At 59.8% G+C, this 115,343-nt stretch carries 89 protein-coding genes and 7 pseudogenes (2 of these 96 cut by a window edge); 60 read left to right on the forward strand and 36 right to left on the reverse strand.

The annotated features are described in order from the left end of the window. Both QMK47_RS11910 and QMK47_RS11915 read right to left on the reverse strand, forming a co-directional pair. Window positions 1–1,017, reverse strand: partial view of a hypothetical protein gene (locus QMK47_RS11910; RefSeq protein ID WP_253473487.1) — the 5' portion only. 255 nt of this gene lie to the left of the window's left edge; the window shows 1,017 of its 1,272 coding nt (coding positions 1–1,017); its start codon is at window positions 1,015–1,017; its stop codon lies off the left edge, out of view. Window positions 1,018–1,182: 165 nt separating this feature from the next. Continuing rightward, the gene (locus QMK47_RS11915) at window positions 1,183–1,884 is read right to left on the reverse strand and encodes a hypothetical protein (RefSeq protein WP_253473490.1); all 702 of its coding nucleotides are present in this window, start codon (window positions 1,882–1,884) and stop codon (window positions 1,183–1,185) included. Window positions 1,885–2,527: 643 nt separating this feature from the next. On the opposite strand from QMK47_RS11915, the gene QMK47_RS11925 reads away from it, so the two are divergent. Next, window positions 2,528–2,944 (forward strand): hypothetical protein, encoded by a 417-nt coding sequence (locus tag QMK47_RS11925; protein WP_253473493.1) that lies wholly within the window; start codon window positions 2,528–2,530, stop codon window positions 2,942–2,944. A 200-nt stretch (window positions 2,945–3,144) separates the two neighbouring features. Next, complete coding sequence (locus QMK47_RS11930) at window positions 3,145–3,582, forward strand: hypothetical protein (protein ID WP_258690869.1); 438 nt, start codon at window positions 3,145–3,147, stop codon at window positions 3,580–3,582. Between the two features lie 137 nt (window positions 3,583–3,719). Here QMK47_RS11930 and QMK47_RS11935 read toward each other — a convergent pair. The 8 genes and pseudogenes from QMK47_RS11935 to QMK47_RS11970 all read right to left on the reverse strand — a co-directional run. Next, window positions 3,720–4,011: pseudogene (locus QMK47_RS11935) on the reverse strand (isocitrate lyase/phosphoenolpyruvate mutase family protein); the annotation flags it as partial. Between the two features lie 114 nt (window positions 4,012–4,125). Then, window positions 4,126–4,710, reverse strand: coding sequence for a hypothetical protein (locus QMK47_RS11940; protein ID WP_258690870.1), 585 nt, complete (start codon window positions 4,708–4,710; stop codon window positions 4,126–4,128). A 96-nt stretch (window positions 4,711–4,806) separates the two neighbouring features. Beyond that, window positions 4,807–5,308: pseudogene (locus QMK47_RS11945) on the reverse strand (transposase). Window positions 5,309–5,479: 171 nt separating this feature from the next. Next, window positions 5,480–6,838 (reverse strand): hypothetical protein, encoded by a 1,359-nt coding sequence (locus QMK47_RS11950; RefSeq protein WP_258690871.1) that lies wholly within the window; start codon window positions 6,836–6,838, stop codon window positions 5,480–5,482. Then, window positions 6,835–13,143 carry an AAA domain-containing protein gene (locus QMK47_RS11955; protein ID WP_320390249.1) on the reverse strand — a complete coding sequence of 2,103 codons (6,309 nt, stop codon included), beginning with the start codon at window positions 13,141–13,143 and terminating at the stop codon, window positions 6,835–6,837. Before QMK47_RS11955 ends, QMK47_RS11950 begins: the two co-directional genes overlap by 4 nt. Window positions 13,144–13,159: 16 nt before the next feature. Beyond that, window positions 13,160–13,804 carry a 4Fe-4S single cluster domain-containing protein gene (locus QMK47_RS11960; RefSeq protein WP_253473504.1) on the reverse strand — a complete coding sequence of 215 codons (645 nt, stop codon included), beginning with the start codon at window positions 13,802–13,804 and terminating at the stop codon, window positions 13,160–13,162. Between the two features lie 2 nt (window positions 13,805–13,806). Continuing rightward, window positions 13,807–15,639: an AAA family ATPase gene (locus QMK47_RS11965; protein WP_253473507.1), complete on the reverse strand. Its 1,833-nt coding sequence runs from the start codon at window positions 15,637–15,639 to the stop codon at window positions 13,807–13,809. Between the two features lie 504 nt (window positions 15,640–16,143). After that, window positions 16,144–17,193, reverse strand: coding sequence for a LacI family DNA-binding transcriptional regulator (locus QMK47_RS11970; protein WP_320390250.1), 1,050 nt, complete (start codon window positions 17,191–17,193; stop codon window positions 16,144–16,146). A 162-nt stretch (window positions 17,194–17,355) separates the two neighbouring features. Here QMK47_RS11970 and QMK47_RS11975 point away from each other — a divergent pair, with 162 nt between their 5' ends. The 12 genes from QMK47_RS11975 (at window position 17,356) to QMK47_RS12030 (ending at window position 30,566) form a co-directional block, all read left to right on the forward strand. Then, entirely contained in the window at window positions 17,356–18,444 is a 1,089-nt protein-coding gene (locus QMK47_RS11975; RefSeq protein WP_320390251.1) for a fatty acid desaturase family protein, read from the forward strand. Between the two features lie 36 nt (window positions 18,445–18,480). Continuing rightward, window positions 18,481–18,801: a MocE family 2Fe-2S type ferredoxin gene (locus QMK47_RS11980; protein WP_018608132.1), complete on the forward strand. Its 321-nt coding sequence runs from the start codon at window positions 18,481–18,483 to the stop codon at window positions 18,799–18,801. An 18-nt stretch (window positions 18,802–18,819) separates the two neighbouring features. After that, on the forward strand, window positions 18,820–20,052 hold the full coding sequence (locus tag QMK47_RS11985) for an NAD(P)/FAD-dependent oxidoreductase (protein ID WP_320390252.1): 1,233 nt from the start codon (window positions 18,820–18,822) through the stop codon (window positions 20,050–20,052). Window position 20,053: 1 nt separating this feature from the next. Beyond that, window positions 20,054–20,899: a sugar phosphate isomerase/epimerase gene (locus QMK47_RS11990; RefSeq protein ID WP_320390253.1), complete on the forward strand. Its 846-nt coding sequence runs from the start codon at window positions 20,054–20,056 to the stop codon at window positions 20,897–20,899. Between the two features lie 400 nt (window positions 20,900–21,299). Then, window positions 21,300–22,127, forward strand: coding sequence for a helix-turn-helix domain-containing protein (locus QMK47_RS11995; RefSeq protein WP_214509191.1), 828 nt, complete (start codon window positions 21,300–21,302; stop codon window positions 22,125–22,127). A gap of 223 nt (window positions 22,128–22,350) precedes the next feature. Further along, the gene (locus QMK47_RS12000) at window positions 22,351–23,895 is read left to right on the forward strand and encodes an ABC transporter substrate-binding protein (RefSeq protein ID WP_253473524.1); all 1,545 of its coding nucleotides are present in this window, start codon (window positions 22,351–22,353) and stop codon (window positions 23,893–23,895) included. Between the two features lie 168 nt (window positions 23,896–24,063). Further along, window positions 24,064–25,080 carry an ABC transporter permease gene (locus tag QMK47_RS12005; protein ID WP_046061801.1) on the forward strand — a complete coding sequence of 339 codons (1,017 nt, stop codon included), beginning with the start codon at window positions 24,064–24,066 and terminating at the stop codon, window positions 25,078–25,080. Continuing rightward, window positions 25,077–25,961: an ABC transporter permease gene (locus QMK47_RS12010; RefSeq protein WP_024616670.1), complete on the forward strand. Its 885-nt coding sequence runs from the start codon at window positions 25,077–25,079 to the stop codon at window positions 25,959–25,961. Before QMK47_RS12005 ends, QMK47_RS12010 begins: the two co-directional genes overlap by 4 nt. Continuing rightward, on the forward strand, window positions 25,961–26,992 hold the full coding sequence (locus QMK47_RS12015; RefSeq protein ID WP_214509193.1) for an ABC transporter ATP-binding protein: 1,032 nt from the start codon (window positions 25,961–25,963) through the stop codon (window positions 26,990–26,992). Before QMK47_RS12010 ends, QMK47_RS12015 begins: the two co-directional genes overlap by 1 nt. 24 nt (window positions 26,993–27,016) lie before the next feature. Beyond that, window positions 27,017–27,973 (forward strand): ABC transporter ATP-binding protein, encoded by a 957-nt coding sequence (locus tag QMK47_RS12020; RefSeq protein ID WP_253473529.1) that lies wholly within the window; start codon window positions 27,017–27,019, stop codon window positions 27,971–27,973. Window positions 27,974–27,979: 6 nt separating this feature from the next. Further along, window positions 27,980–29,218 (forward strand): serine hydrolase domain-containing protein, encoded by a 1,239-nt coding sequence (locus QMK47_RS12025; protein ID WP_253473532.1) that lies wholly within the window; start codon window positions 27,980–27,982, stop codon window positions 29,216–29,218. 166 nt (window positions 29,219–29,384) lie between these two features. Next, a complete protein-coding gene (locus QMK47_RS12030) occupies window positions 29,385–30,566 on the forward strand; it encodes a hypothetical protein (RefSeq protein WP_024616674.1) in 1,182 nt (393 codons plus the stop codon). Between the two features lie 395 nt (window positions 30,567–30,961). Here the strand turns inward: QMK47_RS12030 and QMK47_RS12035 are convergent, their stop codons facing one another. The 5 genes from QMK47_RS12035 to QMK47_RS12055 form a co-directional block, all read right to left on the reverse strand. Then, window positions 30,962–31,585, reverse strand: coding sequence for a DUF2182 domain-containing protein (locus QMK47_RS12035; protein WP_253473538.1), 624 nt, complete (start codon window positions 31,583–31,585; stop codon window positions 30,962–30,964). Window positions 31,586–31,760: 175 nt separating this feature from the next. Further along, a complete protein-coding gene (locus QMK47_RS12040; RefSeq protein ID WP_253473541.1) occupies window positions 31,761–33,296 on the reverse strand; it encodes a tyrosinase family protein in 1,536 nt (511 codons plus the stop codon). A 109-nt stretch (window positions 33,297–33,405) separates the two neighbouring features. Then, the gene (locus tag QMK47_RS12045) at window positions 33,406–33,828 is read right to left on the reverse strand and encodes a hypothetical protein (RefSeq protein ID WP_207281777.1); all 423 of its coding nucleotides are present in this window, start codon (window positions 33,826–33,828) and stop codon (window positions 33,406–33,408) included. A 22-nt stretch (window positions 33,829–33,850) separates the two neighbouring features. Then, complete coding sequence (locus QMK47_RS12050) at window positions 33,851–35,968, reverse strand: multicopper oxidase family protein (protein WP_320390254.1); 2,118 nt, start codon at window positions 35,966–35,968, stop codon at window positions 33,851–33,853. A 129-nt stretch (window positions 35,969–36,097) separates the two neighbouring features. After that, window positions 36,098–36,382 (reverse strand): hypothetical protein, encoded by a 285-nt coding sequence (locus QMK47_RS12055; protein ID WP_320390255.1) that lies wholly within the window; start codon window positions 36,380–36,382, stop codon window positions 36,098–36,100. Window positions 36,383–36,699: 317 nt separating this feature from the next. On the opposite strand from QMK47_RS12055, the gene QMK47_RS12060 reads away from it, so the two are divergent. Continuing rightward, a complete protein-coding gene (locus QMK47_RS12060) occupies window positions 36,700–37,962 on the forward strand; it encodes an SAM-dependent methyltransferase (RefSeq protein ID WP_320390256.1) in 1,263 nt (420 codons plus the stop codon). Window positions 37,963–38,319: 357 nt separating this feature from the next. Beyond that, window positions 38,320–39,117: an alpha/beta hydrolase gene (locus QMK47_RS12065; protein WP_320390257.1), complete on the forward strand. Its 798-nt coding sequence runs from the start codon at window positions 38,320–38,322 to the stop codon at window positions 39,115–39,117. Between the two features lie 4 nt (window positions 39,118–39,121). On the opposite strand, the pseudogene QMK47_RS12070 reads toward QMK47_RS12065, so the two are convergent. Further along, window positions 39,122–39,220 (reverse strand): annotated as a pseudogene (locus QMK47_RS12070) (thymidylate synthase); the annotation flags it as partial. A 49-nt stretch (window positions 39,221–39,269) separates the two neighbouring features. Continuing rightward, entirely contained in the window at window positions 39,270–40,076 is an 807-nt protein-coding gene (gene lgt, locus QMK47_RS12075) for a prolipoprotein diacylglyceryl transferase (RefSeq protein WP_320390258.1), read from the reverse strand. A 343-nt stretch (window positions 40,077–40,419) separates the two neighbouring features. Between lgt and QMK47_RS12080 the strand changes: the two genes are divergently transcribed. Beyond that, window positions 40,420–42,072, forward strand: coding sequence for a RopAA-2 (locus QMK47_RS12080; RefSeq protein ID WP_253473558.1), 1,653 nt, complete (start codon window positions 40,420–40,422; stop codon window positions 42,070–42,072). 215 nt (window positions 42,073–42,287) lie between these two features. Here the strand turns inward: QMK47_RS12080 and QMK47_RS12085 are convergent, their stop codons facing one another. Beyond that, complete coding sequence (locus QMK47_RS12085; protein ID WP_320390259.1) at window positions 42,288–43,025, reverse strand: NAD(P)-dependent oxidoreductase; 738 nt, start codon at window positions 43,023–43,025, stop codon at window positions 42,288–42,290. A gap of 198 nt (window positions 43,026–43,223) precedes the next feature. Here QMK47_RS12085 and QMK47_RS12090 point away from each other — a divergent pair, with 198 nt between their 5' ends. The 6 genes and pseudogenes from QMK47_RS12090 to QMK47_RS28715 all read left to right on the forward strand — a co-directional run. Continuing rightward, window positions 43,224–44,000: an EAL domain-containing protein gene (locus tag QMK47_RS12090; RefSeq protein ID WP_253473564.1), complete on the forward strand. Its 777-nt coding sequence runs from the start codon at window positions 43,224–43,226 to the stop codon at window positions 43,998–44,000. A 70-nt stretch (window positions 44,001–44,070) separates the two neighbouring features. Further along, complete coding sequence (locus QMK47_RS12095; protein WP_320390260.1) at window positions 44,071–44,556, forward strand: ATP-binding protein; 486 nt, start codon at window positions 44,071–44,073, stop codon at window positions 44,554–44,556. A 678-nt stretch (window positions 44,557–45,234) separates the two neighbouring features. Continuing rightward, complete coding sequence (locus QMK47_RS12100) at window positions 45,235–46,407, forward strand: ABC transporter substrate-binding protein (protein ID WP_253473570.1); 1,173 nt, start codon at window positions 45,235–45,237, stop codon at window positions 46,405–46,407. A gap of 1,294 nt (window positions 46,408–47,701) precedes the next feature. After that, a pseudogene (locus tag QMK47_RS28705) lies at window positions 47,702–48,751 on the forward strand (sensor histidine kinase); the annotation flags it as partial. A gap of 213 nt (window positions 48,752–48,964) precedes the next feature. Next, window positions 48,965–49,300 (forward strand): annotated as a pseudogene (locus QMK47_RS28710) (response regulator transcription factor); the annotation flags it as partial. A gap of 519 nt (window positions 49,301–49,819) precedes the next feature. After that, a pseudogene (locus QMK47_RS28715) lies at window positions 49,820–50,161 on the forward strand (ATP-binding protein); the annotation flags it as partial. Window positions 50,162–50,170: 9 nt separating this feature from the next. Here QMK47_RS28715 and QMK47_RS12110 read toward each other — a convergent pair. The 4 genes from QMK47_RS12110 to QMK47_RS12125 form a co-directional block, all read right to left on the reverse strand. Further along, window positions 50,171–53,101 carry a DUF4132 domain-containing protein gene (locus QMK47_RS12110; protein WP_320390262.1) on the reverse strand — a complete coding sequence of 977 codons (2,931 nt, stop codon included), beginning with the start codon at window positions 53,099–53,101 and terminating at the stop codon, window positions 50,171–50,173. 31 nt (window positions 53,102–53,132) lie between these two features. Then, on the reverse strand, window positions 53,133–53,573 hold the full coding sequence (locus QMK47_RS12115; RefSeq protein ID WP_214509215.1) for a hypothetical protein: 441 nt from the start codon (window positions 53,571–53,573) through the stop codon (window positions 53,133–53,135). Window positions 53,574–53,883: 310 nt separating this feature from the next. Continuing rightward, window positions 53,884–54,639, reverse strand: coding sequence for an NADPH-dependent F420 reductase (locus tag QMK47_RS12120; protein WP_320390522.1), 756 nt, complete (start codon window positions 54,637–54,639; stop codon window positions 53,884–53,886). 63 nt (window positions 54,640–54,702) lie between these two features. Continuing rightward, complete coding sequence (locus QMK47_RS12125; protein ID WP_258690892.1) at window positions 54,703–55,461, reverse strand: SDR family oxidoreductase; 759 nt, start codon at window positions 55,459–55,461, stop codon at window positions 54,703–54,705. 122 nt (window positions 55,462–55,583) lie between these two features. Here QMK47_RS12125 and QMK47_RS12130 point away from each other — a divergent pair, with 122 nt between their 5' ends. Further along, a complete protein-coding gene (locus QMK47_RS12130) occupies window positions 55,584–56,165 on the forward strand; it encodes a TetR/AcrR family transcriptional regulator (protein WP_253478486.1) in 582 nt (193 codons plus the stop codon). A gap of 119 nt (window positions 56,166–56,284) precedes the next feature. On the opposite strand, the gene dctA is transcribed toward QMK47_RS12130, so the two are convergent. Further along, the gene (gene dctA / locus QMK47_RS12135; protein WP_320390263.1) at window positions 56,285–57,592 is read right to left on the reverse strand and encodes a C4-dicarboxylate transporter DctA; all 1,308 of its coding nucleotides are present in this window, start codon (window positions 57,590–57,592) and stop codon (window positions 56,285–56,287) included. Between the two features lie 106 nt (window positions 57,593–57,698). After that, window positions 57,699–58,868 carry a mandelate racemase/muconate lactonizing enzyme family protein gene (locus tag QMK47_RS12140; RefSeq protein ID WP_253473592.1) on the reverse strand — a complete coding sequence of 390 codons (1,170 nt, stop codon included), beginning with the start codon at window positions 58,866–58,868 and terminating at the stop codon, window positions 57,699–57,701. A gap of 99 nt (window positions 58,869–58,967) precedes the next feature. On the opposite strand from QMK47_RS12140, the gene QMK47_RS12145 reads away from it, so the two are divergent. Further along, window positions 58,968–59,843 (forward strand): LysR family transcriptional regulator, encoded by an 876-nt coding sequence (locus QMK47_RS12145; protein ID WP_320390264.1) that lies wholly within the window; start codon window positions 58,968–58,970, stop codon window positions 59,841–59,843. A 109-nt stretch (window positions 59,844–59,952) separates the two neighbouring features. Here the strand turns inward: QMK47_RS12145 and QMK47_RS12150 are convergent, their stop codons facing one another. The 3 genes from QMK47_RS12150 to QMK47_RS12160 all read right to left on the reverse strand — a co-directional run bounded on the left by QMK47_RS12150 (window position 59,953) and on the right by QMK47_RS12160 (window position 62,771). Next, complete coding sequence (locus QMK47_RS12150; RefSeq protein WP_320390265.1) at window positions 59,953–60,879, reverse strand: sugar ABC transporter substrate-binding protein; 927 nt, start codon at window positions 60,877–60,879, stop codon at window positions 59,953–59,955. 81 nt (window positions 60,880–60,960) lie between these two features. Beyond that, complete coding sequence (locus tag QMK47_RS12155) at window positions 60,961–61,752, reverse strand: TIM barrel protein (protein WP_320390266.1); 792 nt, start codon at window positions 61,750–61,752, stop codon at window positions 60,961–60,963. After that, entirely contained in the window at window positions 61,749–62,771 is a 1,023-nt protein-coding gene (locus QMK47_RS12160; RefSeq protein WP_320390267.1) for a Gfo/Idh/MocA family oxidoreductase, read from the reverse strand. Before QMK47_RS12160 ends, QMK47_RS12155 begins: the two co-directional genes overlap by 4 nt. Window positions 62,772–62,964: 193 nt before the next feature. On the opposite strand from QMK47_RS12160, the gene QMK47_RS12165 reads away from it, so the two are divergent. After that, window positions 62,965–64,956 carry a sigma-54 interaction domain-containing protein gene (locus QMK47_RS12165; protein ID WP_320390268.1) on the forward strand — a complete coding sequence of 664 codons (1,992 nt, stop codon included), beginning with the start codon at window positions 62,965–62,967 and terminating at the stop codon, window positions 64,954–64,956. Window positions 64,957–64,982: 26 nt separating this feature from the next. On the opposite strand, the gene QMK47_RS12170 is transcribed toward QMK47_RS12165, so the two are convergent. Beyond that, window positions 64,983–66,233, reverse strand: coding sequence for an MFS transporter (locus QMK47_RS12170; protein ID WP_320390269.1), 1,251 nt, complete (start codon window positions 66,231–66,233; stop codon window positions 64,983–64,985). Between the two features lie 381 nt (window positions 66,234–66,614). Here QMK47_RS12170 and QMK47_RS12175 point away from each other — a divergent pair, with 381 nt between their 5' ends. From QMK47_RS12175 to QMK47_RS12190, 4 genes are all read left to right on the forward strand, one after another. Further along, window positions 66,615–67,634, forward strand: coding sequence for a substrate-binding domain-containing protein (locus QMK47_RS12175; protein ID WP_214509363.1), 1,020 nt, complete (start codon window positions 66,615–66,617; stop codon window positions 67,632–67,634). 165 nt (window positions 67,635–67,799) lie between these two features. Continuing rightward, a complete protein-coding gene (locus QMK47_RS12180; protein WP_258690900.1) occupies window positions 67,800–68,225 on the forward strand; it encodes a YciI family protein in 426 nt (141 codons plus the stop codon). Between the two features lie 23 nt (window positions 68,226–68,248). Further along, on the forward strand, window positions 68,249–68,656 hold the full coding sequence (locus tag QMK47_RS12185) for a VOC family protein (RefSeq protein WP_258690901.1): 408 nt from the start codon (window positions 68,249–68,251) through the stop codon (window positions 68,654–68,656). Between the two features lie 225 nt (window positions 68,657–68,881). Next, the gene (locus tag QMK47_RS12190; protein WP_320390270.1) at window positions 68,882–70,624 is read left to right on the forward strand and encodes an OPT family oligopeptide transporter; all 1,743 of its coding nucleotides are present in this window, start codon (window positions 68,882–68,884) and stop codon (window positions 70,622–70,624) included. 1,002 nt (window positions 70,625–71,626) lie between these two features. Here QMK47_RS12190 and QMK47_RS12195 read toward each other — a convergent pair. Beyond that, window positions 71,627–72,784, reverse strand: a complete 1,158-nt coding sequence (locus tag QMK47_RS12195) for an alpha/beta hydrolase family protein (protein WP_018600356.1) — start codon at window positions 72,782–72,784, stop codon at window positions 71,627–71,629. Window positions 72,785–73,979: 1,195 nt separating this feature from the next. On the opposite strand from QMK47_RS12195, the pseudogene QMK47_RS28720 reads away from it, so the two are divergent. Together QMK47_RS28720 and QMK47_RS28725 are read left to right on the forward strand one after the other, a co-directional pair. Beyond that, window positions 73,980–74,276, forward strand: a pseudogene (locus QMK47_RS28720) (HAMP domain-containing protein); the annotation flags it as partial. 57 nt (window positions 74,277–74,333) lie between these two features. Then, window positions 74,334–75,134, forward strand: coding sequence for a methyl-accepting chemotaxis protein (locus tag QMK47_RS28725; RefSeq protein ID WP_408980862.1), 801 nt, complete (start codon window positions 74,334–74,336; stop codon window positions 75,132–75,134). A 25-nt stretch (window positions 75,135–75,159) separates the two neighbouring features. On the opposite strand, the gene QMK47_RS12205 is transcribed toward QMK47_RS28725, so the two are convergent. After that, entirely contained in the window at window positions 75,160–76,071 is a 912-nt protein-coding gene (locus QMK47_RS12205; protein WP_253473635.1) for a LysR family transcriptional regulator, read from the reverse strand. A 327-nt stretch (window positions 76,072–76,398) separates the two neighbouring features. Here QMK47_RS12205 and QMK47_RS12210 point away from each other — a divergent pair, with 327 nt between their 5' ends. The 19 genes from QMK47_RS12210 (at window position 76,399) to QMK47_RS12300 (ending at window position 98,763) form a co-directional block, all read left to right on the forward strand. Next, entirely contained in the window at window positions 76,399–77,337 is a 939-nt protein-coding gene (locus tag QMK47_RS12210) for a VOC family protein (RefSeq protein WP_253473638.1), read from the forward strand. A gap of 15 nt (window positions 77,338–77,352) precedes the next feature. After that, window positions 77,353–77,715 carry a Rieske (2Fe-2S) protein gene (locus QMK47_RS12215; protein WP_258691226.1) on the forward strand — a complete coding sequence of 121 codons (363 nt, stop codon included), beginning with the start codon at window positions 77,353–77,355 and terminating at the stop codon, window positions 77,713–77,715. A 178-nt stretch (window positions 77,716–77,893) separates the two neighbouring features. Then, window positions 77,894–79,018, forward strand: coding sequence for an FAD-dependent oxidoreductase (locus QMK47_RS12220; protein WP_320390271.1), 1,125 nt, complete (start codon window positions 77,894–77,896; stop codon window positions 79,016–79,018). 127 nt (window positions 79,019–79,145) lie between these two features. Beyond that, complete coding sequence (locus QMK47_RS12225) at window positions 79,146–80,825, forward strand: DUF1302 domain-containing protein (protein ID WP_024618264.1); 1,680 nt, start codon at window positions 79,146–79,148, stop codon at window positions 80,823–80,825. A 12-nt stretch (window positions 80,826–80,837) separates the two neighbouring features. Then, a complete protein-coding gene (locus QMK47_RS12230) occupies window positions 80,838–82,202 on the forward strand; it encodes a DUF1329 domain-containing protein (protein ID WP_024618265.1) in 1,365 nt (454 codons plus the stop codon). A gap of 72 nt (window positions 82,203–82,274) precedes the next feature. Beyond that, complete coding sequence (locus QMK47_RS12235; RefSeq protein ID WP_320390272.1) at window positions 82,275–83,378, forward strand: WD40/YVTN/BNR-like repeat-containing protein; 1,104 nt, start codon at window positions 82,275–82,277, stop codon at window positions 83,376–83,378. A 4-nt stretch (window positions 83,379–83,382) separates the two neighbouring features. Next, complete coding sequence (locus QMK47_RS12240) at window positions 83,383–85,911, forward strand: efflux RND transporter permease subunit (RefSeq protein WP_258690906.1); 2,529 nt, start codon at window positions 83,383–83,385, stop codon at window positions 85,909–85,911. A gap of 126 nt (window positions 85,912–86,037) precedes the next feature. Beyond that, the gene (locus QMK47_RS12245) at window positions 86,038–87,240 is read left to right on the forward strand and encodes an MFS transporter (RefSeq protein WP_258690907.1); all 1,203 of its coding nucleotides are present in this window, start codon (window positions 86,038–86,040) and stop codon (window positions 87,238–87,240) included. A gap of 48 nt (window positions 87,241–87,288) precedes the next feature. Then, window positions 87,289–88,326, forward strand: coding sequence for an aromatic ring-hydroxylating dioxygenase subunit alpha (locus tag QMK47_RS12250; RefSeq protein ID WP_253473653.1), 1,038 nt, complete (start codon window positions 87,289–87,291; stop codon window positions 88,324–88,326). Then, window positions 88,326–89,276 (forward strand): PDR/VanB family oxidoreductase, encoded by a 951-nt coding sequence (locus QMK47_RS12255; RefSeq protein WP_258690908.1) that lies wholly within the window; start codon window positions 88,326–88,328, stop codon window positions 89,274–89,276. The genes QMK47_RS12250 and QMK47_RS12255 overlap by 1 nt, the downstream gene beginning before the upstream one ends. A gap of 63 nt (window positions 89,277–89,339) precedes the next feature. After that, entirely contained in the window at window positions 89,340–89,912 is a 573-nt protein-coding gene (locus tag QMK47_RS12260; RefSeq protein ID WP_320390273.1) for a cupin domain-containing protein, read from the forward strand. Continuing rightward, window positions 89,909–90,901 carry a fumarylacetoacetate hydrolase family protein gene (locus tag QMK47_RS12265; protein WP_258690910.1) on the forward strand — a complete coding sequence of 331 codons (993 nt, stop codon included), beginning with the start codon at window positions 89,909–89,911 and terminating at the stop codon, window positions 90,899–90,901. Before QMK47_RS12260 ends, QMK47_RS12265 begins: the two co-directional genes overlap by 4 nt. Continuing rightward, on the forward strand, window positions 90,892–91,899 hold the full coding sequence (locus QMK47_RS12270) for an NAD-dependent epimerase/dehydratase family protein (RefSeq protein WP_214509239.1): 1,008 nt from the start codon (window positions 90,892–90,894) through the stop codon (window positions 91,897–91,899). Before QMK47_RS12265 ends, QMK47_RS12270 begins: the two co-directional genes overlap by 10 nt. Beyond that, the gene (locus QMK47_RS12275; RefSeq protein WP_018600389.1) at window positions 91,886–92,671 is read left to right on the forward strand and encodes a cyclase family protein; all 786 of its coding nucleotides are present in this window, start codon (window positions 91,886–91,888) and stop codon (window positions 92,669–92,671) included. Before QMK47_RS12270 ends, QMK47_RS12275 begins: the two co-directional genes overlap by 14 nt. Next, entirely contained in the window at window positions 92,668–93,582 is a 915-nt protein-coding gene (locus QMK47_RS12280) for a LysR family transcriptional regulator (protein WP_258690912.1), read from the forward strand. The genes QMK47_RS12275 and QMK47_RS12280 overlap by 4 nt, the downstream gene beginning before the upstream one ends. A gap of 99 nt (window positions 93,583–93,681) precedes the next feature. Beyond that, window positions 93,682–94,692 carry an ornithine cyclodeaminase family protein gene (locus QMK47_RS12285; RefSeq protein ID WP_320390274.1) on the forward strand — a complete coding sequence of 337 codons (1,011 nt, stop codon included), beginning with the start codon at window positions 93,682–93,684 and terminating at the stop codon, window positions 94,690–94,692. A gap of 28 nt (window positions 94,693–94,720) precedes the next feature. Then, on the forward strand, window positions 94,721–95,737 hold the full coding sequence (locus QMK47_RS12290; RefSeq protein ID WP_320390275.1) for a dihydrodipicolinate synthase family protein: 1,017 nt from the start codon (window positions 94,721–94,723) through the stop codon (window positions 95,735–95,737). A 16-nt stretch (window positions 95,738–95,753) separates the two neighbouring features. Next, the gene (locus tag QMK47_RS12295; protein WP_258690915.1) at window positions 95,754–97,223 is read left to right on the forward strand and encodes an NAD-dependent succinate-semialdehyde dehydrogenase; all 1,470 of its coding nucleotides are present in this window, start codon (window positions 95,754–95,756) and stop codon (window positions 97,221–97,223) included. Between the two features lie 406 nt (window positions 97,224–97,629). Beyond that, window positions 97,630–98,763 (forward strand): FAD-dependent oxidoreductase, encoded by a 1,134-nt coding sequence (locus QMK47_RS12300; protein WP_258690916.1) that lies wholly within the window; start codon window positions 97,630–97,632, stop codon window positions 98,761–98,763. Window positions 98,764–98,861: 98 nt separating this feature from the next. On the opposite strand, the gene QMK47_RS12305 is transcribed toward QMK47_RS12300, so the two are convergent. Together QMK47_RS12305 and QMK47_RS12310 are read right to left on the reverse strand one after the other, a co-directional pair. Continuing rightward, a complete protein-coding gene (locus tag QMK47_RS12305) occupies window positions 98,862–99,596 on the reverse strand; it encodes an EthD domain-containing protein (protein ID WP_320390276.1) in 735 nt (244 codons plus the stop codon). Between the two features lie 266 nt (window positions 99,597–99,862). Continuing rightward, on the reverse strand, window positions 99,863–100,105 hold the full coding sequence (locus tag QMK47_RS12310) for a hypothetical protein (RefSeq protein WP_253473682.1): 243 nt from the start codon (window positions 100,103–100,105) through the stop codon (window positions 99,863–99,865). 636 nt (window positions 100,106–100,741) lie between these two features. Here QMK47_RS12310 and QMK47_RS12315 point away from each other — a divergent pair. Continuing rightward, window positions 100,742–101,758 (forward strand): substrate-binding domain-containing protein, encoded by a 1,017-nt coding sequence (locus QMK47_RS12315; RefSeq protein ID WP_301300401.1) that lies wholly within the window; start codon window positions 100,742–100,744, stop codon window positions 101,756–101,758. Next, on the forward strand, window positions 101,746–104,769 hold the full coding sequence (locus QMK47_RS12320; protein ID WP_320390277.1) for an EAL domain-containing protein: 3,024 nt from the start codon (window positions 101,746–101,748) through the stop codon (window positions 104,767–104,769). Before QMK47_RS12315 ends, QMK47_RS12320 begins: the two co-directional genes overlap by 13 nt. A gap of 46 nt (window positions 104,770–104,815) precedes the next feature. Here the strand turns inward: QMK47_RS12320 and QMK47_RS12325 are convergent, their stop codons facing one another. The 4 genes from QMK47_RS12325 to QMK47_RS12340 all read right to left on the reverse strand — a co-directional run bounded on the left by QMK47_RS12325 (window position 104,816) and on the right by QMK47_RS12340 (window position 108,425). Beyond that, window positions 104,816–105,304 carry a hypothetical protein gene (locus tag QMK47_RS12325; RefSeq protein ID WP_320390278.1) on the reverse strand — a complete coding sequence of 163 codons (489 nt, stop codon included), beginning with the start codon at window positions 105,302–105,304 and terminating at the stop codon, window positions 104,816–104,818. 190 nt (window positions 105,305–105,494) lie between these two features. Beyond that, window positions 105,495–106,295 (reverse strand): LuxR family transcriptional regulator, encoded by an 801-nt coding sequence (locus QMK47_RS12330; protein WP_320390279.1) that lies wholly within the window; start codon window positions 106,293–106,295, stop codon window positions 105,495–105,497. A 79-nt stretch (window positions 106,296–106,374) separates the two neighbouring features. Beyond that, on the reverse strand, window positions 106,375–106,959 hold the full coding sequence (locus QMK47_RS12335; RefSeq protein ID WP_253473690.1) for an anthranilate synthase component II: 585 nt from the start codon (window positions 106,957–106,959) through the stop codon (window positions 106,375–106,377). Continuing rightward, window positions 106,956–108,425, reverse strand: coding sequence for an anthranilate synthase component I family protein (locus tag QMK47_RS12340; protein ID WP_320390280.1), 1,470 nt, complete (start codon window positions 108,423–108,425; stop codon window positions 106,956–106,958). The genes QMK47_RS12335 and QMK47_RS12340 overlap by 4 nt, the downstream gene beginning before the upstream one ends. A 657-nt stretch (window positions 108,426–109,082) precedes the next feature. Here QMK47_RS12340 and QMK47_RS12345 point away from each other — a divergent pair. From QMK47_RS12345 to QMK47_RS12375, 7 genes are all read left to right on the forward strand, one after another. Then, complete coding sequence (locus QMK47_RS12345; RefSeq protein WP_003200644.1) at window positions 109,083–110,435, forward strand: phenylacetate--CoA ligase family protein; 1,353 nt, start codon at window positions 109,083–109,085, stop codon at window positions 110,433–110,435. An 8-nt stretch (window positions 110,436–110,443) separates the two neighbouring features. Beyond that, window positions 110,444–110,989: an acetyltransferase gene (locus tag QMK47_RS12350; protein ID WP_214509251.1), complete on the forward strand. Its 546-nt coding sequence runs from the start codon at window positions 110,444–110,446 to the stop codon at window positions 110,987–110,989. A gap of 1 nt (window position 110,990) precedes the next feature. After that, on the forward strand, window positions 110,991–111,674 hold the full coding sequence (locus QMK47_RS12355) for an iron-containing redox enzyme family protein (RefSeq protein WP_320390281.1): 684 nt from the start codon (window positions 110,991–110,993) through the stop codon (window positions 111,672–111,674). A 3-nt stretch (window positions 111,675–111,677) separates the two neighbouring features. Then, complete coding sequence (locus QMK47_RS12360) at window positions 111,678–112,289, forward strand: flavodoxin family protein (protein ID WP_214509253.1); 612 nt, start codon at window positions 111,678–111,680, stop codon at window positions 112,287–112,289. A gap of 5 nt (window positions 112,290–112,294) precedes the next feature. Then, window positions 112,295–113,200 (forward strand): DMT family transporter, encoded by a 906-nt coding sequence (locus QMK47_RS12365; RefSeq protein ID WP_258690920.1) that lies wholly within the window; start codon window positions 112,295–112,297, stop codon window positions 113,198–113,200. After that, the gene (locus tag QMK47_RS12370; protein ID WP_320390282.1) at window positions 113,187–114,071 is read left to right on the forward strand and encodes an alpha/beta fold hydrolase; all 885 of its coding nucleotides are present in this window, start codon (window positions 113,187–113,189) and stop codon (window positions 114,069–114,071) included. The genes QMK47_RS12365 and QMK47_RS12370 overlap by 14 nt, the downstream gene beginning before the upstream one ends. Window positions 114,072–114,256: 185 nt before the next feature. Further along, window positions 114,257–115,343: the 5' portion of a DSD1 family PLP-dependent enzyme gene (locus QMK47_RS12375; RefSeq protein WP_320390523.1), read on the forward strand. 119 nt of this gene lie beyond the right edge of the window; only the first 1,087 of its 1,206 coding nucleotides appear in the window; it begins with the start codon at window positions 114,257–114,259; its stop codon lies off the right edge, out of view.

Genomic DNA, 115,343 nt, shown 5'->3' on the forward strand with positions numbered 1-115,343 from the left:
GATGCCCGAGTGAAGGAAGCCTGTCAGGCAGACCACCACGGCATCGATGTTGGTCATTAGCGATAGATTGGGGATGACCGAGTTGGGTAGCTGGAGGCTGTTACCCGCAGCCCTGGAAGCTCTGATTAGGCCATAGGGCCCATGCAGACTTTCCATGACATCAGCGTATTCATCCGGATCGTTGCAGCAAAGTAATACGACGTTCATGTCATTGTCACGGCGCAGCAACTGGCAATTCGCGTCTCCAAGAAAACGACCGATAGTAGGGGCAAGGGTAGCTTTCATTTCGATACCGACGTCGTATAGCTGCTGCTTGATCGGCTCTGGTAAGAAGTATTTCGTGCCTCCTTCGTCGTCTGTAGAGAAGGCCTTGGAGAAAGCTTTCACTTCGACGTTGAAGCGAATGCCCTCGGCTTGGAACGTGAAGTCGAAATTCTTGTCCGGGCCGGTGCTCGAACAGTCCGGATTCGGAACATGGTTTGCGAACCCTTCTGGATGGATTTTCCTGAAATACTCCGCTGCTCCCAGTTCCGATATCTGCGCGAGAAACTCCTCAATATTGTCCGCGCGAAGCAGGCCTGCTAGGCCATCAGCTATTTCCTGAGATGTCTTGTTTGGGTGCTTTTGATATTCGATGGCTGTGGCCAGGAGCGCACAGTACTGATCGAGGATCTCACCTTGAACGACATCCGGACGTTCCTGCAGAGCAAGGCGAATGACCCAGGCGGCGGCGTCACGACTTCCCGGCGCAGGGTCGACGGCTGGATCGTAGGGGATGAAGTTTTCCTTGTTGAGCTGCCACACTAGATCGGAGACCAGTTGCCTATCGCGCTTGCGATTGGCTGCCGCGTCGCGGAGGAGGGCGCCGAAGCGCAGGGGGGATATGTCGGGATAGTGTGTGGCACACCAGCGGAGCGCTTCGCTAAGGGAAAATGACTGGATTCCAGATGCTTTCCAATAACTCAGCATTTCCTTGAGGTGATTTTCTGTAGGTGCAACAGCAGATTTACTATCCATTGTGTCTCCTCCTTGGATAACACACGCATTGTGTCTACAGGGGTAACAGTTCAACCAGTGGGCGCGAGCTTTCCTGGAGAGCGGAAGAAGCGCAGAAGGTCCCACGGGCCTCATCCTTGTCTCTGACGCAACCGTCATGCATTGGAGCCAGTAATGGGCGGGGGACTATTTAAGATATTCCATGCGTCGTTTGGCCTTGTAACAGTCATTGGTATCGATAGCCTTCTGGTAATACTCCAAGCGGCGCGCACGATTGCTGTCGCCCTGTAGACGGTAGATTTCAGCTTGATAATCACGACCGTTGCCCCATTGCATGGCGAAGCCCACAGGTTCCTCAGGCTTGCATTCAAGCCGGACAACTGGCTGTGGAAAATACTTTTCGTAGAGCGGCATGCTGGTTTCCATGGCCTGCAAGGCTTTTTGGTACTCGGGCGTATCGCTAAACGCCAAGCACCAGGAGGCAATTTCAAGTGCTGGCGGAGCGAAGCCTTGGGCGAGGCTTCGTTCGAACAAGGGGCAAGCTTTCTCTTTGATCACTTCGCTCGGAGACAGCATCGCGTAAATCAATCCGAGACGATATTGTGCTACGGGATGATCAAGTGCCGCTGCTTGTTCAAGCAAAGTAAAGGCAGGTTTGAGTAGCGCACCTCCTTCTTCGGCTAGAGTTAGGGAGCGCTGCCTCTCCTCTTCGCTTGTTGTTGGGGTATCAGCTGTCACTGCTTCGAGCTTGTCATTCGCTTGTAATAGGTATGGAACAGCTTCTTGGTAAAGGCTCTCGGCACGAGGGTCTATATGCAGTGTGCTGGCCAGGCTCAACTGTGGCAACAGACAAGTTAATAGGGTGTAGCTCCAACGATGTAGGTACACGGATTGGCCTTCTTGCATCAGCTATTGGGGGATGGTCTAGACCAACTGTCTGACGTTCTTTGCCACCATGGGCATCTGATTTTGGCCGACCGCCGGCTTGTATCGGCCGGTTCTGTTTAAAAATTAGCTCCGCTGTCTGACCGACAGCAAAATTTCTGCATTGGCCGGTGGGCGATCGCACTGCATGATGGGACAGCTATCGACTGGGCGGGAGCGACTGTTTCACCCGTTCAACCTTGGATTTCACATCCCCACCAATCACGTTCTGCACAACATTGATAAATGTCTCGATTTGAGCGATCTGTGCTATTAGCTGCTGCGTACAGTATGGCTTCGATGATCCGAACGACGGGTGAGTGTTGGTGCGGTTCAGGTCAGCTTGCAGGGCGCATGTGCATCGAACCCAGAGCTCCGCTACGGCAGAAGCGGTGTTACAACTCCGACCTAGTTATCCAAGAAATCCGTGAGTATGTCTGTGGATAACCGCGCTGATGCCAGGTAGGTAGAGCGTTTTAACGGGCGCTCAAAAAATGTACAGGCAAGTTGGCATCATCCCGCCGTAGACCATTGATTTTAAACAGCGCTGAACACCGGGATCACCTTGCATGCATGTTCATGATGTCGACAGATTGGAGCCAAGTTCTTGAAATTCATATGGGCTATCAGCGTTGGAATACTGCTGGCGGGATGCACAAATACACCCGCTAATCTCATGTCTGATTCGGACAGTTACGATGGCTCGATCCAGGCGAACGTTACTGCTCAATCCGCTTATCGCAACATCCGTCAGGCCAGCCGAATTTGTTTGGAGCACTCGCCGCTGGGGACTCCGGTCACCACAGAAAGCGAGTTCGATTCGGAGTTCAGTAGCGGGCAGATCACCCAGCGTATGGTCGCCCAGGGCGTGAGGCTCAGTTTGGCGATCATCACTGTCGAGCCTACCCCTCAGGGCATCGCTGAGATAAAGCTATACACCCTCAAGGGCTGGAGTTCGATTGGGGTCAAGGCGCCTACGTTGGGCAAGCTTCGTTCGTGGATCAACGGCGATCAATCCTGCTAAACGTCGACTGCATTGTGAGGGCTGGCTGTTCTGCGCTCCTCGCGAGAGGAATCGGATGGCCTTGTGGTTTTATTAGATGATCGCGCTTCTGGTGTGCTTCATCCAACACACGCAGGCTGACCGAGCATTCAGCACCCACGGGGCGGTGCTTGATCTGCAGGTCGGGCTGGTGTCGCTATCGTTGCGGAAGGATCTAAATCATGACCTACCAAGCCCCTGGCATTCGCTTCTCTGATGTCGAAACAGCAGTGCCTACGACCTCCGGTCTTTATCAGATTGTCACTGACGTCGGCGAACTCCTGAAGGTTGGCATCAGCGGTAATCTTCGTAAGAGACTGATACAGCATCGACAGTCGAAACAGGCTCGATTGAAACTCAGGGAAGGAGGTGATTGGCGTAACCCGGCTGACGTCATCAGCAAACAATCAATCCTCGCCAAGCACCTTTATTTTTCACCACCAGTTTTGGGTTATGACTTACAGACCGAACTCGGTCGACAACGTTATCTGGAGGAGCGGTGTCACCTTCTCATCACGCTGACCAAGACTCGGGAGGAGGCAAGGGATTTGGAGCGACGTAAAGAAAAGAGCGGGGACTATCGATTTGGAGGGCAAGTTAAGGCTCTGCCGCTCGACTGAGGTTTAGGGTACGCCCCCCATGGACCGCGTTGCGCAGCCCGCATCGATTCTACTGCCAGATTTTTTTTATTTCCTATTTCAGAACCAGACGCTTTCCGTTCAGACTGGCGTTTGGCCTCGTCCGCGGGACTGCATTGCTCAGTCTTCGCCGCCATCAAAGCTTTCAATTCGTCGTATGTATGGGCTTTCAAGGTTTGAGTGTCGAGTTGGCCTTTATTCAAGAAACTGCGGACCCAATGCTTTCAAGGCTCCGTGCAGAAACTCGGCGATGCTTGAAGCCCGCACTGAATCGCCTAACGCCCAGACGCTTCAATTCATCGGAGAGGGCAGTCCGTCTCGGAACGACAGATTGACTGGCAGTTTGGTGTCCCGCCAGATGGTGGCAATTTTGTTCGAATCGATCACGCCAGCAGCAAATAGTGAAAAAGCAGCAATTGGCCGATAGGTGTGCCTTAGGTGTCGATTTGCAGCTTAAGGTCAATGGTGCCTAATGCGAGAAGGTCTGGAGATCAACCGCTGGGTTACGGTCGATGAACGCTGCGATCATTGATGGACAGTCATAAGGAAGCTGGTTTTATTGTTACCTACAGGGGCAATGACTAAGTACATGCTTTCGATCGTCTGATTGGGGGTTGTTGGATTTGTTTTAACTTTCGCATGTCCAGAGCTAATGCAGGCGATATCATATGCTTGCTGTGCTTCTGCGTTAGTCTCCCAAAGCTCCTGCTTTGTGCTGTTAGGAACGTTGGCTTTTGAGTAATAATCTATAAATCTGAATTTGACCCTTATGTTTTTTTCGATAAGTCCAAACCTGCGGAGAAAGTCTGGTATTGTGGCGTCGGTGCAAGTGCGGCACGGGCTCCAGTATTGGTAGAAAATAATTTTTGAGTTGGCCGGCAGGGTGTTAAGGCCTTCACCAAATTTTTTATGGAGCTCTATCATGAGCTCTTGTTCAATATGAGCGCCGTAATTGAATGTAATTGACTTAATAAAAAAAGGGTTGTCCTTTCCCAAGGCTGTCGTAAAGACGCATACTACTCCTGACATTGTTCCTGGTGTAAAACTGAATTTGGAATCATAAAATGATTCCGCAATTTGAGTTGATAACCCCATGATTGATATCTCCATGCATGAGTATTTCCTTGTTATTCTTGATAGCACTTAATTAACGCCTGTCAAGCATTGGTGCAATATTTGCGCTGTCAGCTGTTAGGCATCCATCGACTAGGCGCTGTCCGAAAAATAATGTCGAAAACATCGCATAGCACAGGCTAACGAGACCATCGTCGCGTCTTTTTTCCGAGCTTGCCGAAGTGTGTAACGATGCGAAGACTCTCCTTCAGCCCGCCGAATGTACATTCGATGATGTTGCGTTGCCGATATTTCGGTCGAAAACGAGCGAGGCAAGCCGGGCTTGGATTTGCGCTTCATGGATCGTAGAGGGATCACCGGTTGCATCCGGTAACGATTGCTTAATCCCTGCTCGTTCAGCCTGAAATGCAGTCACTTGAGCATCAGATCGATACTCCAATCTTGGAACCGCTGGTAGACCGTTGACCAAGGGTCAAAGCGTTCCGGAATGTCGCCCCACGCAGCGCCTGAGCAAAGCATCCAGAGCAAGCCATTGAGCGTCATCGGCCCTCGGCCGACCTCTGCGCCGAGGCTGTTCAAAAAGATCAGCAACCAACTCCCAGGCTATATCGGGGATTTCGTACCGCTTAACCATCGCTATTCCCTGCGTGCGATGGGCGCGAAGTCTACCGAATACGGGGGCTCAAGTGCCGCAACAGCGCCTTAAGGTGGTAGCTACAAGACCCAATGCAATCTCGTCGCGGCTCTGAGTTCCAGGCTGCAGAACATGTTGGCAATAGCTTGCGGTGAGGATGTAGTTAGCGGTTCATTTATGAAGTGTCTTTTGCTGACCAGCGATTGTTTCTACGTCCGGCTCGGACATATTCGTTTCTTTAAGTGGGACTTCACCTACCGAAAGCGCACGCTCGATGAGTAACTCGCTGCCCTTGTCTTTCAATAAGGCCTGAAGCCGCTGGAATTCGCCGCACCAGATGGTTTCAATGTCGCGATCCCGCGTCCTGTCGCGATCACTGCTGAGGGCTATGGCGCGAACCTGCAGACGGCCATTATCGGCTTTGCCACCCACTTCCACTCCGTAGCCGGGGGTAGCGGCCTTGCGCAGCACGACCTTGCCGGTTTCTGCCCAGGCAGTCGCCATGCCTTCGCGCACTTCGTAGCCGAGGCTGGCCAAGCCGCCGAGCACGGCTTCGCGGCGGGCGAGGGCGGCCTGGTCCTGTAAGTGGGAAGCGATAAGCGTTTTGCACTGCTCGATCAGTCCGGTCGTTACCGAGAGCTCGGTGTCGGTTGTACAAGCGCCAATATGACCGAGCAAGGTTGCGTGTTCGATGCCTGTGTAGGTTTTGACTTCGCTGGCCAGATCCTGCAGTTGTTCGAGACATTCGCGTTGGCGTCGGAAGTTTCGGGTGGACGCGGCGAGGTCGAGTACTAGGCTGTCGAGCAGCAGGTTGCGCCGCTTGGCATCGGTTTCCGTTTCAGCGCTTTCCAGTGCCAGGAGGAAGGGTGCGGCACGCTCAGTGCCTTGCAGCAGTTGCAGCTCCACGATGTGGCGGTCAATGCGTAGCAGCCGTACGTCGCGCGTTGCATCCGGTTTCCGGGCCGCAATCCATTGGCGCAGGGAAACTTCGGGTTCGTCGACCTTGAGTTGCTGCGCCAGGGCGCGTTGGGTATCGCTCAGGGTTGGCTTCTCGCTTGCCTTGCTCAAGTGGGCGAAACCCTCGGCCAGTAGACGTTCGGCATCTTCCCGACTGGCACCGCTGGCCAGTCGTGAGAGGGATTCCAGCAAGGCCTGGTCGACGCTTTCGGGGTCGGCTTGCAAAGCATCAAGCAGGGTTTCTGCGTTTTCCTGGACGCGTCGGTCGCGTTGGCGTCGTTCGGCGGCATGAATGATCGCGCGCTCTTCGCGGTCCTCCAAGTCACGGCGCAGGTGCTCGATCTCCACTGGCACGGCCTTCTGCAGTTCCGCCAATCGGTCTTCTGCCAGCAGGGCGCGAAGGCGAGCGTGTCGCTCCAGGGAGGCGGAGCGCTCCTGCTCACTGAGTTCGCCAAGCCTTGTGGCCTGTGTCTGCCAGCGGTCCACGGCGCGCTCCAGCCGTTGCAGGTGGCCTTCACAAATGGCGATGATTTCTTCGCGGGTAACAATGCGAACGACCTTGGGACCACTCATTGGCAGATTTCCGTATCAACTGAAGTAGGGCTGGGTTGCAGCGGCTGCTCGACTTGCATGGCGTGTTCGATTGCTTCACGCAGCCGTGAACGTTCGCTGTCGCCGCTGTGATACCAGGCTTGCGACGACACACGATGGATGTGCGGGATGGCGCGGTGCAGCACGGACGGGCGCCAAATTTCCCGGGCGCGGGCACGTTCCAGCAGATTATGGCAAGGCGCATCGCACTCGATGCCTATTGCGTACAGGCCCGTGCCTGGATTCTCGATGGCGAAGTCGAGACCGAAAGCGTCGCCTTCACTGGCGGGAGCGGCCTGCCATCCCAGGGAATGAATGAATTCACCGACCAGCCTGACAAAGCCATCACTTTGCTGACCTTGCTCACGATGCTGGCTGCTGCGGTCGGTCTGCAGGCGCTCCAGCAACTTGGTGCTGTTGCTGAACTCGCCCGAGGAGAGGGCGCGAGTATATTCCAGATAGCCTTGCAGATAGTCTCGCGGGCTGTTGGGGGCACGGTGCGTGTTGAGCATGTCGGAGATATCGGCGATCGGCATCGATGTGATCATCACCACCTTGCGTCGCGCGCGGGTCACCGCCACGTTCAGGCGTCGTTCGCCCCCCGTCTGCCCCAGTACGCCGAAGCTACGGCGGAATGTGCCTTGGCTATTGCGACCGAAGGTGGAGGAGAAGACGATGATATCGCGTTCATCCCCCTGCACGTTCTCCACGTTCTTGACGAACACCGACATGTCCTCGCCGTCTTCGCTGCGCTCACGCTCCTGGGCGTAGGCGGCGCGGAACAGTTCATCCTGCTCTGCACGCTGCTCCAAGTGCTCCTCGATGAGGTCGGCCTGCTTGCGGTTGAAGGTGACGACACCCACCGAGGGGCGCTGGTCGTAGGGCTCCTGCCACAATTCGCTCAGGTACTCGACGACCCGTTCGGCTTCCTGGGCGTTACTCTGGTTCTGATACAGCCCGCCGACCTGGATCAGCTCCAGCGGCTTGATGCGCTGGATGTTCGCCTGCGGGTGACGGACCGGAACGTTTAGGCGATTGCCATAGAACGAGGCGTTGGAAAAGCCGATCAGTTCACGGTAGGCCGAACGGTAGTGGATCTGCAATGTGGTGCTGGGCAGGGCGTTGCGCGCCAGCTGCAGCAGGTCGGGGCAATCCTTGATCTCACGACGGTTCCAGGTGTCTTCGAACGCTTCGCGCTGTTCCTCATCCGCGTCTTCATCAGGTTCGTCGCCGTCAAACACTTCGGCTTCGTCGCTTTCGATGCGACTGGAAAAGAATGCCGTCGGCGGCATTTGCTTCTCGTCGCCGCTGACAACAGTGACCTGGCCGCGGAACAGGGTTGGCAGGGCGAACTCAACCGGCATCTGTGAGGCTTCGTCGTAGATAACCGTATCGAACAGGCCTGCCTTGAGCGGCAGCACACGGCTGGCGACGTCCGGGTTCATCAACCACACCGGGCGTAGGCTCATCAGGCCTAAGTTACTGCCCAGTTCAATGAATTCGCGCAGGCGTCGTGAGCGTTTGCCAGTCAGGCGAGTGACATCCTCCCATTGTTTGCGGTTACCCAGGTGATCAAGGTTGATGGCTTTGGCCAGCAGCTCGCGATTGAGCAGCCGCATCTGCGCATCGGCTTGCGCGAGGCTGGCGACTTTGGCACGGGCTTCGTCCTGGCTGAACAGCAGTTCGGGATTGGTTTGCTCGACGCGGTGTTTCCAACCCAGTCGAGCTTCGCGGTTGAGCAGGCGCCGTACCGCGGCTTCAAGCTGCTCGGGCGCAATGTTGTCCAACTGTTCCTGGCGTTGGCGCAGCAATGCGAGCAGCTCCAGGTCGGCTGCTGTCAACTGAGCGGCGCGCCCGCGGAATGCCTGGTAGGCGGCCAGGAAGGGCAGCGCTTCATGCAGCCGATCAAGAGACAGTTGATTGCTCAGATTGTGCTCGATGGCGTGCTGCAGTTGCTGCACCAGTTCTTCGCCCAGCCAGTCGCCGAGTATCTTGAGTTGCTCGAGGCTGGATTGGCGAACGCCATGGCGCATCAGCGAAGCATCGAGATCGCTGAGCAGCGCCTCGAGATGTTGTTTGTCGCCGGCGAGGGCGGCCTCGTCGGCCTGCCGGGCGCGAGGCGATTGCGCCAACGCCATGGCCAGCGCCTGGATTTCCAGCAGGTGGCGGATGTCGCTCTTCGCGAAGCTGATCAATTCCAGGCAGGCTTGCTGACTCACAGCTTCCAGTTCCAACGCCTGGTGCAGCGTACTCAACTCGGCGCGCAATGGTCGCCACTGGTTTTCAAGGCGGATGGCTGCCTGTAGGGTTGGTAGTGCTTCAATAACACGGCTTTCCCCCTGGCCCTGAAGGAAGTTGCGCAGTCGGTTGCGCCGCAACAGATGTATCGGGTTGATGTTCGCCAACCAGGACCGGGCTGCCATGACCTTGGTGCAGTCTTGATCCAGATGCCTGAGGGCCTTGTTTTCGAGCAGGCAGAGGGCCGGTGACAAGGCGGGGGCGTAGTGGTCCTGATCCAGTTGGTCGAGCTGCTGATCCAGTTGCTGTAGTTCGCCGAGAATCGACTCTCCCCGTGGGGGTTGGCCCGCTTCGCGGCTGCGGAAAAGCGGTAGCCACCGCGCAAGGCGCAGACGTTGCTCTTGCTTCAGGTCGAGCAGGGCTGCGACATGGGCCGCTATCCAGTTACGGTACGGCACCGGGTCGTCGATTTCGAAGCTGGCAGGGTGTGCTTGCAGCGTGGCCTGACGGTTGTGTTCGGCTTGGGTGAAACTGTGCAGATTGTCGGTGAAAGCCTGCAAGGTCGCCCGGTCGGCGGCGAACGACTGCAATTGGGCCAATGGACTGCCTTCGTAGCGTGCGGGTAACCACAGGCGAATCAGAGGGGCGCAGCTTTCCTCCAAACGGGTCAGGCTAGCGAGGTCCAGGGAGGCCAGGCGTTGGCGCAGGGCCGGAAACTCGAGCGGGGCCGGGCCGGATTCCAATTCAATCAACTCGCCGAGCAGCCTGCGATAACTGAGGCCGGTATTTTCATCCAGGCGATGCAGACTCTGGTGGAAGCGGTCGAGCTCGCCCTCCAGGGCCTCGATGCGGGCCGCGACCTGTTCGCGCTGGCGCTGCCAGCCCTGTGCCTGGTTGCCGTTCGTGAACAGGCTTTCCAGTTGTTCGCGAATACCGCGGATGACGGGCTCGCGGTCTCGGTTCACGTCATTGAGCATGACGATGCGTTGGCCGAGGCCTTCGGCGACCAGGCGTTTGTACACTACCTCCAGCGCCGCATGCTTCTGGCAGACGATGAGCAAGCTGCGCTGGCGGCCAATGGCGTCGGCGACCATGTTGACGATGGTCTGGCTCTTGCCGGTTCCGGGCGGCCCCTCGACCAGCAGTCCCGGGCTTTGTCGAGCCTGGATCACGGCCGCTTCCTGGGATGGATCGCTGGCCACGGTGAAGTAACGTTGCAGCTCGCCTGGCGGTGCCTCGTGCGCGGTTTCGGCGGTAGTCTTGAGGCGCAACGCCGTTTCCAGGCCGGTACCGGCGGGCGACAGGGTTTTCAGTTGGCGCAGGTCTTCACCGATGGCTTGCCCCATGAAGGTCACGTGAAACAGCACCGCCGCGCAGTCCAGCTCGTCTTGGTAGGGCGCGATCTCCACGGTGCTGGCGGGAAGGTTGCCAAGGGCGCGTGAGCGAATGGTGGCAAGCATGCCGAAGGCATCCATCACATCCGCTGCACGAATTGACGAGCGGCCCAGCAGTTCATCGGCGGTCTTGCGCCAGCGTTTGCAGGTCTCCGCGCCGAGCACGCTTTCCAGCGCGGGGTTGAGCCGAACTTCCTCACGCTCACTGTCGAACGCTAAGGCGGCGTGACCTCGAGCACCCAGCTCCAGCAGCAGTTTCACGGGCCACAGTAGGAGCGGGATGATCCGCGTACGCGTGGTGCCGCGAGGGTCGCGATTGAGCAGGAACGGGAAGCCCAGGTACAGACCGTCGATGCCGGTGTCGCGTTTGTACAGCGCGCTTTGCCGGTACAAGGCATGCAGGCGCGATTCCAGCTGGCCGTTGAGCTGAAAACTCTCCGGGTCGAGGTTCACTGCCCGGGCATTACGTTGCAACAGGTGATCGAGCAAAGCCGCAGCCGGGCTGCGCTCGCTGTTCAGTTCGTTGACGTCGATCCGTGCGGTGCTCTTGCCGATGCTCATACGCACCAGTGGTCCGCGCATCACTGCGGTCACCACCTTCTTCTCGAAGAAGTCGAGGATCTGTGAGACGTACTGCTGTTTCTGTGGTTCCAGCCAATGACTGGACGGAATGGCGAGCAACACCAGCGCCTGGGCCAACGGCATACGTCGCTCCAGACGGAACTGCTCGGCCCACTCGTCCACTGCCGGCACGCCACAACGGGCAAAGCCTTGGATGCGTTCATCGACACTGCGGTACAGCTCAAGCCGCGAATGGAATAGCAGTTGGGTCGCCGCTTCGGAGTCGAACCAACCGACATCGGCAGTCCTGGCCAACTCGGCGGCGGCCTCTACAATCGAGGCCCCCGAACGGAACTGACTGATCGCCGCGCTGAGCAGCACGATCAGATCTTCTTCGGCGATCACCCGGCGCTCCGACAGTGAGGTCAGTCCCGGATGGTCGGTGTCTGGAAACAGGCGTTGGCGCTCTTGCCATTGCGTGGACAGCTTCGCTCGCGAGGTCGATAGCAGGAATATCCGCAGTTGCTCTTCGACCAACTCGATGTGTTGGTGCAGGGCACGCTGACGTACGTTTTCGGCGCGGGATTTGAGACGCGACAGCCAGTTGTCGGTCTGCAATTGCTCCAGCAGGTCCGGGACCGACCCGCTGATCAGGCGATAGCCTTCCAGTGGGTGCTCCAGTAGCCATCCTGGTGTGACGATGTCGCCACGATGAATCAACGGGATTTCCGGATTGAGGATTCTCAGCGCCAGCATGAGACGGAAGTCATCCTCGATCCCTTCGTGCTGGACGACCTGACGTAAGCCGGCAACCAGCGAAGGGGCGAGACCGACCTGTTCGGCCCACGTCACGATCACACCGCGCAGCAAATGGTCCAGGGCCTGTTGCCAGTTATCCGCCTGGGCAGCCGCCAGGGCGAATACGCCGGGCTTGTGGAAGCGGCGCTCGCCCAGCAGTAGGGTCGCGCCTTCACCTTCGTCCGTTTGCTGGACGGAAGAGGCCGGTGCCTCGACCGCAACGCCGTTGAGCCAGCCTTCGACCTGCGGCCATTGCCAGCGCTGATGACGGTCGCGTGCCAGCAGACCTCGCAGCAGCAGGTGCAGGCGCGGGTCAAGGTCGTCGGGGATCGGTACTCCGTTGGCCAGCACGTGAATAAGAAATGCATTGGCATTGATGCCGTCGAAGCAGGCGCCCTGGGTCAGTTGCTCGAGCAGGATCATGCCCAGGCTCCACCAGTCCGAGGCAGCCGCAACGCCGCCAGCGATGGCTTCGGGCGCCATGTAGCGGCCGGTTTCCAGTGGCGATACGATGTCCAGGTCGAACTCGGACAGGCGTGCCGAGCCGAAGCCGCTGATGACCAGGTCCAGCGGTTCGCGGGAACGTACCAGCAGGCTGGCCGGGCGCAGGTCACGATGGCGCAGGCCGGCCTCGTTGAAAGCATGCAGCGCCAGGCCCAGTTCGTTGACCACATGGTGCACGCTGTCGCTGTCGCGGATCACACTGCCAAGTTCTGCCAGGGTCCCGCCGGTGAGTTCTTCAATGACCTCATAGGCACGGTCATCCCAACGGCCGGTGGCAATGATTTCGGGTACGTGCTCGCGTGGCAGTCGGCGGATCACATCATAGATCGCCGGGTCCGGTTCGGCGCCGGGTCGATACAGGGTCAGGACTGCCTGTTGCGCGGTTTCTTCGTGCTTGGCGAGGTATCGTTCTCGCACGCCGTCGGTGCTGCTGATCTGACGGATCAACCGCCAACCATCGATCAGGGTCTGGTGGACTCCCTCTGGTTCGCTGCTGTCTGGCTGGGAGTCGTCGGCCGTTGCTTGTGCAGGTGAGCTGCCACATTCAAGGCACATCAGGTCGCCATCGACCATCGGGTGACCATTTTCGCAGAGCAGGTCGGGGGCATTTCCCTGAATCGAACTGACCGGCGGGAAGGTTTCCTCAGTGAAGACGGCTTGCGGCCGCCAACCGGCGGCATGGATGGGTTCGCCGGCGAGGTCCCAGCCGCAGGGTCGTTCCTGAATGAGCCCTTCGCAGAACATTTCCTGGAGGGCGCGTTCGGTTTTGCAGTTGGGGCAGAAACGTATCATGAGAGGTGTGCTCCAATCAGCGGCGTCGCGACGCGTGTGCGCTGATCTGTAAATGATGGCCCTGTTCATGCAGCAGGTCGCGTAAGCGCAATAGGTCGTCACGCCGTGGGATGCCGGCCATCCAGACGCTGCCACTTTCGTCAAACATCAGGTCGAGCGCCTTGTCGGTGGGTTCGAGCAGGCGTTCGTAATGACCCAGGCGTGCCCGGCCCAGTGGCGTGAGCAGGCTTAGGCGTTGATTGTCACTGCCGCGCAGGGCCATGGTCTGACTGAGTGCTTCGATATAGGGATCGCTGATCAAGGCATCTATCAAGCCCTTGGTCTGGAGCAACGGCGCGTCGAGTTGTTCCAGGGAGTAGCCACTGTAGACCAGGATGTCGAGCTCGCTGAGTCGACGCAGGCCTTCGAGCAGCGATCGCAGGGCGTCGAACTGGTCGAACGGTTCCCCTCCGGAAATGGTGATTCCTTCGGCCTCGTGCAGCCAGGGGGTTATCTGTTCAAGCAGTCGCTCCAGCGACAAGCGTCGGTGCCCGGGCCCCCAGGTATCGGCAGAGATGCAGCCTGGACAGCGGATGCTGCAGCCCTGGAACCAGATACCAATACGCCGCCCCGGGCCGAGGGTAGTGACCGGAAAATGCATGCGCGACAGGCTAAGGTCCATGTTTAGTGACGTTCCATCTTCAGCCCGGTGATGTCCAACTCGGTGATCGTGAAGTGCTCGCCCGGTTGCGCGTCCTGATCGAACAGCGCCCGCGACAGGGGATTGAGCAGGCGTGCTTCTAACTGGTTGCGGATGCCCCGGCCACCGTTGGACAGGTCCTGCAGACAGAGGTTGTGCAGTGCCTGGCGTGCCTGGGGGGCCAATTCGATAAACAGGTTCTGTCCCTGCAGGTCGTCGAAGGTGGCGTTGACCATCTGTTCGAAGATCTGCACTGCAACGCCTTCGCGAATGAAGTCGAAGACGATGATGTTCTCGCCGATTCGATTGAGGATTTCCGGCCGGTTGAGTACCAGCTTGAAATACCGATCGATCTCGCTGTGCACCTTGTCCTGGACTTGTTCGAAGGCTTCGCCCGGCAGGACGTTGGCAACGCGTTCGCCATTGTCGCCCTGGCGATAGATCCCCAGGTTGGAAGTGAACACGATCAGGGCCTCCGAAAAGTACACCCGATCACCGCGGCCTGAAGTCAGCACTCCGTCATCGAGGATTTGCAGGAACTTGTCGAGAATCCGTGGGTGGGCTTTTTCGATTTCATCGAATAACACCACGCTGAACGGTTTCTCGCGGATCGCATTGGTCAGCTCACCTCCAACGTCATAACCGACGTAGCCGGGCGGTGCGCCGATAAGGCGTTGATCGGCATGCTCGGCGCTGAACTCCGACATGTCGAAGCGGATGTATGCACTTTCGTCGCCGAACAGCAGGCTGGTAATCGTTTTGGCGAGTTCGGTCTTGCCCACGCCGGTTGGTCCCGCGAGAAAGGCTACGCCCCGTGGACGGTTGCCCTTGCGACTGGCGCCGACGCCAGTCATCGCACGCTTGACGATGTCGAGCATGTGCGTCACCGCATGCTCCTGGCCTTTGACCCGCTGGTGGACGAGCGCGTCCGCATGCCGGATACGCTGACGGTCGATCTTCAGCCATGGGTCCTCGGTAACACCGATCTTGTAGCGGCGCACCGCATCGGCAATCTGCTCCATGGCGACACCCTCGACCCGCGCCAGTTGCGCAATGGCGCTGAGATCGAGCAGCAGCAATCCCTCGGTGTTCTGGACGAAGGCTTCCACAGCCTGATGCATGACCACCTCACTGGCGCCCTGGCTGCCACTGAGCCCTTTGAGCAACGCCGGTGCCAATGCACGGCGTGACAATTGATCGGGTTTGGACACGGGAATGTGGCGCAGGCGCGGGTTGTCGACCAGCAACCAGTCGGGCAAATCACCTTCTTTTTCCACCAGCCATAGCAGGGTATTGAAGAACGGTTTACGCAGCTGTGTGGCCGGACGGCTGCGAGCCTGATGGGATTGCACCAGGGCCTGGGTGAAGAGCTGATGTTCCGCCGCGCTGAGGGAGTCGTTGCGAACCACTAGGCGTGAGGCGAAATCGATGATCAGCGCGATAGGTTCGCCAGCACGACCCACCAGCCGTGGCAGGGTGGCGCCCAGCAGATCGATCCCTGCGGGTGCTACGCCATTTACCGGAGTCAGGCCAAGTTCCTGAAGCAACGTCTGGCCGGCTTCAGGGGCGGAGCCGGGTTTGTCGACTGCCCGGAAACCGGACACGGGATCCCAGGCGATGACCTGGGTGTAGCCAGCATCGAGCAGGGCATTACAGAGGGTTTGGTTGAAGCTCTGCGCAGTCACCGTGCCGGGCGCCACTTCACTGGCCTGCAGGTCGCGGATGTTGCCTGACAGGACGAATTGGCTCTTCAGCGGCAAGAAGCGGAGAAGATCTCGTAGCCAACGTGGGCTTTCAAATATGGCAATCCCTGACATGTTTCAGCTCGTAACGTTGGGGCGGTACGGGCAGGGTATTGCTCAATGCGCCCATTTGCCAGTGCGCTGCTACGAAAAGTTGTGCTGAGAGAGCGCTTCTGAGGGGGTGCTCGTTCACAGGGGGCTTTATGCAACTTGTGAAAGTCCTCTACACACCCGGCAAGGGGAGGGGGTAGCCAGGGGCAAGGGTGTCGCGGGAGACTGCGAATCTGAAGGAGGCCCGAGACCAAATGCTGGTTTGACGAACAGGAAGCGGATTAGGCGGTGCGGCGGGGTAGGGTAGCCAAAATTGCCAAACCCCAACACTTGCACGGAACGCTGTGACGTAGCTCCGACAGGCATAAGCAGCAAAGATCGCGCGAATTACCCTGGAAGATCTTCCCGTTTGCCACTGTGCTACCGAGCGTCTAGGGGCGGGACTGAATGTGCAGAAGCTAGCTGAAGCTGTAGTAAATGGCGGTTAACCGCGCCATCAAGGGCCGAGCAGGTTGTACCGCCAGCCCATCAGCTTTGGGAGTTCTCCGATGTCACAATCTGCAGCGGAATATGCACCCGGTGACGCACAGGATCGAACTGCTGCGCAGTCTGCAATTCCACCAGTAGATCCACCAGCGCCGTTGCAGTCTGGCGCGGCTGAGAATCGATCACCACGTCGACCAAACCCTGGGCCAGGGCTTGGCGTGACAGCTCGGTGGACTCCTGCAAAATGCAACACAGCGCCGGGCGCTTGGGCAGTTGCGCCAAGGCGTTGATAATCCCATCGCCACCGCCGCCTACCACGCACAACCCGCGCAAATCGTCATGCCGAACCAGCAGGTCGAGGGTTGCTTCTTCGGTGATGTCGCAGTTATCCAGATTGATCAGCGGCTCCAGTGGGCGCAAACCAGGTGCGTGTTCGGCCAAGTAGCTGTGCAAGCCTTCGACCCGCTCCTGGTGGCCAAGAAAGCGATGGCCACCGAGCAGAATGCCGATGCTGCCTTTGCGCGCGCCACAGGTGCGGGCCAGCAGCCACCCCATCGTGCGCCCGACTACCTGATTGTCCTGGCCGACATAGGGCTCGGCCGCCGCCTCATGAATGCCCGACAGCAATGCCACCACGGGCACTCCGGCTTCGCGAATCTGGGCAAGGGCGGCGTTGATCAGCGGGTGGGCGAAGCTGACCACCGCCAGGCCGTCGCACTGCACCGCCAACTGTTCGATCTGGGCGATGATGGCGCTGGGGGTGCGATCAAACACGTATTCGAATTGGCAGGTCAGGTTGGCCCCGGCGTGGCGCTGCGCGGCCTCGGTGATGGCTTGGGCCAGGTTGGCGTAGAACGCCTGGGCGGTGCCCAGCAGCAGGATGCCGAAACGGTACGTGGGGCGGCGTTCGAGAATGCGTTGGCCGATCAGCCGCGCGGCAAAATAGCCCACGGCTTCGGCGGCCTGAAGCACCTGTTCGGCAGTGGCTGGATTAACCGGGGCGCGAGCGTTGAGCACGCGGTCGACGGTGGCGACACTTAAGCCTGCGTGTTCGGCGACCGTGGCGATGGTGGGGCGTTTATTGTTACTCATGATGAACCTTCAAAGCGTCTTGATAGAAAACTATCAAGCCCCGCAGGAGCTGGATGATAGCTTGATAGGGAATGTATTCAAGACCTTGAGGGGGCCTTCCGCGCTCTCTATATTTTCTTACGCAAAGCACCTGACATCTCACGCTTGCGGAGAACAATAACAATGTCTCAAGACAACACAGCCTCTACTCGGGACTATCGCCTGACCGGCCCTGAAGCCGCCCGCGCGGCTGAAAAAGGCCTTGTATCGGCCAGTTGGTACCAGTCGCCCATCTCCCGTCAACGCATGAAAAAACTGATGCAGCGCCGCGACGGCCCGGCCTTGCTCGACACCGCTATCTGGCTGCTGACCCTGGTGATCACCGGCCTCGGCGGCTACTGGTTCTGGGGCACTTGGGCTTGTGTGCCGTTTTTCCTTGCGTATGGCGTTCTGTACGCCACCGCCTCCAACCCGCGCTGGCATGAAACCGGCCACGGCACGGCTTTCAAGACTCGCTGGATGAATGATGCGCTCTACCAGGTGGCGAGCTTCATGTGCATGTTCGAGCCCCATGTGTGGCGCTGGAGCCATGCCCGGCACCATACCGACACCATCGTCGTCGGCCGCGATCCGGAAATCGTCGAACCGCGTCCACCGAGCTTGTTCATGATGCTGCTGAGCCTGTTCCAGATCCCGTTGCTGCTGAAGACGATGGGAGGCGTGTGCCGGCACGCGGTTGGCAAAATGGGTGCCGAGGAACAGACGTTTATCCCTGAGTCCGAATGGTCCAAGGTGTTCCTGGCGGCCCGTATCTGGCTGGTGATTTACGCCGTTGTCTTTAGCGCGGCGCTTTACCTGCACAGCTGGTTGCCGCTGATGTATATCGGCCTGCCCATCCTGTATGGCGGCTGGTTGTCCTACCTGTTAGGCCTCACCCAACATGTGGGCCTGGCGGAAGATGTGCTGGACCACCGTAGCAATTGCCGCACCATCTATATGAACCGGGTACTGCGCTTTCTGTACATGAACATGAATTATCACCTTGAGCACCACATGTACCCGATGGTGCCGTACCACGCCCTGGCGCAACTCCATGAAGAGATCCGCCACGACTGCCCGCCGCCTTACGCCAACATAGGCGAGGCCTTCAAGGAAATCATTCCGACCCTCTTGAAGCAGCGCAAGGACTCGACGTATTTCGTGCGACGCCCCGTCGGTAGCTCAAGGCCTGCCACCGACGCTCATCCACAGGCTGAAGCCACCCTGGGCTGACACCTTCCGGCTGTATCCCGAACAAGAGAAAACGCCATGAACGATCAATGGATCGATGTATGCGCCGTGGGCGAAATCAATGAAGAAGACGTCATTCGCTTCGACCACGGTCCGCATACCTATGCCATCTACCGCTCTGCTGACAACGAGTTTTTTGCCACTGCTGGCCTGTGTACTCACGAGTCGATCCACCTGGCTGACGGCCTGGTGATGGACCATGTCATCGAGTGCCCCAAGCACAACGGGCGCTTTGACTATCGCACCGGCAAAGCCTTGGGGGCGCCAGTGTGCGTCAATCTCAAGACCTATCCGGTACGGGTCGACGCGGGACGGGTTCTGCTCGCCATTTCGGCTTGACCGCCAGGAGTGCACGCCATGAATGCTCCACTGATTATCGTCGGCGCCGGCCATGCCGGTGGCCGTGCCGCGCTGACCTTGCGCGAGCAGGGTTATACCGGTCGGCTGATCCTGATCGGCGATGAACTCCATTTGCCGTACGAGCGTCCTCCGCTGTCCAAGGGCTTGCTGCAGGGCACGATGGACCTGGACGATTGCAGTCTGTGGAGGGATAGCCGGCTCACTGGACTGAACATCGAGCACCTGGCGGGCAACCCGGTAAAAAGCCTGGATCCGCAGCACCACCGCCTGCAATTGACCGACGGACGTTGGTTGCCCTACAGCCGATTACTGTTGGCGACCGGGGGCAGAGCGCGTCGCTTGTCCCTGGTGCCTGAACCTCTGGCCAACGTGCTTTACCTGCGCACCCATGACGAAGCCCTGGCCCTGCGCAGCGCATTGATGCCCGGCACGCGCCTGGTGATCATCGGCGGTGGCTTTATCGGCCTCGAAGTCGCGGCAACGGCCCGGACCCTGGGCTGTCAGGTGACGTTGCTGGAAGCCGGGCCACGACTGGCCGGGCGAGTATTGCCTGAAGCTGTGTCCCAGGCCTTGTTGGAATTGCATCGGCAACAGGGCGTTGATGTGCGGCTGAACGTAGCGCTTGAAAGGGTACAAGGCATCGAACGCGCTGAGGCGATGCAACTGGTGGACGGCCAGGTGCTGCCCTGTGACTGGGTGGTGGTCGGTATCGGCATGCAACCCAACATCGAATTGGCCGCGGCGGCGGGGCTTGAAGTGGGCCAGGGTATTCGAGTCGATGCCCAGTTGCGCACCAGCGCGCCAGACATCTTTGCTGCCGGCGATGTGTGTGAGTTTCGCCTGCACGCCGACGCGTTATTCCAGCGCCAGGAAACCTGGCGCAATGCCGAGACCCAGGGCCGCCACGCGGCATTGAATCTGTTGGGCGGCGAGTTGCCGTTCGAGGGTGTTCCCGGCTTCTGGTCTGATCAGTACGACTGGGGCTTGCAGACAGTGGGCGTGATCTCAACGACGCCACCTTCGGCCGTTCGCACCCTGGCAGGCGGTGGTCTGCTGCTGTTCTACCTGGACACCGAGCAACGTTTGCAAGGCGCCTGCGGTTGGGGGCAGGGCAACAGCGTTGCCAAGGACATCAAGTTGTGTGAACGGCTGATTGCCAACTTGACCCCACTCTCTGTGGACGCATTGGCCGACGCCGATGTGTCGCTCAAACATCTGCTAAGGCCCTGACATGCATGAATTCCTGGTATTTCAGTCCCTGTGGGCCATGCAAGATCACCGTGGTCAATGCGATCGTTCCCTTGAGGCGCAGGTGGAGAAGATTGCCGCTGCTGGCTTCGATGGGATCACCGACCATTTCTGGATCGCGCCACAGGCCGAGCGCCTGCATGCCGCTGCCAAGGCGCAAGGCCTGCAAATCGAAGGTCAACTGTTTCCCCGCACCGTGAGTGACTTGGCGCAAGCGCTTGAGGTTGCCTCCCGCTACGGCTGCCACCACCTCACGTTGCAAGCCGACGTCCGGCCGCGGCTGGCACAGGCGATCACACTGATCGAAGGCTGGCAGCGTCTGGCCGAGCAGGTGGACTTTCCGATCCTGCTGGAAACCCACCGCTATCGTCTCACCAGTGACCTGTTGTTCACCCTCGATTTGCTCGCGCAGATGCCAGACCTCAAGTTGTTGGCTGACTTGTCCCATTACGTCGTGGGCCGCGAATTGCCTGAGTCGGCCGCGGCCGAAGACGACGAACAGATTCACACCATCCTACGACACAGTTGGGGTTTTCATGGGCGGGTCGCTAACAGTGAGCAGGTCCAGGTGCCCTTGACCTTCGCCCAGCATCGTCCCTGGTTGGACCGGTTTCTGGGCTGGTGGCGCTACGGAATCAAGGATTGGCTGGCGCGACCGAACACACCCGCGAGCCTGTCCTTCACCTGCGAGCTTGGCCCGCCACCCTATGCGATCACAGGGAGTGATGGGCGCGATATAACGGATCGCTGGGGCGAGGCGCTGATGCTGAAGGAACTGATGCGTGGTGTTTGGGATGAGTGTCAGGCGGGGCGCGGATCTAAGGCATGATTGGTTACTGTTCTGTAACTCGCCAAGAAAAAGAAACCCCTTGGATTTCAACGAGTCGGACACCAGATGCGAGTCTCGTTTCCCACTCCAAGATTCAGAAAAAAGCCACTCAGATGAGTGGCTTTTTTTTCCTGAAGTTTATGTGCTGAGGCGTGAGCCGTCTCTCGTCTATCGTGCACTCTCGAATATCGAACCAAAAATTTGCTACCGACGTAATTTTCTGGAGCGCCAGGAAACACTGCATGCGTGAGTATTGTTGAACATTCCCCCACCCAGGCGCTATGGTCGGGCTTAATGCTCACGTCGATCACGAGGCGGCGAAGCCAAGCTTCTGAAAACCGTGATCCAAGCGACGTTTAGTCCAGCGTGTTGTCAATGGTGGCGTTAGGGATACTGTTAAATGCTGAGTTCCAATTCACCTCGGTCGGCGCAAGACTTCAGTCAAAACTTGCGCCTTCTCTGCGGGTACTACAAGTCGGTGGCGATGGTCTGCCGCTCCCTCGATATCAATCGCCAGCAGTTCAACAAATACTTGGGGGCGCAGGCGACTCCCTCACTGTTCACCCTTCGCAAGATATGCGCTTTTTTCGGGGTGGATGAGGATGAAATATTCTCCGACCATGAGTCGTTCCGCGCTTTGCTCAACAGGCAGCGCACGGCGCGAGAGCCGGACAGTGCTGTACCAACCGATTTTTTTCCAAGCTCCGCGCAGGAACTGTCGAAGTACCAGGGTTACTACTTTGTCTATTTGATGTCGCCCTCCGGATCAGGGGAGGTGATCAAGTCGATTACCCGCTTGACCCGTTCCGGCAACAAAATCCTGAGTAAAACGTACGAGCGAGTGAGACTGGGTGATGACCAACTGAAGAGTTTCGGCATCAATAAATATCGTGGGTTCTGCTTTGCCTCATCCGATCTGATTTACATCGTCGAGCACGAATACCTATCGTCTCGGGGCTACATCTGGTCGGCGCTTTACCCCTCCTATCGCAGTCGCTTCCGCTTTCTCAACGGCTTGGTGCTCGGCGTGTCGGGCGACAATTTTCGACGTCCTTTTGGTGCGCAGATTGTGTTTGAGTACCTCGGTGAATCGATCGATCTGCGTAACGCGCTTTCCAGTTGCAGCTGCTTCCCGATTGATGCCCCTGAGATACCCAGCGAGGTGAGGGCGCGGCTGCTGATTCGCCCATCCGAGGGTGAGTTCAACCTCGTTCCGCCGTTGTTCTAACCCCGCTTTAAAAATAGACGCCAGGTGACGCTTTCAAGCGTCATCTGGCGTTTTTTTCTTAGCGCTCGCGAAATTGAGCTGGCGGTGCGGCAGATCAATAATGAGCCACACCGCTCAATAGGCAGTTTCACGAACGGCCAAACACGTCGTTCATTCCAGCTGGATTAACGCCTGCTCGTGCAAGTGACCCGCTGCGCCCATCATAAAAATAAGAGGAACATCGATGAACTTCAAAAGAACCTTGATGGCAGGGTTGATGGCGCTTTCCATTACTGCGCCGTTGACCAGTGGCTTGGTGTGTGCGGCAAACAATACCTTGGTTGTCGCTGATCGAGCCTCTTTCAAGGATTGGGATCCAGCCTCGGCGTTTTCGGAAGAGGTGCGGGTGCTGGGCAATATCTACGAGACGCTTCTGGTCTATAACGCTCCGGGCAGTGCCGAGGAGTTTTCCCCTGGGCTCGCCACGTCCTGGGAAAGCAGCGACAACGGCAAGACTTGGACCTTCAAGCTGCGGCACGGCGTTAAGTTTCATGACGGTTCGGCGTTCAACGCCGCAGCGGTCAAAAAATCCATCGACTACGTCAAAGCGCTAAAACAAGGCGCTGCGTATGTATGGAAAGCCCTGGATTCCGTCGAGATCGTAGCTGACGACACGGTAGTGCTCAAGTTCCAGAATCCCACTCCGGCCAATCTGATCGCGGCAGGTCAATACGCTGCTTATATCATTGCCCCGGCGGCGGTGGATAAGGGGCATGACTGGATGATGGCTCCCAACGCTATCGGTACCGGTCCCTATAAGCTTGGGCAGGTCGAACAGGGCCAGCAAGTGGTGCTCGAACGTTTCGATGGCTACTGGGGAGGCTGGAAAGAAGGGCAATTTGATCGCGTCATCGTGAAGGTCGTGTCCGAAGCGTCCACCCGCACCCAGATGATAAAAAATGGCGAGGCTGGCGTTGCCTGGGATATCCCCCTTGATCAGCTCAAGGTATTGGGAGAGAACCCTTCCATCAAGGTCAGTACCGCGCCTTCGTGGAAGAACTTCCAGTTCTTGATCAATACCCAGAAGTACCCTACGGATAACTTGGCATTTCGTCAGGCGCTGCAATACCTTTGGGACTATGAAGGTGTCACCAACGATATTTTGCACGGCTACGGCAGTGTGTCCAAGGGGCCTTTACCCACCAGTATCTGGGGGCATGCCAGCGTGCCTATGGCTTCTTACAATCTGGATAAAGCCCGCCAATTATTGGAAGCCTCTGGCGTACCCAAACAGGACTGGAAGGTCTCGATGCAGTACATCAGTGGCATCTATGCAAACGCCGCTGAGCTGTTCCAGGCGACGGCGTCTCAGGTTGGCGTAGAAGTGGAGTTACGTCCCGGCGAGTGGGGTGTGATCTGGGATAAGGCCAAGAAGCTGGAAACCGCTCCCAACCTGCAATCCATGGCTTGGTGGCCCACATATCCGACACCCAGCGATTGGCTTTTCAGCGAGTTCCATTCAGAGAAAACCACGCTATTCAATCTGTCTCATTACAGCAACCCAGGCTTCGACCAGTTGATCGAGGAGGCGGTGGCGTTAGAAGGCAGTGATCGGGCTCAGTCCACTGAAAAGTACCAGCAGGCCCAGCAGCTACTGGCCAAGGACGCTCCTGCGATCTGGTACGCGGACGTGCAGCAGATACGTGTTTCCCGCAAAGACATCAAGGGCATGGAAAAGAGCCTGAATCCCGCTTATGAGGCAATTCTCTACTACAACTTGAATCGCTGAATGCTGAGTTGTTTGTGATGAAGTTGTAGGTGTAGGCCTGATTTACCTTGTAGACCGACAGTCGGTTGATTCGCCCGGTTACTCCTCAAGAGCTAATTTTCTTTTGAGGGCTTTGTGCTGGGCGTAAGAAGTCAGGGCCAAGTTTATTAGCCACAAAAGGTAGTATAAATGGCGAAGTATATAGCCCAGCGATTGATAGTGATGTTCTTCATTCTTCTGGGCGTGTTGACCATCACCTTCGTTCTGAGCCGAGCTCTTCCCGGATCCCCGGTAGAGATGATGCTGGGGAACCACCCCACGGCGGAGCAGATTGCCGTCGCGCGAGAAAAACTGGGGTTGGATAAACCTCTGCCGATCCAATACTTCAATTACATCGGCGATCTTCTCCAGGGTGATTTTGGCACCAGTTTGCGCACCGGGCGGCCGGTGGCGGAGGAGGTCATCAGGCGGGTAGGCGCGACGTTTGAACTTACATTCCTTGCAATGTTCTGGGTGGTGCTGCTCGGGGTGCCAATCGGCGTCATCTCGGCGGCCCGGCAGAACTCAGTGGTCGACAACGTGGCACGAGCGGGGTCCATCGCCGGGACGGCATTTCCCGTTTTCATCTTGGCCATGGGGTTGCAGTTGCTGTTCTACGGCAAGCTCAATTGGTTGCCCCTGCAAGGACGTATCGATGCTTCCATTCTTCTCGATAGCCCCTTTGAGCGAGTGACCGGTTTTTACCTGATCGACACGCTGCTGGCCGGCAATTTCGTAGCACTGTGGAGCGCCATCAAACACCTGACGCTGCCCGTGCTCACCCTGGTGGTCGTGACCTTGGCCACTGTCACCCGGATCACCCGCAACATGATGGTCGAGGTGCTCTCCGAGGAGTACATCCGTACGGCGGTTTCTTACGGTGTACCCAAGTGGCGTATCCATTACGCCTATGCCCTGAAGGCGACAATGATTCCGCTCCTGACAGTGGTGGGCCTGACCTTCGGTTATTTGCTCGGCGGTGCGGTAGTCGTTGAGTTCGTTTTCGATTGGCCCGGCCTGGGCGGCTTCGTGGTGTTTTCGATTGCCCAGAATGATTTCCCCGCTGTGATGGGGGCCACCCTGGTGCTGGCCACGACGTATCTGTCGATCAACCTGATTGTTGATCTCTTGTATCACCTTGTTGATCCGAGGCTGCGAGTCCAATGAGTATCCAAGACGTATCCCTGTCCATGCCCTCGCGAGCCCCATCATGGCGCATCAAGGCCCTGGCTTTTGCCTGCGATAACAAGTTGTTTGTATTTGGCGCGCTGTTATTGCTGCTGATCATCCTGGCGGCCATCTTCGCCCCCTGGCTTGCGCCTTATGAACCCAACAAAATTGTCTTTTCCCAAAAATTAATGGCACCCAACTGGGCACACTGGATGGGCACCGACGAGTTTGGTCGCGACATTCTTTCACGGGTGCTTTATGGCGCACGCACCTCGCTGATCATCGGAGTGAGCGTGACGCTGATCGCGATGCTGATCGGAATTCCGATTGGGCTTGTTTCCGGTTACTTCGGTGGTCGAATTGATACGCTGCTGATGCGTGTCTCGGACGTGTTCCTGGCCTTTCCACCGCTGTTGTTGCCGATCGCTATCACCGCTGCGCTGGGGTCGGGATTGGCCAACGCCATGTTAGCGCTCGCCGTCTCCTGGTTCCCTTGGTACGCGAGGATCATGCGCGGTGCGGTAGTACGGGTTCGTTCAGAAACCTATATCCATGCCGCTCGCTCCATGGGTGTCAGTCATTTCCGTATCTTGCTTCGCCATGTACTGCCCAATGCCACCACACCTGTGATCGTGCAGGGCTCCATGGACTTTGGTTACACCATTCTGGCCGCTGCCTCGCTGAGCTTTATCGGGCTGGGGGCCAAGCCGCCCATGGTCGAATGGGGGCTGATGGCCGCGGCTTCGCGCTCGCAATTGCTCGAGAATCCCTGGACGGTGCTGTTCCCCGGCGTCGCGATTTTTGTCCTGGTACTGGCCGTCAACCTGGTGGGTGACGGGCTGCGCGATGTGCTCGATCCAAAGAAGGGGACGCGCTGATGATCAACGAATCCTTGCAACCGTCTACTCCCGAACATCTCGCCGCTTCGAATAACGACACAGCTCAAGAGTTGGTGCTGGAAGTGGAAGGGCTGACGGTGTCCTTCCCAGGTTTGTTCAAGACCGTAAAGGCCGTACGGGGCATCGACCTCAAGGTGAGGCGCGGCGAGATACTTGGATTGGTCGGGGAGTCGGGCTCGGGCAAGTCCATGACGGCCATGTCCTGCCTTGGATTGATGCCTGAGGCCGCTCGGCTGGGCGGCAGTGTCAAGGTCGCCGGACAGCAGGTCAACGGTGCGTCGGCATCGCAGTTAGCGGATTTGCGCGGCGGTGGCGCGGCGATGATCTTCCAGAATCCGATGAAGGCGCTGAACCCGTTCTTCACGGTCGGCCGGCAGATGTTCGATGTCATCGGCTGCCATCGGCAACTGAGCAAGACGCAAATCCGCGCCGAGGCGCTGAGCTCGCTGGAAGCGGTGAGCATGCCCGATCCTTTTCTGGCGCTAGCCAAGTATCCGCACCAGATGTCTGGCGGCCAGTTGCAGCGAGTGGTGATTGCCATGGCGTTGGCCTGTCGACCGAAACTGCTGATCGCTGATGAGCCGACCACCGCGCTGGACGTCACGGTGCAGGCGCAGATCATCGCCTTGCTGCGCAAGCTGGCGAAGGAGCAGGACCTGGCGATTCTGTTTATCACCCACAACCTTGGGGTAGTGGCTTCGCTCTGTGATCGAGTAGCGGTGATGTACGCCGGCGAAGTGGTGGAGAGCGGTCCGGTGGGCCAAGTGTTCAAGCGACCAGCACACCCCTACACCCTGAAACTGATGGGCACCGTGCCAAAGTTGGGGCAGGGGGCTCAGCCCCTGGGCTTCATCCCTGGGCAGGTGCCGAACATGGCGGCTCCCCCGCCTGGGTGTGCCTTCAACCCGCGTTGTGAGCGCGCCACCGGGCGATGCGTTCAGGCTGCGCCGAGGGTGGAGATCGGCGAGGAACACTGGGCGGCTTGCCACAACACGTTGGTCAAGGTGTGAGGCTTCTTTGAAAGGTAAACGGCTATGAATAACAACAAACAGCCCGCACTGCTGAGCGTCACTCAGTTGCACAAGACCTACGCCAGCCGCGACGGCCTGGTGACCGCCATCGACCACATCAACCTGGAGGTGCAGGCCGGTGAGACGGTCGCGCTGGTGGGGGAGTCCGGTTGTGGCAAAAGTACGGTTGCCGCGACCTTGCTCGGTCTGCTGCCAGCTGACAGTGGGCAAATTCTGGTCGAAGGTCGGCCGCTGCCTACTGATGCCAGGGCGCGGGGCAGAAGCTTGAGCATGGTGTTCCAGAATCCCTACGCTTCGCTGAATCCGAAAATGACAATCAAGGCGATTGTTGCCGAGCCGCTGAAGGTTGCCTTTGGTTTGCGCGGTAGCGCCTTGCGCGCGCGCATCCTCTCGCTGTTGGGAAATGTGGGGATGGGCGAGGAACACATGGAGCGCTATCCCCATGAATTCTCCGGTGGCCAGTTGCAGCGTATCGCTATTGCCCGGGCCCTGGCGCTCGAGTCAAGACTGCTGATCCTCGATGAGCCTACGGCGGCGCTCGACGTGTCGGTCCAGGCCCAAGTGCTGCAATTGCTCAAGACGCTGCAGACCGATAATGGCCTGAGCTACCTGTTCATCAGCCACGATCTTGCGACGGTCGAATACCTGGCGCAGCAGGTGCTGGTGATGTATTTGGGGCGCATCGTCGAGGCCGGGACTGTGGGGCAGGTGTTCGGTCGACCGCGCCATCCCTACACCCGTGCGCTGCTCAATTCAGTGCCCTCCATCGATCCTGATCGTCGTGATCAGTTGCAAATCCTCAGCGGCGAGATCCCCAGCCCCTTGAACCGGCCTACCGGGTGCCACTTCGCGCCCCGTTGCCCGAGGGTCAGTGAGCGTTGTCGCCGAGAGGTGCCAGCCGAGACCCAGGATCATGGCCACCGTTTTTCTTGCCACCACCCTCTGAACGATGAGAGCTGAACCCCTATGTACAATAAAAATGACATGACCGCTCCTGGCATTGGTTATCAGGATTTAAGGCTGATGCAGGGCTATCCGCCGCCCCGGGAAAAGCAAGTCCGTCAGCACAACTGGGACAGTCCACCCTATAACCGCTGGTCGTTCCAGCACATGAGCCAGCTGTTTCCGGTGGCTGCTATTCATCGTGGTCCCGGGCCGGTCAGCGAACTCAAGCGCAACGAGCGTTCACTGGACGACGTACATTTCCAGCGGATCGACGGCAGGCAAACCGATCTGGCGACCTTCCTGACCGATAGCTACACCGATGGTTTCTTGGTGCTTCATCAGGGCAAGGTGGTTTCCGAGCAGTATTTCAATGGTATGCAGCCGCACACGTTGCATCTGTTGCAATCGGTATCCAAGACCATCGTCGGCAGCCTGGTCGGCAGGTTGATAGGCCAGGGCAGAATCGATCCCCAAGCGCACGTCAGCCACTATGTGCCCGAGCTTTCGGCAAGCGGCTATGGCGATGCCCGGGTACAGGATCTGCTGGATATGCGCACGGGCGTGAGATTCAGGGAGGACTACACCGATCCGGATGCTGAATTCATCCAGTTGGATATCGCCTCGGGTTGGCGTGAACGGGGAGAGCGAGAGTCTCCTGACAGCATTTATGGTTTGTTGAAGTCGCTGAGTAAAGACCGTGAGCATGGTCAGTTCTTTGAGTATCGCTCGGTGGACACCGACATGTTGGCCTGGGTCTGTGAGCGGGCCTGCGGCGAGCGGCTCCCCGTTTTATTGAGTCGGGAGATCTGGTCAAGACTGGGGGCAGAGCAAGACGCGAATATCACCCTCGATTGTGTTGGAACTGCATTGGCCGATGGCGGGATGAGCGCCACGCTGCGTGATCTCGGGCGTTTTGCCCAGATGTATTTGCAGGGTGGACATTTCAATTGCCAGCAGATCGTCCCAGAGACGTTTGTGCGTGCATGCGGACGTGGTTCCACACCCGCTTTCGAAGTCCTCTACGGCTACTACACCAAGAGCTTTCCGACTGCGGCTTACAGCAATCAGTGCTGGGTATTGGACAGTGAACAGGGCACCTACTCGGCGCGCGGAGTATTTGGTCAGAGTATCTATTGGGATCCGGCTGCTGAAGTGGCGATCGTAAAACTTTCCAGTTGGCCTGACTTTATCAATCCAGAATGGACGTTGGACACCTTCCGTGCTTGTGCCGCTGTGGTTGAAGAACTTCAGCGCAACTGACGCCGAAGTTTAAACGACTGCGGCTTCTCAAACACCGTTTAGCCCGCTAGCACCTGGACGCTGTTCCAGCCTCAGTCTCGGCGGGTCATACCTATTTCATCCAGACCGCGCTTTGCCGTGGCCGGGATGGTTGTTGCCAAAAATAAAACTTAAAGACGGAGCGACCATGAACTTGAACACCACCCGGGCCTTGCGCTCATTGATCCCGCTGGCGCTGTCGTACGCGCTGTCCACGCCTGCGATGGCGGTACAGGTCACTGACAATCTCAATCTTGGTGGCGCGGTCCGGGCGCGTTGGGACTATGACCCGGATCGCGACATCCAGAAGTTCAACTTCGATACCGTGATCCTCTCCGCCAAGTACAACTCTGATACTTGGATCGGCGAGGCCAAGTACCGTTTCTACGGACGAGCCTACCCTTACCAGTACACAGAAAACGTAGGTGACGTCCAGTTCGCCGAGTTCGCCTGGATCGGCTACAAGTTCAACCCTGACCAACAAATCCAGGTCGGTCTGAACCAGGTGCCGTTTGGTTTGCAGCCGTATTTTGGCAGCACGTTCTATCAAACCCTGGGCAACGTCGTGGGACTGGAAGACCTGGAAGAACTTGGCGCCAAGTACATCCAGCAAAGCGGTGACTGGAATATCCAGGCCGGTTACTACGTTCGCCCTGCCTCGCAGGGCAAAGGCACCAGCAAGGGCGAAACCTACTCCAGCGTTGTCTCCGAAGCGGACAGCTATGTCATCGACGGCAGCAACAACCAGGAACGCAACACCGTGGTACTGCGGGTGGCCAAGGCGATGGACTTGGGGCCGTGGAAGTCCGAAGTCGGGATTTCTGGCCTGACCTCGTCCCTGGAGAACCGCGACACCAACAACGACGGCCGGCGCAATGCCGTGGCGGTGCACTACATCGGTAAAAACGGGCCATGGGGCGTGCAACTGCAAGCTGCGCGACAGCAGATGTCCCCGCGCAACCCCGGCACTGATGAACTGGTGACTTTCGGCGGTTACGACGCCACTTACAACGTCGCCAGTCGCGGCAACTTGTACGTGGCGGATGTGAGCTACGACGTTGGTGGCAAGTACCTGTTCGATCAGATCAGCGGTGTGCAGCTGTACGCCAACTACAGCGCCTTCGATAAATCCGCAGACGACTTCAAGACCTCGCAACGGATGATTTTCGGCACTTCGTTCTCGTTCAGCAAATTGTGGATCGCCACGGAATGGTTGTACGGCAAGAATGATCCGGTCATCGGTGGCAGCAGCCTCACCCAGAGTCTGGGGGCTGGTGGTAGTGATCAGTGGGAAAACCAGCTGTACATGAATATCGGCTATTACTTCTGATTTGGATTTTTTGGGCAACTTACGGATGTTCGCGTAGACCCAATGGCGGGGCTGGGAATCATACCTCTGGTCCTTGATGCCCTTCAAAAACAACTCCAGAGTCAAATCTTTTGCTGCTCCAGCAATAAAAGAAACCCCTTGGAATTCAACGAGCCGGACACCCGATACGAGTCTCGCTTCCCGCTCCAAGATTCAGAAAAAAGCCACTCAGATGAGTGGCTTTTTTTTGCCTGAAACTTGCCTGCGAGCACATAGTTTGGGATTTGTATCTGACGAACTGTGTCGTGCGGGCTCATCCTTTGTGCCGAACAGCGCGTGCGGACCCGGGCTGCATGCGATGAGGGTGGAAGGGAGGGGCCAGGCGGATCGCATGCGTGAAGCCTTGTTTTAAACGGTCAGCCCCAGCGCGGCGTTTTGGCTGCGATGAGCCGTTCAGCCAGCAGGATCGCGCCCGCCAGCAACATCATCGGAATGTGCCAGGACCCGCTGACAAGCGGCACGACCATCCAGGCCCAGCACGAAACGATACAAAACAGGCCGTGCGCCAGGCCTCGGATCAGGCAATCCCTGTTGGCAGCCCAGCCGAACAGACTTAGCCGCCCCATTCGGTGGCCACGATTGAGGGCTGCGCGGTGCCACGGGCTCGCGCTCCACAGCATCGCAACCAGCAGCGCCACGGCCAGGGCATTTTCTGCGGCAGCCATCTGTAGCAACAGCGCCAGGGCGATCAGGAGCGGGCCGGCGGCCATCCACATGGCACCGTAACCGAGCAGGAAGCCGACTGACGCTTGTATTCGCCTGCTTGGCAGGCTGGAGCGCCAGACGTGTATGAGTGGCGTCGCCAGGAGGGGCGGCATCATGGCCAGGAGCATCAAGGCCCAACCGGCCAGGATTCGCTGGGGTGGGTTGAGTGCCAGCTCCGCTTGCAGGGCGGCAGGCCAACTCGTGAAGATCGATAGCCCATCCACAGTGACGCAAAACGCAGGTCCGTTGGTGGTGATGTCGTTGTAGACGGACAAGGCCAAGCCGAGTCCCGCCATTGCCAAAAGCACCGGCCAGGGGTCGTAGGTAAATTGGCGTAGAACAGAGCCTGGGCGCATGAGGTCGTTCTCGACGCTGATGTCTATCTGGCGTTCGTCGACGGCTGAAGCCGGACTTCAACGCCTGAAGTCCGGCACCCTTGGTCCAGCAGCGCTACTGAGTTTGCAGCAATAGATGCACATCAATGACGGGATCGCCCATCAGCTTCTGCGGGAACCGATCGCCGATGAAGTCCTTGTTCACCGGCTCTACCCAGACGCTCAGCTTGCCGCCCAACACGGCCGCCATGGGTAACTCGAAATCGAATTGGGTCATGGCATTGGCCACGCAATTGGCGCAGCTTTGAACCTCTACCGGTTGAAACAATGCTCTGGAGGCGATGGTCTTGCCGTCTTTTTGCAAGTGCACCGAGAAGCTGCCGGGGATCTTCAGGCGATTGATACCGCTGACCCGCACATTGACTCGATCTGCTTCAACCGTGAAGTGTTTGGACGCAGCGAGCGTACGCTGGGTCTTCGGCAGGAAATCGACGTTCGAGCCTGTCGCCGCGGGCGCATAGTCAATGCCGAGTTGACCGACCGAGTCGATGATCGCCAGCGTGTTCAGCTCTAGTGGGGTGCTGGTGAATGGGTTCAGGGTTTGCAGCGCCGTATCGTTGAAGATCTGATAACTGACGGGGTCGGTGACTTCGTTGATGGTCGTGAGCAATCCATGCAGATCGGTGGCCAGCATTTTTTTCTGCCATTCCCAGAACAGCCTGTCCCAATTGCAATGGAAGAACCAGAACACTGGGTCGAAGGCCGCCACTTCCTGGTTCTGCATGGTGGTGCCAATTGAGTTGTGACCACTGTCGTGGGCGGCAATGATGGTGTTGTGGGCGGCGCCGGACCAATAGCCGTGGAAGTCCTCCCAGTCAGTTTTGCTCATGGCTCGGTTCACATCATCAGTCACCCCATTGCTCAGCAGGTTCCGGGCGATCGTGTCGTAGGGGAAACGTGTGGTGACGTAGCCTTCCGGATAATCGGAGCTGGCCGCTTGCTGCAACGTGTACTGGTCGAAGGGCGGGCTTTTAAGCACGTCGGGGAAGGGCGTGGTGATATCCCAGTAGGGCAGGGTGACGTTCGCACAGCCGGGGACCGATCTCAGGGCGTTCTCGAAGCTGACCAGATAGGCTCGGTGCCAAGGGTTGTAGCCCGGGACGTGATGCATGCAATAGGTATTGGGTGCCGGAAACCAGTGATAAGCGGCCTGCGTGAAGTAGCTGTTGGGATCGGTGGGCTCCATGGCCATAATGGCTGAAAACGCCTGTTTGAGCAGATCGAGCTCGGCGCTGGACAGCGTGGTGATGTCCTTGCGGACCCTGGCGGTGGACGCGTCTGCGCTGAACAGTGACCGCGCAGCGAAGTCCGTTGCGTTGGCGCTGGCAGCGGGGACTCCTTTCGGGTAGCCGTTGTTCATCCAGTTGAGAAAGGTACCCACCCAGTCAGCGGGCCAGGGGCGGTTTGGCGGCATATTGCCCCCCGCCACTTGTTGGTAGATATCGCCTGCGTGCTTCATCACCGCGTCGTAGCTGGCCAGGTCGAGGCCTTGCCTGGCCATGTGCGCCTGGTCTACTGAGGTGAACATGTCGCGGATCTGCCCGTACCAGGTAGGTTGGGCGACAGGCGCTGTGGTGGAGGTAGTAGTCATGCCGACTCCTTGTCGTCAATAACGAACGTTGCAGTGGATCGGATCCTGGGTCGCCAGCATTGCTTGCTCTACATCCCTGTCGGCCCGGTAGTATCCCGACAAACAGTACCTAGGTACTTTTGACGCAGATGAACGAGGCGACCAGTCCAGCGGGTTCGCCATTGTGAGGTTTCATGCGGATGACCGACCCGGTGATGGCCGGAACCTGGCTCACGCCGTTGGGCCAACGCTCCGTCAGCGATCCGTCATAATCGTAGAAGTAGTCTTGTGTCGAGGTCCCGGGACGCCCGCTGCCCGCAATGTGCACATGGTCTGGACGACCGTGGCCATGGGTGATGACCCCCTTCAAATCCATGACGGCGTTTGCCCCGAAACTGAGTTCGCCGATGAACGTCTCGTTGGCGGTGTCCTCTACGGTCCATACACCTTCGGCGAACAACAGCGCCTCCAGTTTTTTCGGGTCACCGTCAGTCAACGCGGGGTTGTTGAGAAAACTTCTGTACGTCCATTGTCCTGCGAAGGGATTGCTCATTACCGATAGCTCCTGATCAGGGTTACTTGGAGTCCGAGTGTTGATGTGCCGTGTGCTTCATACCGGCCATGCCAATGCCACCGCCGATAGCAGTGATGTCCGGCACGATCTGGATATTGGTCATCATGCCGCCGTCTTCGTGGTCGAGGATGTGGCAGTGGATGACGAACTCACCGATGTAGCGGTCGTAGTGCGTGCGCACCAGGACCTGGTAGTCGTTCTGCACGAAGATGGTGTCCTTGAACTCATGCCACATCCCGCAATATTGATTCTGTAGGCCCAGTTCGTCGGCTGGCACCAGGCACTCGCCGTTGGGGCCGAAGATGCTTTTGGGCTTCTCGCCCGGCTTGGCGTAGAGCACGTCCATCACCTGGAACGGGTTGACGTGGATGTGAAAGATATGAGGCTCGCCCTGGGAGGTCAGAACCCAATCGTCTGTCGTATTGACCTGTCGGGTGAAATCGATGCGGTCCGGATCGTAGGACTTGTAGTTGATGTAGAAGCCGAACGGGCCGGTCCACGGGTCTCCCGGTTTCTGCGGCGCGTTGGCGGGCGGCGAGGGCGGGAATGGCGGATTGCCAATAAAAAAGTCGGCCTTCTGAATGTCGTCATTGACCACGGCGTTCTTCAGGTCATCCATCCCGCGCCAGGGGTTCAGGTCTCCGGTTCGCAGCCCTTCCAGCGCTGCGGCAGGGAGCGACTTATCCGTTTTGTTAGCGTCGTACAGCGCTTGCAGGATGTAGCTTTGCGGATCATCAGTCACAACCTGGCCGCCCGACACGATGACCGTGGCCAGCAATTGTGTTTCGTTCGGACCCTGGCCGCCCGGGCCACCGTTGGGGCCTGCATTGGCGCGTTCAGCGGGAGTCGCTGCCTGATTCAGTACACAGTAGGTGCCGTCGCGGGGGAACATCAGCAGCACATCGCTGCGATAGCCCGGTTGCAGGAAGTTGCTGCCGATGCCGCCGCTCACGCTCTTTTTGTTGACGCCGATGGGGCGAATTGCAGTGCGTGTGAGTCCGTCGGCGGCGATCTCGAACTGAGGTACGAGCTCGACCGGTTTACTGGTGCCCGGAACGGTCGCCGGGCATAGATCGGCGATCACGGCGGCCTGCTCCTTCGGTGTGCCGCTGAGTACACCCTTTAGCGCAAGCGTGGCTTTGGGGCTGGTCGGGTTCATGGGCACGATCTGCAGGTTTATGGTGTCGTGGATACCTGCGTGAATGAAGCGCCAGCGTTGAATTTCTCCTGCGGCGATGCCCTGGAGGGTCGGTTGCACCACGCCGTTGATGCTGGTGAATCGACCGCTTTCATCCCAGACAGTGGCCGAGGCGAGTTGCGCATCGAAGTTCTCTACCACACCTGTCTTGCCGCTGGGGCACGTCCAGGTGTCATCTTTTTGCTTGATGATGCCGCCCTTGTCGTCGAAACACGCATAGGGAATCTGCTGGAACAGAAAGACTTGTTCGGTGATGGGGTGCCCGGCTGCGTTTTTGAGAATGGTGTCGATGTCTCCTGGCTTGCCGCCGGTGTAGGGTCGGTCACCGCGTACGATCAGGGCGCCCGCAGCGCCGCTGGCGACCTGCAGGGCAGTGGAACCATGCCTGTGCGCGTGGTACCAGAAGGTGCCTGAAGGGTGATCGGTGGGGATGTTGATTTCATATTCGAATTGGGTTTGTGGAGCGATGTTCAACAGTACGTTGTCGCTGTTGCCCGACGGTGAAACGTGCATCCCGTGATAATGCAGATTGATCGTATTGAAGCAGCCCGGCTGGCCATTCGCCGGATCCCCCCCTCCCGGACAGCTGGGATCGTCTTTATCCAGCTGGTTGTCCAGGTGGACCCGCAAGGTGTTGCCTGGCTGCACATCGATCAGCGGCCCCGACAGGCAGCCGCCATAGGAACGCAGCTTGACCTTGTCCTTGGCACCGTCGGGATTGCCCGGGTTGTAGATATAGTTTTCGCGCTGCTGCACTTGCAGGTTGAGTTCGACGGTTTGTCCGTCGCGGGTAATGTCGCCCTGCGGGTTGCAATCTGTTTTCGCGAGGGTCGACTCAGTTGCCTTCAGCGTGCCCGGCGCGCCTTTTTCAACAAGCCTGGGCGGCGCCAGGAACGGCTGGGCGGCGAGTTCGGCAAACACTGTCTGGGAGGTTGTACAGACCAACAACCCGGCCAGGACTATACGAAGCGAAGTCATATTGTTCTCCCTGCGCCATTGCGCGAATGTGTGCGACAGCCTTGGCGGCCGTGTGTCCTTTGATCAGCTGATTTACATGGGAACCGGCATCGATCCTGCGGTGAGGCTGCATGTTTCCCAGGAAGAATCTTTGCGCTTGAGCACATTGGCGCTGTTCGCAGCCATGCCGGAGGAGTCGCAGGTGCGACCTGCGGCTGGGCGGTGGCCCGGCGATTGGGTGGCGCGAGGGAGGGCGGGGTTGTACGGCGGTCCTCTGCGAGCCATCCGATTGAATGGCTCGTAAGGGGCACTGATATCGAGCAAGTCCACGCGATCATGGGCCGCTATTGCAAACAGGTACTGTCCTGGTGCGGACATGGCTCCCTCCTGGGGAACATCATGACGAACGCGTTTGCGTCGCCAGATGTGTAGCTTCCTGCTAATCAGCGTTGTGATGCCCGGACGGCAAGATCGGAGGTCTTGTGGCTCGGAGCCAGTATCCTGAAAGTCAGCTCTGGGAGCATAGCCGGCGCTATTCTATCTGCAAGATATTTTCGTAGGCATTTTCTGAGGGGGAGCCGGTAGGGGTCATTCATAGGGACCTGTCCGATCCTGGGGAAACGGGAATAACCTTAGAGCTATATGAGGTGGGGCTTTAGAATGCGCCGCATAACTGTCCATTTGAAAGGATCGACATGCACAGGCATCAACCCGCACAACCGGCCATCGATCATCCACAAGTGGTGGAGGGCGTCGACATCGCACAGCGCGCCGACCTGTTCGCCAGATACCTGTCACCAACCGAATTGTGTCAGGTACGTCAGCGCATGCTGGACCATGCCGGCGACTGGGAAGTGCTCATCGAGCAGGCCGCGCAGCAGATGGCCGCCGGCGCGACGCCGCACGACACTGCAGTGCAGGATTTGGCGCGTCGCTGGGCCGCGCTGTTTCGCGCCTCCTATGCAGGTGATAACGCGGCGCTGGATGGAAAAGTCCGCAGTGCGTTTGCTCAAGAACCCGGACTGTCGGCAAATATCGATATCGGACTGACCGTCTTCATGCAGCGGGCATTAATGCATCTGCATCGGCCGTCCGTCATCCCGAATGGAGTCCGCGACGACATCCCAAAACCGAGTGCGCGCATGACCGCCACGCTGCGGGCCGCGCACCAGTTGCTCGACATGCCGCTGATTCTGGACGACCCGCTGGCCTTGGCGATCCTGGGCCCGACACAGGAGGCCGAGATGCGTGCCGATCCTGATCGCCACAGCAATCCGGTTTCCAACGTAATGCGTGCCGCTATGGCGGTGCGCAGCCGGCTGGCTGAGGACAGTTGGTTACAAGCGCAGCGTCAGGGAGTGCGCCAGTACGTAATCTTGGGCGCCGGCCTCGATACCTTCGCCTACCGCACCGGTTCGCCTCAGGATGCGCATCTGTTCGAAGTCGACCTGCCGTCCATGCAGCGCTGGAAACGCGACTGCCTGAGGACGGCGGGCATCGAGGAGCCATCCCACCTGCGCTATGTCGCGATTGATTTCGATCAAACAACTTTGGAGCAAGGGTTGCTTGCATCCAGCTTCAATCCTGATCTGCCGGTCATCTTCTGCTGGCTGGGGGTGAGCATGTACCTGACTGCGGATGTCGTTCTGCATACCTTGCGTTATGTTGCCTCCTGCGCGCCGGGCAGCGGTATCGTGTTCGACTACTTGATGAAACCTGAGCTGCTCACGCTGAGCGAGCGCACCAGCCTGGAGATGATGGCGGCGGGATTGGCGGCGCAGGGCGAACCCCTTCAGAGCCATTTCGACCCCGAGATGCTTGAACATCTCTTGCACCAGTTCGGCTTCCGGCAGATTGAGCATTTCGGACCGCAGTCGCTGAGCGAACGCTATTTGTCCGGTCGCAGCGACGGCCTGCGTTTGAACGAAGTGTTCCGCATGATTCGGGCAACCGTATGAGCTGGCCGAAAAGCGAAATGCGAGCATCATCTGCACATTCGAGCCCGGGCACGACCAGGCGCTATACCGAACGCCGTCATTTGCCGCACCGGAGCTTCCAGAAATGACCCGCTGAGTTCGGTCAAAACCAGCATTCGCGTCAGACAGAAAACGGCCAGAAGAGATCGTTCAACCAAGGGGCAATGCGGTGACGGGGCGGCGTTTGATGCCGGCATTTCGGCCATAAGCCTGTCGACGCGCTCGCCTATTGACCCTGATCCAGGAGATTGATACGGTTGCTTCTCTTTCAAAACGCCCTCCCGGTTCGCCGGGAGGGCGTTTTCGTTTTGGTTCCCCCAACCACAAAGGAACCATGACATGAAAGCACCCGTTGAAATCAGCTTCGGAGCTGACACCAGCTTAGGGTATGTGCGGTACGGCAATGGCCCCACTCACGTGCTGGTCATGCATGACTGGCTGGGCGACCACTCCAGCTACGACGCCGTCATGCCCTGTCTTGACGGCCACGCGTTTACCTATGTTTTCGTTGATGTTCGTGGCTACGGGCAATCCATTGAATTGGCTGGCGAATTTACGGTAGAGGAGATTTCCTCCGATTGCCTCATGCTCGCCGACCAGCTCGGTTGGACGCGCTTCCATGTGGTCGGCCATTCGATGACCGGGATGATCACGCAACGTCTTGCGGCGGACGCTCCGTCTCGCGTCGCGAGCGCGATAGCGGTGTGTCCCGTTTCTGCCGCTGGCAATCGGTTGAGTCCAGAAGCCCTGGCGTTCTTTGCCAGCACGATAGAAGACGACGAGGCCCTTCGGCGTCTGTTCAAATTCGTGACCGGAGGTCTCTCCGAAGGGGGGGTTGATCTCAAGGTCCAACAAAGCCGCGACACGGTCTCACCTGCCTGCCGGGCGAGTTACCTCGAAATGCTGATCACAGCAAATTTTGTTGATGACGTTCGAGGCCTTGAAACACCGTATCTGGTTATTGTCGGCGACAAGGATCCCGGGCTTGATTCTGCGGCTATGGCGCGCACCTTTCTGGCGTGGCATCCGAACGCAGAACTGCACGTTATCCCCAACTGCGGTCACTACCCGATGCAGGAGTGCCCGCCTTATTTCGCAACCGTTATCGAGGGTTTCCTGAAGCGCAACACCGGTTGACCTGAATGGCGCCGGGAAAACTGATGGTGTTCACGCCAGAGCGGTTGGCCTGCTTGGTGCCGTTCTTGATGATGTGGGCGACCCGCTCGAGATATTGCTTCATGAGTTACCTGGGCCCTTTGAATGCAGGGCGCGAGCCCTGTCATTCGAATTTAAAGCGCGGCGCTTTTACCCGCCGGAGCGCGGTTATACGCCAGCCAGATCAAGATCAGACCGCCGATGATCATCGGCAGGCACAGTACCTGACCCATGGTCAGCCAGTTCCACGCCAGATAGCCGAGCTGGGCGTCGGGTACCCGGACGAACTCGACGATGAAGCGGAAGATTCCGTAGAACAACGCGAACATCCCGGACACCGCCATGGTCGGCCGCGGTTTGCGCGAGAATAGCCAGAGGATAGCGAACAGCGCGACGCCTTCCAGCGCGAACTGATACAGCTGCGACGGGTGACGCGCCAGTTGCAACTCATCGGTTGGGAAAACCATCGCCCAAGGCACGTCAGTCGCCTTGCCCCACAGCTCGGCATTGATGAAGTTGCCAATACGCCCGGCACCCAGGCCAATCGGCACCATTGGCGCGATGAAGTCCATCAGCTCGAAGAACGACTTGCCGTTGCGCTTGCCGAACCACCAGGCCGCCAGCATGACCCCGATAAAGCCGCCGTGGAACGACATACCTCTTTTCCACACTTCGAGGATCAGGGTCGGGTTGGCCAGATAGGTATGCAAATCGTAGAACAACACATAACCCAGTCGACCGCCGAGAATAACCCCCATCGACATCCAGAAGACCATGTCGGAGAGTTTCTCCTTGGTCCAGGTCGGGTCGAAACGGTTCATTCGGCACGACGCCAGCAGCCAGGCACCACCGATACCGACCAGGTACATCAGGCCGTACCAGTGGATTTTCAGTGGGCCAATGACCAGGGCCACCGGGTCAATCTGCGGGTAATGCAGCATTGCGACTCCTCGTTAGTCCGGCTTCGTAGCCTGCTCGGAACGCTTACGCTGGAAGGCTTGTAACGACTCACTGACGCACCGGCCCGCTGCGAGTTTGCGCGCAAGATCCTGTTCCTCGTTTGGGGGTGCCAGGTCAGGGGGCGCGCGACAGCTTTCAAAAGTCTTCCAGGTCATTTTGGTACGCACGGCGAGTGCGCGTGTTATCCAGTAGCCGCTTGGTGTTCATTTTTATCACATCCTTTGGAACGCTTCTCTCGGCACGGTCACTCAGGTGTAAGGATGTCGCCGCTCATACCGGGGTCATTTGCATTCTTCCAGCTGCCGATCACTAAGAGGACATGCCATGGATACGCCTAATGTACGTGCAAGCCGCGAGCTGACTCGTGTACCTGATGAGATACAGCAGGAAGTAACGCAACAGGCCTCTCACTCTCCTGACCTCGGCGCTATCGGGTTAGCGATGAGCACGCGGCTTCAAAACCATTTCGAGGCTCACCTTGAAACAGAAGCGGGCTCCGATCAACCCGCTGCCCCCGCTTCAAGCACCCGCAACACGGAGCTGAGCGCCATTCGCGATGACCGTGCTCAACGGTTGGAGGCAGGGGGCTATAACGTCCATGACATGGAGAAAGCGGAAAAAAACGCAGCCAGGGCTGACAGATTGTTTGCGTCAATAAAGTCAGGGATGGGGGGGACGCCCTTTGCGGCGCTTACCGAGGCAGGAAATTTCCAGCCGTCCATCCTCCAGGTAGCGGGCAAGCATGCCAATACCGTACGCGAAGCGGCTATAGAGAACGCCATGGCGTGCTTGTATGCCGGTATGGCGGATGCTGGCGGTAACAAGATGATTGCAGGCTTCAAGCCTGGTTATTACCTTAAGCCCGAGAGCAATACGCTGCACCCGGCGCTTCAAGCATCAGTGGCGGAAAAGCTGCTGGCGTTGGACAAAGGTCCATTGCGTAATGCTTTTGACGAAGCCAATAAGTGGCTTACCGGGTTTGCCGTACGTAATACGGCAATGTACGCGTCAACGCTTGCCATGACGGCTGCTGGCAAAGAGCACCTGGATGCAGTCCTGCAGCCTGCGCTACGACCGGTCACGGCTATCATCGTGGGCATGGCAATCGAGCATTACAATGTGAGCCGCGATCGCACTAACCATTTAGCTGACCCTGCGATGCTCTATGGTCGTCGCGATGCTGTGCCGCAAGGGCAGGCTCATAAGCCTATCGATCAAGATACCGAATGGCTGGATGACTTCAGGACGTTAAAGGATCTCGATGCCACTGCCCTGGTCAAGATGGTCTCCGCGCGGCTGGGTGAAGGCGCGGCTACGGCTCTGAATGCGGTCATCAGCGGCGAAGCCTTGAAAGAGATAGCAGACCCGGTCAGTGTCTTGGGAAATGGCCTGTTGATTGGCGGTTTTTCTGCCATGGGCGCGGGTACAGCCGCCACAGCCAACTTGGCCAAGTCGAAGGAGCTGGGAAAAATGGCGGCTACCGCAGCCTCGGAGGGTGTAAAAAACGTATTGGGTACCCTGGCTTTCGGGCTGTGGGCAGCTGGCGCCTCGCTAGGTGGATCATTGCCGAAAAAAGCCGTCGCTGCTGTCGATGCCCATGTACCAAAAGCAGTAGAAGGGGGCGCAGATGCCGCTGGCAGGGTGGCAGTCAAGGGAGGTGAGCTTGCAGTCAAGACATCGCTCAGCGGCGCCAGATTTGCCAAGGAGACAGCTGTTTCAGCGACCCACCACACAAAAAGTGCAGCCCAAGCGGTAGGGGATGGAGTCATTGGCGTTGCCAGCGCCATTGGCACCACCTCCCAATCGGCCTGGGACAAAAGTGTGGGTGCCCTGAGGCAACGCGCCGCGGCTACCTCACAAAGCCAAGCCGTTCATGGTCAGGGCGTGCCTATGCAGCCGCTCGCAGCTACGCAGGTCCAAGCATCGTCCTCAGCACCCGCGCGTCCGCCTGCTCAGGATGATGGCGATATCGTGTAGCAGCCTTTCTCGTCGAGAGAAACGTCATTGAAAAGTATGTGGCTGGCGACGATCGTTGTATGCGACGGCCGGTTCGACAACGGTTGCTGTCCTCGACGCGGCGAGCTTCTGGATCACGGGTTATTTTAGCAGGCGTTGAATTCGCCGCAGGCATGACCGCGAGTGTTGAGATCATCCCGCTTTGAGGCTTTTGTGCTTTTCAGCCAGCCAATCAATCAGGGGAGGGCACGCCCCTCTAAAATCTCGAATCCGTCGTCGATGGGGGCGTAACCAACAACTTCTCGGGTCTTATCAATGGAAAGGCGCTTGTATCTATTGTCTGATACGCCATGAACCACATGGAACCCGTTCAGCTCTGCATCCACGCAACTTCTAAGTAACGCTACGACATCCCTCTCGCTGATAAACGCAGCTACATCTCTGTGGCTGTGAGTCTCTCCATGCTGAAACTCGGCTACGTTTGCAATGCGGACTGCAATGGTTGTCATTTGACCATCGTTTGCATACATCGATGCGAGAGCCTCCCCAAATGCTTTGCTGACCCCATAAAGATTTCCTGGCCGGGGCGACATATGTTCATGTACCTGGACGTCCATCGGGTAACCCTCAATGGCTTGGGCACTGCTCGCAAATATGAACCGCCTGCAACCTTGTGCCTTCGCGGCGAACAGCATGTTGTAGGTGCCAACAATATTTACAGGCAGGAGGGAAGTCATGAAGTTAGCGTCTGGACTCGGGTCGGCAGCTAGATGAATCACGGTATCGATGCCGTCGCAGGCCTCAAGGCAGCTTGACTGATCCCTGACATCAAGAGAGAAACTTTGTGCGGATTGCGGAAATTTCTGTACATCTATATCAGCTAGACGCAAATCCAATCTATCGGCTTGCGCTGTCCAAAAGGCAGTGCCAATCCGACCCGCCGCACCTGTGACTAGAATTTTTCGCACGCTCATGTGTATGTGTCCTTACCGTTAAGCTGCATTGAGCATTTGGGATCAGCAGTGCCTGATACATGTCGCACCGATCAAGGTGGGCGGTGGGGGGCCGGCCGATAGCACTTCAGAAACTTCGGCCCGCACCGACTCAGGTGGTGTCGGCTACAGTTCCTTGTAACCACAGGAATGTATCACGACCGCCACGGAATATTGATCATGACGAAACGCCCTCCGTTCCAATCGCTTGGCTGCGCCGAATGCCGCAATCACGAGGCGTTGGGGTTTGATTTCACCATGGCCTTCCAGCCTGTTTTCAACGTCCGGACACACGCTGCGTTTGCTTATGAGGCGTTGGTCAGAGGTGTCAATGGCGAATCGGCTGGCTACATCCTGGGGCTCGTGAACGACAGCAACCGCTACCGATTCGACCAGGCTTGCCGAGTAAAAGCCATTGAGGAAGCCGCAAGGCTGGGTCTGCTGGAGATTCCCGATTGCTTGCTGAGCATTAACTTCCTGCCCAACGCCGTATACCGGCCAGAGACGTGTATCCGGGCCACCCTGGAAGCGGCGCGCCTGACCCACTTTCCGCCAGAAAGGCTCATGTTCGAAGTGACCGAAGGCGAGAAGGTGGTAGACCCCGAGCACCTCAAATCGATTTTCGTGGAGTACGAGCGCCAGGGTTTCATTACTGCCGTCGACGATTTTGGCGCGGGCTATTCGGGCCTTAACCTGCTGGCCATGTTCCAGCCGCAGGTGCTGAAGATTGACATGGCACTGACCCGAGGCATCGATCAAGACTCGGTCAAACAAGCGATCGTCGAAGGCATCATCCTGGTCGCCAGGCGCTTGGATATCCTGGTCATCGCCGAAGGTGTCGAGACCCGTGAAGAAAGCTCGACGCTTCTAGGCATGGGGATCGAGCTGATGCAGGGATATTTGTATGCAAGGCCCGAGGTCGGTCATCTCCCGGTCGGGTGCTTTGACTTGGGTTGATGTGTCCAATCCCTTTGCGTCCACGATATTCGATGGGCCATTATCGGGCCTCGACATAAGGACACGTCCCATGCCCAGACCTGTACTTCACCTCTTGTGCGGTAAAATTGCTTCGGGAAAATCCACGCTGGCCCGATCGTTAAAGGCTGAGCATTCGGCCATTTTGTTGAGCGAAGATCACTGGCTTTCAAGGCTCTACCCTGATCAGATCAAATCGGTAGCGGACTACATCCTGCATGCGCACCGGATCCGGGATGTCCTGGGGCCGCTGGTCATCGACATGCTCTCGACGGGGACTCCCGTGGTTCTCGATTTTCCTGCCAACACTCCAGCAGATCGTCATTGGCTACGCAGCCTGGCTGACGCTGCGGAAGTCCCTCACCGTGTTCACTACATCGAAGTGGAAGATGACATCTGCCGTCAAAGGCTGCACCACCGGAATGCGCGTGCCGAGCATGACTTCGCCGCCAGTGATGCTGAATTCGATCTGATTACGAGCTACTTTCGTGCACCAGACCAGGCGGAAGGGCTGGATGTGGTCATGCACCGAACGTGATCCGTTGAAAACGTCGGCGCATTAAAGGTGGGTTTGCGGCTCGCGAAATACGGGGCATTGACTTCATAGGTTCGCTACGGCAGGAGTCCTTCACGATGCCATCCAGTTATCCAAGAAATCCGTGTGTATGTCTGTGGATAACCGCGCTGAGGCCAGGTAGGCAGAGCGTTTTAACGGGTGCTCAAAAAATGTACAGGCAGATTGGTATCATCCCGCCGTAGGCCATTGAATTTAAACAGGGCGCTGAAAACGGGGATCACCTTGCATGCATGTTCATCGACTCCATTCGAGAAGTGGCGAGCTTGGCAGTTGGAATGTCTGACAACAAAAAGCCCGTGCATGACGGGCTCTCTGTATGGGGTCAAATCCTTTTGTCTGTTCAATCTGTGCTTCGTATTGTAGGTATTTCGTGAAAAGCATGTTGCGGGGCGAAATAATCGGCATTTAGTCGGACTGCGAAGCCAGCTCGGTTTCCACCCAGAACGGGGCGGACGACGATATTGAGCACCGGCCCGCGTTCGCTTACCCAGGTGTTGTAGCCCGGTATGACCTTGTGAGGCGCTCAGTTGGCTGAAATCCTTCCATGGCCGCGCGAAGCGGGCACGTTGAGACTATGCTCATTGCCACTGCAGGCAATGTACTGGTTTCACTTGTCGTCCACCAAGGAAAGGAGTCTGTATGTGTCTGATTCTTCATGCCCGGTTCTATTATCTGAATGGTCGAATGCGCAGTCTGGTAACGCGTGTCCATCGGCGCATTTCGAACACTCACAAAATCTTCTGGCGCTTGGCCGGCTGCGTGACCGGGCTGGCGCTGGTTGCTGTCACTCCAGCCCACGCTGCCGACGGCGGCATCGCCGGCGGCCCTACCGCAAGCTATAGCATTGCCTTCAGCAACTCTTACGCGGGCAGCGATTTCCGCAAAGTGATGGTGCGCAACTGGCAGGAGATTGCGGTCCAGGCGCAAAAGGATGGCTTGATCCGCGAGGCTCCGGTGATCAGTGCCAATAACTCGGCATCGGAACAAGCGGCCCATATCCAGGACATGATCGTCAAGGGTGCCAACGCCATCGTCATCCTGGCCGCGTCCGACACGGCCCTCAACGGGGTGATCCGCGATGCCTGCAACGCCGGCATCGTGGTGGTCGTCATGGCCAGCCTGGTCACCGAACCCTGCGCCTATACCGTGGACTACAACTGGTCCGCCATGGGCCGCGTGGAAATGGACTATATCGCCGGGCGCCTCAAGGGGAACGGAACGCTGCTGGAGATTCGCGGCATTGCCGGTGATGCCACCGACAAGAACATCAGCGACGGCATTCGCAAGGCCGCTGGCGACTATCCAGGCCTGAAGTTCGCCAAGACTGTATATGGGAACTGGACGGCTTCTGTCGCACGCAAGGAGGTGGCGCTGGCGCTGCCGTCGCTGCCCAGCATTGATGCCGTCGCGACTCAGGGCGGCGACGGTTATGGCGCGGCCATGGCGTTCAAGGCGGCGGGACGCCCTTTGCCGATCATCGTGATGGGGAACCGTCAGGACGAACTCGCCCTGTGGAAACAGGAGCGCGATGCCAATGGCTACGAGACCGTTTCGGTCTCCGCTTCCCCGAGCGTCTCCCAGGTGGGTTTCTGGGTGGCCCAGCAGATTCTGGCGGGCAAGCAGGTGCCGAAGTTCGTCGAGGTACCGCTGGTACGCATCGATGCGAAAGACCTGGACACCTGGCTCGCCACGATGCCGGTGGGCGGCGCTGCCAATCCTCTCTACAGCCAGGCTTCCGTTGCGGCGATGATCGACGCGGCCATCAGCAATGTGGCGGCGCCGAAGCCTTTGCCGGAGGTGACGAAGCAGTAGTGGCAGGCGTGGAGCGAGGAGGCGTGGCGCCATGTTGACATTCAAATCCTCCACGGACAGGCCCATTGCCGTCAGGATTGGCCTGGCGGTCGCCGCGCTGGTGTTCCTGATGCTGGTGGTATCGCTCGTGAACCTCTATGGCCTGCGAGGCATGGTGCGTGCGGTGGATTCCGCCAGCCATTCCGCGGAAATTCTGGCCTCGGTCAACGGGGCCACCGGGCGGGTGGAAAACTTCATCGCCACCCGCGACCAGGAAAGCCTGTCCCAGGCCGAAGGTATGGTGGCGACGGCTATCGCCGGCCTCACCGCCATTCCGGTGGCAGAGGCGCAATCGCTCAAGGGCAGTCTGCAACGGCTCGCCGCGGCAATCGCCACCCTGCGAGCGGCGACCCTGACCATGGATGGCGAAACGGAGAACATGACAGCCCATTATGGGCGGATGCGAGAGGCGACGATCCTCGTCGAACAGGGCATCGCCGATGGACTGAAGGGGATTGATGCCCGCGCCGCTGAGCACGAGGCGCGGGTGAGCGGCATCGAAAGTGCCCATCGCATTCTGGATATCCTGCGCGACGGCGAGCGGATCATCATCGTCAATGTGGCCAAGGTGCTGGTGTCCGGTGATGGGGCGGCCGTCACCGCGGCGCGCAACGCCTGCGCGGCACTCCCGCCGGTGGTCGAGCAATTGCGCGAGTGGATGGAGGCGCCGCAGGAGCGAGCGACTTTGGACCAGTTGGCGACGGCGGTCGCTGGTGTCAGCCAGGCGGTCGAGCACCTTGGCGAGGCGCCCAAGCTCCGGGGCGACGAGGCTTTGCGGCATCTGGCCGCTGTCGAGGGTGTGGTCGAGCGCCTCGATGCCATTCTGGGTGAAGTGGACGAGCATGTTTCCCGTGACGAAAATGACATTCAGGCAGCAACCGGCTTGTTGCACAACGCAGCCGCGTTGTCCAAGCGTTTCGCCGAACGTGTTGCCACCCTGGAGGCGCAGACCTTGTCGTTTCGCCTGTCACCGTCGGCCGAGGTTGCCGGCTCGGTCGGCGGCATCCTCGACGAGCTCTCCCGTCTCGCGCGCGTTCTTCCTTCGTCCGTGGGGTTGCAAGCCAAGGCTACCCCCCTGACTGTCAGCGACCAAATTGCCGGCTACCGGGCGGCATTCGCCCGGTTTAATCAGGCGAGCAACGCCTTGAGCGGCGCGCGCGACCAGGTTCGCAACGAGGCACGAAGCGCCGGCCTGTTGGTGGCGCGCTTCGCAGGCCAAGCGCGCTCCGACGCCTTGATCCACAATGATCGCGGCATGCTTGCGACGATCGTTGCCGGTACCGTCGCCATCCTGCTGGCCGGCGCCATCGCCTGGAGCACGTCGCGATTCATCGCCCAGCCCATCGTGGCCCTGGCCTCGGTCATGCGCCGGCTTGCGGCCGGCGACCTGAACGCCGAGATCGCCAGCGCCGAACGCGGCGATGAAATTGGAATCATGACCCGCGCGGTACGGGTGTTCCAGGAGAATGCCCTGCGCATCCGGGTGCTGGAGGCCGAGGCCGAAGCCGAGCGACAGCAAGTCCAGGCCTCTTTGGAGAGAATGGTCGCCGAGCGGACCGACACGCTGCACCACCAGACCGAGGTGCTGGAGGCGCAGGCCATCGAACTCATTCAGGCGCGCAACCAGGCCGAGACGGCCAACCAGGCAAAGAGCGATTTCGTGGCCACGGTCAGCCACGAACTGCGCACCCCCCTGACCCTCATTCTCGCTCCCCTGGAACAACTCTCGGCGGCGACCACCCCGCCTGCGGACTGGCATGTGCAAGTCGACCGCGCCCAGCGCAACGCGCTGCGCCTGATGAACCGGGTGAACGACATCCTCGATTTCTCCAAGGCCGAAGCGGGCAAGTTCGAGTTGTGTCCGATGCCAGTTGACTTGAGCAAGACGGTGGGTGTGCTGGCCGAGGATGCCGCCATGGTGGCCGAGGGCAAAGGCTGCACCTTGACCTGCAGCATCGATCCCACGCTTGGCACGGTGTTCCTGGACCCCCGGCACTTCGAGAAGATTCTCCTCAACCTGGTGAGCAATGCCATCAAGTTCACGCCCGCTGGCGGCACCGTACACCTGGCAGTGACCGCGATTGATGGCGAGCGATTCGAGCTCGCGGTGCAAGACTCGGGGATTGGCATTGCGCCTGACAAACTGCCGTTGCTGTTCCAGCGTTTTTCCCAGATCGACAATTCCGCCACGCGCCATTACAGCGGCACCGGCATCGGTCTCGCCCTGGTCAAGGATCTGGTCAAACTGATGGGGGGCGAAGTCGGCGTCAACAGCGAGCCCGGGCAGGGCTCGTGCTTCTTTGTTCGACTGCCGCTGGGGGCAGAGCCAAACACCGTACCGACCGAAACCAGCCATATGCACGAGCGATCGTCACCGAGCACAGCAAGCACAACCGAGCAGCGCCACCTGCGTTTCGACGACGGTCGCCTTGGCGGTCGCAACGATCAAGCTACGACGCAAGGCGCAGACGACGAGCAGCACCCGGAACACGCCTTGCGATCCAAGGTGCTGGTAGTCGACGACAGTCCGGAAATGCTTGGCTATCTCCGCGAGCTGTTGCGCGACGACTACAGCGTCGCCACCGCAACTGATGGAGAGCAGGCCTGGGCACTCCTGCAGCTCCACCCCATCGATGTCGTCGTCTCGGATGTGATGATGCCGAAGCTCGACGGCTTCGGCCTGACAGCCAGGATCAAGGCCAGCGCCGGTTTTGCCCATTTGCCCGTGATCCTGGTGACCGCCCGCGGCGGTAGCGAGGCCTGCGTCTCCGGGCTGGAGAGTGGCGCCGATGACTATATCGCCAAACCCTTCTCGCCGCTGGAGCTCAAGGCTCGCGTACGCGCGGCGCTGCGCATGAGCCAGGTGCAAACCGAACTGAATGCAAAATCCCGTCAGGCAGGCATGGCCGAAATCGCCACGACTGTGCTGCACAACGTCGGCAACGTCCTCAACAGCGTGAACGTATCGGCAGAACTGGTCAGCAGCCAGATGCGCACCTCCAAAGCCCAGGGGCTGGGCAAGGTGGCGCAAATGATGAGCGAACACGTCCATGACCTGAGCGATTTTCTCACCAAAGACCACAAGGGAAAGATGCTGCCCGATTACCTGCTCAAGCTGGCGAAAGTGGTGGCGCAAGAGCAAGAGGGCATCATCGAAGAACTCGTGCAACTCACCAAGGGCATTGACCACATCAAGACCATTGTCGCTGCCCAGCAGTCCTATGCCGTCGCCGTCAGTATTGTCGAGACAGTGCCGGTCGCAGAGTTGATCGACGATGCCTTGCGCATGAGTGCTGGATTACTGGCGCGCCAGGAAGTGACGGTGGTCAGGGACATTGCCGACTTGCCCCTGCTGCCCCTGGACCGGCACCGGATGCTGCTGATTCTGGTGAACCTGATCAACAATGCCAAGCAGGCGTTGGACGGCGTGATCGATCGCAGCCGATGCGTCACGTTCAGCGCGTCTCTCGCTGACGGGGCAGTATTGCGTATCGCGGTGGCCGACAACGGCAATGGGATTGCGCCTGAGCACTTGGCGCGGATCTTTTCCCATGGCTTCACGACGCGCAAGGACGGTCACGGTTTCGGCCTGCACAGCTGCGCGCTGGCCGCGCAGGAAATGGGTGGCAGCTTGACCGTGCGCAGCGACGGGGCCGGACAGGGCGCAACCTTTATCCTCGATATTCCCCTTGATGCGCCGCTGAGTAAGCGGTGAGCGCCGAGATCAGCCGCCGCGCTGTATCTGCTCCAGTATCAGGCTGTCGGTTATGTTCATGTCGTCCAGCAGCAGAAACATCTTGCTCAGCACCTCGGCCATTTTCCTGTCGGTGTCGGCGAACGGCAGGTAGAACTCCGTGGAGCTGCTGCCTGCGGGCACGATGCACAGGTAGTTGCCAGGTTCGATATGGATGGCCGCGCTGCCCAGATGAATGCGGTAGTTCGCACGCTGGCCGGTAATGTGCAGAAAATGTCCTTCACATTTAACGTTTCGCAGCCCTAGCCCTTGAATCAACTCACCGACCAGTTCGGCGCGTCGTTGCACGGTTTCTTGGCTGGTGCTGTAGTCGTCCGCGGTGTGGGCCACGGAGACCAGCAGATCGGCGTCGCGCATGATTTCCGAGAACAGCAGCGGTGGTACTTGCTCAAGGGGTAGGGCTTTGTGGTCGCGGTAGAACGCAATCGTGTCGAAGGTAAAGTGTTCTGTTTCCGAGAGGTAATGGCCGGTGTCCAGAAAGTTGAACAGGGCGAAGATGCCGTGCTCTTTGCTCTCGTAGTAGATGTTCTCGACGCTTGAGGTCGACCAGTTGCGGACCTGCAGCAACCGCGCGGCGACTTTTCCTTTGAGGCGATGGCCGGCAAATCGGTTGGACCACAGGCCGGTGTCTCGCTCAGCAGGTGTTAACAGGTACAGCTCGCGAAAGGCCTGTTTGAACGGCTGCACGCGGCGATGGGTCACCACTTCTTTCTGCCAGGCCGACAGTTGTCCGGCCGTGAACAGATGAAAAGGGTGAGCGATACGCAGCGTCCTTTCAGCGACATGTTGGCGGCCTTCCAGGTCAGTCACCGTCAGCGTTGCGGCATCGAGCCAGCCCAGCGCAGCGTCGTCGGCCTGCACAATCAGCTGTTCGAGCAGCAGGCGAACCGCGGGCATTTTCAACAGCGGCTTCAGATCGTCCAGAGCCAGGGTTTCACCGCTGCTCATCATCGCTTCCAGGGTGCGGCAGAAGCGCGCGATCTGTTCCTTGAGCTGGGTTTGCTGCGTTTTGAGGGCGATGAAGTCTGGGTTTTTGCGCACCGCAGGCGGTGCGGTCTTGAGTGTCTTTGCGGCTTTGCAGATGTGCAACGAGGGCGACAAGCCGTCGATGACGAGCGTGATGTCATAGCCATCGATGGTGGCGGCCGTCAGCGCGGATTCGGCGATCTGCGATTCCATGGCCCACTCCAGGCGAATCGCCGAGGGGTAACCGGCGACACGCGCCAGGTTTTCCAGGCCTGCCTGCACCGCTGCGTGGGAGTTGGCCTGGCGTTGAGCGCCGTATTTGCGCACCTCTTTGTGCAGTTTCTTGAGCGTCAGATAGCGCTGGCGTACGTCGTCCGGCCCCGTGACGGGCAGCAGGCCGTAGATGCGCATTGCCGGCTGTGCGTGGCGGGACAATTTCTTTTCCAGCGCCGGTCGACCGATGCCCTGGTAGGCGTCGAGCAGCACACGCGTCTCGGGAAACGCCCAGTGCGAGGGTTCGAGTGCCGCGAGGTATTCGCGCAGGTGGTCGGGGTCGGCCTCGGCCAATGCCTTGTCCAGCAGGTAGCGGTCCACCACACCCACGGTTTCATCCAGCGTATTGGGCAGGTCGGTGCCCCAGCCGGATTGAGGTGCCAGGGCAATGTTCAGGTATTCACGCTGGAAGGCTTGCAGATCACTCCAACCGAGCGCGTCGAGCACCACTCGGCTGGCTTGTCCGGCGTAGGGCAGGGCGGTCAGCAGGCTATTTCTGGAAAAACCGGTCAGCGCCGCGAGCAGCTCTGCCGATGGGTTCCTGGGCAATTGCTGAAGCGACAGGAAGCGTTCGAGCACCGCGGCCGTGTAGCCGAATCCGTCGAGAAAGTTATCCGGCGTCATGCCCAGTCGTTCGACGACCGCCAGGGCCTGCAACAACCAGCGGGTCTGATACACCTCTACCGAACGGAAGGTGTCAGCCAGCTTCTCGGCGTTAGCGGGCAATCCAGCCAGGGCGTCCTCGACATAACGAACGGTGAAGTTCACCAGTTCAGGGGGCACCGCAGCAGCTTCTTCAGTGAGGGGCTCATCGCTCAGGGACGACTCATCATCGAGGCCTTCGTCTTCCGGGGCCTCGTCGTTTGAATCGTCCTCGTCGAACGCTTCCTCGGCGTAGCGATCCAGGTCCACATCATCGCTGTCCAGCCCGGCGTCGTCGGCGTAGAACATCATGGCGCGGCCCCAGGTATTGGCCGCCCGGACGAAGCGAGGGTAATCGAGGCGGCCCGCTTCCAGCAGGCCCAGAGCGATGCGCTGGATTTCCTTGTGCACGTAGATATACGCGTCGGCGATTTTCCTTTGTTCGTCACAGGGCGCTGAAGGGGGCTGCTCGCGGTTCCAGCTGCCGTCCAGCAACCATTCGGCGAAGGCCTGCCAGGCCGGGGTGGGCGGGTAATTGCTCAGGCGATTGATGCACGCCGGGACGTCAGGCAAGGCCCAGGCCTGATCCGGGCTTCTTCGGTAATAGGCCGGGCCATCTTCGTCAGTGGGCAATGGATAGTCACTGTCCTCGAAAGCAAATTGCAGCATGTGCTGCAGTCGCGCGCAGATCTGCGCCAGTGAATAGGCATCCGGGTGAGCCGTGATCCACGCATCGCAGAGTCGATATTGCAGGCCATAGCGCTGTTGATCGCGGCGGTCCTCCAGATCGTCCCAAACGGTCGGGAATACAAAACCATCAGCCAGCGCTTTGGGCCCCTCCTGGGGATGCTGCCTGACCCAGTCATCGGCTATGCGCAGGCAGTCGATGCCGTCCCAGAAATCGGGCTCGAATTGGTCATATTGGCTGAGCTCGGGATAGTCATCCAGCGCGCTATCACAGAATGCTCGCAGCGCAGCGAGGCGTGTGGCTTGTTCGGGCACAGGACGGCGTGATTGCATGAGGGTATCCGAGGGAAGTGAACGACGAAGATCAACCGCCAATCAGCGGCACGAGGCGGATAAACGCGAGCGTGGAAGGGGGGCTCAATTCGATTGTCTCATCGAGACTTTGCAGCATGACGCCGTTGTGCAGAACGCGGAACGCACGCGCTTCAAAACCCTTCAAGGCTCGTTCGATCTCAACGCCGACATCCAGGTCTGGAGCCGCGCTGGCCTGAGGCATGACCACCGCGCCTTCACTGGCTTGCCGAAGAACCTCCCGCTCGCTCAGGTATTGGCGATCGAGCACTTCACGCATCGACGCTTGTTCCAGGCAGTGCTGGACCGACAGCGCGGCGATCTGTTCGGCCACGGTCAGGCGAATGAGTTCGGCGACCGTCAAGGTCAACGAACTCGGTGTCAGGGTGACAGGGGGCAGCAAAGGCTCCTGGCGTGCGCCTTTCAGGCAATAGCTATGAACCACGAACTCCATGACGCATTCCTTGCAAGCCAGGCCAGCCGGGGGGATGGCGCCTTAGCATATCCGGGTCTGCAATAAATTTCATCGCGCTGCGTAATGCTAAGGCTGGCCTGTACTCTTGGTGGAGACAATTTTGCCGTAACGCAGCCATGAGCACCCGAGAACCTCGGTGGGAGCGAGCTTGCTCGCGATAGCGTCGGTACATCCAACATCACTGCAAGCTGACCCTGCTCCCACAGGGGGACCGAGTCAGGCAGTGGCACCCATAGTGGCTTTTCGTTTGTATTGCAGGGGGCGGGAGTAGTGATGCCTGATCCAGTAGTCAGGCTGTCATTGCACGATTAGTGGCAACAATTTGCTCATGCGTGAACTGGCTGCCGGGCGCCATGAACTTGGCCAGAAGTGCGTCCCGGTTTTGAGGCGCCTTCGTTTTATCAGCCGCACATAAGGCCGATTTCAGCGCCGGCAACGTGAGTTCGGTGCAGTACGCAGGGGTACCTGGTTGCTGGCGCCATGAGCCCTCAAGGCTGCCAGCGGCAAGCGCGGTGAAACCGGTATCCTCGACGAGATCCCGCGCGATTGCCTCGGCATTGGCGTCATCCCCAGCCACAGGCAAGGCGATGCGTGTTGAAGACCCGGCGGGTTGGCCTTTGTCGGCAAGCGTCGCTGCGAGGAGGGCGTTCCATGCCTTAACGACCGGGCGGCCAATCTGCTCGCTTACCCAGACGCTCTCGGGTTTGCCGTCGTCAACTTCCTTGATTGCCCCGTCCCGTCCCGGATAGTAATTGGATGTGTCAATGACGACGACTTTCTCGGGAACATGACTCAACGTCTGCTTGAGATCAGGGTATTTCGCGAAGGGGATCGAGAGGATAACAACGTCTACCTCGGACACAGCCTCTTCCTTGGTCACCGCCTGTACACCGATTTCGTTGGCAAGGTTCTGAAGGCTCCGAGGGGCCTTCGAGTTTGCCAGTTTGACCTCATGGCCGCACGCAGCGAGCTTACGGGCAAGGGTAGCCCCGATGTTACCCGCGCCGATAATTCCGATTTTCATTTCAATGACTTCCTCGCCTATCAAGCTCTTCAGTTACCCACAAACGGTGCCCCGTCGAGGCAGGTGCTACCGACATGGTTAACATCATTCTGCCGGTGCTTTGTATCCCGCAAGCATGTTCAATATCTCATCATGGGCACCGTTCGCTTCAGCAAGCCGCAATGGCTTGGCGCGTTCGACGACAAGTTCGCGCGGGGTCGGAGAGATCTCGAGCAGTTCGAAGATTTCATTCAAGAACTCGTCCAAAGGCATGGCGTGTTCGTCATTTTCCTGCCCAAGCAAAGTGGTGCGCACACCCGGTGGCGCAAGCTCGATAACCTCGACTGACGAGGCCTCCAGTTGCACGCGAAGGCTTTGAGTGAACGAGTGAACGGCCGCTTTGGTTGCGCTGTAGGTCGGTGTCGCAGGCAGCGGGACGAATGCCAAGGCCGAACTGACATTGATGATCGTTGCACTGGGCTGCTTGATCAGTTGGGGAGTGAATGCGTACACCATGCGAATCGTGCCGAGCAAGTTCGTTGTCACGATATCTTCGGCGGTGCCCAGGTATTGCGGATCAGTCAGGTCCTCCCAGTGCATGATGCCCGCGTTGTTTATGAGCACGTTCAGATTCGGGTGACTGATCGCAAGCGCTTCGCTGGTGCGCTGGATGGATTTTGGATCGCAGACGTCCAGCAATACTGATTCAAGACCTGGATGTTCCGACACGATCTTGTCGAGCAGAGCCTTGCGCCGTCCCGCGATGATGACGTTGTTTCCCGCCTTGTGAAGCCTGAGCGCCAGACCAAGGCCGATGCCTGAGGTGCTGCCGGTAACCAGGATCGTGTTGCCAGTGCTGTTCATAGTAAACTCCGGTAGGGGTATTCAAGCGGACAGCTGTCCACTTGCTGAAAAAACTACCGGACAACTGTCCGCTTTGCAATGCAGCGAAGGAAAAAACTTTGCCCAGGAATGAAGAATTGGCGATGCGTTCTGACGCCAAGAAAAACCGAGAACGAATTCTGAAGGTCGCCGTGGCAGAGCTGACACTCGATCCTGCGGTCCCGCTGAGCGCGATTGCGAAGAAAGCCGGCGTGGGGCAGGGCACGTTCTATCGCCATTTCGCCAACAGAGAGGCGCTGGTATTCGAGGTTTATCAATTCGAAATGCAGCAAGTGGCCTCGCTGGCCGAACAACTGCTCGCTACAAAACCACCTAAGGAGGCCCTGCGAGAATGGATGGATTGCCTCGTTGAATATGCAATGACAAAGTCCGGACTTGCGACCGCGATTCGGCAAGCAGCCTCTACTTACGAGTTCCCAGGGAAGTCGGGATACGCCCCCGTCCAGGCAGCCGCCGAGTTGCTTTTGAGGGCAAATGAAAAGGCCGGAACGATTCGTAGCGGGGTGACCCACGACGACTTTTTTCTAGCCACTGCCGGAATATGGCAAATAGATTCCCAGAGCGAATGGCGCTCACGTCTCGCCAGATTGATGGACCTGGTCATGGATGGTCTATGCGCTGGCAGCCCCGAAAGCCTGAAGAAGAAACCGTCCAGAACTGAGTGACCGCAGGGAAGTAGAGCGGCTATCAAGATCGTCTTTCAAACGAAAACGCAAGATTACTGCTGCTGCATCACGACCGGTCATGCCGTGTTCGAAGCGCCATGACCGGTGCGTTTTGCCGATTACTTTTGTGCCAGCAATGCCTTTCTTGCTGCCTTGTCGTGTTTCATGGCGGCGATTTCACGCTCGCAGGCCTCGACATCGAACGAGTTGTCCCACTTGGCAATGGCGATGGTGCCGATGCCGTTACCGATCAGGTTGGTAACGGCTCGCGCTTCGTTGAGGAACCGGTCAATGCCCAAGAGCAAAACCAGGCCTACCAGGGGAATGGAGTGGATGGTTGTGAGCGTTGCAGCCAGCGTTACGAAACCCGCGCCCGCCACGCCAGCCGAGCCTTTTGAGGTCAGCAGGAATACGCCCAGCAGAATTATCTGATCCACAAAGGTCAGTGGCGTATTGGTCGCCTGGGCGATAAAGATGGCAGCCATGGTGAGATAGATGCAGGTGCCGTCCGCATTGAAGGTGTACCCCGTAGGCAACACCATGCCCACGACGGATTTTTTGCAGCCAAGCTTTTCAAGCTTCACCATCATTCGCGGCAGCACGGCTTCGGTTGAGCAGGTGCCAAGCGTGATGAGAATCTCATCTTTGAAATAACGAAGAAATTGCATCAGCGGCATGCCCGACCATCGAGCAACCGAACCCAGCACCACCACGATGAAAATCAAGGTCGTGATGTAGAGCGCGACCAGCAATTGGCCGAGTGACAGCAAGGTCCCAATCCCGTATTTGCCAATAGTGAAAGCCATGCCGGCACCGGCACCAATCGGAGCCAGGCGCATGACCATTGCAACGACCTTGAACAGGCCTTGCAGGAACAGATCAATGGTGTTGATCAACGGCTTGCTGGTTTCGCCCATTTGAACCAGGGCTATACCCATCAATACCGAAAGCAGGATGATCTGAAGCATGACGCCATTGGAGAAGGCGCCGATGAAGGTTTGCGGGATGATATTGAGAAAGAAATCGATGGCGCCGCCTTGCTCACTGGCAGCTTGGCTGTATTTGTTAATGGCACTTCCATCAAGCGCGCTGGCGTTGATGTTCATGCCGACGCCAGGTTTCACGATGTTGACCACAATCAGGCCGACGACCAGGGCGATGGTTGAAAGAATCTCGAAGTAGATCAGCGCTTTTACGCCAATTCGGCCGACTTCCTTGATACTGCCCATCTTTGCGATACCGACAACGACCGTACCGAAAATAATGGGCGCCAACAGCATTTTGATCAGTTTGATGAAGCCATCGGCAAAGGGTTGGAGCTTGGCTCCGATATCTGGCAGGAAGTAACCGATTGCTGCACCGATCACGATGCCGATGAGTACTTGCACATACAGCTGGCCATACCAGCGGGATTTGGAGAATTCCACGGAAGCACCTCATTTTATTTTTGTGATGGGCATGTGGCTTGACGTTGGTGGGCGATGCCTGCCTGGTGCTGCGGCCCCTTGCACAGAGACCGCAGGTCGAGGGTGATCAGCCTTCGCTCAACTCACGCATTACAGCGTACAAAGCGGACTTGGCTTCGAAGCCAACACCTGGAATATCCGGCAGGCCGACATAGCTGTTTTCCACCTGGATCCCGTCAGCGAAGCCACCGAAAGGCTGGAACACATCCGGGTACGATTCGTTACCGCCAAGGTGCAGACCTGCTGCGATGTTCAGGGACATCTGGTGACCACCATGCGGAACTACGCGGCGGGAAGACCAACCCATTTCTTCCATCACCTTGAGGGTGCGCATGTACTCCACGAGCCCGTAGGACAGTGCACAGTCAAACTGGAGGTAGTCGCGATCGGGGCGCATGCCGCCGTGGCGCAGCAGGTTGCGGGCGTCCTGGTGGGAGAACAGGTTTTCACCGGTGGCCATGGGCAGTTCATAGTGATTTGCAAGCTCAGCCTGCAAGGCGTAGTCAAGCGGGTCGCCGACCTCTTCGTACCAGAAGAGGTTGTACTTCTTGATGGCTTCCGCGTAAGCAATACCGGTCTGCAGATCGAAACGACCGTTGGCATCGACGGCCAGTCGACGACCGTCGCCAACCACTTCGAGTACCGCTTCGATGCGACGGATATCTTCGTCCAGCGGCACCGCACCGATCTTCATCTTGACGACGTCGTAGCCACGATCCAGATAGCTCTGCATTTCCGCCTTGAGCTTGGTCTGGTCTTTGCCAGGGTAGTAGTAGCCGCCCGCTGCATAGACCCAGACCTTGTCATCGGCCACGCCGTTACGGTAACGGTCGGCCAGCAGGCGATACAGCGGTTTGCCTTCAATCTTGGCGACGGCATCCCATACGGCCATGTCGATGGTGCCCACTGCGACCGAGCGCTCGCCGTGGCCGCCTGGCTTTTCGTTGGTCATCAAGGTTTTCCAGATGGCGAACGGGTCCAGGTTGTTGTTGGCATGGTCGATGAGCGTGTCTGGATCCGCTTCCGTAATGCGCGCCAGGAAACGATCACGCATCAATGCGCCCTGGCCATAGCGTCCATTGGAGTTGAAGCCGTAGCCGATGACAGGCTTTCCGTCGCGAATCACATCAGTGATGACAGCGACAACCGAGCACGTCATTTTCGAAAAATCGATGTAGGCGTTAGCAATCGGGGAGGCAATGGAAACAGTTTTTTCACGAATGTCTACGATGCGCATGGCGGGGTCCTCTTGTTGTTTATGGCCCCACGTTAGGCTTTGCGATGTCACCCGCCCAATGCTATTAATGCCGCACCCTATGCACAGGAGGCATGGCCCTTGGAACTCGTTTGGCTTGAGGATTTTTCAGCGCTTGCGGAGTACGGCAGCTTCGTTCGGGCGGCTGAAGCGCGGCACGTTACCCAGCCGGCGTTCAGTCGCAGAGTGCGCTCGCTGGAGAGCTGGATGGGGGTGCAATTGTTCGTTCGAACGCCTCAAGGCGCGACACTGACTGAAGCCGGCAGGCAAATTTTGCCGAGTGCCCAGGAGGCTGCCAGGCGCTTGTACAGAATGCGCAACGAGGCTCAAGAGGTTGCTGGGATGGCTGCCAGGTCGCTTCAGTTTGCGGCAACGCATTCCCTGTCGTTTACATTTTTTCCCAGGTGGCTTCGAAGCTCGGAGAACGGTGCTCCCATCGAGGCTGTGCAACTGCACTCCGATAGCATGGCTGTCTGTGAGCAGATGCTGATACATGGCCAGGTTCAGTTTCTGCTTTGCCACCGCCATCCCGACGTTCCACCGCTACTGGCCCCTGATCAGTTCATCGGCAAGAAGGTGGGTGAAGACGTTCTTGTTCCTCTTGCGAGTGCCTCCGCCAACTTCGGCACCTCGCCTGCGGCCTTGCCATACCTGGCTTACACCCATGAGTCCGGGTTGGGGCGTATCGTCGCCCACAGGCTGCGTGGCAAAGAAGATTACCTTCACCTCAAACCCCTTTTCAGCAGCCACCTTGCAGCGGTGCTGATGTCCATGGCCCTGGAAAGCAAAGGCGTGGCCTGGTTGCCCAAGAGCCTCACCGAGCAGGAAATGCTGGATGGGCGCTTAGTCAGGGCGCTCGACGAAAGCTGGGACATACCGCTGGAAATTCATCTGACCCGTCCATCCGCGCCGCTCAGTCAATCTGCCGAAGCGTTCTGGGCCCGGCTGGGGCAGTGACCCGGCGCGTTTCATGTAACGCGCTGCGTTGCTCAATAAAAATAGAATTTGAGTGTGCAAATCGCCGCTGATCCCTTGCCGGGACCACGGCGAAGTGCCGAGCGTGTCGCTACTTGTAATGTTGTTCAAACACCGCCAACTGCTCAGGCTTGATCAACTGAAAGGGCACCCAGACGTCCGTTTCCACCGGCTCTCCCTTGATCATCTTGAGCGCTGCCTGTACTGCACTGGTCGCCTGGGCCTTGGGGTCCTGGAACACCGAGGCGACCAGCATCCCACGCTTGATCGCTGCCAGGCCGTCAGGCAAGCCGTCGATGCCGACAATCGCGATCTCGCCCTTGGTTTTGCCGGCCTGTTGCAAGGCCATGGCCGCACCGATGGCCATCTCGTCGTTGTTGGCGACGATGGCATCGAAACGACTGCCCGCCAATAGCCAGTTGCTGGTCAGGTCCATCCCTTTGTTGCGCTGCCACTCGGCGCTTTGCTGCTCGACAATCTTGATCCCGGGATAATCCTTGAGCACCTGTTTGACGCCTTCGGTGCGGTCGTGGGTGGCGTTTTGCGCCAGGTCGCCCATGATGATCGCAAGGTTGCCCTTGCCGCCGAGCTTTTCGGCCAGGTAGCGCATTTGCAACTGTCCGGCCTCGATGTCATTGGACGCGACCGTGACCACGCCTTTGGGCAAGGTGCGCTCGTCCGGGTGACGGTTGACGTAGACCAGCGGCGTCTTCGCTTCGACCGCGGCGCGGGTGATGTTGGCCGTGGCGGAGGTGTCCACCGGCAGGACAATGACCGCATCCACTTTCTGGTTGATAAAGCCCTGGACCTGGTTGAGTTGGCGCACCACATCGCCTTGGGCGTCCTCGAACTGGATCTTCACGTTTTCCTTTTTCGCGGCCTCGTCCAGACCATTACGCACGTAGGTCATGAAGTTGTCGTCGACCCTGGCGATGCTGACGCCGATGCGATAGTCGGCGGCGGCCCATTGGCTGAACAGCAATAGCAGGGTGGCGAAAAGCAGTGTGCAACGACGCATGATGGTTTTCCTTTTGTTGTTATGAGTTGTACGTCACCAAGAGCTGAAAATCTGCCGCACGTGTTGAATTCGGTGCGGGCTTTATCCATCAAGCGTGAAGGCTTGCCTGAAACGCTCAAGCGCGACCTCGCTGTCACCGCTGGCCCAGCCTTCGAGGCCGACGACACCGCTGTATCCCATGCCGAACAAGGCCCTGGCAATGGCGGGATAATGGATTTCACCGGTACCGGGCTCCATGCGCCCCGGGACGTCGGCGACCTGGATCTCGCCGATGGCGCTGCCGGCGCGCTGGATCAGTTCGATCAGGTTTCCTTCTCCGATCTGTGCGTGATAGAGGTCCAGGTTCATCTTCAGGTGCGGGTTGCCCACGGCCTCGATCAACGCCAGGGTGTCGTCGGCGCGGGCGAACGGCGTACCCGGGTGGTCGACTTCGGTATTGAGGTTTTCCAACAGGAATACCCGACCCGCGTCTTCGCCCAGGCGGGCGATTTTTTCCAGCGTCTTGCAGGCGCTCAACCACATGCGGCCGCTGGTCTGGGCCACGGGGTTGACCGGCAACCCCTGGTCACCCAGGCCGGTGCCATGCAGGTTCAGGCTGGGGCAGCCCAATTGAGCGGCGACGGCCAAGGATTCCTGGGCGCTGTCGAGCAGGTGTTGGATGTCCTCGGGATCGGTCAGGTTGCCGCAGATGTAGCCGGTCATGGAGGTGAAATCCGCGCCGGTCGCTACAAGGGCCTGGATGTCTTTGGTCGTCCAGTTCCATATCTCGACGCTGAAGCCCAGCGCGTGGATGCGTTTGACCCGCTCGATAAAGGGCAGGTCGAGAAAAACCATCTCGGCGCTGATCGCCAGTTTGAACGGTGTGAAGCTCATGAAAACGCTCCTTGCACACGCACTGTTTTGCCCTGTTGGAAGGATTCGATACAGGCGCGGGCGATGGCCAGTGCCGCCCGTGCATCTTCACCGCTGGCCAGAGGTTTCTCGCCGCTGCGCACGCAACTGACGAAGTGGTTGAGCTCGGCCACATAGGCATCACGCAGCAGGTCGGTGTCCATGCGCTGGGTATCGGCCTGGACCCCATTGGCCAGGTACCGCAGCAAATCAGAGTCGTTGACGTTGCCCATGGTCAGCATGCCAGCGCTGCCGAACACTTCGCCGCGGACATCGTAGCCATACACGGCCTGGAAATTGGCCTCGGCCGTGGCGATGGCGCCGTTATCGAAACGGATCGTGACCACCGCGGTGTCGAGAAACCCTTTGTCCTTGTAGGCCGGGGCGATCAGGGCATCGGCCATCACAAAAACCTCGACCGCCTCGGCGCCCGGATTCAGGTAGCGCAGGGTATCGAAGTCATGGATCAGCGTTTCCAGGAAGATCACCCATTGCGGCGAGGCGGCCGGGTTGTTCAGCGCTGGGTCGCGGGTCAGCGAGCGCAGCAGTTGTGGCGTACCGATCCGGCCGGCAACCACGTCCAGGTGAGCGGTGCGGAAACTTTTGGCAAAGCGACGGTTGAAACCGACTTGTAGCGTCACCCGTGCGTCGGCAGCGGCGGCGATGGCGCGGTCAGCTTCGTCCAGGGTGATGGCCATCGGTTTTTCACAGAACACCCCTTTGCCGGCCCGGGCCGCACTGATCACCAATTCGGCATGGCTGCGTGCCGGGGCGGCAATCAGCACGGCGTCGATGTCCGGGTCATCAAGTAATTGCTGTGGGTCGGTATAGACCTTCTGCACGTCCAGTTCTGCCGCCAGGCGTGCGGCTTGGCCGGGGGTAGGATCGGCGATGGCGGCGAGGCAGGCGCCGGGGATGTGCCGGGCGGCGGTCAGACCGTGAAAACTGCCCATGCGGCCGGCGCCGATGAGGCCAAGGCGAAGGGTCTTGGATGTGCTCATGAACATGACTCCCTTTATTGTTTTTACGACTCGGCGGTAAGAATGTCCTCGTCTGTCCAGGTAGGGAGCAAGCGCTGTGCCAATAATTAACTAGTTGATATTAAAGGGAATTTATTTGGTTTTATTCAAAATCATGTTCATTTAAATGACATGTCTATACTGACATGTCGAAAATATGAACATGTGGCCGGATATGAACCAGCAACCTGCAGCATTGAGCGCCGAAGACCGTGACTACCTCACCACGCTGGGCCCTGCGTCGTTGAACGAAGGGCCAGGCACTGCGCTGGATGAGGCTTGGCGCGCGTGCTTGCAGGGAGCTATCGAACGGCCTGCCGGGATCCGCCGGGTGATTTGGGAGTCCTGGTTGCGCAGCGTCGATGCCGGCCTCGATCCGGAAGACGGCGAGTACCGTTTTGTCGCGCCTGCCGACCTGACCGCGACACTGGCAGCCAACCGGGTGCTGATCGCCGCGGCGGCGCAAGTCATGCGCGGTTTGCTCGCCTATAACCCCAGGGGCCATATCAACCTGACCGATGCCGAAGGCACGACGTTGTATTTCTGTGGCCTGGACCTCACACCCATTGGCAGTCGATTGCTGGAGTCGGTACAGGGCACCAATTGCACCGGGCTGGCTATTGTCGAGGACCGTTTGGTGTATGTGCTGGCCGAGGAAAACTTCGGGCTTGGCCTGCGCCGGCGTCGCATGCATTGCGCCGCCGCACCGATCCGCGATGCCCAGGGCCGGACGCTGGGCATGTTGACCTTGACGGCAGAGCCCGGCTGGTTTCATTTCCATACGCTGGGCACGGTCCAGGCCGCGGCCGAGGCGGTCTCGCGGCAGATGGCGCTGCAAGCCTTGCTGGAAGAACAACAGACAGTCCTTGAAGTGCTCAACGAGGGCTTGGTGGTATTGGATGAGCAGGGCTGCATCAAGGCGCTCAACCATTACGCTCGGCAGTTGTTTCGCGTCGGCCATGACCTGCTCGGCAGTCCGTTCAAGAGCCTGGGCCAGAGCGAATTGACCGATGCAGTCCTGCTCGCGGGCGGGGACGGCGTGCGCGACCTGGACTGCACCTTTGAGCTGCACGACCGCAGCCATCTGGCCTGCCTGGTGTCGGTCTGCCCGCTGGAGCAAGGCGGGCGGATTGTGTCGTTGCGCGAGAACCGACGCATCCGGGAAATCACCCGGCGGATCATTGGCACCCAGGCCAGCTACACCTTCGAAACCATCCTTGGCCGTTCACAGGCGATTGAGGATGCACTGCACCTGGCGCGGGTTGCCAGTCGCAGTGATTCGACCACGCTGATCCTCGGTGAGAGCGGCACTGGCAAGGAGTTGTTCGCCCAGGCCATCCATAATGGCAGCGATCGATGTGGCGGGCCTTTTGTGGCGGTCAACTGCGGCGCCATTCCCCGTGACCTGGTGCAGAGCGAACTGTTTGGTCATGTCGAAGGCGCGTTCACCGGAGCGGCGCGCGGTGGGTCGGCAGGCAAGTTCGAATTGGCCGATGGCGGGACGATCTTCCTCGATGAAATCGGTGATATGTCCTTCGATGCACAGGTCAGCCTGCTGCGTGTCCTGCAGGAAGGCGAGGTGACACGGGTGGGGGCGAAAAAATCGCTGCGGGTCAACGTGCGCATCATCGCCGCCACCCATCGCAACCTGAGCCAGGCAGTGGCCGAAGGCGCCTTTCGCGAGGACCTTTACTACCGGCTCAACGTGCTGAACCTGACGGTGCCGCCACTGCGAATGCGCCGCGAGGATGTACCGTTGCTGGCGCGGCATTTCCTCGCGCGATGTGCCCGGTCGCTACGCAAGTCGATGCAGGACCTTTCGCCCGCGGCGCTGGATATGCTTGGCGCCTATCACTGGCCAGGCAATGTCCGTGAGCTGGAAAATGTCATTGAGCGGGCGACCAACCTGGCGATGACCGAACTGATCGAGCCGAACGATCTTGCCCTGGATATTAGGCAGAGAGGGCGCTCATCGACATGGGGAAGTGCCCCTGAGCCACGGATGGCGCCGGATCTTGGTACCCATGAGATGAATGCCATCATTGCCGCCCTCAAAGACACGCGCGGAAACATCCGTCTGGCTGCTCAGCGGCTGAATGTGTCGCGGGGTGGGTTGTACAACAAAATGAGCCGGTTTGGACTCAAGGTTGATGCGTTCCGTTCTTAGTGGGTGGCGCATGGTCAGGGGCGAGGTCAGAAAGCGGTTTTCTTGAAGCAGCGAGCGGACACGCCCCGATAGAACGACCAAATGGCGAGCCCCTGCACGACGACTGCTGCTGTCACGACGGCGACGATGGCGTGATTCGGATCGGTGAAGAGGGAGCGCACCAGGCCGAACAAGGCCGGGGCGAAGGCGTAGGTGGCTTGGCTGATCGCGACCATCAGGGCGATCACCCTGGCGGTTTGTTCACGGCTGAACTCGGTCTGGGCTATCAGTGGCGGCAAGGAGGTGGCATTGCCAATGCCCGAACCGATCAACACCACGGCTATCCAGGCCACTGTCGGGTGAAGGTCCAGGCCGAGAAGCATCAGCGTGCCCAACATCTGGACGGCATAGCCGAGGCAGGCCAGTTGTCGGCGGTTCATGCCTTGGATCATCAGGCGTGCGGCGACGTATCGGCCGCCCATCGCACTGGCAGTGGCCAGACCCATGGCGAATGAGGCGTCATGCGCCCCCATGCGCCCCACCAGGATCGAGTACAGGTGCGCGATCAAGCCGATCTGGGCGAACAGCCCCAAGGACATGCCGGCTGCCAGCGTGCGGAAACTTGCCGACCTGAGGGTCTGCATGGCGGTCCACGGCGTAGCGCCGGCGCTGATCGGCACGGGTTCCGGTTGGTCTGCATTGTCGGGATGTTGTCCCAGGCTTTGTGGGCTTTTGTTGAAGACCAGGAAAGCGAAGACGCCTATGAGCAACACCGCGACAATGCTGATTACCAGCGCCGCCATGGCAAAGCCGAAACGCTCGATCAGCAACACCCACAGCGGCGAAAAGATCACGCCACCCAGGCTGGCGCCGTTGTAGGCCTTGCCCAGGGCCTTGGGTCTTTCCTTGACGTACCACGGCGCGATCAGGGTGTTAACGGCCGCGGCACCCAATGTCACCCAGCCGATACCCGAGCAGACGGCGCCCGTATACAGCACCCATAACTGGTTGGCGTGAGCCCAGATGTTCACGCCGATACCCAGGACGATGCTGCCCAGCAGGGTGATGGCGGGTATCCCGACGCGTGCGTAAAGGCGTGGCAGGTTGGCGATGACAAGCGTGCCGCTGAGAAAGTGCAAGGTCACGGCAGCCGAGACCTGGGCGATCGGCCAACCCGTGCGCTCCATGACCGCTTGCATATAAATCGGCGGCCCATAGAAGCCGATTCCCCAGCCGATAATCGCCAGGATGAACGTGCAGGCCAGTACGGTTTTTCCAAAAAAACGGGTGCGTGTCATCGCCATCTCCTCCATGTTTGGCTCATAGGCTATGGGATCGACAGGTTCCTCACTTCGTGGTGCGTCGAACAATGGATGTCGAGCGAGGGCCGGGGCTGGAAGGATGTTACAAACTTGCTATTCCCCTTTTCGGGCCGATGACAGCAGAACCGACTATCCTTGCGGACACTGAATTTGAACACTGCATCCATAAAAAAAAGAGACGCCATGACACATTATGATCGCGCCATCGGCTCCAGACCCGGCATCACACGCTGTGATCAAACCTGTAAGGCCAGGTCCCGGTTGCTCAAGATAATTTCAATGACGGCTTTCTGTCTCTTCGCGGCAACGCCCGGATACGGCCAGGATCTACCGGCAGCGACGGACGCCACGGTGACGGTGAATCAAGCACAGGAAATGGTTGCCAAGGCCACTCTCGGCGCCGTTCCCTGGAGTGGCCCCGAATCCGGCCCGCGCGCCCAGCGCGGCAAGAGTATCGCCATTGTCGCAGAAGATATGCGCAACGGAGGTATTGTCGGTGTCGCCCAGGGCGCTCGCGAGGCCGCCAAGGCGATGGGCTGGACGCTGAGGGTATTCGATGGCGCTGGCTCCTCGGCCGGGCGTGCAAAGGCCTTTGCCGATGCCCTGGCGGCGAACCCCGATGGCCTCATTCTGTGCGGTGCCGACGCCCTTGAAAACAAGGCGGCGCTGGCCGTCTTCGCCGACAAGGGCGTTCCAGTGGTGGGCTGGCACGCCGGAGAGCGGCCCGGGCCGATTGATGGGACGCCGATGGCCATGAACGTCACGACCGACCCGCTCGAAGTGGCTCGCATCACGGCCATGGCGGCAGTGGCGCAGTCGAACGGAAAGGCCGGGGTGGTCATCCTGACCGACTCCAGGTACAGCATCGCCATGGCGAAAGCCAAGGCCATGGAAAACGTGATTCGGGCCTGTCGGGAGTGCTCGTTGCTGGAGGTGCGCGATGTCGCGATCTCCGAAAGCCGCGAGAAAATGCCGGCGATCACCACGGAACTGCTTCAGCGCCATGGCAAGCGTTGGACCCACACGTTGGCCATCAACGATATCTATTTCGACTACGCGGTGGCCACCTTGGCCAGCGCCGCGATACCCCGCGACGGCATCAGTCTGATGTCGGCCGGTGACGGGAGTGCTTCGGCGTTCTTGCGCATACAGGAAAAAAACTACCAGACCGTCACCGTGGCCGAACCGCTCAATGTGCATGGCTGGCAGGTGATCGATGAATTGAACCGACTGATGGCAGGTCAGCCGGTGAGCGGTTTCGTGGCACCGGTTCACTTGGTCAATGCCGACAATATCACCTTGGACGGCGGGACGAAGCTCCTGTACGACCCCAGCAATGGTTATCGAGACATCTATCGATTCCAGTGGAATCCCTGAGCGCTGGACGTGGCTTCACGGCCAGGGAGTCTGGGTCTCCCAGGCCGCCAACGGTCTATCGAAAAATAATGGCCTCGACCTGTCGATTTCGGCCATTGCCATTCGATTAGTCCGTAGAGCCGCCACAAGGGCGGCTTGATCCATCCATTCTCAGGAGATACCAGCATGCGATTTATGGTGATCGTCAAAGCCAGTCCGGAATCGGAAGCCGGAGAAATGCCCAGCGCGGACCTGCTGGCCGCCATGGGTGCCTACAACGAAGAACTGGTCAAGGCCGGGGTGATGCTCGCCGGTGAAGGCCTGCATCCCAGTGCCGAGGGCGTGCGCGTGCAGTTTTCCGGCAAGGACCGGACGGTGATCGACGGGCCCTTTGCTGAAACCAAGGAGCTGATCGCCGGCTTCTGGATCTTCAAGGTCCAGTCACTGCAGGAGGCCATCGACTGGGTCAAGCGCTGCCCGAACCCGATGGTCAGCGACAGTGAAATCGAGATCCGCCAGCTCTTCGAGCTCGAGGAGTTCGGCGAGTCCTTTACCCCTGAATTGCGCGAGCAGGAAGAACGCTTGCGGGCGCAGATGTCCGGCCAATCGTGAAACCGACTGCAGGAGACCCGACCATGAGAATCATTCCTTACCTGACCTTCAACGGTAACTGCAAGCAAGCCTTCGCTTTGTATGAGGAGGTACTGGGCGGCGAACTGTTTTCCATGTCTTTTGCCGAGGCCCCCGAGGAAACCGGGATGCCCAAGGATCCCAACCTGATCATGCACACTTGCCTGACCGTCGGCGCTTTCAGCCTGATGGCCTCCGATTGCCCGCCAGGCCAGCCGTTTCGCAAGCCGCAAGGCGTGTCGGTTTCCCTCAACGTCGACAGCGTGGGGGAGGCCGAGCGGCTATTTAAAGGCTTGAGTGCAGGTGGCAGCGTGTACATGCCCTTGGAGAAGACCTTTTGGGCGGAACGCTTTGCCATGTTCGAAGACCGTTTCGGGATTGCCTGGATGGTCAATTACGAGGGGGGAAAATAAGTCGAGCGCAGCCCATGGATGGACGACTCGGGTGAACCTTGCGCCAATACTGCGTTCACTTATTGAGGTGCCGTTTTAAGTGGTCCTGTGGGAGCGAGCTTGCTCGCGATGGCGGTGGATCAGTTACGGGGATGGAGACTGACACTCCGCCATCGCGAGCAAGCTCGCTCCCACAAGGGATCAGGCTGAATTTGGCCGCTGCCTCAGTGCCGATAAGGAATTCGCATGCATCCAACCTCGTCCACATTCCCCTTGAACGCCGCCGTCGAACGCGAGCTCAGTCCGCGTGCGGTCAGTACGGGAATCGTCCTCGGTATCCTGCTGACGCCTTCCAATGTCTATGCCGGGTTGAAGATCGGCTGGTCGTTCAATATGTCGATCATTGCCTTGCTGGTTGGCTATGGCATCTGGCAAGGCTTGGCGAGTCGATCGGTGGGGCGACTGCCCTGGACGCTGCACGAAAGCAACATCAACCAGACCGTGGCCTCTGCCGCTGCGTCGATCATTTCCGGTGGGCTGGTCGCGCCCATCCCGGCCTATACCTTGCTGACCGGCCAGCAGTTGGACGCCATTCCCATGGTGGCCTGGGTCTTTTCGGTGAGTTTCCTGGGGATTTGGATTGCCTGGTACCTGCGGCCCTCATTGCTCAATGACAAGGCGCTGAAATTTCCCGAGGGCATGGCGACCCTGGAAACCCTGCTGCATATCTATAACCACGGCCACGAAGCCGCGACGCGCTTGAAGGTGCTGCTCAGCGCCGCGTTGCTGTCCGGGCTGGTCAAGGCGGTCGACACCTTCATGTGGACCATCCCGCGCTGGTCTCCGAGCGCCCAACTGGAGCGCCTGACGTTTACCGCTGACCCTTCGCTGTTGTTAGTGGGGTTCGGCGGCATCATCGGTATTCGCGTGGGCCTGACCCTGCTGCTCGGTGCCTTGCTGGCGTGGGGCGGGTTGGCGCCGTGGCTGCTGGAACAAGGCTTGGTGCGGTTGCCGCACGGTAGCAGCGGCCCGCAGTTCGCGGCACTGGTGGAGTGGTTGCTCTGGCCAGGGGTGAGCCTGATGGTCTGCTCGACCCTGGCCTCGTTGGCGATTCGCTTGTGGGCATTGCACCGGTCCACCAAGGCGGGCGGCGGGGCGATCTGGACGATACCGAAGCCTGGGCCTGCCACTGGTTTTGTACTGTCGATCATCCTGGTGGTGAGCCTGCAAGTGCTGTTGTTCGGCATCAATCCGTGGATGGCCTTGTTGACCATTCCCTTGGCGATCTGTCTGGCGGCGGTGGCCGCCCGGGTGGTGGGCGCCACGGGCATTCCGCCGATCGGGGCCATCGGCCAATTGTCCCAGTTGAGCTTTGGCATCGTCGCGCCGGGGCAGGTGCCGATCAACCTGATGAGCGCCAACACCGCCGGTGGTTCGGCCGGGCAGTGCACCGACCTGATGAATGACTTCAAGGTCGGCCGGGCGATCGGCGCCACGCCTCGCAAGCAGCTGATCGCCCAGACCCTGGGGATTTTCGTCGGTAGCATCGTCGGGGTGTTGGCTTACCTGGCGCTGATCCCGGACCCGCAAACCATGCTGCTCACCGAAGAGTGGCCGGCCCCGGCGGTCGCCACCTGGAAGGCCGTGGCGCAAACCCTGACCCTGGGCCTGGACTCGTTGTCAGCGAGCATTCGCTGGGCGATTTTCATCGGCGGCCTGGTTGGCTTGCTGTTGGGAGTCCTCGACAGCCTGCTGCCGGCGCATCGGGCCCGGTACCTGCCAAGCACGGCGGCCTTGGGCCTGGCTTTCGTCTTGCCGGCCTCGGTGTCCCTGATGATGGCCCTCGGTGCGCTGTTGACATGGCTGGTGAGCTGTCGCTGGCCGAGCCTTACGGAACGCTTCGCCATCACCGCGGCGGCGGGGTTGATTGCCGGGGAGAGCATTACCGGGGTGGGGGCGTCGTTGTGGCAGATGCTTGGGAATGGGTGAGATGGAGTAACTATCGACGGTTGGTCTCGTCAATGCGATGGGCGCGCTTCAGAGTGGTGTGTATATCCGTTTCTGCGGTAACGGCTGCTTAGGGTTCCGCCCTTACGGCGGGTCACTTTTGGAAGAGCGCCAAAAGTAACCAAAAGCGCTTTGCCCCACCACTCGGCACCTCGCCTAGGCTCGGTGTGCCCTCACTCCGGCATTGCTCCGTGGGCCGCCGCGAAGGGCCATCCATGGCCCAGCGCGGCTACCTCGGCATCCATGCTGAGGTGCCCACTGCGCAATGCCTGCGTTCGGCCAGCGTGGTTTAACGGGGCGTCCAGATCAAGATCAAAAGCAAAGCAAGAGCGGGGCATGTCCAACATCTATGTGGCTGCGCCATCGCTATCGCGAGCAAGCTCGCTCCCACAAGGGATATTTAGCAAACACCAAACCGATATACACCCAAGATCACCTGTGGGAGCGAGCTTGCTCGCGATGAGGCCGGCATATCCAACATCACCGCAAACTGACACACCGCTTTCGCGAACAAGCCCGCTCCCACAGGAGAAACGCGGTCCCACCAAGAACCAGGTCGGCTACCAGGCCGCCTCGCGGTGGACGTTGATCTCGGGCGCCCCGTTAAACCACGCTGGCTGAACGAAGGTATTGCGCAGTGGGCAACCCGGCATGGATGTCGGGTTAGCCGCGCTGGGCCATGGATGGCCCTTCGCGGCGGGCCCACGGAGCAATGCCTTTGTTCAGGCATGCCGAGCCTAGGCGAGGCACCGAGTGGTGGGGCAAAGCGTTTTTGCTTACTTTTGGCGCTCTTCCAAAAGTGAGCCGCTGTAAGAGCGGAACCATAAGCGGCCGTTACCGCAGCAACGGATATACACACCAAAGCAACTAGACACCGAGCTTTCTCAAAAAAAACCAAAAAAAACGGCGCTTCCCATTTCTGAAAGAAGCGCCGTTTTTCCTAAGTGAACAGCATTACAGTCGTGCCGGGACGTTCAACCCCTCTCATGCAGTACGACCACCGAGCACTTCAGCCACCCAATCGGCAATGTACTGACCAGCATTGATACTGTTATCGAAACTCGAATGCTGCACGCCACCCTCACGTTCGGTGAAGACTTTCAGCTCGCGCTTCGGACTGTTGACCAACTGCTCGTAGGTACGGTGTGCCCACTTCAGCGGAATCTGCGAATCCTTTTCACCGTGGGTGACCAGGAAAGGCACCTTGATGCGATCCAGGATGCCGTCCAGATGAACATTCTCGGCGATGGCCATGAACTCATCGGTGTCTTTGGCGCCCCATACCCAGGCCACGTGCGACCAGTAATGCGGCACCGGGAAGCTGCCTTCCTTTTCCAGGCGACGCTTCTGTACATCACGCCAGTCATGGTTGGCACCCCACACCACGCCGCAAGCGAAGCGCGGCTCGAAGGCGACCGCGCGCGGGCAGTAGTAGCCGCCCAGTGACACACCTTCCAGTCCAATGCGTTTGGCATCGACATCGTCGCGGGTTTCCAGCCAGTCCACTACACGGCTGGCCCAATGCTCACTGTCGAAACGCGCCGTCAGGTGATGCAGGCGCAGTGCTTCGCCTGTGCCAGGCTGGTCGATGATCAACGACGACACGCCCCGTTTGGCCAGCCAGGCGGGCAGGCCGACGCGGTATTTCATTTCTTTGGTGGAATCCAGTCCATTGACCTGCACCAGAATCGGCGCTGGGCCGCTGACGCCTTCGGCACGGACCAGCAGGCCGGAAATGTGCTTGCCTTCGTAAGGGATTTCAACGCGCTCGCAGTTCTCTCGTGCCAGTTCGATACCGCGTTGGAAGGTGTGCAGAAAGCGCTGGTACAGCTCCGTGCGGCCAGGAGCGCCATGGGCCTGCAGGCGTTCGCAGCTCAGGTAGTAGGTGGCGGCGCGGTTGTATTTTTCCCCGGCAGACAACATTCGACCCTTGCCTTCGTCTTCTTCAGCCAGGCCGCACAGCTTGTCGGCCATGTTCGCCCAGGTCTCACGGAAGGCCTTGCTACCGGCGGCGTCCGGTTGTTTGGCGGCCTCCTGCAGCGGCGCGCACATCTCTTCGATTTCGCCGATGCGGGCGCCCATTTCAATGGCCAGGTCGACGGAAAGATTCCACACGTAGTTGGTCGGGAAGTAGCGGAACATGATTGTTATTGTCCTTGTGCAAGCAACGGCAGGCGGCCAGGTCCGGCGCGGGAATGGCCAGGCCTGACGGTTCGAAGCAGGCTAAGGGGAGGCCAATGGTTTGGCCAATCGCGAGTCGGGATGGGAGGTATTGCGAACGCTGATAGAGCGTGTGTGCGCCATGGCCTAAGGGTTTTCTTCTCACTGTTCAAGCCGCAAATCCGGATACCTATCATCGTACTTTGCGATTGCTCATAACGCAGGATGCGATTGGTGTCGTCGAGGTACGACTCATTAGAGTTGCGGCTACACCGCGCTATTGGTCGGAGTCCCTGGCGCGCACAACAACAAGAATAAGGTATCGGCAGATGAGTGAGTCCAAACCCGGCACAGCGATCAGCCTGGGCGCCAAGGGCAGGCTGTTTTTCCATGACCGTGCGAGGAGTCGGACATGCCTGTACTGAGCCGTGTGTTTGGCAATCTATCGGTGGGGGCCAAGCTGTCGCTGGGTTTCGGCCTGGTGCTGCTGGTGACGTTGGCGGTGGCGGTCACTGCTTTTCGTTCCCTGGGTGTGTTGCAGCAGCGCGGTGAACAGTCGCGTCAGGAGTCGTCGATCCAGGCACTGATCCTGCGTGCGCGTATCGCCGAGAAAGCATTCGCCCTGGACCTTGCTCCACAGCGCCTGGACCAGGTCCGCGAGGTGATCGGCACACTGAACCGGCAACTCGATGCTGAGCCCGCCAATAGCGCAGTACGCACGGCCGCTAGCACGTATCTGGAGCAGTTTCTCGGCTATGCCGATTCGTTGCGTCGGGCTCGGGAGGCGCGCTTGCGCATGCAGGCACTGGCGCAGACGGCTGGCGACAGTTTTACCCTGCTGTTTCTCGATCAACTGGATGTGCTCAACACCCGGTTGGGGCAGGGGACACCGCCGGACAGCGATCAGATGGTGCGGCTTGAGCAGACGGCCGCGTTGCGGGACAAACTCGCCAAACTGCGTGACAGCGAGCTGTACTACTCGCTCGATGGCGAGGAGCGTTACCGCAGCGACTGGGAAATGAGCATGAGTGACCTGCTGGCCGCCATGCAGGCACTGGATCTTGGCGAGCAGCAAGGCGAGTCGCTGCAGGAGGCGAGCACTGCCCTGGGCGACTACCGCAAGGCCTTCCGCGAGTTCGTCGACAGCCGTGGGCAAAGTGCGCAAAGCAGTGCGGCGATGAACGCGCAGACCGAGCAGGTAAGCAAGCTGCTGGCCCAGGCCGATGAGCAGCAAAGGCAGGCGGTCCTGGACGATAATCGCAATGCCGATCGCCAATTGGGTTTGATCACTGTTCTGGCACTCGCCTTGGGCATTGGCGCCAGCCTGCTGATCCGCCAGTTGATTGTGCAGCCGTTGCGCCAGGCCGTGCAGTTGGTCCAGCGCGTAGCGGCGGGGGACTTGAGTGATCCGCCGTCAGACAGTTGTCGTCGTGATGAGTTGGGCCAACTGTTGGGCACCGTGGGCAGTATGTTGGGCAGTCTGCGGGGATTGGTCGGGCGCATCGACCGAGGTGTCGGCTCGCTTAACGGCATGGCCGGCAGCTTGGCCGAAGTGACCTTGAGCAACAGCCGTGGTGTCGAACATCAACGCCAGGAAACCGAACTGGCCGCCACCGCCATGCAACAGATGGCCGCCACGGCGCAGGAGGTCGCGCGCAACGCGGGTGAGGCCAGCGAAGCGGTGGCGCATGCCGACCAACAAGCGCGTGAGGGCGATGAACTGGTGCGCCAGGCGGGTGGCAAGATCGACCATCTGGCCGTGGAGATGAGTGGTTGTGCCGAGGCCATGCGGTCTTTGCTGGTGGAGAGCGCGGCGATTGGTGGTGTGCTCGATGTCATCAAGGCGGTGGCCGAGCAGACCAACCTGCTGGCGCTCAACGCCGCCATCGAGGCCGCGCGGGCGGGGGAGCATGGTCGTGGCTTCGCTGTGGTCGCCGATGAGGTGCGTGGCCTGGCACGACGCACACAGCGCTCGACCACGGAAATCGAAGGGTTGATCGTTCGTCTGAGCAGTGTTGCCCAACAAGCCGCCGAGCGCTTGCAAGGCAGCCATGTGCTGAGCGATGAAACGGTGGTGCTTGCCGCACAAGCCTCCCAGGCACTGGCGCGGATTACCCGGGCGGTGTCCCGCATCGAGCAGATGAACCAGCAGATTGCCGCGGCTGCCGAGCAGCAGAGTGTGGTGGCCGAGCAAGTCAGCCAGAGCATGACGCGGGTGCGCGAAGTGGCCGAGGGCAGTGCCAGGGAAAGCCTGCAGCTGCAAGTCTCGACGGCCGATTTGCAACAGGTTGGCAGCGAGCTCAAGGCGGCCGTCGGGCACTTTCGTACCTGACCTCGCCCGCGAGCAATGGCTGCTACTACTGTTCCAGCTCGTTGATGATCTGACTGATTTTCGCCCGCAGCCAACGGTGCATCGGATCCCCCTCCATGGTCCGGTGCCAGAGCATGAACTCACGCATCACCGGGATTTTCACCGGTGGTTGCAGGATGCGCAACGGCAGGTAGTTGGCGTAGAGCCTGGCCATGCGCTGGAGCATGGTGGCGACGCGTTGGGTGCCGACGATCAGTTGCGGCAGGGTGTTGAAGTCGTGGGTCACCACTTCCATGCGGCGGGTGAAACCGTACTGGCTCATCAGCCATTCTTCGACGCTTAACTGCCGGTTGCGGCCAAAAATCACCGAGACATGGCCCATCTCGATGTACTGATCGAGGCTGATGCTGTCGCCCACTTGGGTGTTGCCGTCCCACACCACGCAAACATGCTCTTCTTCGAACAGCAACTGCGATGGGTGGCCTTCGATGAGATAGCGCTCAGGCACGATCATCATGTCGGCCTCGCCGCGCATCAGCAGCTCGGTGGACGTGTCGCCGGGGCCGAGCAGTTCGAAAGTGATGTGCGGGGCCTCCAGGGAGATTTTCTGGATCACCCGGGCAAACAGGACGCTGATCAGATAGTCCGACGTGATCAGGCGGAAATGGCGCTTGCTGGTGGCGGGGTCGAACACCGGTTTGGCGGTGATCGAGGACTGGATCGTCAGCAGTACCTGGCGCACGGGCGCCGCCAGTTCACGGGCATAGGGCGTGGGCTGCATCTTGCGCCCGACCTGCGCCAGCAGTTCATCTTCGAAGTAGAGGCGCAGCCTGCCCAGTACGCCGCTGGTGGCGGATTGGGTCATGTGCAGGCGTTCGGCGGCGCGGGTGATGTTCTGCTCTTCCAGTAACACATCAAGCGCCACCAGGAGATTGAGATCCAAGTGGTTAAAACGCATGGCGGTCTCGATTCTTGTATTTATTTTGTAAATACCTTCCGACCTTCCTATCGCGGCGTCAAGTCCTATGAGTGGGCGAATCGAGCGACGCCTGTTCGATTTTTCACGGCACTTGGCGCGGTGCAGCCAGGTATCGCATTTGCCGATAGGTCGCATCCCGACAAGCGATTAGTCAGTGCGTTTCTGCCCCTTCAGTATCGGCCCACAGTCGGTTGGCCGTGAGGCTTTATCGACTCCAAGACCAGCCTCGGCAGCGCTCCGCCTGGCACGGCTCCCGCAAGCGGGGTGCTGGCCTGCGCTGAATAATTACAATGGAGTGGTAACTCAATGAACATCATTGGCCTTGATGCCTTGATTTTTGGCGTCGACGATATTCAAGCTTGTACTCATTGCCTGCGTGACTACGGTCTGCTGCCTGTCGATGTCGACAGCGAGGGCGGTCGTTTTGAAGCCCTCGACGGCACTGCCGTGATTATCCGTCGTGCGGACGATGCCAGTCTGCCGGCGGCCATCGGGCCTGCGCCTTCGATTCGTGAAACCGTTTACGGCGTGGCCAGCGCGGCTGATCTTGAGGCCATCGCCGATGAGCTGGGGCGTGATCGCCTGGTGACCCGCGGTGCCGAGGGTTCCGTGCACAGTGTGGACGACATGGGCTTTGCCATTGGTTTCCAGATCAGTGTGCGGCGTGCGTACAGCGCGCCGGCGGACCTGACCAATGCGCCGGGCCATGCCCCCCAGCGCCCGGTCAACCAACCGGGCATCAGCCCCGATATGCAGGCCCTGCCGCGGACCCTGTCCCACGTGGTGTATTTCGTGCCGGATGCGGCCAAGGCCGAGGCCTTTTACAAACGCCTGGGCTTCGTGACCACCGACACCTTTGTTGGCGCGGGTCCGTTCATGCGTCCCGCCGGTTCCGATGACCATCACTGTTTGTTCATGATCCAGACGCCACCGCATATGAAGGGGTGCGAGCACTTCACCTTTCACATGGGCAGCGGCACGGAAGTGCTGTTGGCCGGGCGCCGCTTCGAGCAGCAAGGCTGGACCAGCTTCTGGGGACCGGGCCGTCACCTCTTTGGCTCCAACTGGTTCTGGTACTTCAACAGCCCGCTGGGCTGCCACATCGAATACGACGCAGACATGGACAAGCACGATGACGCCTGGCAAGCGCGGCAGGCGCCATTGTCGGCGGATAACTCGCAATTGTTCCTGTTCACTTCCCGGGAAAAATGGTTCCCCAGCGGCCCGCCGCCCAAGCAGGCCTGAGTGCGAATGTCGTCCATGAGTCACGACGCCATTGTTCTCTGTCACCTGGATGACGTGGTCGAAGGGCAAGCCCGTGGGTTCGATCCCCTGGGCACGGGGAAGGACAGCGTGTTCGCCCTGCGCCATGGCGGCGAGGTGCGGGTCTATCGCAACAGTTGCCCGCACCTGGCGGTGCGGCTGGAGTACCGCAAGGACCGTTTTCTCAGCGCCGATGGCAGCCAGATTGTCTGTTACGCCCACGGTGCCCGGTTCCTTCCAGACAGTGGCCTGTGTGTCTACGGGCCTTGCCTGGGGGAACGCCTGAGTGCGCTGCAATGGCATGCAGAGGCCGATTGGCTGGTGCTCGAAGCGGGTCAGTTGGAAGCGTGTGGACCTTAGTTAACGTATCGCGGTTGCTGATACATCGTATCCCTACATGCGATTAGTCAAACGCCTGCTTTGCCGAGAAAGTGAACACAACGCGGTAGCGAATGCGTGCAGAAACAGCCGGTCGTGAAGCCTGGGAACGCTCCGGCAGAACGCTTGCGTGAATAACAAGAATAAGAGTGAAACGAGCATGAACGCAGTGGAAAAGGTGCTTATCGTCGGTGGTGGTATCGGTGGCCTGTGTGCCGCAATCGCTTTGCGTCGCAAAGGCATCGTCGTCGACCTTGTCGAGCTCAAGGCACAGTGGACCGTCTACGGCGTTGGCATCATCCAGCAGAGTAACGTCGTGCGTGAGATGGCCAAGTTGGGTGTGCTGGACGGCTACCTGGACGCCGCCTACGCGTTCGAGGATCTGACCATCAATACCACGGCTGGTGAGCAGCTGGCGCGAATCCCCGGTCAGCGCCTGGCTGGCCCCGAGTATCCGGCCAATGTCGGTATTTCGCGCCTGGCCCTGCATCAAGTCCTCAGCGAAACCACCATTGCCCTGGGCGCCTCGATTCGCCTGGGCCTGAGCGTCGAGACGCTGGAGCAGGTGGGCGAGGGCGTTAATGTGCTGTTCACCGATGGCAGTCGCGGTCGTTACGACCTGGTCGTGGGCGCCGATGGCCTGTACTCGAAAATGCGCGGCTTGCTGTTCGGCGACCAGTACCCGCCGCGCTTCACCGGCCAGGCGGTGTGGCGCTACAACTTCCCGCGTGCCGCCGGGATCGATCATCTGGCCACCTTCCAGGGACCCGCCGGTAATGCCGGGCTGGTGCCGCTGGGTCGCGACCAGATGTACCTGTTCGTGACCTCCCACGAGCCCGCCAACCCGAGGATGGATGCCGCCACGCTGGCGACCCGGATGCGCCAGCGCCTGAGCGGCTTCACTGGGCTGATCGGCGAACTGCGCGAGCAAATAATCGACAGCGAACAGGTGGTCTACAAGCCGCTGGAGGTGGTGTTCGTCAGTGAGTCCTGGTACCGCGGCCGTGTCGTGTTGATTGGCGACGCGGTACACGCCACGACACCGCACCTGGGCCAGGGCGCCGGCATGGCCATTGAAGATGCCGTCGTGCTTGGCGAAGAGCTGGGCGCCGGTGGCAGCGTCGAACAGCAGCTCGAACGCTTTATGGCGCGCCGTTATGAGCGCTGCAAATTCATCAGTGAAAGCTCGGTGTTGGCCGGTGACAAGGAAATGGCCCACGACAGCGGCTTCGACCGGATCGGCCTGGTCAGGCGGATGCTCGAGGTCACGGCACAGCCCATCTGAGGCGCCGGCAAACCGAATTCGCTCTCCCATGGATGCTTCATGCCTGTGCAGGCTTGGCCCGGTTCGACTGCGGGCGCCGTTTCACCAGAAGAGCTGACATACAACAACAATAAAGAGGGTTACTTCGATGGCTACTCGCAAGATCGCTGCGTCGCGGCGCGTCCCCTTCACCCTGACCCTTGCGGCCAGCCTGGGGCTTGGCGCCTCGGCCGCCCAGGCCTTTCAGATCGATACCGGCAACCCCGATCTCAGCTTGCGCTGGGACAACACGCTGAAGTACAGCGCGGCCTGGCGCCTGAAGGACCCCAGCAGCAAGCTCAGCGAAGGGCAGACGGCGTTGAACCAGAATGACGGCGATCACAATTTCGGCAAGGGGCTGATCTCCAATCGCCTGGATATTCTTTCCGAACTGGACATCGGTTATCACAACTTCGGTGCCCGCCTGAGCGGTGCCGCCTGGTATGACACTGTCTACCAGGACCGCAACGACAATAACGACGCGGCCAGTGCCAACCAGCGTTCGGTGGGCTTCGATGAATTCACCAGCGACACCCGTCATCTGCATGGCGGCGACGGCGAACTGCTGGATGCCTTTGTCTACTGGAACGGTGAGCTGGCCGACCGCTCCTTGTCGGTTCGCGCGGGGCGCCACGGCCTGATCTGGGGCGAGAGCCTGTTCTTCGGCGGCAACGGCATTGCCGGTGCCATGGCGCCGGTGGACGTGGTCAAGGCGCAATCGGTACCCAATACCCAGTTCAAGGAAATCACCCGGCCGGTCAATCAGCTCTCGACCGCCTACCAACTGACCGACGATGTGTCATTGGGCGCCTTCTACCAGCTGGAGTGGGAGGCCACCCGCTTGCCGGGCGCCGGCAGCTATTTCTCCACCAGCGATACCATCGGTGAAGGCAATGAGCGGCTGATCACTGGCGGGCCATTCCCGGATTTCCTTGGCGGCAATGCCAACAGCCCGGCAGCGTTTTTCCATGGCAAGGACAAGAAAGCCAGGAGCTCCGGCCAAGGCGGCCTGCAGCTCAAGTACAACACCGGGACGGCGGATTACGGCCTGTACGCGCTGCAGTATCACGAGAAAACGCCCACGTTGTATTTGAAACCGAATGCCACCGGGCCGAACTTCAGTACCGGGCAAGTCGGCGAATATTCCTGGGTTTACCCGGAAGACATCCGTGTCCTGGGCGCCAGTTTTGCCACAACTGTCGACGAGTACAGCTTTGCCGGTGAGGCGTCCATGCGCTGGAACATGCCGTTGGTGTCCAACGCCCAGACCGTCCTGGCGGGCGTCGATGCGGACAACAATGATGACGCCTTGTACGCCGTCGGCCGGACGGCTCACGTCAACCTCAACGTCCTGGCATCGCTGGGCCCTTCCTTCGTCGCCAATGAGGCCAGCCTGGTCGGGGAGATCGCCTGGAACCGCTTGCTGGCCGTGACCAGGAACCGCGCCGCCCTCGATCCTAACGCCACCGATGACGGCCTGGGCTTGAAGCTGGTGTACACGCCCACCTATCGCCAGTTTTTCCCAGGCGTCGATATCAGCGTGCCAGTGGGCATCAGCTACTTCCCCATGGGCAAGTCGGCGGTGATCAGCGGGTTCGGCCCCGATAGAGGAGGGGACATGAACATCGGCGTCTCCGCCACCTACCTGGACCAAGTGACCGTGGGGCTGACCTACACCCACTTCTACGGTCCCGAGGACACCAGCCTCAACGCCGCCAACCAGTTCAACTACAAGCAGTCGTTGAAGGACCGGGACTACCTGGCTTTCTCCGTCAAGACCACGTTCTAAGAGGATTTGCGCATGACCATTCAGTTCACTCTAAAGGCCTTGTGCTTAACCCTGCTGGCCGCCACCGCGCCGATGACCCTGGCCGCCAGCGCTGAACAAGCGGCCGCGCTGGGCAAGACCCTGACACCCTTCGGTGCCGAGAAGGCGGGCAATGCTGACGGCAGCATTCCGGCCTGGGACGGTGGCTACACCAAGGTCGATCCAGGCTATGTTCCGGGCGGCAAACGTGGCGATCCGTTTGCCGCGGACAAACCCTTGTACAGCATCACCGCCCAGAACCTGGCCAAGTACGCCGACAAGCTCAGCGACGGCACCAAGGAGCTGTTCAAGCGTTTCCCGGACACCTATCGCATCGATGTCTATCCGACCCGGCGCACAGCCGCCGCGCCGCAGTGGGTCTATGACAACACGCTCAAGAACGCGACCCGGGCCAAACTGGTCGACAGCAGCGCCGGCCTGATCCCCGACGGCGCCTATGGCGGGATCCCGTTTCCGATTCCACAGAACGGTACCGAAGCCATCTGGAACCACCTGCTGAACTGGCGCGGCACCTCGGTGGCGGCGCATTTTCGCCACTACCTGATGACGGCCGACGGCAACCAGGTGATGACCAGCGACGGCCTGTTGACCCAGGAGATGCCCTACTACTTCGAGGAGGGCGGTCCTGAAAACTATTCGGGCGACTACTGGCAGGTGCACTTTGTCAATTCCGGCCCGGCGATTCGTGCCGGCGAACAGATCCTGGGGCGTGAGAACATCAACGGCGAAAAATCCCAGGCCCATGTCTATCTGGCCGGTCAGCGCCGGGTGCGCACGCTGCCCAACGCCTGCTGCGATACACCGACGCCGTCCACCGCCGGGGTCATGTCCTTCGACGAACTGTTCGTGTGGCAGGGCCGTACGGACCGGTTCGACTGGAAACTGGTGGGCAAGCAGGAAATGTACGTTCCCTACAACACCAACAAGGTGCAGACCGCTGCCCAGCCGCAAGACCTGTTCGCCAAGCACCATCTGAATCCTGACTACGTGCGTTGGGAGTTGCACCGCGTCTGGGTCGTCGAGTCGACGTTGGCCGCCGGTAAGCGTCACCAGTTGCCCAAAGGCCGCTACTACCTCGACGAAGACACCTGGCAAGCCCTGCTCGGCGACCGTTGGGACGCCAGCGGTCAACTGGCCAAGACCCTCTGGTCCCTGCCTTCCGTACTGCCCGACCTGCCAGGCCTGGTGCAACTGTCTGCCGGTTTTTATGACCTGACTTCGGGGGCGTGGTTTATCCAGAACGTCTACGCCGGATTGCCGGATCAGTATCACGCGGTCGATCGCTACAAGGCCTCGGAGTTCTCGCCAGCGGCGATGGCCGGTCGTGGCGTGCGTTGAGTCTGAGCTGAGCGTGAAGGGCAGGCCTGTCGGTCTTCCCTTGGGGTGCGAGTGTTTTTCCGAGGTTAGGTTATGAACAGAATCAGTCAGGCGGGCGCTGTGCTCTTGGCCCTGTATTTGCCCTTCGCCACCAGCGATTGCCTGGCAGGGCCGACTGCCGTGGGCGCGCCGTTGAGCACCCCGGCCATGCCGGTGCCGGCGGCGCAGAAGAGCGTATTGATCGATCTGGCGCGGGCCGGCACACGTCTGGTGGCGGTGGGCGAGCGCGGCCTGGTGCTGCTCTCCGATGACAACGGGCAAAGCTGGCGCCAGGCCCCGGTACCGGTTTCGGTCAGCCTGACGGCGGTGCAGTTTGTCGATGCGCGCAATGGCTGGGCAGTGGGTCACGCTGGCGTGGTATTGGTCACCCGCGATGGTGGCGAGCACTGGACGCTGCAACTCGACGGTGCGCGTGCGGCTCAGCTCGAACTGGACGCAGCCAAGGCTGACCAGGCCACCGCTGCCAACCCGGATGACGCATTGGTACGCGTACAAAGTGCCGAGCGTCTCGTTGCCGATGGCGCTGACAAACCCTTCCTGGCACTCGAATTCATCGATGCACAACACGGGCTGATCGTCGGTGCCTACGGCCTGGCGCTGTGGACCGCGGACGGCGGCGCCACGTGGCAGTCGCTGATGGGGCACATCGCCAACCCGAACGGGATGCACTTGTATGCCATCAGTCATCAGGATACGCGCTGGTTCCTGGCTGGCGAGCAGGGTTACCTGGCGTGCTCGGATGACGACGCGGTTTCGTTCAACCAGTTGGAAAGCCCCTATGAAGGCAGTTTCTTCACCTTGCAGAGCCGCGCCGATGGCGCCCTGTTGGTGGGTGGCCTGAGGGGCAATGCCTTTATCTCCAATGACGGTGGCGCCAGCTTCCAGCACCTGTCTGTCCCTCTGCCGATTTCTTTCAACGACGCCACCCGCCTGGCCGGCGGCCAAGTGCTGCTGGTCAACCAGGGGGGCGCGCTGTTTCTCAATGGTGAGCAGACCGGGGCGACGCTGCAGTCACTGGGCGAGCCCTTGGGCAAACCTGTTTCAAGTGTGATCGAGGCCGCCGATGGCAGCTTGATCGTTGCCGGTTTCACCGGGCTGCAGCGTCTTGCGCAGCCATCCACTGCCGCTTCGGAGTGAGGTTATGACGTCCCCTGGAAATTTTTCCCAGTCCCCCGCGAATGCGTTCGAAGACTTTGATCCGCGTTCCGGTTCGGTGCTCGAGCGAGCCCTCTTCAACCATCGCCTGTGGGTGTTGCTGCTGTGCCTGGCGACCACGCTGGTGCTGGGTTGGCAGTCCAGTCGTGTCGAGCTCAATGCCAGTTTCGAAAAAATGATTCCCACCCATCAGCCCTATATCGCCAACTACCTTGAGCACCAGAAGGAACTGAGCGGGCTGGGTAATTCGGTGCGCATCGCGGTGGTCAACAAGCGGGGCGACATCTACGACAGCGCCTACCTCAAGACGCTGCAGGCGTTGAGCGACAAGATCTATCTGCTGCCCGGTGTCGACCGTGCGTACATGAAGTCGCTCTGGACACCGGCCACGCGCTGGGTGGCGGTGACCGAAGCGGGCCTGGACGGTGGGCCGGTCATTCCGGATAACTACGATGGCGGCGCTGCGAGCCTGGCGGCATTGCGGCGCAATGTGCAACTGTCCAACGAAATCGGCCAGTTGGTGGCGTTCGACCAGGCCTCGAGCATCATCCAGGTACCGCTGCTGCAGCGCACCCCCGATGGCCAGCCGTTGGACTACACCCGGCTGTCGCAACAACTCGAATCGCTGCGCAGCCAGTACCAGAGCGACAGCATCGACATTCGTATCACCGGTTTCGCCAAGAAAGTCGGTGACCTGATCGCCGGCCTGCGGCAGATCCTGGTGTTCTTTGCCGTGGCGATCCTGATCACCGCCGTGGTGCTCTACTGGTACACCCGCTGCATTCGCAGCACCTTGCTGGTGGTGTTCTGCTCGCTGGTGGCGGTGGTCTGGCAGCTCGGCCTGCTGCCGCTGTTGGGCTATCAACTGGACCCCTATTCGGTGCTGGTGCCGTTCCTGGTGTTTGCCATTGGCATGAGCCATGGCGCCCAGAAGATGAACGGCATCATGCAGGACATCGGTCGTGGCATGCACCGTGTGGTCGCCGCACGCTTCACCTTCCGCCGCCTGTTTCTCGCCGGTCTCACCGCGCTGCTGTGTGATGCGGTCGGCTTTGCGGTGCTGATGATCATCAAGATCCAGGTGATCCAGGACCTGGCGATGATCGCCAGTATCGGTGTGGCCGTGCTGATCTTCACCAATTTGATCCTGCTGCCGGTCCTGCTCTCCTACGTGGGCGTCAGCCGCCGTGCCGCGCGACTGAGCCTGAAAAGCGAGCACGCTGAACAGGCCGGTCAGAGTCGCCACGGGTTCTGGCGCTTTCTCGACCTGTTCACCCAGCGGCGCTGGGCGGCGTTGTGCATCGCCCTGAGCCTGGCACTGGCGACGCTCGGCTTCATCGTCAGCCTGCAATTGAAGGTTGGGGATCTGGACGCAGGCGCGCCCGAGCTGCGGGCGGACTCGCGCTACAACCAGGATGACGCGTTCCTGACCCGTCATTACGGCGCCAGCAGCGATCTGTTCGCGGTCATGATCAAGACGCCAGCCAGCGCCTGTTCGCGCTACGACATCCTGCGCAAGGTCGACGCGCTCGACTGGCAGTTGCGCACCTTGCCTGGGGTCGATTCGACCAACTCGCTGGCGCTGCTTAACCGCCGGATGCTGGTGGGTCTGAGCGAAGGCAGCCCGAAGTGGTATGAGCTGCAGAACAACCAGGCGATGCTCAACATGGTCACCGCTGGGGCGCCGCGCGGGTTGTACAACGAAGACTGCAGCCTGCTGACGCTGTACGTCTACCTCTCCGACCACAAGGCGCAAACCCTGAGTCGCCTGGTGGATCACGTCGAGCAATTCGCCGCGGCGAACAATACCGACGACGTCCAGTTCCTGCTGGCTGCGGGCAATGCCGGGATCGAGGCCGCGACCAACATCGTCGTCAAGCAGGCCAACCGCGAAATGCTGTTCTGGGTCTACGGCGCCGTGATCCTGCTCTGCCTGATCACCTTCCGCTCCTGGCGCGCCACGATCTGTGCGGTGATCCCGCTGATGCTCACATCGATCCTCTGTGAGGCGCTGATGGTCTGGCTGAACATCGGCGTCAAGGTTGCGACCCTGCCGGTGATCGCCCTCGGCGTGGGCATCGGCGTCGACTACGCGCTGTACGTGATGAGCATCCTGCTCGGTCATATGCGCCAGGGCACCAGCCTGTCGCAGGCGTACTACCGGGCACTGCTGTCCACCGGCAAGGTGGTGATGCTGACCGGTGTGACCCTGGCGATCGGCGTGGCCACGTGGATGTTTTCGCCGATCAAGTTCCAGGCCGACATGGGCGTGCTGCTGGCCTTCATGTTCGTCTGGAACATGGTCGGTGCGCTGGTGCTGTTGCCGGCCCTGGCTCACTTCCTGTTGCCGAGCAAACGTGTCAGCACGGGGCAGGCCGAGGCCATACCCAACCACCCGACGAGCCTGCCGCTGATGCCGGCCGTAGCCGAGGAGGGGGCCTGCGTGAAGCACTCGCTGCGCCTGGCTTCGGGACACGATCAAACGACAACCGCCGCCAATCCCGTCGCCTCATAACAACAAGAAAGGACTTTCCCATGCCTCGCGTATCGCTGTTCCAGCAGTCTTTATGGATTGACCTTATCGCCGGCCTGAGTGCCTTCGGCATGGCGTTCTGCGCGGCCCAACCCGCGGAGGTGCACGATGAGCGTTGAGCGCCAGGCAGGTTTGCCACAGTCGTTGTTGCTGCTACTCGGCAGTTGCCTGCCGGTGCTCGGTGCGGTGCTGCTGGCTCCCATCCTGCCGCGTATGCAGGAGCACTTCGCCGACACGCCGGGTGTGGCCGTGCTGGTGCCCATTGCCCTGACGCTACCGGCATTGATGATTGCGCTGTTGGCACCCGTGGCCGGGATCATCGCCGACCGACTGGGGCGCAAGCCGTTGCTGATCGGTGCGATGTTTCTCTACACCGTCTGTGGGGTGCTGCCGCTATGGCTGGAGTCGCTAGAGGTCATCGTGATCAGCCGCGCCGGCATCGGTGTGGCCGAAGCGGCGATCATGACCTGCTGCACCACGATGATGGGCGACTACTACAGCGGTGCGCGGCGTGAGCGCATGTTCGCCCTGCAAATGGTTGCGACCTCGTTGTCGGCGGCGATTTTCATTGCCGTCGGTGGTGTGCTCGGCGAGCACGGCTGGCGCACGCCGTTTGCCCTGTATGGGCTGGGGCTGGTGTTTCTGCCGCTGATGGTCTGGTTGCTGTGGGAGCCGCGGGCGCAGGTCGTCACCGCGACAACCGCGGCAGGCAGGGCATTCCCCTGGCGCCCCCTGGCACCGTTGTATGCCCTGGCATTCCTGGCGGGCTTGAGCCTGTTCATCGTGCCGGTACAAGTCGGTTACCTGCTCAACCTGCTGCATGTCGAAGGTTCGCAGCAGATCGGCATGACCATGGGCGCCAGTCAGTTTGGCGTCCTGGTCGGCGCCCTGAGTTTTCGTCTGTTGCGTGGTGTCCCTGCGCACCGGCAGATGCTCCTGGCCTTCGTCGCGGCCGGTATCGGTGGCGCTCTGCTGGCGGTGGCCAACAGTCATGGGCTGGTGGTGATCGCCGTCCTGGTCAACGGCCTGGGCATCGGTCTGATGATGCCGACCCTGCTCACCTGGATCATGAGCCAGGTCGACTTCCAGCAACGCGGCCGCGCCGCCGGCGGCTTCACGGCGATGTTCTTTGCCGGTGAGTTCGCCAGCCCGCTGGTGGTGCTGGCGATCACCGGGGGAATGATCAGCGCTTTGCCCTCCGCACTGGGAATCGTCGCGGGCGTTCAACTCTTGGTGGCCCTGGCCTGCATTCGGTTGCGTGGCCGCAGGTCAGCTTTTCCCGCTGCGGTGGCCGCAGACGCTGATCGCTGATCTGCCCATTCGACGCTTCATCAAAATAAGAAAACCGAGGAGAACATCATGAGCTATTTGCTCAACACCTGGTACATCGCTGGATGGGCTGACGAGCTGGAGCAAGGTGGGATGCTTGGCAGAACCATCGTCGAGCAACCCATCGTGTTCTTTCGCAATAGCCAGGGGGCGATCCAGGCGCTCGCCGATCGTTGCCCGCACCGTTTTGCCCCGCTGCACATGGGCAAGATTGTCGGCGACAGCGTTCAGTGTCCGTACCACGGCTTGCGTTTCGATGGCAGTGGCCAATGTACGCACAACCCCCATGGCGATGGGAGTATCCCCAAGGCTGCCTGTGTCCGCGCGTTCGCGGTTGCTGAGCGCCATGGCGCGATCTGGGTCTGGCCTGGCGATCCGAGCTTGGCCAACGATGCGCTGATTCCTGATTTTTCCTTCTTCGAGCAGGCGCCAACCGATGCCAAAGGCCATGGGTATTTGCCTACGCGCGCGCACTACGAGCTACTGGCCGACAACATCATGGACTTGAGCCACGTTGATTTCCTGCACCCCGATACGCTCGGTGGCGGGGCGTTGTCACGCACCCGCGCCACCATCGAGGAGTTGCCCAACGATCGCGTGCGCATCAGCTGGTGGGCGCCTGATGATGTACCGCCACCGGCTTTTGGCGCCCACCTGGAAGATCCGAGCCGGGCGGACGTCTGGGCCGAGGTCATCTGGCACGCCCCCGGCCTGATGCTGCTGGGCAGTGGTGCCACGCCTCCAGGGCGCCCCAGGGAAGAGGGGCCCGTCACGTGGAACCTGCATCTGATGACACCGCAGGACGCGACCAATACCCATTACTTCTTTGCCAACACGCGCAGTTTCGAGCAGGACAATGCGCAGCTGAATGCCTTCGTCCAGGAGATGTTGATCGGTATTTTCGCCGGTGAAGACAAGCCCATGGTCGAGGCTCAACAGCGTCAGATTGGCGAGGTCGAGCTGCTTGGCCTTAACCCGGTGCTGCTGCCAGTCGACGCTGGGGCTGTGCGTTGCCGACGTGTCCTGCGTCGGTTGATCGCCGCTGAACAGCCAATGGGTAGCCAGTGATGATCGATGTCGTTGTGACCCGCAAGCGCCCCGAAGCCGAAGGCATCTACAGCTTTGAACTGGCCCCGGCCGAGCATTCCATCCTGCCGGCTTTCAGCGCCGGCTCGCATATCGACGTGCACCTGCCCAATGGCATGGTGCGCCAGTACTCGCTGTGCAATCACCCCGAAGAACGCCACCGCTACCTGCTGGGCGTGTTGCTCGACCCGGCGTCTCGCGGCGGCTCGCAGGCCATGCACGAACACGTGCACGAAGGCAGCCGGCTGCGCATCAGCGAGCCACGCAACCTGTTCCCGCTGGAGCATGCGGCCGGGTACAGCGTGCTGTTCGCAGGCGGCATCGGCATTACGCCGATCCTCTGCATGGCCGAGCGCCTGGCGCGGATCGGCGCGCCTTTCGAGCTGCACTACTGCGGTCGCTCGGCCGGACGCATGGCCTTTATCGAGTACATCTGCCATTCGGCGTTTGCCCATTGCGTGCACGTTCATGTGGACGATGGTGAGGATGCTCAGCGTCTGGACAGTGCTCGGGTCTTGTCCGCGTCGGCGAGTGACCGTCACCTGTATGTCTGTGGCCCTACTGGCTTCATGGAGCACGTGCTCGGCACGGCGCGCGAGCGGGGCTGGGCCGAGGCGCAACTGCACCGTGAGTACTTTACCGCCGCTGTCCCGACGGGTGAGGCGGGCAGCTTCGAGGTGCAACTGGCCAGCACGGGACAGTGTCTCCAGGTGCCGGCCGCGCTCAGCGTTGCCCAGGTGCTGCTGGAGGCGGGGATCGATATTCCGTTGTCCTGCGAGCAGGGCATCTGTGGCACCTGCCTCACGCGCGTGCTGGAAGGCGAGCCGGACCATCGCGACATGTTCTTGACCGATGCCGAGCGAGCCCGCAACGACCAGTTCACGCCCTGTTGCTCGCGTGCCAGGAGTGCGCGGCTGGTGCTCGATCTTTAAGGTTTTTCCATGAATCCATTTTTACCTGCTGCTGTGCTTCGCCAATTGATTGAGGAGTCGAACATGCAACAACTTCCTGGTTTCAAACGCGTGGTCACCGGGCACGATGCCCAGGGCCAGGCGGTGGTCGCGCTCAGCGGCCCGACGCCCAACAGCTTCGCGCTCAAGGCCGTACCCGGCACGGTCTTCCATGAGATCTGGAACAGTGGCGCCAGCCCGGCCGTGCTGGACAACGGCGACGACCCCACCTGCAAACCGCTTCAGTTGAGTCCTGCACCGCTGGGCAGTGTCATCCGCGTGGTGGATATTCCGCCTGACAGCGTGCAGAACCAGGTCAGCGCCGAGGATGCGGCGGCGGCCTTCGCCGAAATAGGCCAGGCCCTTGCCGGCACGGGGCAGGCTGATTCCAGGCACAAGCTGATGCACCGCACCGAAACCCTCGATTACGGTGTGGTCACCGAGGGTGAGGTCTGGCTGGTGCTCGATGGCGAAGAGGTGCATCTCAAACGCGGTGACATCGTCGTGCAGCGCGGCACCAACCACGCCTGGAGCAATCGCACCGAGCAGATGGCCCGCATGCTCTTCGTGCTGCTCGATGGCCGCTTCGCGCCCGGGCTGCAAGGAGAACAGGCATGAAGCTCAGTACTCTCAAGAATCACAACCGCGACGGTTGCCTGCTGGTGGTGTCCCGCGACCTGGCCTGGGCGGTGGATGCCAGTGATATTGCCGCGACGCTGCAGGATGCCATCGATCATTGGTCCAGCGTCGAGGCCGCTTTGCGCGTGCGGTATGAGGCCTTGAATGAGGGCACCCAGGCCGGTGCCTTTGCCTTCGATCCAGCGCAGGCCGCTGCACCCTTGCCGCGTGCCTGGCAGTGGTTGGATGCCTCGTCGTTCCTCAGCCACGGGGAGCGGATGCAGAAGGCGTTTGCGCTTGATCCGATCGAAGGCGTTGAACACACCCCGCTGATGTACCAGGGCTGTGGCGATGATTTCCTGGGCCCCCACGACGACATCGTTCTACCGAGTGAGGCCCACGGCATCGACTTTGAAGGCGAGTACGCGGTGTTGGTCGATGACGTGCCCATGGGCTGCTCGGCAGAACAGGCCGCCAGTCATATTCGGCTCATTCTGCAAGTCAACGATATCAGCCTGCGTGCGCTCGCCCCCCGTGAAATGAAGACCGGCTTCGGTTTTATCCAAGCCAAATCCTCGTCCAGTTTTGCCCCGGTGGCGGTCACCCCCGACGAATTGGGCGAGGCCTGGCGCGATGGGCGTGTGCACTTGCCGCTGAAGGTTGAATGGAATGGCAAGTGGTTTGGCCATGCCCATGGCGGCGCCATGCATTTCGGTTTTCATCAGTTGATTGCCCACGCGGCATTGACCCGGCGCCTCAGGGCGGGCTGCCTGATCGGTTCCGGCACCGTCTCCAATGCCGATCCCACGGTGGGCGCTGCCTGCATCGCCGAACGTCGTGCCGTGGAGATGATCGAGCAGGGCGCGCCACAGACACCCTTCATGCGCTTCGGTGATCGCGTGCGCATGGAAGTCTTCGACCCACAAGGGCAGTCGGTCTTCGGAGCGATAGACCAGCGTGTCGTGCACGGAGGCCTCCCATGCGCGTGATGATTACCGGGGCCAATGGTTTTGTCGGCCGGGCGCTGGTGAAACGATTGCTCGAAACCAATGAGTTACAAGGCCGGTCGATCAGCGCGTTGATCCTGCTGGATAAAGAGTTGGTGGGCTTTGCTGACGATAAGCGCCTGCGCCGGCATTGCGGCAGTGTGACCGACGCCGCGTTATTGCGCCGCGCGTTGGCCGATGGCATTGATGTGGTTTTTCACTTGGTCAGCGTCCCGGGTGGCGCGGCGGAGCAGCACTATTCGCTGGGCTATCAGGTCAACCTGTTGGCAAGCTTGGAATTGCTTGACCAGTTGCGCGAACAGCCGGGTCGGCCGGTGCTGGTGTATGCCAGCAGCGTGGCGGTGTACGGCGGCGATCTGCCGACCCGCATGGATGAGCGTGCGGTGCCGAGCCCGCAGCTGAGTTACGGTGCGCACAAGGTGATGGTGGAAATGGCGCTCAACGACCTTGCCCGACGAGGCGAGGTGGACGGTCGTGCCGTGCGCCTGCCCGGCATTGTCGCCCGTCCACGTGAACCCAATGGACTGCGTTCGGCGTTCATGAGCGACCTGCTGCACGCCGTCGCCGAGGGCCAGCCATATTGCTGCCCGGTCTCGCCGCAGGCGCAGGCATGGTGGATGTCCGTGCGGTGTTGCGTGGATAACCTGCTACGGGCCGCCGAACTGCCGGCTGCCGAGCTCGGTGAGTCACGCGTCTGGCAATTGCCGCTGTTGCACCTGTCCATTGCCCAGGTCATCGATGCCCTGGCCGCGGCCTACGGCCAGGAACGCCGCGCATTGATCAGCTTCGCCCCGGATGCCGGGCTGCAAGCGTTGTTCGGCAATTTCCCGGCGATGAAAACCCCTCTGGCCCGTGCCCTTGGCTTCCGCCATGACGGCTCGGCAGCCGCCTTGATACGTAACAGTTTGAACACGGCTACCCCGACGCGTCGTGCGCGTGGGCGGGTGGCGCTTGGAGTGAGCGAAAATGCAATCAACTAAACGCCGCCTGGTGGACCTGTCCGTTACCCTGGACAACAACCCCTACACCGATCCACCGCCGTTGCTGCCGAAAATCGACTACATGGACCATCAGCAAGGCTGGCCGGAGATGGCCGCGATGTTTCCCGGCCTGTCCAAGGCGCAACTGCCCGGCGACGAGTCCTGGGCGGCTGAGCGCCTGCAGATCACGACGCACAGCGGTACGCATATGGACGCCCCTTGGCACTACGCCTCGACCACGGACGGTGGCAAGCCGGCTTTCGGCATCGACGAACTGCCGCTGGACTGGTGCCTGCAACCGGGCGTGAAGCTGGACTTTCGTCATTTGCCGGATGGTCATGTGGTCAGTGCCGCCGAAGTGCAGGCTGAGCTGACGCGCATCGAACACGTCCTCCAGCCGTTGGACATTGTCCTGGTCAACACCCGCGCCGGGGCGCTGTTTGGCCAGCCTGGGTATCTGGATGCCGGGGTCGGCATCGGCCGCGAGGCCACGTTGTATCTGCTCGAGCGCGGCGTGCGCGTGGTCGGCACCGATGCCTGGAGCTGGGATGCGCCGTTCAAGTACACGCGCGAACGCTTCGCCGCCACGGGCGACGCCTCGATCATCTGGGAAGGGCACAAGGCCGGACGTGACATCGGCTACGGCCAGATGGAGAAACTGGCCAACCTGGAATGCCTGCCGGCCCATGGTTTCCAGGTGTCCTGTTTCCCCTACAAGATCAGGCACGCTTCGGCTGGTTTCGTCCGTGCCGTAGCGATTTTCGAGGAATGAGCGTGACTGCGGACGCTGCTTTGACGATTGTCGATCCCCGCTGGACATTGTTTGTGCGGGTCGCGGCGGCTGGAAGTCTCAGTAAAGCGGCTGTTTTACTGGATATGCCGCAGTCCATGGTCAGTCGAAACATTGCTCAGCTCGAATCGCAATGTGGCGAGCGGCTGTTTCATCGTACCGGCCGTGGGGTGCTCCTGACTGAGTTTGGAGAGCAGTTGCTGCCTTGCGTATCGAGTCTTCTCGTGGACGCCGAAGGCCTGGCCGATGACATTCGTACCCGGCGTGGAAAACCGGTGGGGGAGGTAGTCGTAGGGATGCTGCCTTCGGCGGTCCGGCGGTTTGCCGGTACGCTTTTCGCGGCGGTACAAGCACAGATGCCGGGTGTGAGATTGCACCTGATCGAGGGCGCGAGTGCGCAACTCGAAGAGCAGTTGCAGGATGGTCGTCTGGATATGGCGCTGGTCCTGCGCGAGAACGAAACCAGCATCGGCGAGGCGTATCTACTGGCCAGGCTGGCGCTGCATTTGATAGGGCCCGCCTGTGATCCGCTCCTTGCCGAGCGAGACATTGCGTTGAAGCGGCTATCCGGATTGCCACTGGTAGTCCCGGGGCGTCCCCATCTGTTAAGGGCCAGGCTCGATCATCTGGCCGCCGAACAGTGCGTGGAGTTGTGTGTTGCCGTGGAAGCCGACTCCGTCCAGCTCCAGTACGAAGTCGTCGCGGCTGGCGGAGGTTATGCGATTGCCTCTGTGCTGCCGGGCTCGCTGGATCAACGACTGATTTCATCGCGCATTATCGAGCCCGTGCTGGAGCGCTTTGTCGTGCTGGTCGAGTCGCCCCGTCGCCCCTTGACCCGTGCTTCCCGTGAAGTGCGACGGCTGATTTGCAATCTGTCCATGCCATCGATTTGAGCGATAGCTGCTTTGCATCCCCAGCAGTATTCGGTGGGGGGCGCGCCTCGTAGGGTGTCAGTCAATCAACGACTGATCCCCGATTGCGAGGTTAGCGCTATGCATCACGCCCAAGAGCCCCAAGTCATTACCCCGACGCTTTTTCTCAGCGATGCCGATGTCGCCTCGCTCGCCGACTGGAGCACAGCCGTTGCCGCGCTCGCGCAGGCGTATGCCTGCCCCACGTCGGATGCCATGGTGCCGCCTCGCTCCATGGCCCGCGGCGACGGTATCTGGTTGCGCAGTTTGACTGCTGTACCTCCCGCTGGCGGCCAAATGGGCTGCAAGTTGATCGCGGCGTCCATGCGGGCGCGCTGCGCCAGCTACCTGATTGCATTGTTCGACCAGCAAACCATGGCGCTCAGCGCCCTGATCGACGGCAATCGGGTGACGGGCTTGCGCACCGCTGCAACCGCTGCGCTGGCGGTTGATCTGCTGGCGCCTCAACGAGCGCTGCGGGTGGGCGTGATTGGTGCCGGGTTTGAAGCGCGTGGCGCGCTTGACTGCCTCAAGGCCGTGCGCGATGTCGCCCGTGTCCGGGTGTTCAGTCCAACGCCCGCGAGCCGCGAGCGGTTTGCCGAAAGCTTCAGGCCGGGGCTGGATATCCAAGCGGTGAACACTGCGCAAGAAGCCGTGCAGGACTGCGATGTGGTGATCTGTGCCGCACGCAGTCGTGACGAGTCTCCAGTGTTGCAAGGGGCATGGCTTTGCGCAGGCGTGACGGTCGTGTCGTTGGGTTCCACCTTGCCTGAGCAACGGGAGGTTGACCCGGTCACGATGGAGCGAGCCGTCTGCATCGTCGCGGATATGCCGCAAGAGGTACTTCACGATACCGGCGACGCCATTGCTGCGATCAGCGCCGGTGTTTATGTCGCCGACAAACTGGTCGCGCTGTCGGATCTGGTCGCGGGTCGCGTCAATCCGCGCCAGAAAGAAAGCGACATCGTTCTCTACAAGTCAGTTGGCTCGGCGCTGCAGGATGTCGTCATCGCACAAGCGTTGTACGAGCGCGCCAGGCAACAAGGCCTCGGCATCGAGCTGCCTGCCAGCATTGTCCCTGTCTCGAAATAACCCCTCCACTGTTCGAAGGAAAATCATCATGGCTACTTACAAGAAAGCTGATGCCCGCGCCTGGGCCCGTGAAAACCTGGTGGGCTGCTCGGCTGTCACCATCCCAAGCTTCAGTGCTGATCTGAAGCGTCTCAATGAGCGTGGCATACACCACGACATCGAGCATACGGTTGGACTGGGTTACAGCAGCACATTGCTGTGCAGTGAACTGGCGATCTCTGCCCAGGAAAACGCTCAATTCACCGCCTGGGCGCGTGAGTCGGGGAAAGACCTGATCCTGTTCTTCCACGCGGCTTTTGGCACGCTTGCCGAGAACATCGAGGCGGTGAAACTCGCTGAGAATGCCGGCGCCGACATCGTCCTGCTCTCCTACCCGCCGCAGTTCTGGCCGACCAGCGAGCAGGAAATCTACGACTACACCAAGTCGTTCTGCGATGCCACGGACCTGGCTGTCATGCTCTTCCCGATTCCGCTCTGGGGCTTTGAGCGCGTGCATCCGGCGGGTATGTCGTTGGAGTTGGTCCGTCGTCTTCTGGCCGATTGCCCGAATATCGCCGCCATCAAGTCCGAGCAAGGGTTTCCGTTGCCAGCGGGCATTTGCGAGATGTACTACCACTTCCGTGATCAGGTGGTGATCAGTTGCCCGATCGAAGCTGACGCAATCCCGTTGATGAGCCTGATGAAACTGCAGTTTTCCGGCACCAGCAACACCGCCTGGATGAGCGACTACTACCCGAAAGCTTTCGAACTGGCCCGCACGGGTCGCTTCGAAGAAGCGATGGAGCTGTATTGGAAGGTCAACCCGGCACGCAGTGCCAATGGCGCCGCCGCGCAAAGCTATGCCGGCGGCACCGGGGTGCTCAATCGCACGATGTGGAAATACCAGGACTGGCTTGCTGGCTTCAACGGCGGCCCGCTGCGTGCCCCGGCGATGCGCGTGCCGGATCGCCTCATGAAGTCTTTGCGCCAAGGGCTGGTTGCGGCGGGCCTGCCGGTGACTTCGGACCCGGATAGCGCGTTCATGATCGGGCGTCACCCTTGCTGATTAAGAGGATTGCAAAGTGAAGCATTTACTTAAGGATCCGACGCTGTGGCGCACGGGTGCCTACATCGCCGGCGAGTGGCTGAACGAGACGCCGCACGGTCGGTACACGCTGCGTAATCCGGTGGATCAAGCGGTGCTGGCCGAGTTGCCACGCTGCCGCGAAACTGAAGTTCGGCACGCCATCGATGCCGCGCATGCGGCCTTCGGTCCATGGCGACGCTTGACGGCTAAACGCCGGGGCGAGGTGTTGCGCCGTTGGTATGAGTTGATGGTTGAGCATCGGGAGGATATCGCCACGCTGATTACCCTGGAGGAGGGCAAGCCGCTGGAGGAGGCGCGGGGCGAGGTCGATTACGCTGCGTCGTTTGTGCGCTGGTTTTCCGAAGAAGCCACGCGGGTGCGCGGTGATTTGATTCCCGGCGTAAAGGACACTCAGCGCATTGTGGTACTGCGCGAACCCATCGGCGTTTGCGCCGCGATCACGCCCTGGAACTTCCCCGCGGCCATGATCACGCGCAAGGCCGCTCCGGCGCTGGCGGCGGGCTGCACGATGGTCGTGAAACCGGCCAGCCAGACGCCCATGACCGCCCTGGCCCTCGCTGAACTTGCGCAGCGCGCGGGTGTGCCGGCTGGTGTGTTCAGTGTGATCACGGGGAATGACACCCGAGACATTGCCGGTGAACTCACGGCCAACCCGTTGGTGCGCAAACTCACCTTCACCGGGTCCACGGAAGTGGGCCGGCTGCTGTTGGCGCAAGCGGCGCAGACGGTCAAGAAATGCTCCATGGAGCTGGGCGGCAACGCGCCGTTCATTGTCTTCGACGATGCCGATCTTGATGCGGCAGCCGATGGGGTGATGTTGGCCAAGTTTCGCAATGGTGGGCAATCCTGCATCGGCGCGAACCGGGTGCTGGTGCAGTCAGGGGTCTATGACGCACTGGCCGAACGTATCGTCGAGCGCATGGCGCGCTTGAAGGTGGGCAATGGTCTGGAGCCGGGTGTACAGGTCGGGCCGTTGATCGATGACGCAGCGGTAGGAAAATCCCAGGCCCTTGTTGATGATGCACTGGCGCAAGGTGCTCGACTGCTGTCCGGCGGCAAGCCTCATGCGCTGGGTGGGTGTTTCTTCCAGCCCACCTTGTTGGCTGATGTGACTCATGAAATGCGGGTCGCTCGCGAAGAGATCTTCGGCCCGGTCATGCCACTGGTGCGTTTCGACAGTGACGACGAAGCCATTGCCATGGCCAATGACAGCGAGTTTGGCTTGGCGGCGTATCTGTACAGCCGTGACGCGGCCCGCATCTGGCGCAATGCCGCTCGCATCGAATCGGGCATGGTGGGCATCAACTGTGGCTTGATTTCAAATGAAGTCGCACCTTTCGGCGGCGTGAAGCAGAGCGGTCTGGGGCGAGAGGGATCTCACCTGGGGATCGACGAGTTCCTTGAGGTGAAATACCTCTGCTGGGATGGCCTGGAAAGCGTGTGAACCGCTATCGCGAGCAAGCTCGCTCCCACATGGGTTTGTGGGTGTTCACCGCACCTGGACACAACACAAAAACCTGTGGGAGCGAGCTTGCTCGCGAAGGCGTCGGCACATCCAACATCACCGCCAACTGACTCTCGGCTTTCGCGAGCAGGCTCGCTCCCACAAGGGGACTGCGGGTTTTCAGCAGCCGAGCAGGCATACCCTCTGACACCCATCACCTCCTGCGATACCTCGGATTGTGGAAAGCGATTTCAGCGCTGATAGTCAATTCGATAGTCTCGTCGTTGATCCGGCATTTCGGTCGGAACTTCATGAGTCTGCGGCATTGAGTCGATAGCGCTGCAGAGCCCGTCGGTGTGCCATGCAATGTCAGCCCGATTGAAATAAGAATAATTAGGAGAGCGTGATGATTGCAGCAGTCAATAAGGTCCTGGTAATCGGAGGCGGGTTCTCCGGTATGACCGCGGCTATCCAGCTCGCCCGCCAGGGCGTCGAAGTGGACCTGGTCGAGATCGATCCTCTGTGGTGTCCCCTGGGGGCCGGTATTACGCTCAGCGGGCCGACGTTGCGAGCGCTTGATACGGTCGGGATTCTTGAACGAGTGGCCGCAGAAGGGTATCTATCGACCAATTTCGATGTGTTTTCACCGGTTGGCGAACTGATCGTGCAGTTGGCGCTTCGACCGCCGGTCAGCGATAAACCGATTCCCTGTGGCGGCGGCATCCTGCGCCCGGTACTGGCTCGCATTTTTGCCGACAAGACGCGGGAAGTAGGCACCCACGTGCGCCTGGGCATAACGTTTGACAGCATCATCGAGCATGCCGATGGCGTTGAAGTGTCTTTCACTGACGGCACCTCCGGGCGCTACGATCTGGTCATCGCCGCCGACGGTGTGCATTCGCGGATGCGAAAGGAGTTTTTCCCGGAGGCGCCCTCGCCAAAACCCATTCACCAGAGTGTCTGGCGCGCGGTGTTGCAGCGTCCGCAGGAAATCGTACGGCCCAGTCATTGGCTGGGGCGCACCAAGGTCGGCGTCAATCCGATTTCTGAAACGCATATGTACATGTTCCTCATGGAAAACCGCGAGTTTTCCGAGTGGATCGATCCGGCCAGTTGGCCAGGCGAAATGGCGCGTCTGCTGGGTGAGTTTCCCGCCCCGATCCTGCAAACGCTTGTGCCGCAACTGTTCGAGCCGGGTGCCAATATCGACTACCGCCCGCTGGCCAATCTGTTGGTGCCGTTGCCATGGCATAAGGGTCGCGTCGTGATGATTGGGGACACGGTGCATGCCACCACGCCCCATCTGGCTTCCGGGGCCGGGATTGGCATCGAGAGTGCCATCGTGCTTGCTGAAGAACTGTTCGCCGACAGCGATCTACAGGCTGCCCTGAGCCGGTTCGAAGCGCGGCGTTGGGAGCGTTGCCAACTGGTGGTCGAGAACTCTGCACGGCTGTGCGAGATAGAAAAAAGTGCGGGTGACAAGGATGAGCATGCCCAGATCATGCGAGAGTCCACTGCTACGTTGGCTGAACCTATCTGAGTGATTCAGCCCCTTCGGCTGGATGCCCTTGAATCACTTCAGCATCCAGTTCGAAGAAGGGCAGTGGACTTGATGCAGTTAATTAGCTCATTAAATGTTTACTGGCCCAGATCGAAAATGACGATCTCCTTGACGTATACGAAAAAAGATTCGGACGGTAGCAAGACCCCTACGTCAGACAGCTGCTGGAACAGTGCTCGCTGATACTGACGAAAAACAGAAAGATCGGCTTCATTTTCAAACCACAGGCTGGAAGTGCCTTCGTATACCGCGATGTCTGGCCCGAAATAGGACGTCACTCGGTCGCCCTCGGGGAGGTATCTGGAGCGAGCGTGCCGACGTAGCACCTTTTGGAAGTCCGGGTATTGATTGGCAACTGTGTCGTGAGCTGAATCCCAGGCGGTGAAAAAGGCCTCCAGTTGCACCGTTGGGTTCTTCTTCAGGAAGACGATCGCCTTCCATTTTGAGGGGGCGGCACCGGTATTGGAAATCTCGACTTCATCCATCAGCTGAGCGGCCTGTTTAGACAGGTCGGCGAAGTTTTTTGCATCAGGCCCAACAGTTTGTTGGGTATAGGGATCACTGAAGGTGTGAATCAAACCTGACATGTCATCAAAAAATAATTCGGTGACGGAGTCCCGGTGAAATGTTTGTGTGTAGGTGTTATCAGCGTCAACGCCGAAAGCTGAGTCGATGACATGATTTTGCACGTATCGTTTGACGCCTAAGGGTTTAGCCCGGGCGATTTCTCCATGCTGGTGTTCTATATAGTTCAAGAACTCAGCATGCGTCATGCCGGGTTTGCGGCGTACGGCAGCTAGCATTTTAATCATGGGGCGCTCGCGTCTGGTTGGGGTTGATGACATTGGTCTTATCTTTCTAAACATCGAATGCGCTTTTGCAGGCGGTATTCACCATGGTGATGTTTTAGAAACAAGATAAGACCAACGTTGTCCTCCAAACCAATCAGGGTTTCTGCTAGCAGGTATCACGTAAGAACATGCTTGATGCGTCTTTACCTGGCTGAGGCCTCTGCCAATGCTGTGCGGATAAGCCCGGCGCCTTCCTCTGCCGGACCCGTCCGGCGAAAAACATATTGCTAAGGCTGGACTTCGGTCTTGGTGGAGACAATTTTGCCGTATTTTTCTGCTGGCGGTGTCTCATGGACCACCAGCATACGTTCTTTGCGACATTTGAACTTCACCCCTTTGCGCGGCGCCATGACTCTGGCCGTCTCCATGCACATTGCCTTGGAAGCAAAGGTTGGCCCTGGTTGTCGTTCATCGACGCAGCCTTCGAAGCCACTGCAGATCGTCATCACAACAAAATAAACAGTCATCATCTCGGAGTTGCTCCATTGAGTGATGCGATTGATTACTTCCTGTAGTCCAGGTCGGCGGCCTAAACATTTTGCGGGGGTTGCTTGCGGATGATGAGCTTCGATTTGAACCCCCAGCAATGGCACATTGGTACCGTGCGTCGGGAAACCGTCACTGTATTAATTTATTTTTATTTGCTCGGTTTTTATGCCAATAAGTTGGCGTCATGCGGGCTGAAATGGACGCTTTGAGGAGCCGTTCGGGATAGCCTGCAGGCACCGATATTCGGGCGTTAAAAAGGAAAAGGGTGGGATAAAGGAAAATGCCGCTCAGTTAAGAAGCGAACCCTGTGGAACGGGCTCGCTCCCGCCGGAAATTCCCTTTACCCACAAAGAACCTGATGGCAGCAGAACCGACTATCCTTTCGGAACACTGCATTCTTGGCAAAAAGGGATGTCATGCCAGACATTGATCGCGCCACCGGCCCCGGACACGGCATCACATGCGGTGATCGAACCTGTTCGATTGGGCCCAGGTTTCCAAGATCCTCGTTACTCCGGATGGCTTCAATAACGGTTTCCTGTCTTTTCATGGCAACTTCCGCATACAGCCAGGACCTGCCAACCGCAGCGGGGCTCGAAAACAGCAGGGTCACGGTGATGCAAGCGCAGGACGTCGTTGCCAGGGCCACCCTTGGCGCCGTGCGCTGGAGCGGCCCGGTATCCGGTCCGCAAGCCCAGCGGGGCAAGAGCGTCGCGCTTGTCGCAGAAGATTTGCGTAACGGAGGCATTGTCGGTGTCGCGCAGGGCGCCCGGGAGGCCGCCAATGCATTGGGCTGGACGCTGAAGATATACGATGGTGCCGGCTCATCGGCCGGGCGCGCAAAGGCGTTCTCCGATGCCCTGGCAGCGAAGCCCGACGGCCTTATCCTGTGTGGCTCCGATGCCCTTGAGAACAAGGCGGCGCTGCTGCTCTTCGCCAACAAGGAGGTACCGGTGGTTGGCTGGCACGCCGGGGCAAGCCCGGGGCCGATTGACGGCACGCCGGTGGCGATGAACGTCACGACCGACCCGCTTGAAGTGGCGCGCCTCACGGCCATGGCGGCAGTGGCGCAGTCCAATGGACGCGCCGGCGTGGTCATCCTGACCGACTCCAAGTACAGCATCGCCATGGCGAAAGCCAAGGCCATGGAAGACGTCATTCGGGCCTGTCATGAATGTACGTTGCTGGAGGTGCGCGATGTGGCGATCTCCGAAAGTGGCGAGAAGATGCCGGCGATCACCAAAGAATTGCTTCAGCGTTATGGCAAACGCTGGACCCATACGTTGGCCATCAACGACATCTATTTCGACTACTCGATTGCCTCGCTGACCAGCGCCGCCATACCCAGTGACGGCATTAGTCTGTTGTCTGCCGGTGACGGCAGCGCTTCGGCTTTCTTGCGCATACAGGCAAAGACCTACCAGACCGTGACTGTGGCCGAGCCGCTCAACCAGCATGGCTGGCAAGTGATGGATGAATTGAACCGGTTGTTTGCAGGTCAGCCAGTGAGCGGCTTCGTCGCGCCGATTCACTTGGTCAATAACGACAATATCGCCTTCGATGGCGGGAAAAAATTCCAGTACGATCCTGACAATGGCTATCGAGACATCTATCGCCACCAATGGAACCCCTGACGTTGGATATGACTTCCCGGTTTGGACGCCAGCTATTGCCCCAATCGCTGCGCGCACAATTCACCCTGGCGTTCCTGACGCTGGCGCTGCTGATCCTGGCAGGCGGTGCTACGGCGGTCTACGCGCTGCGCACCTCAAACAGCGCTACTCGACAGCTGACGGATGAACGACTGGTCCGCATGCAAAACGGGCAAGACATGGTGCAGCGCACCTTGCTGATCGAACGCCAGACCGACCAGCTTCTGACAACCCGTTCCCCGGACATCTTGCGTTCAAGCTATGCGACGACCGTCGAACAGCTTGAAGCCCTCGATCAACTGGTGCAGCAACTGACTGCCGCAAACAGTGGCGTGGCGATACTCGACATGCATCAGTCGAGTCAGATGTTCCGCAATACCGCCAACATCGTTGCGCAACTGCGAGAAAGCCTGCTGCAAACCGAGGTCACCTTCGCGCAGGCCCTGGAGAATCGCACCGCCCGATTAACGGCGACCAAGACCCGGGCCGATCTGGAACTGGCGGTGCTGCTTTTCGATCTGCCGCAGGCGGTTGACAGTGAGGCCGTTAAACGGCTGCGGGCCCGATATGAGCGCCTGCCAGGCACCGCAGGCGCGTTATCCGACGCGGATGTGCAGACGCCGGATCTCTTCTCCCTGCGCCAGACGCTCATCAATCAACATGACGTCCTGCAGCGCTTCAACGAGCAACTCAAGAATGAGGCCGGGGTCCTGGTCGCGGTCGCCCGTACGCAATCGAACGCCTACACCCAAGACTATCGTGAAGCGGTACAGCGCCTGGTCGAGGCCTCGAATCGCAGCCAGCAATGGGTATTGATCATGTTGGGCGCCAGCCTGGTGTTCGCCTGGTTCGTGACCCGGGTTTTCATGGGCCGCCATGTGCTCGTGCGCCTGAATGAAATTAGTCGGCAATTGCGTCAGGAACACACGGACAAAACGCATTTGATGATGGCCGACCATGGGAAGGACGAGATCGGCAACATGGCGCGGGCGGTGAATCAATTTTTCGAAGACCGACTTCAACTGGAGAAAAAAACCGCTCAATTGAGCATCGCTACAGAGCGGCTCGCCGTGCAAAACGATCGATTGGAACAAGAAGCGATCATCCGCACCGGACAAGGTCATGTCCTGGAACTGATCGCCAGGAGCACCGAGCTTGCAGAAGTCCTCGATAGCCTGGCGCACCTGGTCGAGTCCCAACTGGAGGGCATGAAGGTCTCCATCCTGCTGCTGGATGAGGAGGGCAAACACCTGCTGCACGGGACTGCACCCAGTTTGCCGAAAGCCTATAGCCAGCTCATCGACGGAATTGAAATCGGTCCGAGCGTCGGTTCATGTGGCACCTCGGCCTATCGACGAGAGCCGGTCATCGTCACGGACATCGAGCAGGATCCGCTGTGGGAAGCGTACCGTTCACTCGTTGCGCCCTATGGGTTTCGCGCCTGCTGGTCGACGCCGATCCTGTCCCATGAGCGAAAGGTCTTGGGTACGTTTGCCTTGTATGCCAACACCGTACGCAGCCCCACCGCGGCCGAGACGCAACTGATCGACATGGCGACACCGCTTGCCGGCATTGCGATAGAACGCCAACTGACCGAAAAGCGCATTCGCTTTATGGGTGACCATGACGCCCTGACCGGGCTGCCGAATCGCACGCTGCTCGAAGACCGCCTCAAGCAGGCGATGCTATATGCCCAGCGCTACGACCGGCTGGTGACAGTGGTGTTTCTCGACCTGGACAAATTCAAACTGGTGAATGACAGCCTTGGGCACAGCGCCGGGGACGAACTGCTGAAAACCGTCGCCCAGCGCATGCAGGGGTGTGTACGGCGTACCGACACCGTCGTGCGACTGGGTGGCGACGAGTTTGTGATCATCCTGTTCGACCAGCCCTCGGACCTGGACGGCGTGACGCCCGTCCTGCACAAAATCCAGGAAGCCATCCTGCGGCCGATTCAACTGAGCGGCCATACGCTCCACGTCACCTGCAGCATGGGACTGGCCACTTACCCTGCCGACGGTACTGATACCGACACGTTGCTCAGCAATGCGGACGCCGCCATGTACCGGGCCAAGGAGCTGGGACGCAACAGCTTCCAGTTCTATACGAGCGAGATGAATAACAAGGTCCAAGGCAAGCTCGCCATGCAAGACGGGTTGCGAAGCGCACTCAACAATGACGAGTTCCTGCTGTTGTACCAGCCACAGGTGGATTTGCAGTCAGGCCAGATCATCGGCGTGGAGGCATTGATCCGCTGGCAGCATCCCGAGCTCGGCATGGTCTCTCCCGTCAAATTCATATCCCAGGCCGAAGAGACCGGGTTGATCGTGCCCATCGGCGACTGGGTGATCCATACCGCCTGCAGACAGAACAAGGCGTGGCAGGATGCCGGCTGGCCGCCGATCACCATGTCGGTGAACATCTCGGCTCGCCAGTTCGTCGAAAGGGACCTGATCGACCGGATCATGCATGCCTTGCAGGAATCCGCGCTGGACCCGATGTACTTTGAGCTGGAGCTGACCGAAAGCCTGATCATGCAAGATCTTCAGCAAGCCATCAGCAAAATGAAGGCCCTGCAAGCCATGGGGATCAGCCTCTCGATTGACGACTTCGGCACCGGCTATTCCAGTCTCGCCGCATTGAAAAGCTTCCCGATCGCGAGGCTCAAGATCGATCAGTCTTTCGTGCGTGATCTACCCAACAACGAGAACGACAAAGCCATTGCCACAGCTGTGATTTCGTTGGGGCACAAGCTGAACCTCAAGGTCATTGCCGAAGGTGTCGAAACCGAGGAGCAGCAAACCTTCCTGCGTGAAAACGGCTGCGATGAAATCCAGGGGCACTTTTTCAGCAAGGCGGTCAGTGCGGAGGAAATCAGCCGGTTACTGCGTACGTCCGGAGTGTCTGAACCAAGTCGCCTTGCCAGTCCAGGTTCGGTCAGGCAAAAAAAACGCGATGTAAAACGCCCGAGCGGTCCAATGTCCGGGCATTGATGACTCTGCCTTTCTGTATTTCCGGGGGAGAGGGTATCACCGGATCTCAGGAAGCATCCTGCTCATAGCTGCAACCCACGTAGAGATCGCTGGCCTTGTCTTCCGTGGAGACCACTCGCAGGGTAGCGCCGTTACCGAGGCTGCGCTGATAGTCAACGTAGCCGTCGGTATCCAGGGTCTTTTTCAATTTCAGGGTGCTGGCGAGCTTCTCTGCATCGGCCTTCGGGCTGCTGCTTTTGGCCTGGAGAAAGAAGCTGAAGCGGTCGGTCATCACCAGGGTGGTCGACGACACGCCGTGCACCGTCAACGCCGGGGTGGCTTGCCAGGCGCCACCGCCCCACGGGCTGTGCGCTTCATCCTTGGAGAGCGTCAGTTGCTCGGCATCAACCAGGTCGTTGAACTTGCCCACCTGCTGCGCATTGGCCTGGCACTGCGCCAGGGCCTTGAACAAATCGCTGTGGCTCGAGCCAGCGGCCGAAACAGCAAAGGTGGACAGGCACCCGGCCAGGGCGACGAGACCAAGAGAGATTTTCATGCCGACATCCTTGTTTCAGTTGAATAACAGGTGATGGATACCCGAGGTCAATGGCTGCAGGCTTCGGGAATGAACGTGCTGCCCGGCTGTACACGGGCCTGCGCTGCAGGTGGGGAGCTTGCCATTGCTGACTTGAATATGCCATCAGGTTATCCCTGAGGATGGACTGTCGTAGAAACCATTTTTGTGCTCATTTCTGGCACCGGTAAGTCGGCGAGATAACGGTCGGCATGACCAGCCCACAGGCCACCGCAGCACTGACGGCCTGCTGGCGGCTTACCGACCCCAGCTTGCGGCGGGCATTGAGCAGGTGGAAGTCGATGGTGCGTTCGGAACAGGTCAGGATGTGGCTGATCTCCCAGGTGGTCTTGCCTTCGCTGGCCCAGTAGAGGCAGTCCATTTCCTTGGGCGTCAGGTCCTGGCGCGGTTGGGCAGGCCGTTGCAATTGATGTCGTATCCCGGCGAGCAGGTAGGGGATGAGCATGAACAGTTGATAGACGGCGGGGTTGGAAAAACCCTTCTGTTCGGTGTTCTGTGTGTCGTCGAAGGCCACGCTCAAGGTTCCCCTGAGCATTTCGTAGCGCAGCGGGATGCTCACGCCGCTGCGCAGGCCGTGTTGCTCGCGTTGCTCCCAGAAGTGCCGGGAGCGTCCCCGGGCGCGCCGTCGCTCGCTGTCCCAGAACAGCGGCACCAGCTCGCGTCGACAGTGCCTGAGTATCGGGTCGATCTCGATCAACCCGTCACAACGGTAGTGTTCCAGCCAGCGTTTGGGAAAGGTGGTGATGAGGCCGGCCAGAGGGTCGGTATCCCTCGGCGCTGCCGGCCCCAGGCTGATGAGGTAGCTGCCGAAGCCGAGTTGGCGCAGCACTTTGTTCAGCAGGCGCTCCCAATCGCAACGGTTGGCATCCTTGGCGAGGCTCGTGAAGGCGGTCAGCGTAGCGGCACGCTCTGCCCGGGTCCGGCTGCAGGCGGGGGAGTGGTGTTTGTCCATAAACGGATCGCTCTAGTTGTCGCAGGAATGAAGCAGTCGCAGTACGGGAAAGAAGGGGCGCATGCCCCTTCCGGGTGGATCACTTGTGCACGTGACACCGTATGAAACTGCGGAACAGGTCCAGGCCGTTTTCGGTGAGGATGCTTTCAGGGTGGAACTGCACGCCCTCCACCGGCAGGTGGCGATGGCGCACGCCCATGACATAGCCGTCGTCCGTGGATCTGGACGTGATCTCCAGGCAGTCGGGTAACGGCTGCTCGCTGATCATCAACGAGTGGTAGCGGGTCGCCCGAATCGCATGTGCCTGGGTGTGGTCATAGACGCCCTTGCCGTCGTTCTGGATGGTGCTCACCTTGCCGTGCATCACGTGCGGGGCCCGGCAAACCTGGGCACCGAAGGCCAGGCCGATGGCCTGGTGACCCAGGCACACACCCAACAGCGGCAGGCGCCCCTGAAAGTGCCTGATCACTTCGATGTAGCCCACATCGGCCGGATGCCCAGGCCCAGGGCCCAGTACGCAGAAATCCGGCGAGAACGCTTCAATGCGCTGGATGAGGTCCGGTACGTCGTGACGCTCGACGTGGGTTTCCAGCCCCAGTTGTTCCAGGTATTGGCTGATGATGAAGACGAAGCTGTCATAGGCGTCGATCAAGAATACTTTCACAGTGCGATCTCCTGGCCGGTCACTGCCCGATAGACGGAACCCATCTTGTACAGCGTCTCTTTCCACTCAAGCTCTGGCACCGAATCGGCCACCACTCCGGCGGATGCACGCAAGTGGTACGTACCCTCGTCGAAGACCGTCGAGCGAATGCACAACGCGGTGTTGACGCTGCCATCGAAACCGACCAGGCCAAGGGCTCCGGCATAAATGCCCCGGCGGTTGCTTTCCATCCCTTCGATCAGCTCCATCGCCCTGACTTTGGGGGCGCCGGACATGGTGCCCGCGGGGAACGAGGCCTTGATCACGTCGTAGGCATCCAGGCCCGGGCGCAGCAAGCCGCGAACGTTCGACACCATGTGGTAGAGGTGCGAGTACTCTTCCACGAGCATGAACTCATCGACCTCCAGCGAGCCGGCCTGGCACACGCGACCGATATCGTTGCGACACAGGTCGATGAGCATCAGGTGTTCGGCGCGCTCCTTCTCGGAGCGGGTCAGCTCCAGGACCAACTGAGTCGGATCGACGCCAGGCTTCTTGCCCACGGTGCCGGCGATCGGGCGCATCTCGATCAAGTCATCCTTGATCCTGACGAACAGCTCCGGACTGGCGCCGATCAGGTCGATGCCGCCTACGTGGGCCAGGTACATGTAGGGGGAAGGGTTGCGCAGGCGCAGGTTCTGGTACACATCGAACGGTGAAACCTGCGAGCGGATGCGAATCTCATGACCGAGCTGGATCTGGTAGACGTCGCCGGCGCGGATGTGCTCCATCGCCACTTCGACACGCTCGACGAATTGCTCCGGGGTCACCGTGCGCTCTTCCTCGAAGCCCTCGGGGTACGGTAGCGGAGCCAGCGCCTCGGCTGCCGGGGTTGTGCTCAGGAAGGGGTAGTCCTCCAACGTACGGGGCGCCCAGAGATCGTGGTTGTTGATCAGGGTTTCGACGATGCCATTGCTGTGGAAATAAACCAGCGTCTGATAGACCGACAGGGCAATGAGCGGGTAGTCGTAGGTCTGCTTGGCCAGATCGGGAAGTCGCTCGATCAGGCGAACGCAGTCGTAGGCGAAATAGCCGAAGAAGGCCAGGCTGGAAGGGGCATTGGACGCAGGCTGGAACGTTGCCTGGATCGCCCGGAGCAGGTTCCACGCCGCCTCGCTGTCGGGCAGATGGATCTTGTGTTCCTGGTCGACCTGCATGCCCGCTTGCCGCAGGCTGGCGGACAAATGTTCACACAGGGCGGCGCAGCCTCGCAGTTGGGCCTGGCCCTCATTGATACACACTTCGAAAAGCGGTTCGAGCCCGACGATCGTCGCCCGGCGATCACGGCTTGGGCCGGACAGTGATTCAAGAATGAAAACAGACTCACGACCCAGTTGTTCCAGTGCATTTGCATATATGCCAAGTGCATCCGTAGGTCGACGTTCTTCGCGGCGAAGAACATTCACGCCAATTAGATTTTTATTCACGGTTAATACCATATTCAAGGTGTAACGATTCAGGCGCTCGATTAAGGGAGCGCCACGGGAATATAAAGCGCGCAGGCACTTTAAATACGTGTTGACGGATATTCTGAATAGACGGGGCGGACGCTGTTCATGTCGCGCGCACTAAAAAGCTTGCAATGGATTGCAGCCAATTGTTGCGCAGGGCACAAGGCGCGAGCGCCTTCGATTTCAGAGGGGAAAGATCAGGACGTTGCTGGCAAGCAGCAGACAGGCTCCGGTCTTCGCTAGATTAGCGACGCCAGATATTGCTTTTGAAGATGGCCAGAATGGCCCGGGAACAGCTGTCGGGATAGCTGTGGGAGGAACTGATAGCAGAAAGGTGATAGTACATTTTTAGACATCCCAGTCTTGGCTAAGCACTGCGGGAATAATTGGCAGTGCGGCGAAATTACCAGCGTGCCCTGGGGCTGTCAACTGCTGAGGGGATATTAATATTTCATTCATTTCTGAATGTCGACGAGGCGAAGAGCTATCCCTACGCGTATGTAACCGCGCGTGCTTTTAACAAGAAACTCGTGCGCGCACAACTGCGAGATAGCGCAGCTGGGTATTTGTAAGTTCTGTTACTAACGTAGCGGCCGTTGAGTTCCAGTAACCCATCAAACCTGAGCGGCTGAAATGAAAGAGCATTTAGAGACATTCAAGAAGCGGTACGATCCGATTCATCATGCCTATTGGACCGACGTCCTCAGCGACACCGAGCTGGCGGCCTGGCACCAGGCACAGTTGCGGGAAGTGGTCGGCCACGTGAAGCGGTCCTCGCCGTTTTATTCCAGGCACCTTGCCCAGGTCGACGAGCGTTCGCTGACCTTGGATGACCTCGCCACCTTGCCCTTCACGACCAAGGATGATCTGCGCGAAGCAGGCTTCGACATCTTGTCCGGCCCGCTGGAAGACAGCATCTTCTATTACGAGACCACGGGGACCACCGGGCCCGCCACGCCATGCCCGCGGGACCGCAAGGAGAGCTACGCGAGCAATCGCCAACTGGCCATGGCCTACCAGGCCGTGATCGAAAAGCATTTCCCGGGCGAAAAGACCGTGGTCGGCATCATGGGACCTACCGAGGTCCATTCCTTCGGTGACACCCTGGGCGATGTCTGCACCCAGCTCGACCTGTGCAACGCCAAGATCTGGCCGCACTCACCGGTGATCGGTTGGCCCAAGGCACTGCAACTGCTCAAGGACCTGCGGATCGGCGTGCTCGCATCGGCGCCGGGGCTGCTGCTGGCCATGGCCAAGGAAGCCGAGCGCCAAGGCTTGAACCCACGCGAGGACTTCGCCCTGCGCGCGTTCATGATGAGCGGCGAGCTGTGCACCCCTGCATTGAAGAACAACCTCTACAGCCTGTGGGGCGCGCAGGCCTACAACAGCCTGTATGGCTCCCAGGAAGCGATGATCATCGCGGCCTGCAACGCCAACGACCAGTTGGTGCCGCATCGCCTCAACTACATCATCGAGGTGCTCGATCCCAAGTCCGGGGAAAGCCTGGGCTGCACCGGCGACGGTGAGTTGTGCGTGACCATGCTGATCCCGGGCAGCAAGCCGCTGATTCGCTACCGCACGGGTGACCTGGTCTCGATCCAGTCGCGCCCCGGCTATCCGCAATCGATGCGCCAGACCGTCAAGGTCGTCGGTCGGGTGAAGGATGCCGTGCAACTGAACGATCGCGCCTTCTCGGCCGCACAGATCGAGCAGGCGCTGCTTGAAGGCGTCGAACAATGCCTTGGCTACCAGATCATCCTCAGTCGCGCCAATGATCGCGACACCGTCATCGCCAAGCTGGAAATGTCGCGCTTCTTCGAAGGCGATCGTGGACGCCTGGTGCTGCTGATCAAGGAGCGCCTGCGCGAACGGCTGGGGGTCGATGCCACGGTCATGGTGGTGGGCGATCTGGCCGAGCATGTGAACCTTGGCAGTTGGTTCAGCTGGAAAGAAGCGCGCATCGTCGATCAGCGTCAAGGCCAGTGAGGTCAGCGATGAGCCTGTCTGTTCGCGTGATCGACCACGCCAATGAACTGTTCGAGTCCGTCCGGCAACTCAGGAGTCGCTACCTGGGGACCAACCCGGCACGGGAGGATGACTTCGAGCGCAGGGAGCAAGTGCGCGACGCCTTGTCCTATCACCTGGTCTACCTGGACAAGGACGAAGTGGTCGGGACGTTGCGCGTCACGCCGCTGGGTCATGGCCTGAGCTTCGTCGAACGAGCGGTCGACGTGCAGGCCTATTTCGAACAATCGACGGATGCCTTCGATGCCAATCGCCTGGTGCTGGACGAGCGATACCGCGGCGGTCGGCACCTGCGCATGTTTCTCCTGCAAGCGGCCATTTGGCTGAAAGCCAACACCCACCTGCGATTCATCTCGGCACTGTGCCGCGGCCAATTGGCTGCGCTCTATGTCGGCCTGGGCGGGCGCGTGCTGGTGGATGACGTTACCTGGACCGGGGAACAGGTCGAGCGGCGCTACAGCCTCGTGTACCTGGAACTCGAAAGTGTTTACCTCAATGTTAAAGGAGCCAATTGAAATGCAAGCATTCTTCAAGGAACTCGACGCTATCGTCGACGCGGGCTGGGCCCAGATCAAGCAGGGCGCCTACTGGAAATTCAGCCTGGACAACCCGACGCCGCCAGCCCTCTACCAACAGCTCATGCTGCAGGTCTACCACTACACCCGCTACAACTCGGTGAACCAGGCCGCCTGCGCCTTCAGTGCCGATCCAGAGGAAACGACGCTGTTGCGCTTCGTCTACAAGCACGCCCTGGAAGAGCTGGGCCACGAGCGCATGGTGCTGCGCGACCTGGAGTCGGTCGGGCTGCTGCCGCAAGCCATGCCGGCGCCCCTGGCGCCGACCCAGGCACTGATCGCCTTTCTCAACGATGTGGCCATCCGCAAGGGGCCGATCGCTCGCCTGGGCTACAGCTACTGGGCCGAGGACGTCTACGAGCACATCCAACCGATCCTGGAGCTGTTCCGCGCCGACCTGGGCTTGAAGGATGAGCAGATGACCTTCTTCGTCGCCCACTCGACCATCGACGAGAAACACGCCGAGGAAGTGCGTATGGCGATGCAGCGTGCGGTGAAGACCGAAGAAGATCGTCGTCAGATCAAGGAAGTGGCACGCGTCACGCTGTGGTTGACCGGGCAGTTGATGGAAGAGGCTTTGCGCGCCTACCTGGCTGGCGAAGAAGGGTTGCGGGAGGCGTCCTGAATCATGAATCTGACCATCATTGTCGGGTCAAGCCGACCTTGTGGTGTCAGTGCACGGGTGGTGGCGCTGGTGCGCCGCCACCTGGGCGAGGAGGTCGCGGTCGATGACATCTGGCTCAAGGATTACCGGATCGACTACTGCGACGCCGACAACGCCTGCTCCGACCAGGACTGCCAAGTGCAGGACGACGTCGGGCAGTTGGTGGCGCGGCTGGACCGCGCCGATGCGGTGCTCTATCTCCCCGTCATGCATGCCTATGGCACCAACAGTCGCTTCCAGGCGTTTCTGGAGCGAGTCGGCTATGGCTTCCTGCGGCCACGGGAGCGTCCGCTGCGCGACAAGCTCGCGGCGATTGCGGTCGTTGGCCGACGCTATGGACACACGGCGGTTTTCTCCCAGGTCGCGCTGAATGTGCTGCTCAATAAAATGATTCTGGTCGGCTCGGGATTTCCGCCGTGCTTCCAGACCCAACTGGCCCACGATCCTGAAGCGGAAGAGGCCCTGCGCGAGACATTGGACCGGCTCTGTGAGCATCACTGTCGACTTAACCCCCCAGCACTTGCGACAGGCAAGCCGGAAAGAATCCTGCGGCCGATTCAATTTCAGAAGGGATAACTGTCATGCCATTGAAAGATTCATTGCTCGCGTTACTGGTCGCGTTTCTCTGGGGCGCGCAGGTCACTGCAGTGAAAATCGGCGGTGCCGAGTTGCCGCCTATCCTCATGGTCGCCATGCGCTACGCGATCATGGCGCTGTTTCTCCTGCCGCTGCTCAAGCGCGTCAAGCGTGAGCAGTTCGCGTCCGTGGCCCTGGTCGCCACGATTACCGGGACCTTGCATTTCGGTTTGCTGTATTGCGGTATTGCCCGGGTAGACGCCTCCACCTCGGCGATCATCTATCAATTGGCGGCGCCGTTTACCCTCGTCCTGGCATTCGCGTTATTGGGGGAAGTCCTGAAACTGCGGCTCCTGGCGGGCATCCTGCTGGCGTTCGCCGGTGTCCTGGTGCTACTGGCTACGCCATCGGCGGGCGGGACGTTCATCGGCATGTTGCTGGTGGCGCTGGCGGCCTTGGCATTCGCTGCCGGGTCAGTGTTGACCAAGCGTCTCGGGCCCCTGGATCCGCTGGCCTTGAGTGCCTGGACGGCGGTCATCGCCGCACCGCAACTGTTGCTGTGGTCGTTCGTCCAGGAAGGTGAGCAATGGACACGCGTCTACACGGCCAGCGCCCAGGCGTGGTGGGCGGTGCTCTACACCGCGCTCAGTGGTGGCCTGCTGGGGTTCGGCCTGTGGTTCTGGTTGCTCGGCCGCAACTCGATGCAGCAACTGAGCCCGTACCTGCTCCTGGTGCCGGTGTTCGCGATTGCTGTCAGCCAGGTCATGCTTGCCGAAGGTTTCAGCCAGCGCCTGGTGATCGGCGCCGTGTTGACGCTGTCAGGCGTGGCGCTATGCCAACTGCGCCTGCCGGCAAGATTCTCCCTCAAGGCGGCTAACAAAGGACAAGGAGTGGTGGATGAACCGCGTTGATCGACTGCTGCTCGGCACCTTGCGCCTGGTCCACCGCTGGCAGTTCGGTTTGAAGCTGCGCTGGCACAGCGGTACGCATGGACGCTTGGCTTATCTGCAAAGCCCTGCACGGCAACAGCGGACGACGCTGGTCATGCTCCATGGCTTGGGCGCCAGCAAGGATCAGTGGGGCCCTGCGATGCTGGGCATGGCGCGCCATCACCCTTGCATTTTCGTCGACTTGCCGGGGCATGGCCAATCCGTGTACGAGGCGGGTGCCGGCTTTGGACCCCAGGCAATGCTGGCGGAACTCGAAGGCCTGCTGGATACGCTCGTCGAGGGCCCCTTCGTGCTGGTTGGCAGCTCTTTGGGTGGGTGCGTGGCCGGCCTGTATGCCGCCAAACACCCGCTGCGTGTCAGTCACTTGGTCTTGCTGGCGCCTGCCGGTCTGGGCGAGCAAGCGCTAGGCCCCACATTGAAAGCCAGCCTGCAAGGGGCGGGAACGGTGTTTGGCTATCGTACGGTCGAGGAGATGAAGCGCTTCTGGAGCCTGGTGTTCAAGGCGCCGCCCGAGGTAGGAGGGCGCTTGGCCCAGGCCATGGCGGCCAGCGGCAGGTCGAGGTTTGCCGCGGTGCAGCGGGTCGTCGAGGATTTCCGTCGTGAAGGCCTGGACGTGCTGCTCGAACGGTTGCCACAGATTGCGGCCAAGACGCTGGTGATCTGGGGGCGGCATGACCAGGTGTTCCTGCCGGCGACCCTGGAGAACCTGCTCCAGCAACTGCCCGATGCGCGCGGCGAGTTCATCGAGGACTGCGGGCATGTGCCTTATCTTGAACGGGGCGCCGATGTGGTGGCGGCCATTACACGGTTCATTGCGACGTCCAGGGTTTAGCAGGATTGCATCAAAGCCTGGCCGCCAAAGTCCCCTTTCTGACCTCCCATAGCCTCAACAGCCGGGTACCGCTGCCGTAACGTGCATCTGACTGCGCACGCGGAGGGAGCGTCTTGATGAATCGTAGGACCTTTATGCTCGGCACCGCCGGAGTGGGTGCGTTGATGGTCGGGGCGGGGGCGCTGTTGCGTCCGAGCGATCGGGGCAGCCCATACAACGAGTACTTCCGCGCGTTGAACCAGGAGCTGAAGCGCCATGGGCCGATGCGGCCCGTGATGCTGATTGACCTGGACCTGCTCGATCACAATATCAATGTGGTCAAGCAATCCGTCACCCGCGCCGGTAAACATTTGCGCCTGGTGGAGAAGTCCCTGCCATCACCGGGACTGCTGACGTACATCGCCAAACGTACCGATACCCGGCGGCTGATGTCGTTTCATCAGCCGTTTCTCAATCACGATGCCGTGACCTTTCCCGAGGCAGACATCTTGCTCGGCAAGCCTTTACCGGTACGCTCGGCCGAGGTGTTTTACCAAACCCACAAGGGCGCCTTCGACCCTTCCAGGCAACTGCAATGGCTGCTCGATACCCCCCGGCGGCTGATGGATTACCTGGCATTGGCGCAAGGCCTGGGCACTCGGTTGCGGATCAATATCGAGCTGGATGTCGGCCTGCACCGCGGCGGAGTCGCTGACCACGCGGTGCTCGGCGAGATGCTGACGCTGATCGGTGCCCATCCGCAGCAGCTCGAATTTTCAGGCTTCATGGGGTATGACCCGTTTGTCGGCATGGGCGTGCCCAGGGTCCTCGGTTCGTCCCAGGCGTTGTTCGACAAGGTGATGGTCATTTACAACGGCCATGTGAATTACCTGCGTGAACACTTCCCTGCGCTTTGGCACGAAGGGCTCACACTCAATACGGCCGGCAGCCCCAGCTACGGTATACACGAGCAGGAGCGCTTGAGCAGCGAGGTCTCGGTGGGGACGGCGTTTCTCAAGCCGACCCATTACGACCTGCCGTCGCTGGCCGAGCATGTGCCGGCGGCCTTTATCGCAACGCCCGTGCTAAAGAGCACGGGCGCCGTCAATTTCCCAGCCCTGGATGACAAGTCCCGATTGTTCTCCTGGTGGAACCCTAATCAGCGCGCGACATTTTTCCTCTACGGCGGTAACTGGATGGCCGAGTTCGAGTCACCCAAGGGCCTGCAAAGCAGTGAGCTCTATGGTCGCAGCTCCAATCAGGAAATGGTCAACGGCTCCCCGTCCGTAGGGT

The organism is Pseudomonas sp. P9_35, from assembly GCF_034008205.1.
GTDB lineage: Bacteria > Pseudomonadota > Gammaproteobacteria > Pseudomonadales > Pseudomonadaceae > Aquipseudomonas > Aquipseudomonas kilonensis.

Excerpts from the sequence above, each read along its gene's own strand:
- QMK47_RS12150 (WP_320390265.1), bottom strand. The coding sequence starts at position 60,879 with ATGCGTCGTTGCACACTGCTTTTCGCCACCCTGCTATTGCTGTTCAGC.
- QMK47_RS12265 (WP_258690910.1), top strand. The coding sequence starts at position 89,909 with ATGAAGCTCAGTACTCTCAAGAATCACAACCGCGACGGTTGCCTGCTG.
- QMK47_RS12220 (WP_320390271.1), top strand. The coding sequence starts at position 77,894 with ATGAACGCAGTGGAAAAGGTGCTTATCGTCGGTGGTGGTATCGGTGGC.
- QMK47_RS12115 (WP_214509215.1), bottom strand. The coding sequence starts at position 53,573 with ATGGAGTTCGTGGTTCATAGCTATTGCCTGAAAGGCGCACGCCAGGAG.
- QMK47_RS12100 (WP_253473570.1), top strand. The coding sequence starts at position 45,235 with ATGTGTCTGATTCTTCATGCCCGGTTCTATTATCTGAATGGTCGAATG.
- QMK47_RS12330 (WP_320390279.1), bottom strand. The coding sequence starts at position 106,295 with ATGGACAAACACCACTCCCCCGCCTGCAGCCGGACCCGGGCAGAGCGT.
- QMK47_RS12215 (WP_258691226.1), top strand. The coding sequence starts at position 77,353 with ATGAGTCACGACGCCATTGTTCTCTGTCACCTGGATGACGTGGTCGAA.
- QMK47_RS12325 (WP_320390278.1), bottom strand. The coding sequence starts at position 105,304 with ATGAAAATCTCTCTTGGTCTCGTCGCCCTGGCCGGGTGCCTGTCCACC.
- QMK47_RS12225 (WP_024618264.1), top strand. The coding sequence starts at position 79,146 with ATGGCTACTCGCAAGATCGCTGCGTCGCGGCGCGTCCCCTTCACCCTG.
- QMK47_RS12060 (WP_320390256.1), top strand. The coding sequence starts at position 36,700 with ATGCACAGGCATCAACCCGCACAACCGGCCATCGATCATCCACAAGTG.
- QMK47_RS12280 (WP_258690912.1), top strand. The coding sequence starts at position 92,668 with ATGAGCGTGACTGCGGACGCTGCTTTGACGATTGTCGATCCCCGCTGG.
- QMK47_RS12005 (WP_046061801.1), top strand. The coding sequence starts at position 24,064 with ATGGCGAAGTATATAGCCCAGCGATTGATAGTGATGTTCTTCATTCTT.
- QMK47_RS11985 (WP_320390252.1), top strand. The coding sequence starts at position 18,820 with ATGAATGCTCCACTGATTATCGTCGGCGCCGGCCATGCCGGTGGCCGT.
- QMK47_RS11960 (WP_253473504.1), bottom strand. The coding sequence starts at position 13,804 with ATGGACCTTAGCCTGTCGCGCATGCATTTTCCGGTCACTACCCTCGGC.
- QMK47_RS12240 (WP_258690906.1), top strand. The coding sequence starts at position 83,383 with ATGACGTCCCCTGGAAATTTTTCCCAGTCCCCCGCGAATGCGTTCGAA.
- QMK47_RS12310 (WP_253473682.1), bottom strand. The coding sequence starts at position 100,105 with ATGATGACTGTTTATTTTGTTGTGATGACGATCTGCAGTGGCTTCGAA.
- QMK47_RS12275 (WP_018600389.1), top strand. The coding sequence starts at position 91,886 with ATGCAATCAACTAAACGCCGCCTGGTGGACCTGTCCGTTACCCTGGAC.
- QMK47_RS12355 (WP_320390281.1), top strand. The coding sequence starts at position 110,991 with ATGCAAGCATTCTTCAAGGAACTCGACGCTATCGTCGACGCGGGCTGG.
- QMK47_RS12000 (WP_253473524.1), top strand. The coding sequence starts at position 22,351 with ATGAACTTCAAAAGAACCTTGATGGCAGGGTTGATGGCGCTTTCCATT.
- lgt (WP_320390258.1), bottom strand. The coding sequence starts at position 40,076 with ATGCTGCATTACCCGCAGATTGACCCGGTGGCCCTGGTCATTGGCCCA.
- QMK47_RS12170 (WP_320390269.1), bottom strand. The coding sequence starts at position 66,233 with ATGACACGCACCCGTTTTTTTGGAAAAACCGTACTGGCCTGCACGTTC.
- QMK47_RS12360 (WP_214509253.1), top strand. The coding sequence starts at position 111,678 with ATGAATCTGACCATCATTGTCGGGTCAAGCCGACCTTGTGGTGTCAGT.
- QMK47_RS12090 (WP_253473564.1), top strand. The coding sequence starts at position 43,224 with ATGACGAAACGCCCTCCGTTCCAATCGCTTGGCTGCGCCGAATGCCGC.
- QMK47_RS12020 (WP_253473529.1), top strand. The coding sequence starts at position 27,017 with ATGAATAACAACAAACAGCCCGCACTGCTGAGCGTCACTCAGTTGCAC.
- QMK47_RS11990 (WP_320390253.1), top strand. The coding sequence starts at position 20,054 with ATGCATGAATTCCTGGTATTTCAGTCCCTGTGGGCCATGCAAGATCAC.
- QMK47_RS12125 (WP_258690892.1), bottom strand. The coding sequence starts at position 55,461 with ATGAACAGCACTGGCAACACGATCCTGGTTACCGGCAGCACCTCAGGC.
- QMK47_RS12160 (WP_320390267.1), bottom strand. The coding sequence starts at position 62,771 with ATGAGCACATCCAAGACCCTTCGCCTTGGCCTCATCGGCGCCGGCCGC.
- QMK47_RS12315 (WP_301300401.1), top strand. The coding sequence starts at position 100,742 with ATGCAAGCGCAGGACGTCGTTGCCAGGGCCACCCTTGGCGCCGTGCGC.
- QMK47_RS11950 (WP_258690871.1), bottom strand. The coding sequence starts at position 6,838 with ATGAGTGGTCCCAAGGTCGTTCGCATTGTTACCCGCGAAGAAATCATC.
- QMK47_RS12110 (WP_320390262.1), bottom strand. The coding sequence starts at position 53,101 with ATGCAATCACGCCGTCCTGTGCCCGAACAAGCCACACGCCTCGCTGCG.
- QMK47_RS12255 (WP_258690908.1), top strand. The coding sequence starts at position 88,326 with ATGATCGATGTCGTTGTGACCCGCAAGCGCCCCGAAGCCGAAGGCATC.
- QMK47_RS12025 (WP_253473532.1), top strand. The coding sequence starts at position 27,980 with ATGTACAATAAAAATGACATGACCGCTCCTGGCATTGGTTATCAGGAT.
- QMK47_RS12270 (WP_214509239.1), top strand. The coding sequence starts at position 90,892 with ATGCGCGTGATGATTACCGGGGCCAATGGTTTTGTCGGCCGGGCGCTG.
- QMK47_RS12065 (WP_320390257.1), top strand. The coding sequence starts at position 38,320 with ATGAAAGCACCCGTTGAAATCAGCTTCGGAGCTGACACCAGCTTAGGG.
- QMK47_RS12155 (WP_320390266.1), bottom strand. The coding sequence starts at position 61,752 with ATGAGCTTCACACCGTTCAAACTGGCGATCAGCGCCGAGATGGTTTTT.
- QMK47_RS12290 (WP_320390275.1), top strand. The coding sequence starts at position 94,721 with ATGGCTACTTACAAGAAAGCTGATGCCCGCGCCTGGGCCCGTGAAAAC.
- QMK47_RS12080 (WP_253473558.1), top strand. The coding sequence starts at position 40,420 with ATGGATACGCCTAATGTACGTGCAAGCCGCGAGCTGACTCGTGTACCT.
- QMK47_RS12180 (WP_258690900.1), top strand. The coding sequence starts at position 67,800 with ATGCGATTTATGGTGATCGTCAAAGCCAGTCCGGAATCGGAAGCCGGA.
- QMK47_RS12185 (WP_258690901.1), top strand. The coding sequence starts at position 68,249 with ATGAGAATCATTCCTTACCTGACCTTCAACGGTAACTGCAAGCAAGCC.
- QMK47_RS28725 (WP_408980862.1), top strand. The coding sequence starts at position 74,334 with ATGGCCGGCAGCTTGGCCGAAGTGACCTTGAGCAACAGCCGTGGTGTC.
- QMK47_RS11970 (WP_320390250.1), bottom strand. The coding sequence starts at position 17,193 with ATGAGTAACAATAAACGCCCCACCATCGCCACGGTCGCCGAACACGCA.
- QMK47_RS11975 (WP_320390251.1), top strand. The coding sequence starts at position 17,356 with ATGTCTCAAGACAACACAGCCTCTACTCGGGACTATCGCCTGACCGGC.
- QMK47_RS12305 (WP_320390276.1), bottom strand. The coding sequence starts at position 99,596 with ATGATTAAAATGCTAGCTGCCGTACGCCGCAAACCCGGCATGACGCAT.
- QMK47_RS12235 (WP_320390272.1), top strand. The coding sequence starts at position 82,275 with ATGAACAGAATCAGTCAGGCGGGCGCTGTGCTCTTGGCCCTGTATTTG.
- QMK47_RS11940 (WP_258690870.1), bottom strand. The coding sequence starts at position 4,710 with ATGGAGATATCAATCATGGGGTTATCAACTCAAATTGCGGAATCATTT.
- QMK47_RS11930 (WP_258690869.1), top strand. The coding sequence starts at position 3,145 with ATGACCTACCAAGCCCCTGGCATTCGCTTCTCTGATGTCGAAACAGCA.
- QMK47_RS12030 (WP_024616674.1), top strand. The coding sequence starts at position 29,385 with ATGAACTTGAACACCACCCGGGCCTTGCGCTCATTGATCCCGCTGGCG.
- QMK47_RS12285 (WP_320390274.1), top strand. The coding sequence starts at position 93,682 with ATGCATCACGCCCAAGAGCCCCAAGTCATTACCCCGACGCTTTTTCTC.
- QMK47_RS12350 (WP_214509251.1), top strand. The coding sequence starts at position 110,444 with ATGAGCCTGTCTGTTCGCGTGATCGACCACGCCAATGAACTGTTCGAG.
- QMK47_RS12205 (WP_253473635.1), bottom strand. The coding sequence starts at position 76,071 with ATGCGTTTTAACCACTTGGATCTCAATCTCCTGGTGGCGCTTGATGTG.
- QMK47_RS12370 (WP_320390282.1), top strand. The coding sequence starts at position 113,187 with ATGAACCGCGTTGATCGACTGCTGCTCGGCACCTTGCGCCTGGTCCAC.
- QMK47_RS12245 (WP_258690907.1), top strand. The coding sequence starts at position 86,038 with ATGAGCGTTGAGCGCCAGGCAGGTTTGCCACAGTCGTTGTTGCTGCTA.
- QMK47_RS12190 (WP_320390270.1), top strand. The coding sequence starts at position 68,882 with ATGCATCCAACCTCGTCCACATTCCCCTTGAACGCCGCCGTCGAACGC.
- QMK47_RS12250 (WP_253473653.1), top strand. The coding sequence starts at position 87,289 with ATGAGCTATTTGCTCAACACCTGGTACATCGCTGGATGGGCTGACGAG.
- QMK47_RS12015 (WP_214509193.1), top strand. The coding sequence starts at position 25,961 with ATGATCAACGAATCCTTGCAACCGTCTACTCCCGAACATCTCGCCGCT.
- QMK47_RS12365 (WP_258690920.1), top strand. The coding sequence starts at position 112,295 with ATGCCATTGAAAGATTCATTGCTCGCGTTACTGGTCGCGTTTCTCTGG.
- QMK47_RS12040 (WP_253473541.1), bottom strand. The coding sequence starts at position 33,296 with ATGACTACTACCTCCACCACAGCGCCTGTCGCCCAACCTACCTGGTAC.
- QMK47_RS12055 (WP_320390255.1), bottom strand. The coding sequence starts at position 36,382 with ATGTCCGCACCAGGACAGTACCTGTTTGCAATAGCGGCCCATGATCGC.
- QMK47_RS12230 (WP_024618265.1), top strand. The coding sequence starts at position 80,838 with ATGACCATTCAGTTCACTCTAAAGGCCTTGTGCTTAACCCTGCTGGCC.
- QMK47_RS12095 (WP_320390260.1), top strand. The coding sequence starts at position 44,071 with ATGCCCAGACCTGTACTTCACCTCTTGTGCGGTAAAATTGCTTCGGGA.
- QMK47_RS12260 (WP_320390273.1), top strand. The coding sequence starts at position 89,340 with ATGCAACAACTTCCTGGTTTCAAACGCGTGGTCACCGGGCACGATGCC.
- QMK47_RS12010 (WP_024616670.1), top strand. The coding sequence starts at position 25,077 with ATGAGTATCCAAGACGTATCCCTGTCCATGCCCTCGCGAGCCCCATCA.
- QMK47_RS12140 (WP_253473592.1), bottom strand. The coding sequence starts at position 58,868 with ATGCGCATCGTAGACATTCGTGAAAAAACTGTTTCCATTGCCTCCCCG.
- QMK47_RS12165 (WP_320390268.1), top strand. The coding sequence starts at position 62,965 with ATGAACCAGCAACCTGCAGCATTGAGCGCCGAAGACCGTGACTACCTC.
- QMK47_RS11995 (WP_214509191.1), top strand. The coding sequence starts at position 21,300 with ATGCTGAGTTCCAATTCACCTCGGTCGGCGCAAGACTTCAGTCAAAAC.
- QMK47_RS11965 (WP_253473507.1), bottom strand. The coding sequence starts at position 15,639 with ATGTCAGGGATTGCCATATTTGAAAGCCCACGTTGGCTACGAGATCTT.
- QMK47_RS12130 (WP_253478486.1), top strand. The coding sequence starts at position 55,584 with ATGCGTTCTGACGCCAAGAAAAACCGAGAACGAATTCTGAAGGTCGCC.
- QMK47_RS11955 (WP_320390249.1), bottom strand. The coding sequence starts at position 13,143 with ATGATACGTTTCTGCCCCAACTGCAAAACCGAACGCGCCCTCCAGGAA.
- QMK47_RS12045 (WP_207281777.1), bottom strand. The coding sequence starts at position 33,828 with ATGAGCAATCCCTTCGCAGGACAATGGACGTACAGAAGTTTTCTCAAC.
- QMK47_RS12320 (WP_320390277.1), top strand. The coding sequence starts at position 101,746 with ATGGAACCCCTGACGTTGGATATGACTTCCCGGTTTGGACGCCAGCTA.
- QMK47_RS12195 (WP_018600356.1), bottom strand. The coding sequence starts at position 72,784 with ATGTTCCGCTACTTCCCGACCAACTACGTGTGGAATCTTTCCGTCGAC.
- QMK47_RS12085 (WP_320390259.1), bottom strand. The coding sequence starts at position 43,025 with ATGAGCGTGCGAAAAATTCTAGTCACAGGTGCGGCGGGTCGGATTGGC.
- QMK47_RS11980 (WP_018608132.1), top strand. The coding sequence starts at position 18,481 with ATGAACGATCAATGGATCGATGTATGCGCCGTGGGCGAAATCAATGAA.
- QMK47_RS12300 (WP_258690916.1), top strand. The coding sequence starts at position 97,630 with ATGATTGCAGCAGTCAATAAGGTCCTGGTAATCGGAGGCGGGTTCTCC.
- QMK47_RS12210 (WP_253473638.1), top strand. The coding sequence starts at position 76,399 with ATGAACATCATTGGCCTTGATGCCTTGATTTTTGGCGTCGACGATATT.
- QMK47_RS12345 (WP_003200644.1), top strand. The coding sequence starts at position 109,083 with ATGAAAGAGCATTTAGAGACATTCAAGAAGCGGTACGATCCGATTCAT.